We start from the raw sequence: 115343 nt of genomic DNA on the forward strand, positions 1-115343 counted from the left end.
CTCAGCCCGTTCAACGCCTGGATCTTCACCAAGGGCCTGGAGACGCTCAAGCTGCGCATGCGTGCGCATTGCCAGAGCGCCCAGGCGCTGGCCGAGTGGCTGGAGCAACAGGACGGCGTGGAGAAGGTCCACTACGCCGGCCTGCCGAGCCACCCGCAGCATGAGCTGGCCAAGCGCCAGATGAGCGGCTTCGGCGCGGTGGTGAGCTTCGAGGTCAAGGGCGGCAAGGAGGGCGCCTGGCGCTTCATCGACGCCACCCGGGTGATCTCCATCACCACCAACCTGGGTGACAGCAAGACCACCATCGCCCACCCGGCCACCACCTCCCATGGGCGCCTGACGCCTCAGGAGCGTGAGGCCGCGGGTATCCGCGACAGCCTGATCCGCGTCGCCGTCGGCCTGGAAGACGTGGCCGACCTGCAAGCCGACCTGGCCCGCGGCTTGGCGGCGCTGTGATCGACTGGAAGGGCGGCGAGCCCGGCCATAATGGCCGGGTGGCCTTGGTGACCGGTGCCGCCCGCGGCATCGGCCTGGGCATCGCCGCCTGGCTGATCTGCGAAGGCTGGCAGGTGGTACTGGGTGACCTGGACCGCCAACGGGGGGCCAAGGTAGCCAAGGCCCTGGGTGGCAACGCTTGGTTCGTGGCCATGGATGTGGCTGACGAAGCCCAGGTCAGCGCGGGTGTTTCCGAGGTGCTGGGGCAGTTCGGTCGCCTGGATGCCCTGGTGTGCAACGCGGCCGTCGCCAACCCGCACAACGAAACCCTCGAAAGCCTCTCCCTGGCCCAGTGGAACCGGACCTTGGCGGTGAATCTGAGTGGTCCGATGTTGCTGGCCAAGCATTGTGCGCCGTACCTGCGCGCCCATGGCGGGGCCATCGTCAACCTTGCCTCCACCCGTGCCCGGCAATCGGAGCCAGACACCGAAGCCTATGCGGCAAGCAAGGGCGGCCTGCTGGCCTTGACCCATGCGTTGGCCATGAGCCTGGGGCCGGAGATTCGCGTCAATGCCGTGAGCCCCGGCTGGATCGATGCCCGTGACCCGTCCGAGCGGCGCGCCGCCCCCTTGACCGACGCCGACCACGCGCAGCATCCGGCGGGCAGGGTAGGGACGGTGGAGGATGTCGCTGCCCTGGTGGCCTGGCTGTTGTCTCGTCAGGCAGGGTTCGTCACCGGGCAGGAATTCGTGGTCGATGGCGGGATGACCCGCAAGATGATCTACGCCTGAGCGGCACGTCATAAGTTGCAGGAGGGGACCGTCAGGTCCCTTTTTACTTTTAGCCCCGCAGGCCAGTCCAATCGCCGGCAGCCAAGCAAAATACCTGAGCAAGGCCTCACTTTTCCCACCGTCGGTTTTGCCCTTTTTGAAAAAAAATTCAATGGGGCTATTGACTTAGCTTCGGTACCTGCGTAAATTTCGCGGCCTCAGCGAAGCAAACGCAACAAGCAACACCGCGAGGGTGATTAGCTCAGCCGGGAGAGCATCTGCCTTACAAGCAGAGGGTCGGCGGTTCGATCCCGTCATCACCCACCACTTCCTGAGATGTTCCTGACCCAGGATGCTTCGAAAGAAGGGTCCTAATTGAGAGGAACCGGACGCAAGTCCACATGCGCAGCGGTAGTTCAGTCGGTTAGAATACCGGCCTGTCACGCCGGGGGTCGCGGGTTCGAGTCCCGTCCGCTGCGCCACTTATTCTTCAGATGGGTGTTCATCACCGGTCTGGGGTCTGAAGGCCAAGAGCACTTCAGGCCGACCCAGTTTCAATCAGGCGCAAGCCTGAACGATACGCAGCGGTAGTTCAGTCGGTTAGAATACCGGCCTGTCACGCCGGGGGTCGCGGGTTCGAGTCCCGTCCGCTGCGCCATCTTCGCCTCGAGGCCCCTTGAACGCCTCGACGCAACAAACGAAGCGATCAGCGAATCGCTTTTTTTGTGCCTGCCTTGCGAGCGAGCGCTTCGTAAGGTCAGATCCTCAAGTTTCAACCAGGCGCAAGCCTGGGCGATACGCAGCGGTAGTTCAGTCGGTTAGAATACCGGCCTGTCACGCCGGGGGTCGCGGGTTCGAGTCCCGTCCGCTGCGCCATCTTCGCCTCGAGGTCCCTTGAACACCTCGACGCCTACGAAAAAGCGACCCTCGGGTCGCTTTTTCGTTTTCTGCACCCAGGCCGGCAGGCAATGATGAATTTTGCTCGATCAGGCCAGCGCCGCAGTTTCAGTGAGCGTTCTTGTGTTGCACAATACACACCGTTTGTCCTTTTCTCCGGAATCCAAGATGTCCAGATCTTCCGTCTTCGGTGCGCTCGGGCTGGCCCTTGTGCTGGCGGGCGTGTCCGGTTGTTCCTCGAAAAAGCCCGCCATCTACGAGCACGAGAACTTCGATGACTCGGGCACCTTTTCGCGCAGCTTTCCGGTGAGCGAGGCGGGCTCCTGCGAGGCCGCCCGTCGTGCGCTGCTCAGCCAGGGTTACATCATCACCAGCAGCGGCCCCAACCAGATCGCGGGCAACAAGAGCTTCCAGCAGAACAGCGACAACCATCTGCAGATCAGCTTCAACGTTACCTGCGCACCGGACACCAATGACGAACAGCGTTCCACCATGTTCGCCAACGCCTTGCAGGACCGCTACGCCCTGAAAAAATCCAATACGTCGGCCAGCCTGGGGGTGGGGGTGCTGGGGTCGGTGTCCATGCCCATTGGTTCGAGCGACGATTCGATGGTCAAGGTGGCCAGCGAGACGGTCACTGCGCCGCAGTTCTATGAGCGCTACTTCGCGTTGGTGGAAAGCTACCTGCCCAAGCCGAAGAAGGTGGAGCAGGCCGAACCGAAGGTGGAAGCGCCCAAGCCCGCGCCTGAGCAACCGGCGCCTGCCCTGGGGTTGCCTGAGCAGGCGTCCACTGCCCAGCCGGCTCCGGCACCGGTTGCAGCCGACGCGCCGGCTCCTGCGCCTGTGGTCGAAACACCCGTCACAACGGCGCCTGCCAGCGAAGTACAGGCCGCTCCGGTCGTGGACGACAGCCAGGGTTCCCAACCCATCGCCCCGCCTGCCGAGCCTGCGCCGATCGAGGTGCAGCAAGAGGCGCCTGTGACCGAGGCGCCACCCGCGCCGTTGTAATTGGCCATTCCTGTAGAGGCGGGTAGAGCTTCATTGGCCTTCGTGGGGGCGGGTTTTACCCGCGAACTCCGGCAAAGCCAGTGCCATGCAACGCGCCGTACGCTTCGCGGGTAAACCCGCTCCCACAGTGCTCATCGTCTACCACGTTGTCATGATGCGTTCATCCAACGCGCTTAGCGTGGCGGCATGACCCGACCGATGAATGATTGACGAGGATGCAGCGATGGACGATTACCAGGAAGAACTGCTCGAATTCCAGGCCTACGAATTGGACCCGATGGAGCCGGCAGACGACGCTACCGAGCTCTGACCTTCCCGCCGCTGGTTGCGGCGAAACGCGCCGGGCGTGATGCCGGTCCAGCGCTTGAATGCGCGCTGGAAGGCCTCGGCCGAGGCAAACCCCAGCAGATAGGCGATTTCGCCGAAGGCCAGCTGTGTATCGCGGATATAGGTCTCGGCCAGGTCGCGGCGTGTGTCGTTGAGCAGGTTGCGAAAGCGTGTGCCTTCTTCAGCCAGCTTGCGCCGCAGCGTCCAGGTCGGCAGTTGCAGGTGGCGCGCCACCGCTTCCAGATCCGGTTCCTGGCCGCCATTGAGCAGGGGGCCCAGCAGGTGGGTGATGCGTTCACCCAGGCTGCGCACGCGCGTGCGCTGGGCCAGCTCTGCTTCGCACAGCTGCAGTAGGTGGTGCCAGGTGCTGGGGCAATGCTGGGGGTTGGGCAGCTCGAGGGTCGCGCGGTCCAGCCGCAGCTGGTTGTTGACGGCTGCGAACTGCACCGGGTTCACGCACAGAGGCTGGTATTGCGCGGCATAGCTGGGCGCCTCGAACTCGATGTCCATCCGCTCGGCCTGTACCGGCGCGCCCGCCAGCTGCGACAGCTGCGCCAGCCAGCCGGCCAGCAGCGAATCGACCACGAAACGGTTGTAGGCGTTGTAGGGGCTGATCGAGTAGAAGCGCAGCCAGGCGCCCTGGCGGTCTTCGAGAAAGCTCGACTGGCCGCGGTAGTTGGCCGCGTACAAGGGTTCGAAGCGCAGCAGCGTGCGCGCGGCCTCGCCCAGGGTCGGAGCCTGGGCCGCCGTTATGCCCGCCAGCCCTGCCTGGGCCAGGCGACTCGCGCGGCCCATGCGCAGCCCCAGTGCCGGCTCGCCGCACAGTTCGATAGCGGCATGGCCCAAGTGCATGTAGCGCGGGATCGACAAACGTGCACCGGCCTCGGCCAGGCGGGAGGCGTCCAGGCCGTAGCGGCGCAGCAGGGGTGTCGGGTCGTGCCCCAGCTGCTCCAGCGCCTCGCCCAGGGGCTGGACGAAGCCTACCGAGAGGTCACCCAGGCGTACGCGTGGTCGGGCCATCGATCACAGCCAGAGGTTGAGCAGGCGGGCACCCTGGCTGGGGTTGCCGGCCAGGTGCTGGCCTGCCTGGTTGGCAAAGCCCTGGCCGTCGCTGCCCTGCTCCCAGAACTGGCCGCGCAGGAACACGCTCAGGCTGGGCGTGCTGGCGTTGGCAGTCAGGGTCAGGCGCTGCCAGGCAGCCTGTTCATCGACCTCGCCGCGCTGCAGTGGCAGTGCACTGGCGGCATCCTGGTGGCGATTGCCTCGCCAGGGAGCATTCCAGGTGTGCTTGCCGGTGAGAAACACCGGGTTGGCGATCAGCTCCACCGATTGGCGGGCCAACTGCTGGTAGTTTTCCGGGTACCAGCTGTCGCTGCCCACCAGCACGCCCAGGCGCCCGGCTGGAGTCTGGATGACCTGCAACGGGTGCTGGCGGCCATCATGGATGTAGCGACGCACTTCGCTGTCGGGATACTGCTGGCGCTGCGGTTGGCCGAGCACGGTGCCGTCGGTGCCGAACACCAGGCTGCTGTTGAACAGCGGGCCGCTGCCAGGGTGCAGGATGCCGCGGTCTACGTACGGAGCGGGGAGCACGATGGAACCCGCCACCAGCGTTACACCGAATTCCTTGGCCAGGCCACCGAACAGTTGTTGATAGTCGCGGGCCATCTGCTCGGCTTTCATGCGCAGGTGGGCGTCGGCGCGGCGGTCGTCGCCCGTGGCGGTGAGCATGGCCAGGCCGTAGCGCAGTGGGTTGCTCAGCTCCAGCCACTGCCAGGCCTCCCGGCGCTGGGTCACCTGGTACAGCTCGTTCTTTTCGCCACGGGCCCACAGCCAGGTGCCGATGTGTTCGGGCAGCACCACCACGGTGCGCGGCCCTACCAGGCCCTGGGCGCGGGCTTGTTCCAGGTAAGCCGACAGCTTGCGGTGCAAGCGCTGCAGGTTCTGGTAGTCGCCTGGGTAGAGCAGGGGTTCGACCCCCAGCAGGTTGCCATGCTCGCCCGGCACGCCATGGTTGAGCGCCAGCTCGATGCGCAGGTCGGACAGGTAGTGGCCCTCCGGGCGCTGCAAGGTCCAGAAACCGTAGCCGCAGAGCGCGGCGATCATTACCAGCGCCAGGGCGCTTGCCAGGAATTTTCGCATGAGGCGGCCAGGGCACCTTCCTAATCAAGGGTGTCCTAGGGTAGACCTGCTGTATAGCAGGATCAACAAGTTGTCACTTTCGATCATTGAGTGCGCTCAAACGCCTGTTTAATGTCAGGGCCAGACAAACGACGGGGGCCTGCGAGGCGCCCGCATACCGTGATCACGCCTGATAGGGAGTTCATCCATGGCTGCCGACCGTTACCCGCACCTGCTGGCCCCGCTGGACCTGGGCTTCACCACCCTGCGCAACCGCACCCTGATGGGCTCGATGCACACCGGCCTGGAAGAGCGCCCGGGCGGCTTCGAGCGCATGGCCGCGTATTTCGCTGAACGTGCCCGCGGCGGCGTTGGCCTGATGGTCACCGGTGGCATCGCGCCGAACGATGAAGGCGGCGTGTATTCCGGCGCGGCCAAGCTCAGTACCGAAGCAGAAGCCGACAAGCACCGTATCGTCACCGAAGCCGTGCATGCCGCTGGTGGCAAGATCTGCCTGCAGATCCTCCATGCCGGGCGCTATGCCTACAGCCCGCGCCAGGTCGCGCCCAGCGCCATCCAGGCGCCGATCAACCCGTTCAAGCCCAAGGAGCTGGACGAAGCGGGCATCGAGAAGCAGATCGCCGACTTCGTCAATTGCGCCGTGCTGGCCCAGCGCGCCGGCTACGACGGTGTCGAGATCATGGGCTCGGAAGGCTACTTCATCAACCAGTTCCTGGTCGCCCACACCAACCAGCGCACCGACCGCTGGGGCGGTAGCTACGAGAACCGCATGCGCCTGGCGGTGGACATCGTGCGCCGGGTGCGCGAGGCGGTCGGGCGTGACTTCATCATCATCTTCCGCCTGTCGATGCTCGACCTGGTGGAAGGTGGCAGCACCTGGGACGAGATCGTGCAGCTGGCCAAGGCCATCGAGCAGGCCGGCGCCACCTTGATCAACACCGGCATCGGTTGGCACGAGGCGCGTATCCCGACCATCGCCACCAAGGTGCCGCGTGCGGCCTTCACCAAGGTCACCGCCAAGTTGCGCGGTGCGGTGAAGATCCCGCTGATCACCACCAACCGCATCAACACCCCGGAGGTGGCCGAGGCGGTGCTGGCCGAGGGCGATGCCGACATGGTCTCCATGGCCCGCCCGTTCCTGGCCGACCCGGAATTCGTCAACAAAGCCGCTGAAGGCCGCAGTGACGAGATCAATACCTGCATCGGCTGCAACCAGGCCTGCCTGGACCATACCTTTGGCGGCAAGCTGACCAGTTGCCTGGTCAACCCTCGCGCCTGCCACGAGACCGAGCTGAACTACCTGCCGGTCGCCCAGGTCAAGCGCATCGCCGTGGTGGGTGCAGGCCCCGCTGGCCTGGCCGCGGCCACCGTAGCCGCCGAGCGAGGCCACCAGGTGACGCTGTTCGACAGTGCCAGCGAGATCGGCGGGCAGTTCAACGTGGCCAAGCGTGTGCCGGGCAAGGAAGAGTTCCATGAAACCCTGCGTTACTTCCGCAACAAGGTGGCGCGCACCGGTGTCGACCTGCGCCTGAATACGCGGGTCGGGGTCGATGAGCTGGTGGCGGGCGGTTTTGACGAGATCATTCTCGCCACCGGCATCAGCCCACGTACGCCGGCAATTCCGGGCATCGAGCATGCCAAGGTGTTGAGCTACCTGGACGTGCTGCTCGAGCGCAAACCGGTGGGCAAGCGGGTGGCGGTGATCGGTGCGGGGGGGATCGGCTTCGACGTGTCCGAGTACCTGGTGCATGAGGGCGTGGCCACCAGCCAGGACCGCCAGGCGTTCTGGAAGGAGTGGGGCATCGATACCCGTCTCGAGGCCCGAGGCGGCGTCGCGGGCATCAAGGCCGAGCCGCACGCGCCGGCCCGCCAGGTGTACCTGCTGCAGCGCAAGAAATCCAAGGTGGGCGATGGCCTGGGCAAGACCACTGGCTGGATTCACCGCACGGGCCTGAAGAACAAAGGGGTGCAGATGCTCAACAGCGTCGAGTACCTGGCGATCGACAACGATGGCCTGCATGTGCGCATCGGCGAGGGCGAGCCGCAAGTGCTGGCGGTGGACAACGTGGTGATCTGCGCGGGCCAGGAACCCTTGCGCGAGTTGTACGACGGGTTGCTGGCGGCGGGGCAATCGGTGCATTTGATCGGCGGCGCCGATGTAGCGGCGGAGCTCGATGCCAAGCGGGCGATCAACCAGGGGTCGAGGTTGGCTGCCGAGTTGTGATCGATCTGCTGATCGCCGGGGGCGCTTTGCGCCCCTCTCGCGGGACAAGCCCGCTCCTACAGGCCGGCGCTCCGGCCCAGGGTGCTGATACACTCGCCCGATGTCCGAAACCTTCGCCAATCTTCCCCAAGCGCCGTTGCAACCATTGTTGTTGCCCTGGCTCGACCAAGCCGGTGTCGAGGTGGCGGTGCTGCGCCTGGACCTCATCGACCCGCTGGTCAGCGGCAACAAATGGTTCAAGCTGCGCCACCACCTGCTCGAGGCCCAGGCCGCCGGCGCACCAGGCCTGATCAGCCTGGGGGGCAATCATTCCAATCATCTTCATGCCCTGGCAGCAGCAGGCAAGCGTTTCGGCTTCGCCACCGCCGGGCTGTTGCGTGGCCACGCGCAGGACACCCCCACGGTGCGTGACTTGCAAGCCTTGGGCATGACGTTGCACTGGCTGGGCTACGGCGGTTACCGCGAACGTCACCAGGCCGGCTTTTGGGCGCCCTGGCAAGCACGTTACCCGGGCTGGCACTGCATTCCTGAAGGCGGCGCAGGGCTGGCCGGTGCCGAGGGCTGCGGGCTGATCGTCGAGCAGGCGAGGGCGCAGCTGGGAAGCATGGGCTGGGCAGGTCATGACGGATGGTGGCTGGCGGTCGGCACGGGCACCACCCTGGCGGGCCTGGTGCTCGCCGAAGCTGGCGCCCGGACGGTACATGGCGCATTGGCAGTACCGCGTGGCCATGGCGTCGAGCAGAACCTCGCCGGGCTGGTACACGGCGGTTATGAACTGCACGACGCCTGCCGGGGCGGGTTCGGCCGCTTCGACGATGAACTGCTGGCCTTCATCGACGAGACCGAGCGCCACAGCGGCGTGCCGCTGGAGGCTGTATACACCGGCAAGGCCTTGATGGCCTTGCGAGACCAGGTCGCGGCCGGGCGCTTTGCGCCTGGCACGCGCCTGATCTTCCTGCATACCGGTGGGCTGCAGGGGCGTCGCGGCTACCGGTGAGGCAGCATGCGCACCAGTGTGTTGTCGCGCTGGACGTAATGGTGGTAGAGGCCGGCCACGGCGTGCACGCCGATCAGCCAGTAACCCCAGCTGCCGATGCGTTCATGCCAGCCTTTGATGAACTTGGCCAGGTCTGTATCCGGGGCGGTCAATGCCGGAAGCTCGAGGCCGTAGAAGGGGATCGGCTTGTCGGCGGCGCTCAGGATCAACCAGCCTGCCACGGGCAGGCCGATCATCATCAGGTACAGCAGTACGTGCACCAGGTGCGCCAGGCCCGTCTGCCAGGCCGGTGGCTTGGGCAGGATCGGCGGGGCAGGGCGGATCAGGCGCATGGCCAGGCGCAGCCAGACCAGAATGAACACCGTCAGGCCCAGCATGAAGTGCAGGTCCTTCATCAGGTTGCGTTCGGCGCTGTCCTTGGGGAACAGGCCGCGCAGCTCGATGGTGGCATAGACGGCGGCCAGCAGCACCAGCATCAGCCAGTGCAGGGTGATCGAGAGGCGCGCGTAGTGCGTCGAGGGGGTGGGTGAAGCCATAGGTGATCCTCATCATCAGGTCGGGGGAGCGCTCTTTTTGGCGCTTGACTGCAACTCTAATCCTTGATTGGGGATTTTTCTTTGAGCCAGGTCTTTGAAATTGATGTTGACAATGCTGGCCCAATCGCGGGACAAGCCCGCTCCTACACGGGCAGTGACAGCTATCAAGCCGGTAGGTAGGGCCAATTGTCCGCGACCAGGAACAAGCGCTCGGCCTCCTCCCAGCTACCGTTTCCGGCCTCTTCCAAACGGACCAGCATGTGCGCCGGCGCCTGGTTGTCCAGCTCGCCAAGCCAGGCGCCGAATTGCATAGGCGCCCAGCAATCGCGCGCCTCGACCCGTGCCGGTGCCAGCCAGGCATGCCGGGGCAGGGGTTGCCAACGCCCGGCGGGGCTGGTTTGCCGGTAGCCTGCCCAATCGCTTCGATGCAACCAGCGGCCACGCAGGTGGTGCGCATTGGCGCCAACCGGCGATTCGGCATGTGCTGGCCAAGGGTAGAACAGGTAGCCACCGAGCCAGGCATGCGCCTGGACCTCGCCCACTCCTAGCAGTGCCAGGGCCGTGCGGCTCTGGGCACTGGCCGAGATGGGCAGTTGGTGCCCGGCCAGGTGGTTCAGCTTGCGGTCCAGCCGGTCGTGGCAGCCTGGGCCCAGCCAATGCGCCGGGTCGTGGCCATCCCCGCCAGGTGGCCCGAGGTAGAGTTTGATGGCCAGTTCCAGGTGGTGCACACCCTCTCGGTCACGCAGGATGATATCCAGCTCTCCCAGGGTATGTCCGCCTTCACGGATCGGCAGGTTGGCCGCCAGCAACTCGATGCCGGGCGCCTGGCCCAGGGCGAACTGCCACAGGCTTTCGTAGTACAGGCCCAGGCGGTGGCTGGTGAGGCGGGCGAGCCAGTCGCGCAGCGGCCGGTCGTCCTGGTCCAGTGCCAGCAGCCAGTGGCGCAGGCGCGCGGGGTCGTGCGCCCAGGCGCTGGCGGCCAGCGGGTGGCGTTGCGCGCAGGGCGGCTGGCCGAGCAAAGGTGGCGACACCAATACCCATGCCAGGTCGCGCACCGCAGGGCGGCGCAATTGGCAGGGCAGGGCGTGAAGATCGGCGAACGGCATCATCCCGCGAGCATAGCCGGTTTGCCGCTGGCCGGTCGTTTCGCCCATAATCCCCGAGGCCGCACCGGCCACCCGTCACCCGCCGCAGAGCCTCGCAGGAGCCCCATGGAGCAATTTCGCAATATCGGTATCATCGGACGCCTTGGCAGCTCCCAGGTGCTCGACACCATTCGCCGGCTGAAAAAATTCCTGCTCGAGCGCCACCTGCACGTGATCCTCGAGGACACCATCGCCGAGGTGCTGCCCGGCCATGGCCTGCAGACCTCCACGCGCAAGCTGCTGGGCGAGGTGTGCGACCTGGTCATCGTGGTCGGTGGCGACGGCAGTCTGCTGGGCGCAGCCCGCGCCCTGGCCCGGCACAACATCCCGGTGCTGGGCATCAACCGTGGCAGCCTGGGGTTCCTCACCGACATTCGCCCCGATGAGCTGGAGGTCAAGGTCGCCGAGGTGCTCGACGGCCATTACCTGGTGGAAAACCGCTTCCTGCTCCAGGCCGAGGTACGCCGCCACAACGAGGCCATTGGCCAGGGCGATGCACTCAACGACGTGGTGCTGCACCCGGGCAAGTCGACGCGGATGATCGAATTCGAAATCTACATCGATGGCCAGTTCGTCTGCAGCCAGAAGGCCGACGGCCTGATCGTCGCCACCCCCACTGGCTCCACCGCCTACGCGCTATCCGCTGGCGGGCCGATCATGCACCCCAAGCTCGACGCCATCGTCATCGTGCCGATGTACCCGCACACCCTCTCCGGGCGGCCGATCGTGGTGGACGGCAACAGCGAACTGAAGATCGTGGTGTCGCAAGACCTGACGATCTACCCCCAGGTGTCCTGCGATGGCCAGAACCATTTCACCTGCGCGCCGGGCGATACCATCACGGTGTGCAAGAAACCGCAGAAGCTGCGCCTGATCCATCCGCTGGACCACAACTACTACGAGGTCTGCCGCACCAAACTCGGCTGGGGCAGCCGTTTGGGTGGTGGAGGCGACTGATGCTCGATCCGGCGCGAAGTTTCGACATCATTGGCGATGTCCACGGTTGTGCCCTGACCCTGGAACGCCTGCTCGACACCCTCGGCTACAAGCGCATCGGCGGTGTCTGGCGCCACCCGTGGCGCCAGGCGCTGTTCCTGGGCGACATCGTCGACCGCGGCCCGCGTATCCGCGAGGCGCTGCACATCGTCCATGACATGGTCGAGGCCGGCCAAGGGTTCTGCATCATGGGCAACCATGAATACAACGCCCTGGCCTGGGTCACCCCGGCGTTGCCCGGCAGTGGCAAGGCCTACGTGCGCGAGCATACGCCCCGCCACGCCCGCCTGATCGACGAAACCCTGACCCAGTTCGCCCAGCACCCGGGCGACTGGCATGACTTCCTCGAGTGGTTCTACACCTTGCCGCTGTTCGTCGACGCTGGCCGTTTCCGCCTGGTGCATGCCTGCTGGGACCCTCGCCTGATCGAGCCGCTGCGCCGGGAATACCCCGACGGGTGCATCGACGAACACTTCATCCAGGCCTCGGCGGTGTCCGGCAGCTTCGCCGCCACCGTGTGTAACCGCCTGCTGCGCGGCACCGACATGCGCCTGCCGGACGGCCTGACGCTGACCGGCGGCGATGGCCTGACCCGTGCCTTCTTCCGCACCAAGTTCTGGGAAGAAGACCCACAGACCTACGGAGATATCGTGTTCCAGCCCGACGCCCTGCCCGAGGAAGTGGCCCGCACACCCTTGAGCCACAGCGAGAAGAATGCCCTGCTGCGTTACGGCGAGGACGAGCCTTTGCTGTTCGTCGGCCATTACTGGCGCAGCGGCCGACCCGCGCCGATCCGCGCCAACCTGGCCTGCCTGGACTACAGCGCGGTGCTCTACGGCAAGCTGGCGGCCTACCGCCTGGACGACGAAACCCGCATCGACCCGCACAAGTTCGTCTGGGTCGATGTCGACCGTCCGCAGGCCAACCAATGAACGTGGTCGAGGCGATGCGCCTGCCGCTGGCAGTGGACCTGGGCGGTTTCGTGCGGATGCTGCGGCGCCTGCAGGTGCCGCACCGGGTGGTCGAGGAGGGCCAGGAGCAGGTGCTCTGGGTGCCCGAGTCGCTGGCCGACGACGTGCGCCAGTTGTACCAGCGCTTCCCCGAAGGCAACGACGACCTGGACATTGAGGGCGCGGGCCTACCCGCGAACGGCCCGGCCCAGCCCTCCCTGGCCGAGCAGGCCCGCGCCTGCAAGGTCACTGCCGCCATATTGCTGTTGTGCCTGGTGGTGGCCGGCGTGACCGGCCTGGGTGACAACCTGTCGACCATCGGTTGGTTCACCTTCCTGGAATTCCGTGTACAGGGCGAGTACCTGTACTTCACCCCGCTGGCCCAGGGCCTGGCCGAAGGGCAGTGGTGGCGCCTGGTATCGCCCATGCTGCTGCACTTCGGCGTCCTGCACCTGGCGATGAACGCCCTCTGGTACTGGGAGCTGGGCAAGCGCATCGAGTTGCGCCAGGGCCCGTGGATGCTGCTGGGCCTGACCTTGGTGTTCAGCCTGGTCTCGAACCTTGCCCAGCACTACACCAGCGGCCCCAGCCTGTTCGGCGGTTTGTCCGGCGTGCTCTATGGCCTGCTCGGGCACGTGTGGCTGTACCAGTGGCTGGCGCCCAACCCCCTGTTCAGCCTGCCCAAGGGCGTGCTGGTGATGATGCTCATCTGGCTGTTGGTGTGCCTGACGGGTGTGGTCGGCCAGCTCGGCTTCGGCCAGGTCGCCAATGCCGCCCACGTCGGCGGGCTGCTCATCGGATGCCTGACCGGGCTCTTGGGCGGGGCGCTGGCACGGCGTAAACTGTCGGCCTGATTGAGGAGACGCTATGTCCACGTTCGCGCAAATGATCCAGAACATCACCCCCGAAATCTACGAAAGCCTGAAGCTGGCCGTGGAAATCGGCAAATGGGCCGACGGCCGCAAGCTGACCCCGGAGCAGAAGGAACTGTCCCTGCAGGCGGTGATCGCCTGGGAGATGAAGAACCTGCCCGAGGAGCAGCGCACCGGCTACATGGGCCCGCAGGAGTGCGCGTCGAAGTCGGCACCGGTCCCCAACATCCTGTTCAAGTCGGACTCGGTACATTGATCGAACTCGCTCGTGGCTCTTTGAGCAAGATGGCGGTGCGCCTGGAAGCACCGGTCGTTCAATACAGTTTCCGCCTGGGTGAGGAGCAGGTGCCGGTCAACCCGCTGATCGGTTCCACCGTGCGCCTGGAATACCTCGGCGCCATCCATTGCACCCATTGCGGCAAGCGCACCAAGACCAGCTTCAGCCAGGGCTATTGTTACCCCTGCATGACCAAGCTGGCCCAGTGCGACGTGTGCATCATGGCCCCTGAAAAATGCCATTACGACGCCGGCACCTGCCGCGAGCCGTCGTGGGGCGAGCAGTTCTGCATGACCGACCATGTGGTGTACCTGGCCAACTCGTCGGGCATCAAGGTCGGCATCACTCGTGCCACGCAACTGCCCACGCGCTGGCTCGACCAGGGCGCCAGCCAGGCCCTGCCGATCATGCGCGTGGCCACCCGGCAGCAGTCGGGCCTGGTCGAAGACCTGCTGCGCAGCCAGGTGCCGGACCGCACCAACTGGCGCACGCTGCTCAAGGGCGATGCCGAGGTGCTCGACCTGCCGGCCATCCGCGAGCAGGTCTTCGATGCCTGTGCCGAGGGCCTGCGTGGTTTGCAGGCGCGCTTCGGCCTGCAGGCCATCCAGCCGGTACCCGATGCCGAGGTGGTGCAGATGCGCTACCCGGTCGAGGCCTACCCGAAAAAGATCGTCAGCTTCAACCTCGACAAGGACCCGGTGGCCGAAGGCACGCTGCTGGGTATCAAGGGCCAGTACCTGATCTTCGACACCGGCGTGATCAACATTCGCAAGTACACGGCCTACCAGTTGGCCGTGCACCAGTAAAAGGACCAGCACTATGCGTACCGAACAACCGCAAGTGATCTACCTCAAGGACTACCAGGCGCCCGAGTACCTGATCGACGAAACGCACCTGACCTTCGAGCTGTTCGAGGACCACAGCCTGGTCCATGCGCAGCTGGTCATGCGCCGCAACCCGGCGCGCGGCGCCGGCCTGCCGCCACTGGTGCTCGACGGCCAGCAACTGGAGCTGCTGAGCGTGCAGCTCGACGACCAGGCCCTGGCCGCCGGCGACTATCAGCTCGACGACGACAGCCTGACCCTGCAGCCCAAGGCCGAGCGCTTCACCCTCGACACCAGCGTGCGGATCCACCCGGAAAGCAACACGGCCCTCGAAGGCCTGTACAAGTCCGGCAAGATGTTCTGCACCCAGTGCGAGGCCGAGGGGTTCCGCAAGATCACCTACTACCTCGATCGCCCGGACGTGATGAGCACCTTCACCACCACGGTGATCGCCGAGCAGCATCGCTACCCGGTGCTGCTGTCCAACGGTAACCCCGTCGGCAACGGCCCGTCGGAAGATGGGCGCCACTGGGCCACCTGGGAAGACCCGTTCAAGAAGCCGGCCTACCTGTTCGCCCTGGTCGCCGGTGACCTGTGGTGCGTCGAGGACACCTTCACCCGCCAGTCCGGCCGTGATGTGACCCTGCGCATCTATGTCGAGCCCGAGAACATCGACAAGTGCGACCACGCCATGGTCAGCCTGAAGAAGTCCATGCGCTGGGACGAAGAGGTCTATGGTCGCGAGTACGACCTGGACATCTTCATGATCGTCGCGGTCAACGACTTCAACATGGGCGCCATGGAAAACAAGGGCCTGAACATCTTCAACTCCAGCTGTGTGCTGGCCCGGGCCGAAACCGCCACCGATGCCGCCCACCAGCGCGTCGAAGGCGTAGTGGCCCACGAATACTTCCATAACTGGTCGGGCAACCGTGTGACTTGCCGCGACTGGTTCCAGCTGTCGCTCAAGGAAGGCTTTACGGTGTTCCGCGACGCCGAGTTCAGTGCCGACATGAACTCGCGCACGGTCAAGCGCATCGAGGACGTGGCCTACCTGCGTACCCACCAGTTCGCCGAGGACGCCGGCCCCATGGCCCACCCGGTGCGCCCGGACAGCTTCATCGAGATTTCCAACTTCTACACCCTGACCGTGTACGAGAAGGGGGCCGAGGTGGTGCGCATGGTGCGTACCCTGCTGGGCGCGGAGGGTTTCCGCAAGGGCAGTGACCTGTACTTCGAGCGCCACGATGGCCAGGCGGTGACCACCGACGACTTCATCAAGGCCATGGAAGACGCCAACGGTGTCGACCTCACGCAGTTCAAGCGCTGGTACAACCAGGCCGGCACCCCGCGTCTGGAGGTCAGCGAAGCCTATGACGCCGCGGCCCAGCGCTACAGCCTGACCTTCCGCCAGAGCTGCCCGCAGACCCCGGACAAAGTCCAGAAGCTGCCGTTCGTGATCCCGGTCGAGCTGGGCCTGCTCGATGCCCAGGGCAACGACCTGCCACTGCGCCTGGCCGGCGAAACCGCGCCGCAGGGCACCAGCCGCGTACTGTCGGTGACTGAGGCCGAGCAGACTTTCACCTTCGAAGGCATCGCGGCCAAGCCGCTGCCCTCGTTGTTGCGCGGCTTCAGCGCGCCGGTCAAGCTGAGCTTCCCCTACGACCGCGACCAGCTGATGTTCCTCATGCAGCACGACAGCGATGGCTTCAACCGCTGGGAAGCGGGGCAGCAACTGTCGGTGCAGGTGTTGCAGGAGCTGATCGGCCAGCACCAGCGCGGCGAGGCGCTCAAGCTCGACCAGCGCCTGATCACGGCCCTGGGCACCGTGCTGGGCAACGCATCGCTCGACGCGGCCATGGTCGCCGAGATGCTCTCGCTGCCAGGCGAGGCGTACCTGACCGAGATCAGTCAGGTGGCCGATGTCGATGCCATTCACGCCGCCCGTGAGTTCGCCCGCAAGCAGATCGCCGAGCAGCTGTTCGATGCCCTGTGGGCGCGCTACCAGGCCAACCGCGCGGTATCGGCGAACACCGCCTATGTCGCCGAGGCCGAGCACTTCGCCCGGCGCAGTCTGCAGAACATCGCCCTGTCGTACCTGATGCTCAGCGGCAAGCCAGAGGTGCTCGCAGCCACGTTGGAGCAGTTCGACCAGTGCGACAACATGACCGAGCGCCTCACCGCCCTGGCGGTGTTGGTCAACTCGCCGTTCGAGGCCGAGCGCGCCAAGGCCCTGGAAGCCTTCGCCGAGCACTTCAAGGACAACCCGCTGGTCATGGACCAGTGGTTCAGCGTGCAGGCGGCCAGCACCCTGCCGGGTGGCCTGGCGCGGGTCAAGGCGCTGATGCAGCACCCGGCCTTCACCCTGAAGAACCCGAACAAGGTGCGTGCGCTGATCGGGGCCTTCGCCGGGCAGAACCTGGTGAACTTCCATGCCGCCGACGGCTCGGGCTACCGCTTCCTGGCGGACCTGGTGATCGAGCTCAACGCCCTCAACCCACAAATCGCTTCGCGCCAGCTGGCGCCGCTGACCCGATGGCGCAAGTATGACGATGCGCGCCAGGCGTTGATGCGGGGCGAGCTGGAGCGGATCCTGGCGTCCGGGGCGTTGTCCAGCGATGTGTATGAAGTGGTGAGCAAGAGCTTGGCTTGAGGGCCAGGGGGCCGCTTGGCGGCCCTTTCGCGGGGCAAGCCCGCTCCTACAGGGGTACAGCGCGGCCTTCAGGGTGGTGCGGTCCGGTGTAGGCGCGGGCTTGCCCCGCGATGCTTTCGAGTGCTTAACAAAACATAACGTCCCGCTCGTTGTCTTCCCGCCGATAACCCCGATACGATGGCCCCAAAGCTATTGCAGGGCTCTGGAACAGGCTTTTCGCAGTACCTGGCAATAGATTGACCCACTACAAGAACACAACAGGGGGCGATCATGACGGATCGGGTGATGGCGCAAGCCAGGCGCGGTGCCTGGCCGCTGGCGGCCAGTGCGCTGCTGGCGTTGGCGTTGGCGACAGGAGCAGGTGGTGCACGAGCCGCGGCGGCCGAGGAGTATTCGGTGGAGTCGGCCCGGGCCAGCCAGAGCCTGCTGATCGATGTCGCCCATGCCGGCAAGCGGCTGGTGGTGGTCGGCGACCGGGGCCATATCCTGTTCTCCGACGACCAGGGCAAGACCTGGGCCCAAGCCCGGGTACCCACCCGTCAACTGCTCACCGCCGTGTTCTTCCTCGACGACAAGCGTGGCTGGGCCGTCGGCCATGACGCCCAGGTGCTGGCCAGCAACGATGGCGGCGCCACCTGGAGCAAGCAGTTCGAAGACCTCGCCCGCGAGGCGCCCCTGCTCGATGTCGCCTTCCTCGACGCCCAGCACGGTTTCGCTGTCGGCGCCTATGGCGCATTGCTCGAGACCACCGATGGCGGCCAGCATTGGCAGGACATCGGCGAGCGCCTGGACAACCCCGACCAGCTGCACCTGAACGCCATCGCCCAGGTCAAGGACGGCGGCCTGTTCATCGTCGGCGAGCAGGGCAGCATGTTCCGCTCCAGCGATAACGGCCAGAGCTGGTCCGTGGTCCAGAGCCCCTACGAGGGTTCGCTGTTCGGTGTGATCGGCACCACCCAGGCGCGCACCCTGCTGGCCTATGGCCTGCGCGGCAACCTGCTGCGCTCCACCGATTTCGGCGATACCTGGCAACCGATCCCGCTCAAGAGCGCCCGCGGCCCGTTCGAGTTCGGTCTGGCAAGCGCTACGCTTCTGGAAGATGGCAGCCTGGTGCTGGTGGGTAACAGTGGCAGCGTGTTGCGTAGCCAGGATGATGGCCAGAGCTTCTCGGTCTACAACCGTGCCGACCGCATCGCCTTGTCGGCTGCCACGGGCCTTGCCGACGGCGGCTTGCTGCTGGTCGGGCAGGGCGGGGTGCACCTGGCCACTGCCCAGGGTGCCGAGGAGGTGCAGCCATGACCAGCCGGGAGAGCTTCGACATGCACCAGCAACACCATCAGGACAAGGCCACCCTGCTCGAGCGGCTGATCTTCAACAACCGGCCAGTGGTCATCGCCCTGTGCCTGCTGGTGAGCATCTTCCTGTTCTGGCAGGCCACGCAGATCCGCCCGTCCACCAGCTTCGAGAAGATGATCCCGCTGCAGCACCCGTTCATCGAACAGATGATCGAGCACCGCAACGACCTGGCCAACCTTGGCAACACCGTGCGTATCTCGGTGGAGGCGGTCAATGGCGACATCTTCGACAAGGACTACATGGAGACCCTGCGCCAGGTCCACGATGAGGTCTTCTACATTCCTGGCGTCGACCGTGCGGGGCTCAAGTCGCTGTGGAGCCCGGCGGTGCGCTGGACCGAGGTCACCGAAGACGGTTTCGCCGGCGGCGAGGTGATCCCCAACACCTACAACGGCTCGGCACAGAGCCTCGAGGAGCTGCGCGACAACGTGCTCAAGTCCGGCCAGGTCGGGCGCCTGGTGGCCAATAACTTCAAGTCCAGCATCGTCGACGTGCCGTTGATGGAGAGCTACCCGGACCCACAGGACCAGAGCAAGCAGGTCAAGCTCGACTACCAGCAGTTCTCCCACCAGCTGGAAGAGAAGATCCGCGACAAGTTCCAGGCCCAGAACCCCAACGTGAAGGTGCATATCGTCGGCTTCGCCAAGAAGGTCGGTGACCTGATCGACGGCCTGGTGATGGTGGTGATGTTCTTCGGCGTGGCCCTGGCCATCACCTGGGCCTTGCTGTACTGGTTCACCTGGTGTATCCGCAGCACCATCGCGGTCCTCATCACCACCCTGGTGGCGGTGGTCTGGCAACTGGGGTTGATGCATGCAGTGGGCTTCGGGCTGGACCCGTATTCGATGCTGGTGCCGTTCCTGATCTTCGCCATCGGCATCTCCCACGGCGTGCAGAAGATCAACGGCATCGCCTTGCAGTCCAGCGGCGCCGACAATGCCTTGACCGCGGCCCGGCGCACGTTCCGCCAGCTGTTCCTGCCGGGCATGATCGCCATCCTGGCCGACGCCGTGGGCTTCATCACCTTGCTGGTGATCGACATCGGGGTGATCCGCGAGCTGGCCATCGGTGCGTCGATCGGCGTGGCGGTGATCGTCTTCACCAACCTGATCCTGTTGCCGGTGGCGATCTCCTATGTGGGCATCAGCCAGAAGGCCATCGCTCGCAGCAAGAAGGACGCGACCCGCGAACACCCGTTCTGGCGCCTACTGGCCAATTTCGCCAGCCCCAAGGTGGCACCGGTGTCCATCGCCCTGGCCCTGGCGGCCTTCGCCGGTGGCCTGTGGTACAGCCAGAACCTGAAGATCGGCGACCTCGACCAGGGCGCGCCGGAGCTGCGTCCGGACTCACGCTACAACCAGGACAACAACTTCATCATCAACAACTACTCCACCAGTTCCGACGTGCTGGTGATCATGGTCAAGACGCCGTCGGAGAGCTGCTCGATCCATTCCACCATGGCGCCGATCGACGAGCTGATGTGGACCATGGAGAACACCCCTGGCGTGCAGTCGGCGATTTCCCTGGTCACCGTGTCCAAGCAGGTGATCAAGGGCATGAACGAGGGCAGCCTGAAATGGGAAACCCTGTCGCGCAACCCGGACGTGCTCAACAACTCCATCGCCCGCGCCGACGGCCTGTACAACGCCGACTGCTCCCTGGCGCCGGTGCTGGTGTTCCTCAACGACCACAAGGCCGAAACCCTGGAGCGCGTGACCTCGGTGGCCAAGGCTTTTGCCGACAGCCACAACAAGGATGGCCTGCAGTTCCTCCTGGCGGCGGGTAATGCCGGCATCGAGGCGGCCACCAACGAGGTGATCAAGTCGGCCGAGCTGACCATCCTGGTGCTGGTCTACCTGTGCGTGGCGGTGATGTGCCTGATCACCTTCCGCTCGTTCGCCGCGACCCTGTGCATCGTCCTGCCCCTGGTGCTGACCTCGGTGCTGGGCAACGCCCTGATGGCCTTCATGGGCATCGGCGTGAAGGTCGCCACCTTGCCGGTGGTCGCCCTGGGCGTAGGTATCGGCGTGGACTATGGCATCTACATCTACAGCCGCCTGGAGAGCTTCCTGCGTGCCGGCCTGCCGCTGCAGGAGGCCTATTACGAAACCCTGCGGTCGACCGGCAAGGCCGTGCTGTTCACCGGGCTGTGCCTGGCCATTGGCGTGTGCACCTGGATCTTCTCGGCGATCAAGTTCCAGGCCGACATGGGCCTGATGCTGACCTTCATGTTGCTATGGAACATGTTTGGTGCGCTGTGGCTGCTGCCGGCGCTGGCGCGGTTCCTGATCAAGCCGCAGAAGCTGGCGGGCAAGGTGGGCGGGTCGATCTTCGCCCATTGATCCACACGGGCCGCCTTGCGGCCCAATCGCCGGCAAGCCGGCTCCCACCGAGATTGCGCCGCTCTCAAGATTGGCGAAGTCCCTGGGGGAGCCGGCTTGCCGGCGATTGGGCTGCACAGCAGCCCCGGGGTTATACTGGCGCCCCATTTTTTACCTGGTGCTCCAATGTCTTCCCTCGCCACCGCCCTCGCAGCCTGCGACATGCTGCTGATCGACGGGCTCCATGCCTTCGACTTCACCTACGACGACTCAGGCCTTTCGATCGAATGCATGGACGGCCGCCAGCTGCGTCGCTGGCGCTTCACCCTCGACCAGGTGGCCGCCGCTATCGCCGAGGGCGACCAGTGGCGGCTCGCCGATGCCGAAGGCGAGCATCGGCTAGTCTGTATGGATGCCCTGCGCGCTTCGGAAGATGACGATGATGAAGACTTGGAAGACCCTGCTGGCCGCTAGTCTCATGGGCCTGACAGTGAACAGCCATGCCGCGGTACTGCTCGTTGGCAGCTACACCGACGGTGCCAGCCAAGGGATCTACCGCTACCGCTTCGACAGCGACAGCGGCCAGCTCGATGTCAAGCCGCTGCAGGTGGTCAAGAGTGTCAGCCCGTCCTGGCTGGTGCTGTCTGCCGACCAGCGCCTGCTGTTCGCGGTTAACGAGACGCCCCAGGGCCATGTGAGCAGCTTTTCGCTGAATGCCAAGGGCGACATCAAGCTGCTCAACCAGGTGGCCAGCCGTGGCGACGAACCGACCCACGCCAGCCTCAGCCATGACCAGCGCTACCTGTTCGTTGCCAACTATGCCGTCGCACCGGTGCCGGGCGGCAGCCTGGCGGTGCTCCCGGTGGCGCGAGACGGCAAGCTCAAGGGCGTGGTCCAGCAGTTGCGCCACGCGCCCAGCAAGGTCAACCCCGAACGCCAGGCCGGGGCCCATGTGCATTCGGTGGTGTTCTCGCCCGAAGGCCGTCACCTCTATGCCAGCGACCTGGGTGCCGACCAGGTGTTCATCTACCGCTACGATGGGGCCAGCCCCGAACATCCGCTGAGCCCGGCGATTCCCGCGTCGGTCAGCCTGCCTCCAGGCAGCGGCCCACGCCACCTGCTGTTCGACGCCAAGGGCCAGCACGCCTACCTCACCCTGGAGATGAGCGCCGAGGTGGTGATGTTCGACGTGCAGGACGGCAACCTGGTGGAGCGCCAACGCCTGCCCCTGACCGAGCGCCAGGAGGCCGCGGCCAAGGCCGCCGGTGGGCTGCACCTGTCGGCCGACGGGCGCTTCCTGTATGTCAGCAACCGCGGCACCAGCAATGAGATCGTGGCCTATGCGGTCGACAAGCACGATGGCCAGCTGACCCTGTTGCAGCGCCGCTCCGTCGAAGGCGACCACCCACGGGAGTTCAGCCTCGACCCCAGCGGCAAGTTCCTGTTGGTGGCCAACCAGAAGAGCAACCAGATCGTGGTCCTGCGCCGCGACCCGCGTAGCGGTAAGCTGGGCGAAACCGTGCAGAAGCTGGCCCAGGATGCGCCATCGGATCTCAAGTTTCTCGAGTGACCTTTATTTTGGGGCGTGTTGAGGAGGTGTCAGGGCTGCCAGGTGTTCGTCGTGAAAGGTTCAGCGCCTATCCGATCGAGCGCCGCGCGGGCGGCGCTCGATCTCACAGGCACCGAAGCTGCTACGGCGAACTGCTCAGCGCGCCATGATGGCCTTGAACAACGTCGACTCGAGCCACCCTTGCAACCAGCTGCGCAACCGGGGGTAGGGTGCTTCGGCGAACCAGTCAGGCTCCACCCCGGCAAACTGGCGCATCAGTGGGAGTAGGGCGGCGTCGACCAGGCTCGGATGGTCGGCCAAGAGGTAGGGCCGGCCTTCGAGCAACCCTTCGAGCTCGACCAGCCACGGTTCGGCCTGCTGACGATAGAACGCTCGCGGGTGGTCGGGGTAACGCTCGGCGTACTTGTACAGGTTCACGTGTACCTTGAAGTCCCGGTCGTTACGCGCGATCAAGGCCTCGGCCTGTTGCGCGCCGCCCGGGTCGGCCTGCAGGCGCCAGTCCTGTGGGTCGTTCTGGGCCAGCGCCCAGCGCATGATGTCCAGGCTTTCCTCCAGCACCCCGGCACCGGTATCGAGCACCGGCACCGTGCCCTTGGGCGACAAGGCCAGCAGCTCGGCCGGCTTGTTCTTCATTGCCACCTCGCGGACCTCCACCGGGCAGCCTGCATAGCGTAATGCCAGGCGTGCGCGCATGGCCCAAGGGCAGCGACGGAACGAGTAGAGAATCACCCGCACACCTCCACATCACTCAAGCCATTGCCCTGGCGACGCACCTGGATCTGCACCGGGATGCGCTCGTGCATTTCCTGCACATGGGAAATCACCGCCACCTTGCGCCCCTGGGCCTGCAGCCCGTCGAGGGCATCCATGGCCAGCTGCAGCGATTCGGGGTCCAGGCTGCCGAAGCCCTCGTCGATGAACAGCGACTCGATGCGCAAGGTGCTCGAGGCCATGGAAGCCAGGCCCAGGGCCAGGGCCAACGACACCAGGAAGGTCTCGCCGCCGGAGAGCGAATGCACCGAGCGCAGCTCGTCGCCCATTTCGGTGTCCAGCACCAGCAGGCCCAGGGCACTGCCGCCGCGCTTGAGGCGGTAGCGCTTGGCCAACTGGCGCAATTGGCTGTTGGCGTGGTGCAGCAGCAGGTCGAGGTTATAGCCCTGGGCGATCTTGCGGAACACGTCCCCCGAGGCCGAGCCGATCAGGGCGTTCAGGCGTGCCCAGCGTTGCCATTGCTGGTAGGCCTGGTCGATCTGTTCGGCCAGGGCCTGATGGGCCTGCTGGCGGCGTTGATCGTCGGCCTGCCGGGCGCGCAGCTCGGCGCACTGCTGTTCCTGCAGGGCCAACTGCTGACCGATTTCGGCCAGGGCCTGATGCAGGGCTTCGGCAGCCAGATCGCCCTGGCCCTGCTCGGCATGTTGCTGCAGGCGTTGTTCGCGTTCCTGCAGCAGCACACGGCTCTGCTCGATGGCCTTCTCCGCGGTTTGCAGGCGCTGGCGCAGTTCGCCGAGCTGGGCATCGTCTATGGCCAGCAGGCGTTCCAGGCCGGTGTCGTCCAGCTCAGGGTGCTCGCTGCGCCATCGGCTGATCTGACCCTGTAGCTGCTGGCATTCCTGCTCCAACGCCTGTTGCCGCTGGTGGTTGGCCTTGAGTTCGCTGGCCAGTTGCACGCCCTGGGTGTGCAGCGCCTGGAGGCGTTGGGCCGTTTCGGCCTCGACCACCCGGGCCTGTTCCAGCTGGGTGTCCATGTGCTGTTGCCAGGCTTCGGCACTGGCCTGTTCGCCGAGCAGTTCGCTTAAGGTCGCCAGGGCCTGCTGGCGCTGTTCATCCAGCGTGGCGAGCGTGTGCCGGAGCTGCTGTTGGGCAGCCAGGCGGGCCTGTTGCTGGTCGCGCAACTTGTCCAGTTGCACCTGGCGGGCCTGCTGCTCCTGCTGTTCGTCCTGGCGTTGCTCGAGCTGCTGGCGACGCTGGGCGATCTGCTGGTCGAGGCCGAGGAAGGCCGTGGCCGGGTCGTCGCGCAGGGCCTGGAGGATATCCTGAGGCAGCACGTTGGCCAGGTCGTTCAAGCCCTGTTGCAGCTGCTGCTCGTCCGCGGCCAGGGCCTGGTGCTGCTGCTCGAGGTGACGCTGGGCCTGTTGCTGGGCCTCGCTTGCCGCCTGCAGCTGCTGGGTGAGACGGGCGGCGTCCTTCTGCAGGGCCAGCAGGGCCGCCTGGCGTTTTTCGTCGCGATCGATCTCTTCGCCCAGGCGACGCAGCTGGCCGTCGAGCCACGTGCGGCGGGCATTGTCGTCCTGCGGGGCGAGGGCCGGCCACAGAGTATGCGCCTGGAGCTGTTCGGCAAGGGGTTGCAGCTGCTCGCCCAGTTGCACCTGCTGTTGCTGGAAGTCCTTGAGCTGGGCATTGACCACGCCCAGCTCGGTGCGCAGCTCCACCAGGCGGGTGTTGAGGCGCTCGACTTGCGCACGGGCAGCGTCCTCTTCGATCTGGTCATGGCGGCCGAGGCTCTGCAGCAGGGCGTCTGGCTGGTGGAACGGGTGCTCGGCACTTCCGCAGACCGGGCAGGGTTCGCCGTCGCGCAATTGTCCGCGTAGCTCTTCCACGCTGCTGGTGCGCGCCAGGCGCTGGCGCTCCAGCAACTGGCGGGTCAGGGCGAGCGCCTGTTCGGCGGTTTCCAGTTCGGCCTTGGCCGCGGTGCCTTCGCCGATGAGTCGCTGGCGCTGCTGCATGGCCTGCTGCTGGCGCTCGCGCAAGGTCGCGACGAGCTGGCGCAGTTCCAGTTCACGGGCCTGCAGGCGCGACAGCTCCTCGACCGCGCGTTGCTGCTTGCGGTTGTCCTGGAGCATGGCGCCCAGCAGGTCGATCTGCTCGGCGAGGGCCTGGGGTTCGGCTCCCGCTTCGCGGAACAGCAGTTCGAAAGCGTCGCGTTGGCCTTGCAGCTGGGCGTTGGCCTGGCTGGCCTGGGCCTGCAGGCCGGGCAGCTCTTCACGGCCCTTGGTCAGGCGCGCCCCGATCTGCATCACCTGCTTGAGTTGCGGCAGGTAGGCCTGCCAGGCGCTGGCCAGGTCCGCCAGGTGTTCGCTGTCGGCCAGCGCCATGTCAATCTGTGCCAGGTGCTGCTGGCTGCGTTGCTGGTGCTCCTCGAGCTGCTGCACCTGCTGCTGGCCCTCGGCGACGTCCTGGTCAGCCTGCTGGGCGGCGCTGCGTTGGCTGGCCAGCGCCTGGTCGAGGCGCGCCAGGCTGTCCTGGGCGGCGAAGGCCTGGCGCAGGAGAGGGGCGTTTTCGCTGTGCTGGGCTTGGTTGTGCGCCAGGGTCTGGCGCGCCGCCTCCAGCGCTTGCTCCAGCTCGCCGATGCAGACCAGCAGGTCGGCCTGCTGGCGCTGCTGGTCGACGAGTTCTGCGGCCAGGGGCGCCAGTTGTGCGGTCAATACTTGCTGGCGGTGGAACTGGTGGCGTTGGGGGGCCAGGCGTTCCAGGCGTTGCAGGTCCAGGCGCTGCTCGGCGAGTTGTTCCCAGCCTTGCTCGGCCGCTAGCAAGGCGGCCTGGGCCTCGGCGTGCTGGGCCTGCAGCTTGCATTGTTCATCGAGCCAGGCCCGCTGCTGTTCCAGTTGGCGCTGGCGCGCCTGACCGGCCTTGAACTGCTGTTGGGCCTGCTCCAACTGCTGGTCGAGCTCGGCGCGGGCCTCGGCGGCCATCGGCACCAGGTGCTCGGCCTGTTTCTTCAGATCGTTGTGCGCTTCGCCGGCCTCGCGGGCTTTGCTGAAGGCGCGTTGGCCCAGGCGGGTGTAGATCGCCGTGTTGGTGAGTTTTTCCAGCAGTTCGCTGCGGTCCTTGTCGTCGGCCTTGAGGAAGGCGCCGAACTCGCTTTGGGCCAACATCACCGCGCGGGTGAACTGCTCGAAGTTCAGGCCCAGGCGCGCCTCGACCAGCTGCTTGTATTCGTTCTTGCCGCTGCCCAGCAATTGCTCGGCGTCCAGGTCGTACAGGCTCTGGCGACTGAGCTGCAACTTGCCGTTGGCTTTTTCACGGGCGCGGTTGGCTTCCCAGCGGGCGCGGTAGCGGTGCCCGTCGATGCCCACGAAATCCACCTCGGCGTACGCGCTGCCGGTGCCGCGGCGCAGCAGGTTGCGCGGGTCGTAGGTGGCGATCTCGCCATCGGCGTCGGGCACCTTGGCTTCCCGGCCGATATCGTTGAGCCGTGGCACGGTGCCGAACAGCGCCAGGCACAGGGCATCGAGCAAGGTGCTCTTGCCTGCGCCGGTGGGCCCGGTGATGGCGAACAGGCCAGCGCTGGCCAGGGGCTCGGCGGTAAAGTCGATGTCGATCGGGCCGGCCAGCGAGGCCAGGTTCTTCAGGCGAATGGCAAGGATCTTCATGGCTGCACCTCCTCCTCCTGCACGTCCTGCAGAAGCAAGGCGAAGTCGGCCAGGGCCTGCTCGTCGACGGGGTTGCCATAGGCCTGCTCCCAGGCGCGGCTGAACAGGTCCTGTGGAGTCATCTGCGACAGCTCGACGAACGCCCGTTCATCCTCGTCCTGGCTGCCGCGCCCAGCGTACTCGGCACTGATGCGCACCAGGCGCACGGCCTTGCCCTCCAGGGCGCCTTCGATCTGCTGGCGCAGGTCCGGCTGTGGCTCGTCCAGGCGCACCCGCACCTCCAGCCAGGGCTGGCGGTTGGGGTCTTCCAGCAGGTCGACCACCGGCAGGTCGGTCAACTGCTGCAGCAGCTCGCCCAGCGGTGCCGGGCCGATACGTTGCAGGGCCACCGCACGGGGTACCAGGCGGGCCTCGACGCTGACCAGCTCGGCGCCGTCGAGCTCCACTTCCAGCACTTGGTGCGGGTAGTTGATCTCGGCGAACGACAGCGGGATCGGCGAGCCGCTGTAGCGGATGCGTTCCTCGCGGTTGACCCGCTGCGGCTTGTGCAGGTGGCCCAGGGCGACATAGCTGATGGCCTTGTCGAACAGGCGCGCCGGCAGGGCTTCGGCGTTGCCGATGACCAGGCTGCGCTCGGAGTCTTCCGAGACCGTGCCACCGGCCATGTGTGCATGGCTGATGGCGACCAGGGCCTGGTCCTTCTTGCGCTTGGCCTGGGCGGCTTCGATCAGTTGCTGGTGCACCTGGGTGATGCCTTGCAGGTAGTCGTCGCCCAGCTGCGGCCCGGTGACTTCCGCCGGGCGTAGGAAGGGCAGGGCCAGGCACCAGGCGCAGACCTTGCCACGGGCATTGGTCAGCGGGATCAACAGCCGCTCGGCATCCAGCTGGCCTTCATCGAGCCAGTGCACCCGCCCCAGCGCGTGGGTGCGCAGGCGCCGCATCAGGGCCGCGGGCAGCTCGATGCGCGAGCCGGAGTCGTGGTTGCCGGCGATCATCACGATGTCGAGCTTGGGCTGTTGCTCATGGGCCTGGACGATGAAGTCGTAGAGCCGCTCCTGGGCTTTGACCGGCGGGTTGACCGTGTCGAAGATATCGCCGGCGATCAACAGGGCATCGGGCTGGCGCAGACGCAACTGGCCAAGCAGCCAGTCGAGGAAGCAGGCATGTTCGAAGTCGCGTTCCTGGCCGTGCAGGCTTTGGCCCAGGTGCCAGTCGGAGGTGTGAAACAGACGCATGGATGACCTGTCGAGTGGGGTCAAGCAAGCTTGTGCTTCGCTTGAATGATGAGCTTCTCAGAGGGGCGGCTATGGTAACTCAACACGGCGGGAGAGGGAGCAGGGTGAAGGCTGAGCCGCAGCGCCAGGTATCCGCCATTGGCTTTTTGGAACGTTAGTCCACGTTATGAAACACTTTTCTTCGCATGTGAGTCGGGCGCGGTAGGCGTTGGCATGAGCAGGTCGGTAACCACTTCTATGGTGCGCTGACACGTACCTGGAAACCCCTCTGCGGCAGGGCATTCAGCGAAAGCCGGTGCTTTTTGGAAGGGGAACAAATGTATGAATGGTGTCAAATAGGCATCGCCTGGCCACTCTACCTCGCCGATTGTTTCCGGGCCCCAGCACGTTGACAGTGCAGCTTTTACCGGTGTTTTCTTTTGGCCTCTCTGCCGCGCATGGCATATCGGCGTGTGAGCCCATCGTGATGGCCGCTTCTGCTAGGCAGAGTGCGGGCTGAGTGCCCGCTGGATCGGAGCAGCTGAGCATCGCATAAGCGTGCTGGCCGTACTTTCAAGGAGATCTCGCATGACCATGGACCTGGCCGCAGCGCTGCTGTTGCCGCATAACCGCCGCCTGTTCAAGTTTCACAACCTGGCCAACCCCACACCGATCGAAGCAATCGCCACGGCAGTGACCGTGTCGATATCGACGAACAAGGCGTAGCGATGGCCACCACGAGCATCTACGACAGGATTTCCCAAAAGCGTGAGGCTGCCGAGGCGCTCGCACGGCGACAGGCCGAGCAGGAGCGTGAGGCCGCCCAGGCCCTGAGTGCGATGCCCGCCCCTGTCCAGGCATTGCCGTTGAATGCGCAGAGCAATGCGTTACGCATCGCCGGGCTCGATATGCGGGTACCCGCAGGCTTCAGCTTTCGAACCATCGAAACCACGTTGGAGTTCGCCGGCTGCGAGGTCATGTTCAGGGCTTGCCTGAGAGGCGCACCAGATGACCTGGAACTGCCCACGGCCATAGACGCGTATGTGAAGAAGCTGCGCGACTGCCATGCCGAACTGACCTTGGTACGCCAGGCCGAAACGTTGTTGGCAGGGCACCCGGCAGTAGCACTCGACTATGAGTTCCAGCTTGGCCAAGCGCGCCGGCACGGGCGTACGGTGTGCACGATCATCACCCACGAGAGCGACATCCGCCACTGGCTCGAGGTGTCTACCCAGATCGACCCAGCCCAGGCGCCGCTGGCCGATTGGCTGATTGAGTTCGAGGCCATGCTGGCCGGGATGACGGCTCAGTAATTTTTTCTTTCAAATGGAATTTGAAACCCATGGACTATCAGCTTCAGGAAGGCAGCATCACGTTGCCGGAAGGCTTCCAGGATCGGACGGTGAACATGTTCATCTTGGGCAGCAATATCCCCGCACCGTTGAACATCACGATTTCGCGAGACAACGTTCTGCCTGCCGAGGACCTCGATGCCTATATCGACCGTCAGGTGAAACTGATCGCGTCCAAGCTGCGTGGCTACACCGTACTCGCCCGCAAGCCCGCGCAGTTATCGTCCAGCCAGCCTCTGATGGGCGTCCAGATAGAAGGTTATTACCTCAACGATGGCCGCCCCGTCTATCAACGCCAGGCCGCATTCGAGGTTGCCCCAGGGCGTATCCTGGTTTTCTCGACGACCAGCCAGGCCGACTTCAACGGCAAGCAGAACGAGAGCTGGCTTGCGCTCTTGAACAGCTTCCAGCCACGCCAGGATGCTGCAGCATCATCCGATAACGTCACTCAGGACTGAGTCATGTTCGAAGCAGCACGTTGGGGTGATGAAATTGAACATACCGGTGCTTTGGCCGGATTTCTTGCGGGGGCGGTGATTGGCTTGGTGATCGCTACAGCGGCGAGCTTCACCATTTGTACCGCCGGTTTTGGTGGTTTTCTGTTGGCAGCAGCCGTTGGTATCGGTGCCAGCCTGATTCCGATGATGGGCGAGCGATTTGGCTCAACGTTCAGTTCACCGGCTGGACAGATAGAATTGGCCGGATGCTCGACGAACGTGTTCATCAACCAGCGGAACGCGGCCCTCGCCACCTTGAGTACGGCAAAGTGCGACAAGCACCCTGCGACCGTGCGGGTGGCGGAGGGCTCCTCGAATGTGTTCATCAACGGTGTCGCTGCGGCGCGCAAAGGCGACAAGCTGACCTGCGGCGCCAAGATTTCGGGCGGGTCGAACAACGTATACATCGGTGGCGGCACCACGCGCTATTTGCCGGTGGACGAGGAGGTGCCCGAATGGCTACGGGTGACCGTCGATATCTTGATGGTCGTGGCGTCCATGGGGCGCTCGGTCTGGTCGGTCGGCCGTCTGGGCCTACAGGCGGGTCTCAAGGCAGCCGGCCCTTGTGCCTTGCGAGTAGGGGCTACGATTGCGGCAAGCTACCTTGCCGGGCGCTACATCATTGGCCCCGCCGTGGAGCGAGCGATTGGTGGCTTTATCGGAAACCCGGTAGACCTGACCAATGGCCGTAAACTGCTGGGCGATGAAACAGACTTCGTGTTGCCGGGGTTGATGCCTATCGAATGGTCTCGCTTCTACGCTAGCGATCTTGCCGTAGAGCGCGCGCTGGGACGGGGTTGGATCTTGCCCTGGGAGCAGAATCTGCGCCGCAAGGGTGGCTTTGTCTACCTCACCGACAACCAAGGCCGCAGCGTTCCGTTCATCGATCTGGAGCCCGGCGAAAGCATCTACAACCCCCATGAGCACATCCACCTCGTGCGTACCGCAGGTGGGCACTACATTCTGCAAACGCTGGACAATGTTTTTTTCTACTTCGGCGAAGTGCCGAACGACAATAGCAGGGTCCCTTTGCAGCGTCTGGAGAATGCGCTGGGCCATTATTTGCATTTTACCTACAGCGCAAATGGCAGCCTGACGGACATCACAGCACCAGGCGCTGTGCGTGTCCACTTGCACTACGACAATCCATTAGGGCGCCTTACCGACGTCAAACGCGTGGTGGGCGACAGCGCTGTGGAAACTTTGGTGCGCTATCGCTATGACGATAACGGCCAACTGATCGAGGTCATCAACCGCAACGGCGATTCCATCCGGCATTTCCACTACGCCGACGGCCTGATGGTACGCCACAGCAATGCGCTTGGCCTGATGTGCGAATACCGCTGGCAAACCCAGGACGGTAAACCACGCGTGGTCGAGCACTGGACCAGCGACGGCGAGCATTATCATTTTCGCTACGACTTCGGCCAACGTACCAGTTGGGCGACCGACGTGTTGGGCCGCGAACTGGAGATCCAGTACAACGAGGACAACCGCGTCATCGCCAGCCGGGATTTCGGTGGTGAACGCTACAACATCGATTTCGACGCGTTCGGCAACATCGTCGGCCTCACCTTGCCCGACGGTAACCAGCTGGCGCTCAAATACGACGACTTTGGCCGCCTGGTCGAGGAAACCGACCCACTGGGCCGCAAGATCAGCTACAAGCACCACTTTGCGACGCCACTGGTGACCGAAACCCGTTTCCCGGATGGCAGCGTGTGGAAGTCCCGCTATGACGACAAGGGCAACCTGGTCGCCGAGATCGACCCGCTAGGCAACAAAACCGAATACCTCAACGGCGAAGATGGCCTGCCGCACACCATCATCGATGCGAACTTCAAGTCCAAGTACCTGTGGTGGAACAACCATGCCCAGGTCGAACGCTTCGAGGACTGCTCGGGCAAGAGCACCTACTACCGCTACGACGAGCGCCAGCACCTGGTCGCCGTCACCGACGCGCTGAACCAGACCACCACGCTGGAGCGCAAGCCGGACGGTGAAGTGCTGAAGATCACCCATCCGGACGGCACCTCGGAAACCTTCACCTACAACACCCTCGGCCAGGTAATCGCACACACCGACGGCAAGGGCCAGACCACCCGCCTGCAGCGCACTTCAAGAGGCCTGCCCAGCAGCCGCCAGGACGCCAAAGGGCAGCGGGTGCGGTACGAATATGACAAGGCTTTGCGTCTTACCGCCCTGGTCAACGAGAACAACGCGACCTACAGCTTTGCCTACGATGCGTCGGACCGCTTGGTCGAAGAAGTACGGGTGGACAACCTGACCCGGCGTTTCAGCTACAACCCCGGAGGTCATCTCACCCGACTGGATGAGATTGGCTACGGCGAAAATGCCGAACGCCCGGAACGGCACACGCTGTTCGAGCGTGACAGCATTGGCCGGTTGGTCGCCAAGATCAACCGCGATGCGAGCCAGACCTTCGCGTACGACGACGGCGACCGGTTGCTGAGCATCGAGCGGCAACCGACCGGGATCGGCAAGCAGCTTGGGATCACGGAAGAGAAGCTGGAGTACGCCTACGATCTGCTCGGCCGGTTAACACAGGAAGTCACGCCCGCCGGCGCGCTCCGTTATGAATACGACCCGCTCAGCAACCTGACCACATTGACCCTGCCGGATGGCCGCAAAGTCAACCATCTGTACTACGGCAGCGGGCACCTGCACCAGCTGAACCTGGACGGCCAGGTGATCAGCGACATGGAGCGTGATGACCTGCACCGTGAGGTCTACCGGACCCAGGGCAAGCTCACCAGTTGCTTTGGTTACGATGCGATGGGGCGCAAGGCCTGGCAATTCGCCTCGACCTTGCCAGCCGACAAGCTCTCGCAAGTGCACAACACCGGTATCAATACTTCATTGTTGGTGGAGCATGCGTATAACCCCATCCACCGCCGTTATCAGTACGACCCGGCGGGTGAACTGGTACGCACGCTCGACAAGCTACGCGGCGAGGTCAAATACGAATACGAAGCCAACGGCCAATTACACAGCCGCGATACCGGCTCGCTGATAGGCAGCGAAGAGTTTCGTTACGACGCGGCGGCCAACCGCCTGGACTTCAACGCCCGCCAGTTCGCCAAGGTCAAGGACAACCGGATCAAACAGTGGCGGGACCAGGAGTATAGCTACGACCCCTGGGGCAACCTGATCGAGAAGCGCTCGGGGCACAGCACGCTGCAGTATTTTGCCTATGACTGCGAAAACCGGTTGGTGCGGGCAGAAACAACGGTCAATGGCAAGCTGGAAAGCACCGGGCACTACCGTTATGACAGCTTGGGGCGGCGAGTAGCGAAGCAGTCGGAAATCAACGGCGAAGTCGAGCAGAAGCGCTTCCTCTGGCAAGGGCTGCGGATGCTGCGTGAGGAGACGCCGGGGCAGAGCATTCTGTATTTCTATGAGCCGGGGAGTTACGCACCGCTGGCACGTGTCGATCAGCTCGAAGGGGAAGGGCAGAAGGTCTATTACTTCCATACTGACCAGATCGGTACGCCGCTGGAGCTGACGGATAGCGACGGTGAGATCGTTTGGCAGGCGACGTATCGCTCATGGGGAGAGATTGAGCAATTAGCCGTCAATGAGGTTGAGCAGAATCTGCGCTTCCAAGGGCAGTACTTGGATAGCGAAACAGGACTGCATTTCAATACGCTCCGGTATTATGACTCAATAGTAGGAAGATTTATTACTCAAGATCCAGTAGGGGTATTAGGGGGGGTAAACCTCTACGATTTTGCTCCAAATCCGATGATTTGGGCCGATCCATGGGGGCTTCTTTGCTGGAGTACGGCCAAGAAAAATTATTGGAAGAATGAAGCTAAAAATTCAATGCCTGGGCAGTACTCCAGTAGAAATATTAATAGAATGCTTTCCGGCAGAGCGCCGATGATGCGGGTTAAGGTGAAGTATAAAGATACAGCTTGGAATAGGGCTCGGGGACGTGTAGGGCAAGTCGTAGAAATTAATGCGCCTTTGGAGCTTCATCATCAATACCTTCCACAGCGAATGGGATCTGGGGTGGCTAATGAAAGTTGGAACTTGACAAAGGCTACGCCATGGGGACATGCCTCTATGGACGCATATAGAAATTTGGGGTGGGAGCTTCAAAGTATTACAAAGACCATCGGTCAATGGTAAGTTTGAGAGGGTTGAATGGTGCTTAGTGAATTTAATTATTTTTGTGCAGATGCAATAATGGTGTCTGCAAAGTTTGCGGGCTCTGTAGATGATGAGCAAGCAGACGGCTTCATGAAAAATCTTTTTTTAATTTATGAGAAAGAAGGGGCTCCTAAGAATAGAAAAAAATGGCTTGCCGAGAAGCTTAAAGATCAATTTGTTTTCATGGCCGAACCACCCAAATGGGTGGGCGAACCTAGATGGGCATATTTGGATAATGTGCCAATGGTGTTTTTGCATCAATTCCAAGTGGTGGATTTAAATAATCAATTAAGCGGTCGGCTTAAGGTTGGGGATACTGTATTTATTTTTGGAAGTAAGACACCTCCTTGTCCACAGGACGAAGAATCATGGGCGGTCGCTTATAGAATGGTGGTCCAAACAGAGGAGGGAGAGGATCTGTATTATCCCTAATGCTTAGGTGTAGTGGTCACCGGAAAGTGCGCCGTAACAAAACTATATATTTGTAAATAGTGAATGCTAGGTCTACCGGCCCCAGCTCACCAGTTGCTTTGGCTACGATGCGATGGGGCGCAAGGCCTGGCAGTTTGCCTCGACCTTGCCGGCCGACAAGCTCTCGCAAGTGCACAACACCGGCATCAATACCTCGCTGCTAGTGGAGCATGCCTACAATCCGATCCACCGCCGTTATCAGTACGACCCGGCGGGTGAATTGGTGCGCATGCTGGACAGGCTGCGCGGCGAAATCAAATACGAGGCCAACTAAAGTTATTTACAATGATTCAGGAATGGGGAAATCGTCGATGGTAAAGTATTCAGTAACTAATTTGAGCGATGAGTGTATATTGGTATTGAAAGGCTTTATGAGTGAGATGCATGGTTGGGAGGCGGATTGTTATAAGAAAAATGTCGAGGGTTTTGATGATGACTTGCTTGGGTCGGATATTGAGGAAGTTATGCGTAATGAGCTTTTGGATATCTTCAATAAATACGTACTGAAGGGGGGGAGGAACTATGATCGAGTAGGGAATTTGGTTTGCGGTAGACATCCTGAATATGACGAAGGAAGTGATCAAATTGAGATTGTTGGGGTTAGTGAAAAGAGAGTGTCAGTTGTCATCAAGAAAACCAAGGGCTTGGCCTCTTTGTTTCGCTTGACTCTTTCTTTGACTGACGGTGTGTTCATGATTGCCAGTCGAGAGCTGCAGAGTGGTGGAAGGTGGCAAAAAACCTACATTTGATTTAAGGTTTGATTTTGGCGTGCTGTTAGTTTGTCGCTAATGGTTTGGCTTGTTTTCCGGCGTTTCAGCTACAACGTCGGAGGTCATCTCACCCGACTGGATGAGATTGGCTACGGCGAAAATGCCGAACGCCCGGAACGGCACACGCTGTTCGAGCGTGACAGCATTGGCCGGTTGGTCGCCAAGATCAACCGCGATGCGAGCCAGACCTTCGCGTACGACGACGGCGACCGGTTGCTGAGCATCGAGCGGCAACCGACCGGGATCGGCAAGCAGCTTGGGATCACGGAAGAGAAGCTGGAGTACGCCTACGATCTGCTCGGCCGGTTAACACAGGAAGTCACGCCCGCCGGCGCGCTCCGTTATGAATACGACCCGCTCAGCAACCTGACCACATTGACCCTGCCGGATGGCCGCAAAGTCAACCATCTGTACTACGGCAGCGGGCACCTGCACCAGCTGAACCTGGACGGCCAGGTGATCAGCGACATGGAGCGTGATGACCTGCACCGTGAGGTCTACCGGACCCAGGGCAAGCTCACCAGTTGCTTTGGTTACGATGCGATGGGGCGCAAGGCCTGGCAATTCGCCTCGAGCTTGCCAGCCGACAAGCTCTCGCAAGTGCACAACACCGGCATCAATACCTCGCTGCTGGTGGAGCATGCCTACAACCCGATCCACCGCCGTTACCAGTACGACCCTGCAGGCGAACTGGTACGTACCCTCGACAAGCTACGCGGCGAGGTTAAATACGAATACGAAGCCAACGGCCAATTACGCAGCCGCGATACCGGCTCGCTGATAGGTAGCGAGGAGTTTCGTTACGACGCGGCGGCCAACCGGTTGGACTTCAACGCCCGCCAGTTCGCCAAGGTCAAGGACAACCGGATCAAGCAGTGGCGGGACCAGGAGTATAGCTACGACCCCTGGGGCAACCTGATCGAGAAGCGCTCGGGGCATAGCAAGCTGCAGCACTTTGTCTATGACTGCGAGAACCGGTTGGTGCGGGCGGAAACAACGGTCAATGGCAAGCTGGAAAGCACCGGGCACTACCGTTATGACAGCTTGGGGCGGCGGGTTGCGAAGCAGTCGGAAATCAACGGCGAGGTCGAGCAGAAACGCTTCCTCTGGCAAGGGCTGCGGATGTTGCGTGAGGAGACGCCGAGGCAGAGTATTCTGTATTTCTATGAGCCGGGGAGTTACGCGCCCTTGGCACGTGTCGATCAGGTCGAGGGAGAAGGGCAGAAGGTCTACTACTTCCATACTGATCAGATCGGCACGCCGCTGGAGCTGACGGATAGCGAAGGTGGGATCGTTTGGCAGGCGACGTATCGTTCGTGGGGGACGATTGAAGAGCTAACCGTCAATAAAATCGAGCAGAATCTGCGCTTCCAAGGACAGTACTCAGACGAAGAGACGGGCCTACATTACAATACCTTTAGGTACTATGATCCTGAGGTAGGACGCTTTGTTACTCAGGATCCAATTGGCTTAGCAGGTGGAATAAACAGCTATTCTTACACAGCTAGTCCTGTTCAAGAAATAGATCCGCTCGGATGGTGTTCCACAAAGCTTGGGAGAAATATGGGGCATAGGGCCGCAGATGGAATGGGGAATCACCATCTGATACCTGAGCAATTGATGAACAAACCAATTTTTAGCTCCATGTTCAAAAGATTAAAAGGGATTGGATTTGATGGGGATGGCGCCTCAAACGGCATCTTCTTGCCGGATAAAAAGAATGTACAGTTTATAGATTTGCCAGGGCACTGGACTAATCATGATCTTTATACGGCTGCGGTTGGTAAAAAATTGATAGAGCTAAATAAGTTGGCCCCGCAGCTAAGCGACACTCAACTAGTTTTGGGTATAAAAAACATCCAGGACTGGGCAAGATCTGGTCTTAAAAATGGGCTGTTTGAAGTGGATTCCGTTACGGGTAGATTATTGTGAGGGCTCATGAAAGAATTTTATGTTGTTAGTGCGGCTGAAATTGACGGTGTTCCACTTTTTTTTGACGAGGTTTGGAGGCCGCAGCTACCTGAGTTTAATCAAGTTGTTGAAAATCCGGAGTTACGTATTTTTTGTGATTCGTATGAGCTTGAAATAGGCCTGGATGCATTTGATGTAGATGTGATTTTTGAGCAGTATATCGCATCTTCGAAATTCGTTGATTTTTGCAAAAAATATCGATGTAGGTTTATTTCGATCCCCCTCAAAGTTACTCTTCGTGGCGGCATGAAGCCAGATGGGGAATATAATTTATTCTTAGTTCTTAGCAGGTATTCGCTCCTGGATATTGAAAGCTCTATGTATACGCTTATGGATGAGGGGTTACTACGCCAAGTTGACGAGCGTGAAAATATTATTCCAGTCTATGATCGCATTGATAAATTTGTTCCAAGAGCCGATGTTTCAGATGACTTATTTTATTGCGAAGAGTTGAAGCAAATTGTTTGCTCGTCTGTCTTTAGAGCTCACTGCCTCGAACAGAACTTAGCTGGGTTGGAATTCGAAAAGATTGATGAGAATTTTATTTATGCGCCCTGGGGGTGATTTCTCTGAGGTTTAATTTTTTTGGGCTATTTAAAAAATTTTAGAAGTTATTGGATGTCAAGAGCTCGGATTGAGAAAAGTATTCGATCAAACAAATTGAATTGCGGGTGATTTATGCTGTCTAATAAAGTTAAGGATTATTGTCGTCGAGAGGGGTGGTGGTACGATGACGCTAGTTCAGACTACGAAGTCGAATTGTTGAAGCTGGGTGTTGATCTTCATTCAGATTGTGCAGAGTTTTATTTGCATGCTGAAGACGGTTCGACTTTTTTATCGAACGGTCATGAGCTTTACCAGCTTTGTTGGTTTTCTAGGAATACTAATTTTGATTTAGCTTTGCAGCGGACTCATCATACGCTCGGGTTGCGTGCTGAGTATATTCCCTTGGATAGTTTCGAGGGCGAAAGTGGATATTTTTATAACTCTAAGACGGGAGAGGTAGTAGAACTCTCCCTTGGAAAAAGTCTTGAGGACTTCAAGTCTGGGAACTCGTCCCCTCAGTGGCGAAACTTCAATGATTTCATTGAGTGCTACTTTGGCTTAGTTTGACTTTGGTTTCCGCCTAGCTCGAACTCGGTTGCCTAAAGAAAGGTGTTAAGGGCGCAGGCTGTCGAGCGTTGTTCTTGGGGGCGCCACATATCATTAAAGATCTTAAAAAATGTCTATTTTAAGAGGGCTGCGCAGCCCCTCTTAATTCTAATGTCTAAAACTGGCTTATAAATATCACTGGTAAACCTGGGACGGTAAACCGCGCGTGGTCAAGCACTGGACCAGAAACCGACCCGCTGGGCCGCAAGATCACCTACAAGCACCACTTCGCGACGCCACTGGTGACTGAAACGCGTTTCCCGGATGGCAGCCTGTGGAAGTCCCGCTATGACGACAAGGGCAACCTGGTCGCCGAGATCGACCCGCTAGGCAACAAAACCGAATACCTCAACGGCGAAGATGGCCTGCCGCACACCATCATCGATGCGAACTTCAAATCCAAGTACCTGTGGTGGAACGCCTACGCCCAGGTCGAACGCTTCGAGGACTGTTCGGGCAAGAGCACCTACTACCGCTACGACGAGCGCCAGCACCTGGTCGCCGTCACCGACGCGCTGAACCAGACCACCACGCTGGAGCGCAAGCCGGACGGTGAGGTGCTGAAGATCACCCACCCGGACGGTACCTCGGAAACCTTCACCTACAACACCCTCGGCCAGGTAATCGCACACACCGACGGCAAGGGCCAGACCACCCGCCTGCTGCGCACGGCCCGGGGTTTGCCCAGCAGCCGCCAGGATGCCAAGGGCCAGCGAATTCGCTACGAGTACGACAAAGCCATTCGCCTGACCGCGTTGGTCAACGAGAACAACGCGACCTACAGCTTTGCCTATGATGCGTCGGACCGCTTGGTCGAAGAAGTACGGGTGGACAACCTGACGCGTCGCTTCAGCTACAACGTCGGAGGTCATCTCACCCGACTGGATGAGATTGGCTATGGCGAAAACGCCGAACGCCCGGAACGGCACACGCTGTTCGAGCGTGACACCATTGGCCGGTTGGTCGCCAAGATCAACCGCGATGCGAGCCAGACCTTCGCGTACGACGACGGCGACCGGTTGCTGAGCATCGAGCGGCAACCGACCGGGATCGGCAAGCAGCTTGGGATCGGCGACGAAAAGCTGGAGTACGCCTACGATCTGCTCGGCCGGCTGACGAAAGAAATCACGCCCGCCGGCACACTCGGCTACGAGTACGATCCACTCAGCAATCTGACCACCCTAACATTGCCGGACGGCCGCAAGGTCAACCACCTGTACTACGGCAGCGGGCACCTGCATCAGCTGAACCTGGATGGTCAGGTGATCAGCGACATGGAGCGCGATGACCTGCACCGCGAGGTGTATCGGACTCAGGGCAAGCTCACCAGTTGCTTCGGTTATGACGCCATGGGGCGCAAGGCCTGGCAATTCGCCTCGACCTTGCCAGCCGACAAGCTCTCGCAAGTGCACAACACCGGCATCAATACCTCGCTGCTGGTGGAGCATGCCTACAACCCGATCCACCGCCGTTATCAGTACGACCCTGCGGGTGAACTGGTACGTACGCTCGACAAGCTACGCGGCGAGGTCAAATACGAATACGAAGCCAACGGCCAATTACGCAGCCGCGATACCGGCTCGCTGATAGGTAGCGAAGAGTTTCGTTACGACGCGGCGGCCAACCGCCTGGACTTCAACGCCCGCCAGTTCGCCAAGGTCAAGGACAACCGGATCAAACAGTGGCGGGACCAGGAGTATAGCTACGACCCCTGGGGCAATTTGATCGAGAAGCGCTCGGGGCACAGCACGCTGCAGTATTTTGCCTATGACTGCGAAAACCGGCTGGTACGTGCCGAGACATTGGTCAATGGCAAGCTGGAGAGTATCGGGCACTACCGTTATGACAGCTTGGGACGGCGGGTAGCGAAGCAGTCGGAAATCAACGGCGAGGTCGAGCAGAAACGCTTCCTCTGGCAAGGGTTGCGGATGCTGCGTGAGGAGACGCCGGGGCAGAACATCTTGTACTTGTACGAGCCGGGAAGCTATGCGCCCTTGGCACGTGTCGATCGCATCGAAGGGAAAGGGCAGAAGGTCTACTATTTCCATACCGACCAGATCGGTACGCCGCTGGAGCTGACGGATAGCGACGGTGAGATCGTTTGGCAGGCGACGTATCGCTCATGGGGAGAGATTCATCAATTAGCCGTCAATATGGTTGAGCAGAATTTGCGCTTCCAAGGGCAGTATTTCGACTTGGAGATTGACCTATATTATAACTTATTTAGGTATTACGATCCGGGGGTCGGGCGATTTGTTACACAGGATCCTATAGGATTAGAAGGTGGAAGCAATATATATGCTTATGTGCCCAGCCCGATAACATGGGTTGATCCTCTGGGACTTTCCCCGTGCTCAATGCGGGAAGTTAATGAAGCCAAGATATTCGGAAAGGGCCAGAAAGATGGTACGCCTGGCCACAACCAGTTCTCTGAGGTTATCGCTAATAAGCTGGCCATGAGCGGGAAGTTCAAAGAAATCTATTTGAATAGATCATATAGCTTCGCCAACGGTAAAGGAGTATCAGGGCGACGACCTGATATCATGGCTATTGATAAATCTGGAAGGGTGCACGCCATAGAGCTTGCGTCTAAAACTGATATGGGAAGGAAATTGCCATTATTAACTGTGCGGAATCAGACGGCAATGAATAATTTGCCGAGCATCGGGCAGGGAAGTATTGTTGTATTGAAACATCCTTATGATGCCTCGAAAGTAAAGAGTGCCTTGGATAATCTGATCGGTAGTATATAGGTGGAATGCTATGGGCGCAGCTAAAGCAATGGCGGTTTACGGGATTGAAGAGATTTCTGCTAAATTGGCATACGAAATCGGATTGCTTTTTTTTCGGGTTATAAAGCTTGATGTAACAGCTTCAGGATATTATCGATATCGTGAGGATAGAGCTGACGAGGATATTGACTTTATCGAAGTTTCACGGGTTGAACTAAAAGGTGAAATTGAAGCTGGTAGGGCAACATCGTTCAGGCTTTATTGTACAAGCGAGAGCAGTAATCTCTGGGATGCCTCATTCGGATACACGACAACCGATTTCGGAGGTTTTTATCATTTCGATGCGCAATGCCTAGACCAACATTTTGGAAGAGATAAATTTTTAGAGTTTGTCGAGGAGTTGGGCGAGTTGAGCGAGTTTAGGTACGCAATATTTTATTCGGTAGACGATGTCTCGGAAGGCTTTTATTATGCTGGCGGGGAAAATCTGATTAGTGTGTACGATTACGAAAATCCAATACTATTCAATAAGGAAACAGGAGGGAGGTTTAAAGGGGCGGAACGGTACAAAAATAAAATGTTGAGGATGGTGTATCCGCTAAACGTTATAAATGAGGCGCACCTCAATCTACAGGTAGGGGATGGCAAGTTGCAGGACTGGATTCTTAGCGAAAAGCGGCGTGGGCTGTTAAAGCCAAGCTTAAATAGGATGTGGGTGTGGGAGGTCAAGGAGGAGGACTTGGAATATGTTAATGCCGAGCTTGGGGCTGCTGGGTTATTAATTGCATGGAAACCGTTGCGCTCTGCAAAGAAAAGTAAGTTAACGTTTTGATTTTTCACGCAAAATTCTTAGGGGCGCGATACTGTCTCTATGCGTTTTTCCAGCTGAACCTGGATAGCCAAGCCATCAGCGACACGGAGCGCGACGACCTGCACCGCGAGGTCTACCGGACTCAGGGCAAGCTCACTTTGCGTTCCTTTACAGCTTCCTCACCCACCGCGCGTATTACCTGAAGCAGACAACGGGTCAGCAGGGCTGGAACCCGTTCGAGGGCCAGCGGATGATTTAAGCCGGGTTGGTCGGCCCCGCCATCGATTGCTTGGGGCCGCTGGAGGCTTGGGGATTTCAGGCGTGCTCTGTTTCAAGCCTCACTTCGGGTAGAGCGGGGGTAAGCTTGTGCTTTCACCCGCCGGCAACAACACCTGCTCCGCCGGCGGAATCGTGCCGATCGCTCTCCACAAGTCCTCACCCTGCCAATACTGACCGCTCTCGCTGTACAGCGCCCCGTTCAATCCATCCAGCGCGTCCGACAACGGCACGAAACGGGCGGCCATCTCGGCGAGGGTTTCCGGTTGCTGGCGCGCCCAGGCATCCAAGGCCTGGCGGGTGGCCTGGGGGTCGTTGGCCTGGCAGGCGCGCTTGAGGTCGTCCAGCAGGGTGCGTGGGCTTGGCCCGCTCTGTGCGGCGCGCAAGATGGCCGGTTGCGAGCGTGCGCGCCACCACAGGGCAAAACCCAGCACGGAGGTCAGGGCCAGCAGCACCGTCGCCAATTGCCACGGCCAGAGCAGGGCCGTGCCGCTGCTGGTGTCGCTGACCGGCGTTTCGCCGCTGAGGGCCGGGTTGTCCTGCACGGTCAGGGTGCGTGCCGGCAGGCTGCTGTGTTCCAGATGATCTTCGCGGGTGTTCCACCAGGTGACGTCCAGGGCTGGCAGGGCCAGGTCGCCGCTATGGGTGGGGACCAGCGCCTCGCGTTCTTCACGGTTGGCGGTCATGCCGCGTTCGTTGATCTCGTTGCGCAGCAGCGGCTGGTCGGGGTAGCGGCGCAGGCCATGGATTTCGGTGGCCGGTAATTGAGGCAGCTGGGTGCTGGACAGCCCTTCGGCGCGCAGGGTGATGCTGCGGGTCAGGGAGTCGCCGATCTGCGTGGGCTGGCCGTTGGGTTCTGGGTTCCAGTGTTCTTCCAGGCTCAGGCTGCGGGCCGGCAGCCAGGGCTGGTCGGTTGGCCAGGCGCTGGGGATCGGCCGCACGCCAAGGTGCAGCGGCAGCGAGCTGACCTGAACCTGGCGGCCGACTCGGGGCGTGCCGGCTGGCTGCACACCGCTGTCGGCGGCGGTGGCGGTGAAGGTCAGTGCCGGGATATCGAGGCTGCCGCTTTGTTGCGGGTAGAGCGCATAGCGGGTCTCGATCACCCCGTGGCGGACCCCGTCGATTTCCTTTTCATAGGTGCGCGACTCGCCCAGCGGCTCGACCTTGGCGTTGTCCAGCTGCAGGGGGCTCAGGCTGCTGTCGTCGTACAGCGGCACCGAATGGTAGATGCGCAGGGTCAGCACGGCCTGGGCCTGGACATAGACGTCCTGGCGGTCGAGGGTGGCCTCGATGAACACCTGGGCGGCGCGTTCCGGGCGGCTGGCGTCGGCCTGCAACACCTGCAGCTCGATGGCCTGGCTCTGCGAGCGGCCTAGCTGCAGTTCAGGGATGCGCAGGCTGCCGCTGCGCCGCGGCAGCAGGGTGATGATCCAGCGGGTGCTGGCGCGGGTCTCGCCGTCCAGGGTGTGCAGGCTGTTGAGCTGGCGCGTGCCGCGCACTTCGAAGTCGCCTTCCAGGGCGCGCAGATCGGGCTTGCCGAACTGCGTGACATCCTGGCTTTCCAGGGTCAGTTCCAGGGTTTCGCCGGCCTGCAGGCGCGTGCGGTCGACGCTGGCCTGCAAGGTCGGTTGCGCCTGGGCCTGGAGAAGCCACAACAGGCTGAGTAGGAAGACGCCGAGGCGACTCATCGTGGGTTGTCCTGATGCAATTGCTGTTCATACCAGAATTTGCGCCGTAGCAGCTGGGCGGGGTTGTCGGGAATCTCCCGCAACCATTGCTCCAGCGCCTGGCGCTGTTCGGCATCCAGGCTGGTGGAAGCCGGCCGCTGCGGTGGCTGGGTCACCCCATCGTCAGCGCCGGGCTGGTTGCCGCCCTGGGCCTGCTCGTTGCTGGCGCCTTCGCCGGGTTCTTCGGCGGCGCCCTGTTCTTCGCTGCCAGGTGTGCCCTGGGCCGGGTTGGCCGCCGAGCTGCTGTTGCCTTCGGTCTCGTTGCCGGGCGTGCCTTGGGCATCGCTGTCGGCCGGTTGTTCCTCGGCCTTGGCCTGGCGTTGTTGCAACAATTGCTGGACCAAGGCCTGGTTGTCCAGTGCTGGTTGCAGGTCGGGTTGGCGTTCCAGGGCTTGTTCGTAGGCATCCAGCGCGGCCTCCAGTTCGCCGGCGCGGGCCAGGGCGTTGCCCCGATTGTAATGGGCCGCGGCATTACTGCCCTGGGCGAAGGCCCGCGCGGCGCCTTCGTAGTCGCCGGCCTGGTACAGCGCCACGCCGCGCCATTGTGGGTCCTGGAAGTGCCGGGCGGCCTCGGTGGGGCGTTGTCGCTCCAATAGACGCTGGCCTTGTTGGTCAGGGCGCAGCCACAGGTCGTTGAATTCGAAGGCCTGGCTCGGTTGTGGCAAGGCCAGCAGCAAGGGCAGGCAGAACAACCAGCCACGCCGACCGGCGCAGGCTGCCAGCAACAGCAGGGGCAGCAGCAGCCAGTGGCCCTGGTCGGCCCAGCTGTCGAGCTGCATTGTCTGACCGTCGTTGCGCAGGGCGCGGGGGGTGTCGAACAGGCCCAGGCCACGCAGGTCCAGGTCGTCGATACGGGCATGGCGATAGCGTCCGCCGGTGCCGTTGATGAAGGCCTTGAGGCTGGCGCCGTCCAGGCGCGGCACAAGGATGCCGCCTTGCTCATCCTTGAGGAACTCACCGTTGGCCTGACGCACGGGGGCGCCTTCGGCGCTGCCGACCCCCAGCATCAACAAGCTCGGGCCCTGGCGGCCGAGGGCCTTGAGGATACCGGTGCGTTCCTGCTCGTTCAGGGAGGAGCCGATCAGCAGCAGGCGACCCTGGCCCAGGCCGCTCTGGGCCAGCAGGGCCAGGCCTTTCTGTACGGCGAGGTCCGCGCGCTGGCCGGGTTGCGGCATGATCGACGGGTCGACGGCCTCGAGCAGGTTGCGCGTGGTGCCCAGGTCGTCGGACAGCGGCACCAGGGTATGTGCGCTGCCGGCATACACTACCAGGGCAGTCTGGCTGTCGCGGCGGTGCTCGAGCAGGTCCAGGACCTTGCGCCGGGCCTGTTCCAGGCGGTTGGGCGCGCTGTCCTCGGCGAGCATCTGCGGGGTCAGCTCGAGCAGGATCACCAGCGGGTCGGCAGGGCGCTGGCGGGTTTCTTCGAGGCGTTGCCAACTGGGGCCGAGCAGGGCCAGGACCACCAGCAGCCAGGCCAGGCCCAGGGCTACCCAGGGCAGCTTGCTGGCCTGGCCCTTGCCGCCGCCGAGCAGCACGGCATGGAATTGCGGCGGCAGGATCATCTGCCAGCGCCCGGCACGCTTGCGCCGATGCCACAGCTTGAACAGCAGCCAGCCGAGCAGGGGCACCACCAACAGCCAGAGCGGGCGCAGCCATTGTGGCCAGAGTTCGATCATCGCCGCCTCCTCAGGCGCAGGCGCTTGAGGCGCTGGCGCCATTCCGGGTGCGGCTGCAGGAAGCGTGGCCGGCGCAGTAGGCGCTGGAGCAGGTTGTCCGGCCATTGCACGGCCACCACCAGCAATACGCTCAACAGCAGCGCCAGGGCCAGCGGCCAGGCGTACAGGGCCTTGGCGGTGCGCGCCTGGGTCGGTTGCTGGGCCACCGGCTCCAGCTGGTCGAGGGCATCGCCGATGGCGTCCAGTTCGGCGCCGTTGTGGGCGCGGAAATAGGTGCCGTGGGTCAGTTCGGCGATCTCCTTGAGCGAGGCTTCGTCCAGGTCCAGGCTCGGGTTCAGACCGAGCAGGCCGGGGGTGCCGCTGGCCTCGGGGTTGGCGCCGATGCCGATGGTGTAGATGCGCACGCCTTCCTGGGCAGCCAGGCGGGCGGCGGTCAGCGGGTGGATCTGCCCGCCGTTGTTGGCGCCGTCGGTGACCAGCACCAGCACGCGGCTCTGGGCCGGGCGTTGGCGCAAGCGCTTGACCGCCAGGCCAATGGCGTCGCCGATGGCGGTGTTCTTGCCGGCGATGCCGATCTGCGCTTCGTCGAGGAAGGTGCGTACGGTGCGCCGGTCGAACGTCAGCGGGGCCTGCAGGTAGGCCTCGCTGCCGAACAGGATCAGGCCGACTCGGTCGCCTTCGCGGTCCTGGAGAAAGTCGCCGAGCAGCGCCTTGACCAGGTCCAGGCGGCTGATTTCGTCGTCCTTCCACTGCATGTCGGGGAAGTCCATGGAGCCGGACACGTCCACCGCCACCAGCAGGTCGCGGCCACTGGCCGCCACCGGTACGGGGTCGCCCAGCCATTGTGGGCGCGCGGCAGCCAGCAGTAGCAGCACCCAGATGACCACGAACGGCGCCTGCTGGCGCCAGGTCGGCAGGTTCAGCCGCGCCCGGCGTCCGGCCAGGCCTTCGAGCTCATCGAGAAAGCCTACCTTGAGTACCGGCTCGCCGCTGTCGGCGGCGGGCAGCACCAGCCGCGCGAGCCAGGGCAGCGGCAACAGCAGAAAAATCCACGGCCAGGCCAACTCAAACATGCTTGCGGATCCAGGTTTCGACCGCCTGGGCAAGCCCGGCGATGGCCTTGTCGTCGAGCTTGCACTCGGGCTTGTAGGCACCTTCGACCAGCACCATCCAACGGGTCAGGCCGGCGGCCGGGCAGCGGTTGTCGAGAAACGCCAGCCATTGCCGGCCGTTGAGGGTATGGCTGTTGGCACCGGGGTAGTGGTTGCGGCACAGGCGCTTGAGCAGCGCGTTGATCTGCTGCAGCCAGGCGCCGGCCGGCGCGCCGTCGTACGGGCGCGGCAGGCGGGCAAGTTCGGCCAGCGCTTCCACGCGCACTGGGTCCAGAGGCAGCTCGGCGCGTACGATCGGGCGCTTGGTCGGGCGCCAATGGCGAACCCGCCATAGCCCCCAGGCCAGCAGCGGCAGCAGGGCGAGCAGCACCCACCAGCCGGGCGCGGGCGGCCACAGGCTGACCGCCGGCGGGGCGATCAGCGGTTGCAGCTGGTCCAGCGGGTTCATTGCGTGCTCCCGGGCCGCTGGGCGTTGAGGTACTCGCGCAGCTGTTCGATCATTTCGCTCTGGGTGCTCAGGGGCATCATCAATACCCGTAGCTTCTGTGCCAGCAGCTCCCAGCGCTCGATGCGCGCCTCGGCCTGCTGGCGATAGGCCTGGCGCAGGTTGGCGTCGAGTGTGTCGAGTTCCAGCTGCGCGCCGCGTTGGGCGAAGCGCAGCAGGCCGGCGGCGGGCAGGGCATGGTCGAGCGGGTCGGACACCGGCATCAGCAGCACGTCGCAGTGGCGCGAGAGCATGCTCAGGTGCTGCTCCACGCCGGGGCTCAGGGCACGTTCGTCGCAGATGATGATGGCCAGGCTGCCAGGGCGCAGCACCTCGCGGGCGCGGCGCAGGGCCAGGGCCAGGCTGTCGGCCTGGGGCAGGGCCTCGGTGTGCAATGCCTGGTTGACCTTGGCCAGGCGGTTGAGCAGTTGCAGCAGGCTCTGCTTGCTGCGCCGTGGCTTGATCTCGTGGTGCTCGTTATCGCCGAACACCAGGCCGCCGATGCGGTCGTTATGCCCCAGCGCGGCCCAGCCGAACAGGGCCGCCGCCTGGGCGGCCAGCACCGACTTGAACATCAGCCCGGAACCGAAGAACAGGCGCTGGCTCTGCTCGACCAGGATGAAGATCGGCCGCTCGCGCTCTTCGTGGAACAGCTTGGTATGAGGCTCCTGGGTCCGCGCGGTGACGCGCCAGTCGATGTTGCGCACATCATCGCCGGCCTGGTAGACGCGTACCTGGTCGAAGTCCACGCCGCGCCCGCGCAGCTTGGAATGGTGCAGGCCGACCAGCGGGCTGCGCTGGCCGGGCCGGGAGAACAGCTGGATCTCGCGCACGCGGTGGCGCATGTCGATCAGCTCGGCCAGGCCAATGCGGATGCCGGGTTCGGCCAGGTACGCGGTGGGCATGGAATCAGGCGACGGCGACAACGTCGAGGATGCGCTGGACCACCCGGTCCTGGTCGATCCCCGCCGCTTCCGCCTCGAACGAAAGGATGACGCGGTGGCGCAGCACGTCGAACAGCACCGCCTGGATGTCCTCGGGGCTGACGAAGTCGCGCCCGGCCAGCCAGGCATGGGCCCGTGCGCAGCGGTCCAGGGCGATCGAGCCGCGTGGGCTGGCGCCGTAGGCGATCCAGTCGGCCAGCTCGGCATCGAACTTGGCCGGCGTGCGGGTGGCCATGACCAGTTGCACCAGGTATTCCTCCACGGCATCGGCCATGTACAGACCGAGGATTTCCTTGCGCGCGGCGAAGATCGCCTGCTGGCTGACCCGCCGTTCCGGCTTGGCCTCGCCGCCCAGGGCTTCGCCGCGGGCCTGCTGGAGGATGCGACGTTCCACTGCGGCATCCGGGAAACCGATCTTCACGTGCATCAGGAAGCGGTCGAGCTGGGCTTCGGGCAAGGGGTAGGTGCCTTCCTGCTCGATCGGGTTCTGGGTGGCCATGACCAGGAACAGCGGCGACAGCTCGTAGGTGCTGCGCCCGACGCTGACCTGGCGCTCGGCCATGGCTTCGAGCAGCGCCGACTGGACCTTGGCTGGGGCGCGGTTGATTTCATCGGCCAGCACCAGGTTGTGGAAGATCGGGCCTTGCTGGAACACGAAGCTGCCGGTTTCCGGGCGGTAGATCTCGGTGCCGGTGATGTCGGCCGGGAGCAGGTCGGGGGTGAACTGGATGCGGTGGAACTGCGCCTCGATCCCCTCGGCCAGTTCCTTGATGGCCTTGGTCTTGGCCAGGCCAGGCGCGCCTTCGACCAGCATGTGGCCGTCGGCCAGCAATACGATCAGCAGGCGTTCGACCAGTTTCTCCTGGCCAAGGATCTGAGAGGAAAGAAAGGTGCGCAGCGCGATCAGCGCCTCACGGTGTTCCATCGTCGACGGTTCCTGGAAATGGGCCGGCGATGCGTGTACCGCAGCGTCCGGGCAAGGGCTGATACTTTAATCCATCCGGGCCCATGCCGACCAATGGCGGCGTGGAAATTTCTCGACAGGCACAGTGCCATCTGCCTGTCCACCTCTGTAATCTGCTGATTTTCCACGCCAGCGGTTTGCGCCTTCATTGTTCATTTTCGAACAGCGGAAAGCACCGATGGACCTACCACAGCCGACTGGCCCGATCACCTTGCGGATCGGCGTTTTCTTCGACGGGACCGGCAACAACCAAGGCAACAGCGTTGCGCCCGGTGAGGCGGTGGACGGCCGCCTGGGCAGCTACGGCAATGCTCCCAGCAACGTGGCGCTGCTCCATGATTTGTACCCGCAGGCCAGCGATGGCGCTTCCACGGTGTATTTCAGGTGCTATATCGAGGGGATCGGCACCTGGGCGGGCAAGGACGATTCAGCATTCGCCCAGGCAACTGGCCTAGGCCGCAGCGGCGTCGAGGCCCGTGTCGCGCAGGCCGCCCAGGCGATCGCCGGGCAAATACGTGCCTGGCTGGGCAGCCGCCCCCAGGCGCAGGTTGCGACGCTGGAATTCGACCTGTTCGGCTTCAGCCGTGGCGCGGCGGCGGCCAGGCACCTGGCCAATGACCTGGGCAAAGGGGGCGATAGCCTGCTGGCGCGGACCGGCGTGCTGGGCGAGGGGTTCGACTGGCAGGCCGGGCCGGTCATCAACTTCATCGGCCTGTTCGACACCGTGGCAGCGATCGTCGAGCCGCTCAAAGGCAATTTCAGCCCGGCCAACGACCGCTATGCCGGGCTGCAGCTGGGGCTGGCCGCAGGTGCGGCGCGCAAGGTGGTGCAACTGGTGGCCGCTGACGAGCACCGGCACAACTTCCCGCTGGTGCGCAGTGACAACGACATCGTCGTGCCAGGCTGCCATTCGGATATTGGCGGGGGGTACCTGGAATGCATGATTGAGCAGATGCTGCTCAGCAAGCCGCGCTCGAACCTGGTGCCGGTGCGCACGCCTGTGGAGCAGACCCAGGCCTACGTCCTGACCGCCGCACAATTGGCCAGGGACCATGCTCATACGCCAGCGCCTGCGCCCCGGGTCTTGACCTGGGAGGAGCCGGTCGAACGAAGCGACCCCCGGGATGAACCGTACAAACGGGTCTATGCGGCGATACACCGCGAGCGGGAGGTACGTGGGCACTTGTCGCGGGTGTACCTGCGCATCATGCGTGAACTGGCGGTGCGGGCACGGGTGCCGTTTGCCGAGGTGGATGACGATGCGGCGGCGTTCTGGTTGCCGCCGGAGCTGCTGGGGATCAGCGACAAGCTGCATGACTTCGCCCTGGGGCGCAGCGCTGAGCCGGGGTTGACCGTGGAGCAAAGGCAATTGCTGGAGGCGCGCTATATCCATGCTTCGGCGCATTGGAATGCGCTGAAGGGGCTGCGCAACAGTGAACTGGATGTGTTGTACATCGACCGGCCGGCGGAGGGCGGGCGGTCGATGCACGGCAATGGATGATTCGAGCCGAGCCGGGGCCACTGTGCAGCCCTTTCGCGGCGCAAGGCCGCTCCTACAGGGGCGCGTATGCCTGCTTCTTGGAGCGGCGTTGCGTCCTCAGAACCTTCTGCTAGTTCTTCGAGGTCGAATGCCTACGCCCCTGGTCCAGCAGCGCAAAGACCACCACCAGCACACCGGAAACCGCCAGGATCAACGCCACGCCATCGGTGGAGTGGGTCGCCGAGCCAGCCACCAATGCCAGGCCGCCCAGCGGGGCCAGGCCACCGGCCACGGCCGTGCCGATCTCGCGGCCGGTGCCGAAGCCCGAGGAGCGGGTCTGGGTCGGGAACTGGCGGCTGAGGAACGAGCCTTGGGGGGCGAACATCATCGGGGCGAGCAGGCCGGTGCCGATGGCGATGGCGATGTAGATCAGCGTCGGCTCGCCGGTTTCCAACAGCTTCAGGAATGGGAAGGCGAACAACGCCGACAGCAGGCCACCGAGCATCAGCACATGCTTGCTGCTCCAGCGGTCGCACAACCAGCCGAAGAACGGCACGGCGAAGATCGCCACCAGGCTGGCCAGGGTCACCGACAGCGAGGTGACATGGGCTTCGACGCCCTTGAACTGGGTCAGGTAGGCCAGGGAGAAGGTCTTGAAGATATAGCTCAGGGCGTTGTAGCCCACGGCCACGAAGAACACCACGGCCAGGCCCTTGAGGTCGTGCTTGAACAGCAGCTTGAGCGGCGAGACCTGCGGCTTGTCCTTGGCCTGGTCGAGTTCCTTGAAGTCCGGCGTCTCGGGGATGCTCTTGCGCACCCACAAGCCAATGCCCACCAGGGCGATGCTGGCGATGAACGGGATGCGCCAGCCGCCGGCCAGGAGGAATTCGTTGCCGTTCATGGTCAGCAGGTACACCGTCAGCGACGACAGCAGCAGACCCAGGTTCAGCCCCAGCGCCGGCCAGGCGCCCTGGCTGCCGCGCTTGCCTTCGCTGGCATGCTCGTAGGAGGTGACGGCTGCGCCCGACAGTTCGGCGCCGGCACCCAGGCCCTGGATGATACGGATCACCACCAGGATGATCGGCGCCCAGATGCCGATGCTGGCGTAGCTGGGAATCAGGCCGATCAACGCGGTGCACACGCCCATCATGCAGAAGGTGATCACCAGCACCTGCTTGCGGCCGAACCGGTCGCCCAGGTAGCCGAACAGCACGCCGCCGAAGGGGCGGGCGATGAAGCCGATGGCAAAGGTGGAGAAGGCTAGCAGCGAGGCCACTGCCGGGTTGCTGGCGTCGAAGAAGATCTTCGAGAAGACGATCGCCGCCATGGTGGCGTACAGGTAGAAGTCGTACCACTCCAGCATCGAGCCGAAAATGGTCGCCGCGGCCACCTTGCGCAGGCGCTTGCGTTGCTGTTCCGGGGTTTCGGGCGCGGCCGGGGCCGCCTCATATACCGACATCTGAGGTTCCTTATTGTCTTTGTAGTTGGGTGTGCAGCAGGTTCAGCGGGCCTTGAGGATCCTTTCGGCGATCATCTGGCCGATGGGAATGGCTGAGGTCGCCGCCGGTGATGGGGCATTGCAGACATGCACCATGCGCGGGGTCTCGGCGAACAGGAAATCGTGCACTAGGGTGCCGTCGCGCATCACCGCCTGGGCGCGAATGCCGGCCTCGTAGGGCAGCAGGTCCTGGACCTCGAGCTGGGGACAGTACTTGCGGCACTGTTCCAGGTAGCCGCGCTTGAACAGCGAGTTCTTCATCTCGGTGGTGCCGGAGCCGAGGTTGTTCCAGAGGGTCTTCCAGAAGCCGGGGAAGCGTGCGTATTCGGCAACGTCCCGCCAGTTCACCGAGAACTTGCGGTAGTTCTCCCGGCCCAGGCCGAGCACGGCGTTGGGGCCAACGGTGACGCTGCCGTCGATCATCCGCGTCAGGTGCACGCCAAGGAACGGCAGGTCCGGATCGGGGATCGGGTAGATCAGGTGGTTGACGATCTGGTTCTTGCTCGGCGGCAGCCGGTAGTACTCGCCACGGAAGGGGATGATCTGGTGGTCGATCTTCACCCCGGCCAGGCGCGCCAGACGGTCGGACTGCAGGCCTGCACAGGCGACCAGTTGGCGGGCGCACCAGCTCTGGCCGTCACTGCTGACTTCGACATGCTCGCCGTGTTCCTTGATCGCCCGCACCGTGGTGGCCATGCGCACTTCGCCACCGGCCTTCTGGATGACACGGGCCATGGCGTCGCACACCTGCTTGTAGTCGACGATGCCAGTTGCATCGAGGAACAGGGCTCCCTTGCCGACGATATTGGGCTCGCGGCGCTTGAGCTCGGTGGCGTCCAGGCGTTCGACCTTCAGCCCGTTCTGCCGGGAGCGCTCGTGCAGCGCCTGCATACGCTGCATTTCCAGGTCGTTGGAGGCGACCAGCAACTTGCCGCAGACCTCGAAGGCAATGCCGTGCTCGGTGCAGAAGTCTTTGGTGGCCTGGGCGCCGCGCTTGCACAGGTCGGCCTTGAGGCTGCCCGGGGCGTAGTAGATGCCCGCGTGGATCACGCCGCTGTTGTGGCCGGTTTGGTGACGACCGAGGATGGTTTCCTTCTCGAGGATCAGCAGCGATGCGCCGGGGCGCTGCTCGAGCAGGGCCATGGCGGTGGCGAGGCCGACGATGCCGCCGCCGATGATGCAGTAGTCGTAGGTCATGCAGGGGTACCTTGGATTTCTTGTCGGTGGATCTGCTTATCAGGTTGTCAGACTAAGTAGGGCGTGTGAAAGGCTCCCAGGCCATTGCGTGTGGCTCCGGTGTCAGTCGAGTTCGGGCAGGTCGATTTTCAGGCGCCGTGCCGAGGCCCGCAGGTGCGCTTCGGCGCACGCTGCAGCCGCCAGGCGGTCGCCGTCGGCGATGGCCTGGTACAGCGCCTGGTGTTCGCGGTTGGCATCGGCCGAGCCGCCCACCGAAGCGGTGGCGGAGTTTTCCCAGGCGCTACGCCGCGCGGCCGCCAGCTGGCCGCCGAGAAAATCGTGGAAGGCCACGAAATAGTCGTTCTTGCTGGCTTCGGCGATGGCCCGGTGGAAGGCCACGTCGGCGGCGGAGGCGCTGGCCAGGTCGCTACGCTTGTCGAGCATCGCCTGCAGGGCTTGGCCCATGCGCGCCAGGTCCGCGTCGTCGCGACGGCGGGCGGCGATGGCCGCAGCCTGGGTCTCGATCCACAGGCGCATTTCGAACATCTGCGCCAGGTCCGGCTTGCGCCCGTTGCTGCCGGGGAAACGGAACACGGTGCCGCTGGGGGTTTGCGAAATGTACGAGCCGAGCCCACGCCGGGCGATGAGCACGCCATCGGCCTTGAGCTGCGCCACCGCCTCGCGCACGACCGAGCGGCTGACGTTCAGCTGTTCGGCCAGTTGCTGTTCGGTGGGCAGGCGCGATTCGGCAGCCAGGCGGCCGGAATCGATCTCTGCGCGGATGGCGCTGACAACCCGTTCGACCAGGGTGTCGGGGCGCTGGAGCTCTAGCATTGGGAATGATTGCCTATTGATCAGGTTGTCAGACAATGCCTGTGCCGGGGGCGGTCTGTCAATGATCTGGCGTTATCGAGGGGGGCTGTAGGAGCGGCCTTGTGCCGCGAAAGGGTCGCAACGCGGCCCTAGTGTGGTGTTTCACAAATAACGACCATAACTCGCGGCGCTTTTTGCGCACATGCGGCGTTGTCGCTCCTCGCCGTAGCTGGGCTACGACTCGTCGCGACGCCTTGCCTGAGCGCAAAAATCGCTCGCGAGTTATTGGTCGTATTTGCAAAACACCACACTAGGTTCTGCGTATAGACGCATGGATGGCCGGGGGCGCTGCGCGCCCCTTTCGCGGCACAAGGCCGCTCCTACAAAGGGGGCGGGTCGGCTTCAGAGCTCGGAAACGAAAGTCCCGGTACCGTCGAGGATGTTGCGCAAGGTCAGCTCGACCTCCTCGAGGTCGGTACCTGCCGAGGTCAGCACGATCTCCAACTGTTCGGAGCCCTTGAGGGCATCCCGGTCGCTGGCCGCCACTTCGATCAGTAGCCGCGTGGCACTGAGCGTCACCTTCAGGCCGTCGAGCGTCGATGGCTCGTCGTCCAGGGTCAGGTCCACGGTGTCTTCGTCCGGGTAACGAGTGAGCAGGAACATCTGGCCCTTGTCGCTGTGGCAGCACAGGGTCGCCATGTTGTCTTCTTCTTCGTCGCAGGGCGTGGCGAAGAGCAGGGCGGTTTTCAATTGCATGGCTGGCTCGGGTCGAAGGTATGAAAGGGGAATTCTGACAGCCTTGCCCGCTTACATAAACGTAAAGTTACCGGCCCTTGACCGAAATTGTCGCAGCGCTGCAAGCCCTGGTGACCACTCAGTCGTTAAGCTGCCCAGTCGATGGACACCCGTAAAGCCACAGCCCGAGGGCGGCAGTCGTCTTTGCAGGTGCTCATCCATGAACGGATGGACGCGAAATGGCGTCCGACGCCTGGTTTTCACCGTCCAGTCGCCACGGGTTGGCTATCGTTGATTCGTGTACGGCGGACGCACGCGACGCTTCACCAAATAACAAGCCCAAGCGGAGTACCACAGATGGCGTTCTTCACCGCAGCCAGCAAAGCCGACTTTCAGCATCAACTGCAAGCGGCCCTGGCGCAGCACATCAGCGAACAGGCACTGCCACAAGTGGCGCTGTTCGCCGAACAGTTCTTCGGCATCATCTCTCTGGACGAACTCACCCAGCGCAGGCTTTCCGACCTGGCCGGCTGCACCCTCTCTGCCTGGCGCATCATCGAGCGCTTCGACCCCGAGTACCCGCAGGTACGGGTCTACAACCCCGACTACGAACGCCACGGCTGGCAGTCGACCCACACCGTGGTCGAAGTGCTGCACCACGACCTGCCGTTCCTGGTCGATTCGGTGCGCACCGAACTCAACCGCCGCGGCTACAGCATCCACACCCTGCAGACCACGGTGCTCAGCGTGCGCCGTGGGGCCAAGGGCGAGCTGGTCGAGCTGCTGCCCAAGGGCACCCAGGGCGAAGGCGTCCAGCATGAATCGCTGATGTACCTGGAGATCGACCGCTGTGCCAGCGCCGCCGAGCTGACCACCCTGAGCAAGGAGCTGGAGCAGGTGCTGGCCGAGGTGCGCGTCGCGGTGGCCGACTTCGAACCGATGAAGGCCAAGGTCCGTGACCTGGTGGAATTGGTGGAGCAGACCGCGTTCGGCCCGGCACAACACGACAAGGCCGAGGTGAAGAGCTTCCTGTCGTGGCTGCTGGACAACCATTTCACCTTCCTCGGCTATGAAGAGTTCGTGGTCGAGTCCGATGCCGGCGGTGGCCATCTGGCCTATGACGAAGGCTCGTTCCTGGGCCTGACCCGCCTGCTGCGGGCGGGGCTGGGCGCCGACGACCTGCGCATCGAGGACTACGCCGTCACCTACCTGCGCGAACCCGAGCTGCTGTCGTTCGCCAAGGCCTCGCAACCGAGCCGCGTACACCGCCCGGCCTACCCGGATTACGTGTCGATCCGCCAGATCGACGCCGACGGCAAAGTGGTCAAGGAATGCCGCTTCATGGGCCTGTACACCTCCTCGGTGTACGGCGAGAGCGTGCGCACCATCCCGTACATCCGGGGCAAGGTGGCCGAGGTGGAGCGCCGCTCGCACTTCGATCCCAAGGCCCACCTGGGCAAGGAGCTGGCCCAGGTACTGGAAGTGCTGCCGCGCGACGACCTGTTCCAGACCCCGATCGACGAGCTGTTCACCACGGTCATGGCGATCGTGCAGATCCAGGAACGCAACAAGATCCGCGTGTTCCTGCGCAAGGACCCATACGGCCGCTTCTGCTACTGCCTGGCCTACGTGCCGCGTGAAATCTACTCCACCGAGGTGCGCCAGAAGATCCAGCAGGTGCTGATGGAGCGCCTGAAGGCCAGCGACTGCGAGTTCTGGACCTTCTTCTCCGAATCCGTCCTGGCACGGGTGCAGCTGATCCTGCGCGTCGACCCGAAGAACCGCATCGACATCGACCCCCAGCAACTGGAAAACGAAGTGATCCAGGCCTGCCGCTCCTGGCAGGACGACTACTCGGCGTTGGTGGTGGAAAACTTCGGTGAAGCCCAGGGCACCAACATCCTGGCCGACTTCCCCAAAGGCTTCCCGGCCGGCTACCGCGAGCGTTTCGCGGCGCATTCGGCGGTGGTCGACATGCAACATGTGCTGGCACTGTCCGAGAACAAGCCGCTGGCGATGAGCTTCTACCAGCCGCTGACCCAGTTGGCCGAGCGCCAGTTGCACTGCAAGCTGTACCACGCCGATACGCCGCTGGCGCTGTCGGACGTGCTGCCGATCCTGGAAAACCTCGGCCTGCGCGTGCTGGGTGAGTTCCCGTATCGCCTGCGCCACGCCTCGGGCCGTGAGTTCTGGATCCACGACTTCGCCTTCACCTACAGCGAAGGCCTGGACCTGGATATCCAGCAGCTCAACGACATCCTGCAGGACGCCTTCGTCCATATCGTCAAAGGCGACGCCGAGAACGACGCCTTCAACCGCCTGGTGCTGACCGCCGGCCTGCCATGGCGCGACGTGGCGCTGCTGCGCGCCTATGCCCGCTACCTCAAGCAGATCCGCCTGGGCTTCGACCTGGGCTACATCGCCAGTACCCTGAACAACCACACCGATATCGCCCGCGAGCTGACTCGGCTGTTCAAGACCCGCTTCTACCTGGCGCGCAAGCTCACGGTCGACGACCTGGACGACAAGCAGCAGCGCCTGGAGCAAGCGATCCTCAGTGCCCTGGACGAGGTTCAGGTGCTCAACGAAGACCGCATCCTGCGTCGCTACCTGGACCTGATCAAGGCCACCCTGCGCACCAACTTCTACCAGCCGGATGCCAACGGGCAGAACAAGCCGTACTTCAGCTTCAAGTTCAACCCCAAGCTGATTCCCGAGCTGCCCAAGCCGGTGCCCAAGTTCGAGATCTTCGTCTATTCGCCACGGGTCGAGGGCGTGCACCTGCGCTTCGGCAACGTGGCCCGCGGCGGCCTGCGCTGGTCGGACCGCGAGGAGGACTTCCGCACCGAAGTGCTCGGCCTGGTCAAGGCCCAGCAGGTGAAGAACTCGGTGATCGTGCCGGTCGGTGCCAAGGGTGGCTTCCTGCCGCGCCGCCTGCCGCTGGGCGGCAGCCGCGACGAGATCCAGGCCGAGGGCATCGCCTGCTACCGCATCTTCATCTCCGGCCTGCTGGATATCACCGACAACCTCAAGGACGGTGGCGTGGTGCCGCCGGCCAACGTGGTGCGCCACGATGACGACGACCCCTACCTGGTGGTGGCGGCCGACAAGGGCACCGCGACCTTCTCCGACATCGCCAACGGCATCGCCATCGACTACGGCTTCTGGCTGGGCGATGCCTTCGCCTCGGGCGGTTCGGCTGGCTACGACCACAAGAAAATGGGCATCACCGCCCGTGGCGCCTGGGTGGGCGTGCAGCGTCACTTCCGTGAGCGCGGCATCAACGTGCAGGAAGACCCGATCACCGTGGTCGGCATCGGCGACATGGCCGGCGACGTGTTCGGCAACGGCCTGCTGATGTCCGACAAGCTCAAGCTGGTGGCCGCGTTCAACCATCTGCACATCTTCATCGACCCCAACCCGGACCCGGCCACCAGCTTCGCCGAGCGCAAGCGCCTGTTCGAGCTGCCGCGTTCGGCCTGGAGCGACTACGACACCAGCATCATGTCCGAGGGCGGCGGGATCTTCCCGCGCAGTGCCAAGAGCATCGCCATCAGCCCGCAGATGAAGGAACGCTTCGCCATCGAGGCCGACCGCCTGACGCCCACCGAGCTGCTGCATGCCCTGCTGCAGGCGCCGGTGGACCTGCTGTGGAACGGGGGTATCGGCACCTACGTCAAGGCCAGCAGCGAAAGCCACGCCGATGTCGGCGACAAGGCCAACGATGCCCTGCGGGTCAACGGCAACGAGCTGCGCTGCAAGGTGGTGGGCGAGGGCGGCAACCTGGGCATGACCCAGCTTGGCCGGGTCGAGTTCGGCCTCAATGGCGGTGCGACCAATACCGACTTCATCGACAACGCCGGCGGCGTGGACTGCTCCGACCACGAGGTCAACATCAAGATCCTGCTCAACGAAGTGGTGCAGGGCGGCGACATGACCGAGAAGCAGCGCAACCAGCTGCTGGGCAGCATGACCGACGAAGTCGCCTCGCTGGTGTTGGGCAACAACTACAAACAGACCCAGGCCTTGTCCCTGGCGGCGCGCCGTGCCCTCGAGCGCATCGCCGAGTACAAGCGCCTGATGGCGGACCTCGAAGCCCGTGGCAAGCTGGACCGGGCCATCGAGTTCCTGCCGTCCGAGGAGCAGCTGGCCGAGCGCCTGGCCGCAGGCCAGGGCCTGACCCGCGCCGAACTGTCGGTGCTGATCTCCTACAGCAAGATCGACCTCAAGGAGCAGCTGCTCAAGTCGCTGGTGCCGGACGACGACTACCTGACCCGCGACATGGAGAACGCCTTCCCGCCGTCGCTGGTCAGCAAGTTCGCCGAGGCCATGCGCCGTCACCGCCTCAAGCGCGAGATCGTCAGCAACCAGATCGCCAACGACCTGGTCAACAACATGGGCATCACCTTCGTGCAGCGCCTGAAGGAGTCCACCGGCATGAGCCCGGCGAACGTCGCCGGTGCCTATGTGATCGTGCGTGACATCTTCCATCTGCCGCACTGGTTCCGCCAGATCGAGGCCCTGGACTACCAGGTCCCGGCCGAGATCCAGCTGACCCTGATGGACGAGCTGATGCGCCTGGGCCGTCGTGCCACTCGCTGGTTCCTGCGCAGCCGTCGCAACGAGCAGGATGCAGGCCGTGACGTGGCGCACTTCGGGCCGAAGATCGCGCAGTTGGGCCTGAAGCTCGACGAACTGCTCGAAGGCCCGACCCGCGAGCGTTGGCAGCAGCGCTACCAGGGCTTCGTCGAGGCCGGCGTACCGGAGTTGCTGGCGCGTATGGTTGCAGGTACCACGCACCTGTATACCTTGCTGCCGATCATCGAGGCCTCGGATGTCACCGGCCATGACCCGGCCCAGGTGGCCAAGGCGTTCTTCGCCGTGGGCAGCTCGTTGGACCTGACCTGGTACCTGCAGGAAATCAGCAATCTGCCGGTGGAGAACAACTGGCAGGCCCTGGCCCGCGAGGCGTTCCGTGACGATATCGACCTGCAGCAGCGCGCGATCACCATCTCCGTGCTGCAGATGGCCGATGCGCCGGACGACATGGACGCCCGCGTGGCCCTGTGGAATGAGCAGCACAAGGTGATGGTCGAGCGCTGGCGCGCCATGCTCGACGACCTGCGCAACGCCACGAGTACCGACTATGCGATGTACGCGGTGGCCAACCGCGAGCTGGTCGACCTGGCGATGAGCGGGCAGGCGGCGGTGATTCCGTCCTGAGCGGAGTATTGAGGTAAAAGAAAGCCCCGGCAGCGATGCCGGGGCTTTTCTTTTTATGGCCTACCGCGTGCCCATGTAGGAGCGGCCTTGTGCCGCGAAAGGGCTGCACAGCGGCCCCGGCAATGTCCGCTTGATGCACTGATCCCTTGAGGCGCTTCGCACCCCTTTCGCGGCACAAGGCCGCTCCTACAGGGAGGCGGTGCTATTTGAAGCGGCGCTCGACGCCTTTTTCCACCAGGATCTTCGCCGAGATCTCCTCCACCGAAAAATGCGTGGAATTGATATGCGGGATGTTCTCCCGGCGGAACAGGCTCTCCACTTCGCGCACCTCGAATTCGCACTGGGCGAAGCTCGAATAACGGCTGTTGGGCTTGCGCTCGTGGCGGATGGCGGTCAGGCGGTCGGGGTCGATGGTCAGGCCGAACAGCTTGTTCTGGTGCTTCTTCAGCACCGCCGGCAGTTGCAGGCGCTCCATGTCGTCTTCGGTCAGCGGGTAGTTGGCCGCGCGGATGCCGAACTGCATCGCCATGTACAAACACGTCGGCGTCTTGCCACATCGCGACACACCCACGAGGATCAGGTCGGCTTTGTCGTAATAATGGGTGCGCGCGCCGTCGTCGTTGTCCAGGGCGAAGTTGACCGCCTCGATGCGCTCCATGTAGTTGGAGTTACCGCCGATCGAGTGGGACTTGCCCACGGAATACGACGAATGGGCGGTTAATTCCTGCTCCAGCGGGGATAAAAACGTCGAAAAGATGTCGATCATGAAGCCGTTCGACGTGGCCAGGATTTCACGGATGTCCTGGTTGACGATGGTGTCGAAGATGATCGGCCGCATGCCGTCCCGCTCCGCCGCATCGTTGATCTGGCGGACCATGTTGCGCGCCTTGTCCGGCGTGTCGATGTAGGGACGGGTGAATTTATTGAAAGGAATGCTATCGAATTGTGCGAGCAGGCTTTGGCCCAGCGTTTCGGCAGTGATACCGGTACCGTCGGAGATGAAGAACGCGGATCGTTTCATTTGCACCCTGGGCCTTAAGCTGCCGAAGTTTTCTGGAGTATGATAGGTTCGGTTTGCCGAACGCGTGTGTTCGGCATTCTCACTTATTTTCCAGGTCCAGGCCACAAGCGTCCGGCCAAGTCGGAGTCGACAGGCGGGCGCCCTTGAGCTTTTCCAATACAGTTAGTGGAGAGATCACCTTGGTAGAGTACGTAGTTTCCCTCGATAAGCTCGGCGTCCACGATGTAGAGCATGTGGGGGGCAAGAACGCATCCCTGGGCGAGATGATCAGTAACCTCGCAGGTGCCGGCGTATCGGTGCCGGGCGGCTTTGCCACTACGGCTCAGGCGTACCGCGACTTTCTCGAACAGAGTGGCCTGAACGACCGCATCCATGCAGCCCTGGACGCATTGGACGTCGATGACGTCAATGCCCTGGCCAAGACCGGCGCACAGATTCGTCAGTGGGTGATGGACGCCGAGTTCCCGGCGCGCCTGGACGCAGAAATCCGCACCGCTTTCGCCGAAATGGCCCAGGGCAACGACAACATGGCTGTCGCCGTGCGTTCCTCGGCCACCGCCGAAGACCTGCCGGATGCCTCCTTCGCCGGCCAGCAGGAGACGTTCCTGAACATCCGTGGCGTCGACAACGTGATCCGCGCCGCCAAGGAGGTGTTCGCCTCCCTGTTCAACGACCGCGCCATCGCCTATCGCGTGCACCAGGGCTTCGACCATAAGCTGGTCGCCCTGTCCGCCGGCGTGCAGCGCATGGTCCGTTCGGAAACCGGCACCGCCGGCGTGATGTTCACCCTCGACACCGAGTCGGGCTTCCGTGACGTGGTGTTCATCACCGGCGCCTACGGCCTGGGCGAGACCGTGGTGCAAGGTGCGGTCAACCCCGACGAATTCTACGTGCACAAGAGCACCCTGCAGGCCGGCCGCCCGGCCATCCTGCGTCGCAACCTGGGCAGCAAGGCCATCAAGATGGTCTACGGCGACGAGGCCAAGGCCGGCCGTTCGGTCAAGACTGTCGAGGTCGACCGCGCCGACCGCGCGCGCTTCTGCCTGACCGACGCCGAGGTCAGCGAGCTGGCCAAGCAGGCCATGATCATCGAGCAGCACTACCAGCGCCCGATGGACATCGAATGGGCCAAGGACGGGGACGACGGCAAGCTGTACATCGTCCAGGCACGTCCCGAGACCGTGAAGAGCCGCTCCAGCGCCAATGTCATGGAGCGCTACCTGCTCAAGGAAAAGGGCACCGTCCTGGTGGAAGGCCGTGCCATCGGCCAGCGCATCGGTGCCGGCAAGGTCCGCGTGATCCACGACGTGTCCGAGATGGACAAAGTGCAGCCGGGCGACGTGCTGGTCTCGGACATGACCGACCCGGACTGGGAACCGGTGATGAAGCGCGCCAGCGCCATCGTCACCAACCGTGGCGGCCGTACCTGCCACGCGGCGATCATCGCCCGTGAACTGGGCATCCCGGCGGTCGTCGGTTGCGGCAACGCCACCCAACTGCTCAAGGACGGCCAGGGTGTGACGGTTTCCTGCGCCGAGGGCGACACCGGCTTCATCTTCGAAGGCGAGCTGGGCTTCGACGTGCGCCAGAACTCGGTCGACGCCATGCCGGAGCTGCCGTTCAAGATCATGATGAACGTCGGCAACCCGGACCGTGCCTTCGACTTCGCCCAGTTGCCCAACGCCGGTGTCGGCCTGGCGCGCCTGGAGTTCATCATCAACCGCATGATCGGCGTGCACCCCAAGGCGCTGCTCAACTATGCGAGCCTGCCGGCCGACCTTAAAGAGAGTGTCGACAAGCGCGTGGCCGGCTATGCCGACCCGGTCAGCTTCTATGTCGAGAAGCTGGTCGAGGGCATCAGCACCCTGGCTGCGGCGTTCTACCCGAAGAAGGTCATCGTGCGCCTGTCGGACTTCAAGTCCAACGAGTACGCCAACCTGATCGGCGGTAAGCTGTACGAGCCGGAAGAAGAGAACCCGATGCTGGGCTTCCGCGGCGCCTCGCGCTACATCAGCGAGTCGTTCCGTGACTGCTTCGAGCTCGAGTGCCGTGCCCTCAAGCGGGTGCGCGACGAGATGGGCCTGACCAACGTCGAGATCATGGTGCCGTTCGTGCGCACCCTGGGCGAGGCCAGCCAGGTCGTCGACCTGCTCGCCGAAAACGGCCTGGGCCGTGGCGTCAACGGCTTGCGTGTGATCATGATGTGCGAGCTGCCGTCCAACGCCCTGTTGGCCGAAGAGTTCCTCGAATACTTCGACGGCTTCTCCATCGGTTCCAACGACCTGACCCAGCTGACCCTGGGCCTTGACCGCGATTCGGGCATCATCGCCCACCTGTTCGACGAGCGTAACCCGGCGGTCAAGAAGCTGTTGGCCAACGCCATTGCCGCGTGCAACAAGGCCGGCAAGTACATCGGTATCTGTGGCCAGGGCCCGTCGGACCACCCGGACCTGGCCAAGTGGCTGATGGAGCAGGGCATCGAGAGCGTGTCGCTGAACCCGGACTCGGTGCTCGAGACCTGGTTCTTCCTGGCCGAGGGCCAAGGCGCAGCTTGATGCAACGAACGCGGGAGCGCTCCAGGGCGCTCCCGCCTGGTTTACCCAGGGCGAGCTCCAGCGATGGATCCCGCCCTTTTTTGTGCAATCGACCTATGCAAAGCAGCAGTACCCTGTTTCCCGTGGCCTTGCTCAGCGCCGAGCGGCGCGGTGACCTCAGTGAGGACGTGTACCGGATCAAGGCCGGCAACAGCCCCGACCCCAGCGTGGAACTGGCCGTGACCCGCCTGGGTCTGGCCAGCCAGGCGAGCGCCCAGGGTGTGCCGGTGATTCTCCTGCACGGCAGTTTCTCCAACCGTCGTTTCTGGTATTCGCCCAAGGGCATCGGCCTGGGCGCCTACCTGGCCCGCGCCGGGTTCGATGTGTGGATTCCGGAGATGCGTGGCCATGGCCTGTCGCCGCGCAACCGCCAGTGGCGGCATAACCGTGTTGCCGACTACGCCCGCTTCGACTTGCCGGTGATCGGCGCGTTCGTTCAGGAACAGGCCGGGCAGGCGCCGCACTGGGTTGGCCATTCCCTGGGGGGCACCACCTTGGCAGCGGCGTTGGGAGGTGGCTACCTGGGTGCAGACGAGGTGGCCAGCGTGGCCCTCTTCGGCTCCCAGGTCAGCCGCGTGTATTGGCCGCTGAAAGTGCCGCCGGTTGCCTGGAGCGCGCGTGTGCTGCTCAAGCGTTTCGCCCAGTTGTCCGGGTCGCGGCTCAGGCGTGGGCCGGAAGACGAACCCATTGGCCTGGCGCTGGAGAGTTTGCGTTGGCACAAGCTGTTCGGGCGTTTCGGCGACAAGCAGGACGACTGGTGGGCCGGGTTGGCGCAGGTCGATGTGCCGCTGCTGGCGGTGGCAGGCGCGGCGGATCACCAGGACCCGGTATGGGCCTGCCGCAAGCTGTTCGAGCAACTGGGCGGGACGCGCAAGCAATTCCTGCGCCTGGGGCGGGAGGAGGGCTTCGATGCGTTCGGGCACGTCGACATGCTGGTGAGCAAGGCGGCGCAGGCGCAGGTGTGGCCGTTGGTGGAAGGGTGGTTGAACGACCCGCTTTCGCTGTTGCCCGGGGCTGCGGTGGTGGAGCCTGGCTTGGCTGGGTGAAGTCTGGCTGTCCTGTTCGGTCCCACCGCCGGCCTCGACTGACCGAGCAGTCTCGGATGACTGCGAGGGCTTCCCCGGTGTAGCCTTGGGCAACTTCGCTTTCGTTGTGACTGACAGGAGTTTCCCATGCAGCATTACGTAACGCCCGACCTGTGCGACGCCTACCCGGACCTGGTCCAGGTGCTGGAGCCGATGTTCAGCAATTTCGGTGGCCGTGATTCCTTTGGCGGCCAGATCGTCACCATCAAATGCTTCGAAGACAACTCGCTGGTCAAGGAGCAGGTCGAACTCGACGGCACGGGCAAGGTCCTGGTGGTCGATGGCGGTGGTTCGCTGCGCCGTGCGCTGCTGGGCGATATGCTCGCCGAAAAGGCTGCCAAGAACGGCTGGGAAGGCCTGGTGATCTATGGCTGCGTACGCGACGTGGATGTACTGGTGCAGACCGACGTCGGTGTCCAGGCCCTGGCCAGCCACCCGATGAAGACCGACAAGCGCGGCATCGGCGACCTCAACGTGGTAGTGACTTTCGCGGGCGTGACCTTCCGCCCGGGCGAGTACGTGTACGCCGACAACAACGGCGTGATCGTCTCGCCAAGCCCGTTGAAGATGCCCGAGTGACGCGCCGCGCGCGCTGATGGAGCTGGAATGTTCGAGGAAGACAACGCGCAGTGGGGGCTGGTCCATGCCCTGGTGCTCGATGGCAAAGGCGGCGCGCGCTCTATTGCCCGGACCGAACTGGACGACCTTGCCTTACAGCCCGAGGAAAGCCTCTGGCTGCACTGGGACCGCAGCCACCCTCAGACCCGCACCTGGCTGTTGCATGACAGCGGCCTGAGCGAGTTCGCCTGCGACCTGTTGCTGGAGGAAAACACGCGCCCACGCCTGCTACCGCTGGCCGAGGAGCAGATGCTGCTGTTCCTGCGTGGGGTCAACCTGAATCCGGGGGCTGAACCCGAGGACATGGTCTCGGTGCGTATCTTCGCCGAGGCCCGACGGGTGATCTCGCTACGTCTGCGGCCGCTGCGTGCCAGTGACGAGATTCTCCAGCAGCTGGACGAGGGCCGGGGGCCGAAATCGGCCTCCGAGCTGTTGTTGCTGATGGGCGAACTGCTTACCGAGAAGGTCCAGGCGTTGGTCGATGACCTGTCGGAAGTGGTCGACCTCGAGGAAGAGAAGGTTGAATCCGACGAACGGTATAGCCCGGTTCAGGGCAGCCTGCAGCAGATCCGCCGCCGTGCCGCCGGCCTGCGTCGATTCCTCTCGCCGCAGCGGGAAATCTACGCCCAGCTCTCGCGCAACAAGTGGAGCTGGTTCGCCGATGGCGATGCCGACTACTGGAACGAGCTGAACAACAGCCTGACCCGTTACCTGGAGGAGCTGGAGCTTACCCGCGAGCGGGCTGCATTGGTGCTCGAGAGCGAGGACCGGCGGCGCAGTGAGCGTATGAACCGGATCATGTACCGCTTCGGCATCATCACTTGCATCTTCCTGCCCATGAGTTTCGTCACCGGCTTGCTGGGCATCAACGTCGGCGGTATCCCGGGCGCCGACAGCCCCTATGGGTTCCTGCTTGCCTGCGCTGTGGTGCTGGGCTTGGCGGCAGGGCAGTGGTGGCTGTTCCGGCGGTTGCGATGGGTATGATTCAGCCTGGTCGGCCAGCTATGCATTTTGAAACATTCGTCCCACATCCAGGTGTGACCCATCGGCCCGTGCCCTCGTCTTTGACAGACATCACGCGAGGTGCCCATGCACGATCCGTTTGAAGAATCCTTGCGCGACCTGCTCAAGGCATCGCCGTCCGGCCAGGACCGTGACGATGCCGCTTGCCTGGGTCGCGTCCTCAAGACCGCCAACCGCCAGGTCGGTGCGGGTGATCTGTTCAGCTTGCTCGGCCGTTGGAGCCAGGCGCTGATGATCGCCGTGAACAATGGCTCGGCGCATGTCGCGCCGGTGCGCCGCAACCCTGCCGCAGGCAGAAAAGCTGATAAGGCCGATTGAATATGGAACTCGATCTCTGGACCCAGAGCCTGGTCACCGCGATGACCGCCCTTTGGACCAAGGTGGCGAACTTCATCCCCAACCTGTTCGGCGCCCTGGTCGTGGTGCTGCTCGGTTTCGTGGTGGCCAAGCTGCTCGACACCCTGTTGTCCAAGCTGCTGGCCAAGTTCGGCCTGGACCGCCTGATGAGCGGCACCGGCCTGACCAAGATGCTCAGCCGCGTCGGCATCCAGGTGCCCATCTCCACCCTGATCGGCAAGATCGTCTACTGGTTCGTGCTGTTGATCTTCCTGGTCTCGGCTGCGGAATCCCTGGGCCTGGAGCGGGTTTCGGCAACGCTCGACATGCTCGCCCTGTACTTGCCCAAGGTATTCGGGGCGGCGCTGGTACTGCTGGCCGGCGTACTTCTGGCGCAGTTGGTCAACGGCCTGGTGCGCGGCGCCGCCGAAGGGGTGGGCCTGGAATATGCTGCCGGTGTCGGGCGTATCGCCCAGGGCCTGGTCATCATCATCAGCATCTCGGTGGCGATCAGCCAGTTGGAGGTCAAGACTGACCTGCTCAACCATGTGATCGTCATCGGTTTGATTACCGTTGGTCTGGCCGTTGCGCTGGCAATGGGCCTGGGCAGCCGGGAAATCGCCGGGCAGATCCTGGCTGGAATCTACGTGCGTGAACTCTACCAGGTCGGCCAGCAGGTGCGGATTGGAGAGGTCGAAGGGCAGATCGAGGAGATCGGTACGGTCAAGACGACCCTGCTGACCGATGATGGCGAATTGGTGTCGTTGTCCAATCGGGAATTGCTCGAGCAGCGAGTCAATAGCCGCTAACCGCACAAAAGCTGTTAATGTATGCCGCCGCGAAAACCGGCCCACGGGGCCGAGCGGCGACATTGACCCGACTGTCGGCCAGATCCGTTTTGAATAAAGTTCATTCGCCGCCCATGCGCTATGACCCCCGAGCACTCACTGACGAGGAGTTGGTGGCGCGTTCGCATGAGGAGCTGTTTCACGTAACCCGCGCCTATGAAGAGCTCATGCGGCGCTACCAACGGACCCTGTTCAACGTCTGTGCGCGTTACCTGGGGAACGACCGGGATGCCGACGATGTCTGTCAGGAAGTGATGCTCAAAGTGCTGTACGGGCTGAAGAGCTTCGAGGGGAAGTCCAAGTTCAAGACCTGGCTCTACAGCATCACCTACAACGAATGCATTACCCAGTACCGCAAGGAACGACGCAAGCGAAGGCTGATGGATGCCTTGAGCCTGGACCCTATGGAAGAGGCGTCCGAGGACAAGGCGCCGAAACCTGAAGAAAAAGGCGGGCTGGATAAATGGCTGGTGCATGTGAACCCGATCGACCGAGAAATCCTGGTGCTTCGATTTGTCGCAGAGCTGGAATTCCAGGAGATCGCAGACATCATGCACATGGGCCTGAGCGCCACGAAAATGCGCTACAAGCGTGCGCTCGACAAGCTTAGAGAGAAATTTGCGGGGCTCACTGAAACTTAGTGGCGCGTAAATATCTCTAACCAACCGGCAAGTTCTGCTAGACTTGCCGTCGAGTTGTCCCCCGGATGTTGGTGGGACTGCTTAACTATCACCAGATGGGGATTTAACGGATGAAATTGAAAAACACCTTGGGCTTGGCCATTGGTTCGCTTGTAGCCGCCACTTCGTTTGGCGCTCTGGCACAAGGTCAAGGCGCCGTCGAGACCGAGCTCTTCTACAAGAAAGAGTTCTTCGACAGCCAGCGCGACTTCAAGAACGACGGCAACCTGTTCGGTGGCTCGATCGGTTACTTCCTGACCGACGACGTCGAACTGCGTCTGGGCTACGACGAAGTTCACAACGCTCGTGGCGAAGACGGCAAGAACATCAAGGGCTCCAACACCGCCCTGGACGCCGTTTACCACTTCAACAACCCGTACGACGCCATCCGTCCGTACGTTTCGGCTGGTTTCTCGCACCAGAGCCTGGGCCAGACCGGCCGTGGCGGTCGTGACCACTCCACCTTCGCCAACGTTGGCGCTGGCGCCAAGTGGTACATCACCGACATGTTCTACGCCCGTGCTGGCGTCGAAGCTCAGTACAACATCGACCAGGGCGACACCGAGTGGGCCCCGAGCGTTGGTATCGGCATGAACTTCGGCGGTAGCCCGAAGCAAGCTGAAGCTGCTCCGGCTCCTGTTGCCGAAGTCTGCTCCGACAGCGACAACGACGGCGTCTGCGACAACGTCGACAAGTGCCCTGACACCCCGGCCAACGTTACCGTTGACGCCGACGGCTGCCCGGCTGTTGCCGAAGTCGTACGTGTTGAGCTGGACGTCAAGTTCGACTTCGACAAGTCGGTCGTCAAGCCAAACAGCTACGGCGACATCAAGAACCTGGCTGACTTCATGAAGCAGTACCCACAGACCACCACCACCGTTGAAGGTCACACCGACTCCGTTGGTCCGGATGCTTACAACCAGAAGCTGTCCGAGCGTCGTGCCAATGCTGTCAAGGAAGTCCTGACCCAGCAGTACGGTGTTGAATCCAGCCGTATCGACTCGGTTGGCTACGGTGAGACCCGTCCGGTTGCTGACAACGCCACCGAAGAAGGCCGCGCTATCAACCGTCGCGTTGAAGCTCAGGTCGAAGCCCAGGCCAAGTAATTTGGTTTGATGCTTCACGAAAAACCCGGCTTCGGCCGGGTTTTTCTTTTTTGGGTTGCAAGCGCTTACCGCTGTGGGGGCGGCGGCGTATCACTGCCTGAGCAAGACCACCAGCAAGACCAGGTTCAGCAGCAGCGACAGCAACGCCACACCCTGCCAGACCTTCAACGGTTCCCGCTCCAGCAGCGGCCGGGCCCGCTTGGGCACTTCTTCCCTGTCGCCCCGCTCGAACGCCAGCAACCACTCCTCGGCCGTTTCGAACCGCCGTGCTGGATCACGCTCCACACCCCGCAACAGGTTCCCTTGCACCCAGGCCGGCACATCCGGGCGGTAGCGCGCTGGATCGATCGCGGCCCTGAACCGAGGGTGCTGGAACGCCTCGACCTCGCCATACGGATAATGGCCCGTGAGCAGGAAATACAAACTCACCCCGACCGCATAGAGGTCCTGCCGTGGGTCGGGCGGGGCACCATCGAACGCTTCCGGTGCGATGAACGACGGTGTGCCGGGCAGCGTATGGGCTGCGTCCTCGGACAGCCCCGGGCAATAGGCCAGGCCAAAGTCCAGCAGCCGCACCTGGCCATCTTCCCCTAGGTGCAGGTTGTCCGGCTTGATGTCCCGATGCAGCAGGTTGCGCCGGTGCAGTACCCCGACCGCTTGCAGGAGCTGGCGTGCCACCTCCAGCCAGCGTTGCAGCGGCAGCGGCCCTTGCTCGGCGAACAGGGTCGCCAGGGTTTGCCCTGGATATTCGCGCATCAGGTAATACAGGTGTTGGCGCTGGCTGGCGCTGTGTACTTCGGGAAAATGTCGCCCGGCGACCCGGCGCAGGAACCATTCCTCCAGCAGCAGGCGCTGGGTGGCCCCCGGCTCAGCATGCACGTCCCCTGGCAGGGTCTTGAGCAGCCAAGCCTGCCCCTGGCTGTCAAATACGCGATACAGCACCGACTGACGGCTGCGCGACAGCACGGCATCCACCTGCCAGCCATCGACCGACTGGCCAGGGCGCAGCGAGCCGGGCACGGGCCATTGCTGCAGGTGCGCCAAGGTATCGCCGAGGTTGGCCGGGCCCAGCTGGTCCACGCGCACCAGCAAGGCGCTGGCGTTATCCTGGCTGCCGGCATGGTGGGCCGTGGCGACCAGGGTGTCGGCGGCTGCCTGCAGGTCGGGCTGGTCATGCAGTATCGAATGGATACGCTGGTCGCCAAGGCATGCCCAGACCCCATCGCTGAGCAGCACGAAACAATCGCCGGCCTGCAGCTCACCCTCGAGATAATCCACCAGTAGGTGCTGGTCCAGGCCCAGGGCGCGCTTGAGCACATGCTGCATGCCTGGTTGGTCCCAGACGTGATCCTGGCTCAGACAGAGCAGGCGTTCTGCGTGCCAGCGATAGATTCGGCAGTCTCCCACGTGCGCCAGGGTGAAGCGGCGCCCGCGCAGTACCAGGGCGCTGAGTGTGGTCAACAACGGCTGGCCATTGCCCTGGGCACGCAACCAGCGGTTCTGCGCCAGCAGCAGGCGGTCCAGGGCCTGAGTCACGCCCCAGGTGGGCGGGGTGGCGTAGTAGTCCAGGGCCAGTGCCTGCAGGGTGGCCTTCGCGGCCAGGCCGCCGTCGGCGCACTGGCTGACACCATCGGCCAGCGCGCACAGGTAGCCCTTGCTGGCGGCCAGCTCCGCAGCGGGCGTGACCAGGCGCAGGGCATCCTGGTTCTCGGCCCGTGGGCCGGTGGCCGTGGCTTGGGCGAAGCTCAACTGCAGGCTCATGGGCAGCCCTCAGACCCGCGCTGCGGTGACGGCCGCAGAGCCCCAGGTGGTGCGCCAGCGCTGCTTGACGCCGTGCAGGCCGAACCAGGCCAGCAGACCGAGGCTGGCGAACAACCACAGAGCCAGCTGGTAGTCGCCGGTATGTTGCTTGATCGCCCCCAACCCGGCGGCCAGAAGGAAGCCTCCGATGCCCCCGGCCATGCCGATGAGCCCTGTCATCACGCCGATCTCCTGGCGAAAGCGCTGGGGCACCAGCTGGAACACCGCGCCGTTGCCCGCGCCAAGGCCGAGCATGGCGCTGACGAACAGGGCCAGGGCCGCCACGGCGCTGGGCAGATTGAAGCCGACTGCAGCAATGCAGATGGCGGCGACGCTGTACATGGCCAACAAGGTACGGATCCCGCCGAACCGGTCGGCCAGGGCGCCGCCCAGGGGGCGCATCAGGCTGCCGGCGAATACGCAGGCGGCCGTATAGTAGCCGGCGGTCACCGGGCTCAGGCCGTACTGGTCGCTGAAATAGCCGGGCAGAGCACTGGCCAGGCCGATGAAGCCGCCGAAGGTTACGCTGTAGAAGAACATGAACCACCAGCTGTCACGATCGCCCAGGGCCTTGAGGTAGTCCGCCATGGCCTTGGGCTTGGGCCGCTGCGGCGCATTGCGTGCCAGCAGGGCGAACAAGGCCAGGGTCAGCACCAGGGGCAACAGGGCGAAGCCGAACACGTTGTTCCAGCCATAGGCCGCCGCCAGGGCAGGGGCCAGCAGGGCGGCGAACACCGTGCCGGAGTTGCCCGCACCCGCGATGCCCATGGCCTTGCCCTGGTGCTGGGGGGGATACCACTGCGAGGCCAGGGGCAGGGAGACAGCGAACGAGGCGCCGGCAAAGCCGAGGAACACGCCCAGCAGCAAGGCTTGTTCATAGCTCTGGATGCCCAGGTGCCAGGCGCAGGCCAAAGCTACGATCACCACCACCTGGCCGAGCAGCCCGGCAGTCTTCGGTGACAAGCGATCGACCAGCAGGCCCATGACGAAACGCAGCACGGCCCCGGCCAGGATCGGCGTGGCCACCATCAGGCCCCGTTGCTGTGCGCTGAGCCCGAGGTCGGTGGCGATCTGCACTGCCAAGGGGCCCAGCAGGTACCAGACCATGAAGCTCAGGTCGAAATACAGGAACGCGGCAAACAGGGTGGGCACATGCCCGGATTTCCAGAAGCTCGTATTCATCGAACACCTCGCGTGGCTGCAACGCTGGTCACGCCCTGGCTGTGCAGGGCTGGAACGAAAAAGACGCCGCTTCCCGCACCACGAGGGGAGGGGAGAGCGACGTCTTTGTCGGTAATCAAGTGAGGTAACCGCCGTTGGCTACCGGTGAGGTTTGCTCAGCAAGAGATGGGCCAACTGTTGACGGGGGGCTTTGGATTTTCGGTGCCTAGCCCAACATCTCGTGCATGGCGATGATCTGCTCGGCCACCTGGATCAGCTTCTGCTGTCGGCTCATGGCCTGGCGCCGCATCAGCGTGTAGGCCTGTTCCTCGTTGCAGTCTTTCATCTTCATCAACAGCCCTTTGGCTTGTTCGATGCGCTTGCGTTCGGCCAGTTGCTGGTCGCGAGCCAATAACTGCGCCTTGAGCGCCTGGTCGCTTTCGAAGCGGGCCATGGCCACGTCGAGGATCGGCTGCAGGCGCGTGGCCTGGATGCCTTCGACGATATAGGCGCTGACCCCGGCCTGGATCGCCTGGCGCATCACGCCCGGGTCGTGCTCGTCGGTGAACAGCACGATCGGGCGAGGACGGTCGCGGCTGACCAGTACCACCTGTTCCATCACATCCCGGCCCGGTGACTCTGTATCGATCAGAACCACGTCCGGGTGCACGGTTTCGACGCAGGTGGGCAGGTCGATGGTCAGCGCGCCCGCCTCGATCACCTCGAAGCCCGCCTCGATCAGGGCGCCCTTGAGGCGGCCGACTTTCTTTTCGGTATCGTCGATCAGCAGGATACGCAGCATGTTCGTGCTCCTCACAGTCCGGCTCGGGTGCCGAGGGCGTCATCCAGGGCATGCAGGCGGAAGCTGCGGGCGTAGCCGTAAGGGTCGCTGCCGTCCCAGCGGCTGCCGTCGATCATCAGGCTGCTGCGCATGAGGGGATAGGAGCACGGCACGCCGATGGCCTCGGCTGCCTGTCGGTAGAGCGACAGCTGCTGGACTTGGTGGGCGATTTTTAGGTAGTCCGGGTCTTCGCGCAGCAGGCCCCAGCGGCGGAACTGGGTCATGAACCACATGCCATCGGACAGGTAGGGCATGTTCGCCCGCCCCTGGTCGAACAGGCGCAGGGCGTGAGGGTCGTGCCACTGGTTGCCGAGGCCGTCCTGGTAGTCGCCGAGCAGTCGCGGTTCGATGCTGCCCAGTGGGGCGTCCAGGTAGGCCTTGCCGCTGAGCAGTTGGGCTGTGCTACGACGGTTTTCCTGGCATTGCTCGATGAATCGGCTGGCAGCCAGAACTGCTTTCACCAACGCCCGGGCACTGTTGGGGTATTGCTCGACGAATGAGCGGGTAGCGCCGAGGACTTTTTCCGGGTGGTCCGGCCAGATCGACTGGCTGGTCGCCAAGGTAAAGCCCAAGCCCTTGGCCACCGCATCGGCCGACCAGGGCTCGCCGACGCAAAAACCATCGATACGCCCGGCCTGCAGATGGGCAGCCATTTGCGCGGGTGGTACCACCACACTGCGCACGTCCTGCAGTGGATGGATACCCTGACTGGCCAGCCAATAGTACAGCCACATGGCGTGGGTGCCGGTGGGGAAGGTCTGGGCGAAGGTCAGGCGTGCGCCATGCTGGTGCACCAGGCGCGACAACGCCTCGGGGCTGGTCACGCCTTTGCGCTGCAGGGCAGGGGAGAGGTTCAGGGCCTGGGCGTTCTGGTTCAGGCCCATGAGTACGGCCATGGCATGGCGAGGTATGCCGCCCAGGCCCAGGTGCACGGCGTAGACCAGGCCATACAAGCAATGGGCGGCGTCCAGTTCACCACTGACCAGCTTGTCGCGCAGCCCGGCCCAGGAGGCCTGGCGCTTGAGGTTGAGGGTCAGGCCGTGCAGTTGGGCGAAGCCCTGGGTGGCGGCCACCACGACCGGCGCGCAGTCGGTCAGGGCCATGAAGCCGATGTCCAGGGAGGTTTTCTCGGGTGCATCGCTGCCGTTGACCCAGGCCAGGGGTGTCGTGGGGAGTGCTGTATTCAAGGGGGTCCTCGCCGGTACGGGGCTGTCTGCCTGTACCTTGCGAAGCAACCCATGTGCCAGCGCCCCTGTCGCCCGGGCCGCGCGCTGGCTATAATCGCCCGCTCACTCACCGCGAGTCTTGCCTGCCCATGTATACCCTGGCCCGCCAGCTGCTGTTCAAGCTTTCCCCGGAAACCTCCCACGACCTGTCCCTGGACCTGATCGGCGCCGGTGGCCGCCTCGGTCTGAACGGCCTGCTGTGCAAGCAGCCGGCGGCGTTGCCGGTAACGGTCATGGGCTTGAACTTCGCCAACCCGGTCGGCCTGGCCGCCGGCCTGGACAAGAACGGCGCGGCCATCGACGGTTTCGCCCAGCTGGGTTTCGGCTTCGTCGAGATCGGCACCGTGACCCCGCGCCCTCAGCCGGGCAACCCCAAGCCGCGTCTGTTCCGCCTGCCCGAAGCCACGGCGATCATCAACCGCATGGGGTTCAACAACCTCGGCGTCGATCACCTGCTGGCGCGGGTTCGCGCAGCGCGATATGACGGTGTGCTGGGCATCAACATCGGCAAGAACTTCGACACGCCGGTCGAGCGCGCGGTGGACGACTACCTGATTTGCCTGGAGAAGGTCTACGCCGACGCCAGCTATATCACCGTCAACGTCAGCTCGCCCAACACCCCAGGCCTGCGCACCTTGCAGTTCGGCGACTCGCTCAAGCAATTGCTGCAGGCCCTGGCGGTACGCCGCGAGCAGTTGGCCACCGAGCACGGCAAGCGCGTGCCCCTGGCCATCAAGATCGCCCCGGACATGACTGACGAGGAAACCGCGCTGGTGGCCTCGGCGCTGATGGAAACCGGCATGGACGCGGTGATCGCCACCAACACTACGCTCGGCCGCGAAGGCGTGCAGGGCCTGCCGTTCGGTGACGAGGCCGGTGGCCTGTCCGGTGCGCCGGTGCTGGAGAAGAGCACCCACACGGTGAAGGTATTGGCCGGTGAACTGGCCGGCAGGTTGCCGATCATCGCCGCGGGTGGGATCACCGAAGGGCGTCACGCAGCGGAAAAGATTGCCGCCGGCGCCAGCCTGGTGCAGGTGTACTCGGGCTTTATCTACAAGGGGCCTGCGCTGATCCGCGAGGCGGTGGATGCCATTGCGGCGATGCCTCGGCAATAAAGGAACGGGCATAAAAAAGGGCCCCTCGAGGGGCCCCTGGGCCTCAGCCCGCCGCCCGGATAGGGCGCGCATGGTGACTCGAATTCAGTGTCCTCGTCTCAGCCAACGGCGTGATTTTCGTTGAGTCTCTGGATGCCAGCGGTGCCGGTCATGCCATCCCAGTTGTCACCCCGTCCTTCGCGCCAGCCATTGATCCAGGCTTGACGTACGGACGGCAGGTTGAAGGGGCAAAGCTCGCGGGATTTGCCGGTGACCCCATACTGGTAGCCACGTGAATATGCTCTTTCCAACGGATCACGCTTAAGTCTTCTCATAGGGTGTTGCCCTCACTTGTTGACTGTAATGTCCCGTCGGCCTCTCCGAGGCCGGGCAGAATCGTTCTGCCGGTTTGCGCTCGCTGCCGGCGTGGCGAGCGGAAGGTGTTGCCTCGTTGCGAGACAACCTGAGGTCAGTTCTAACCAAAGCGAGTCACAGTGTGAATGATCGATTTGTCATAAGGACGTAACCTTTCCAAGGGTCAAAGGATAAGTAAATAAATGCGACTCAACTTGATTTATCGTTGAGCCCGCTATGATCAGGGTTTAGCGCTGCTGTGCAGTCATCTGGCCAGTGGTGCTGGACGATGACCGTAACAATTTGAAATGCGACGAAGGGTCACATTGGCGCTCCCGTCGCTGGAAATTTTCATACTGCCTGACGATCTAACCTCCTTTCGCCATGACGCGATGGGCTCGTCGATCAGGTGGCCCGGCCTTCCCTCAGTGGGCAAGGCCACCCGAGCGCCTGCTGGAAGGGCGCCCGGGCAAACTCAGGCGGGGCGATGCGTCGGCCCGTCACTCAACCAGCCCAAGGCTTTGGATTGCTCATGTCGGACCGTTTCGAACTCTATCTCACCTGCCCCAAAGGCCTGGAAGGCCTGCTCGCCGAGGAAGCCCGCAGCCTGGGCCTTGAAGAGGTGCGCGAGCACACCTCGGCGATCCGCGGCTCGGCCGACATGGAAACCGCCTACCGCCTGTGCCTGTGGTCGCGCCTGGCCAACCGCGTGCTGCTGGTGCTCAAGCGTTTTTCCATGAAGAACGCCGACGAGCTCTACGGCGGCGTCCATGGTGTCGACTGGCAGGACCACTTGATGCCCGACGGCACCCTGGCGGTGGAGTTCAGCGGCCACGGCTCAGGTATCGACAACACCCACTTCGGTGCCCTGAAGGTCAAGGACGCCATTGTCGACAAGCTGCGCAACCGTGAAGGCCAGCGTCCTTCGGTGGACAAGATCGACCCGGACGTGCGCGTGCACCTGCGCCTGGAGCGCGGTGAGGCGATCCTGTCCCTGGACCTGTCCGGCCACAGCCTGCACCAGCGTGGCTACCGCCTGCAGCAAGGCGCTGCGCCGCTGAAGGAGAACCTGGCGGCGGCGGTGCTGATCCGTGCCGGGTGGCCGCGTATCGCCGCCGAAGGTGGCGCCCTGGCGGACCCCATGTGCGGCGTGGGCACCTTCCTGGTCGAAGCGGCGATGATCGCTGCCGATATTGCACCTAACCTCAAGCGCGAACGGTGGGGCTTCACGGCCTGGCTCGGCCATGTGCCGGCGCTGTGGCGCAAGGTGCATGACGAGGCCCAGGCACGGGCCCAGGCGGGGTTGGCCAAGCCGCCGCTGTGGATTCGCGGCTATGAAGCCGACCCTCGGCTGATCCAGCCGGGGCGCAACAACGTCGAGCGCGCGGGCCTGGGCGACTGGGTGAAGATCTACCAGGGCGAGGTCGGCAGCTTCGAGCCGCGCCCGGACCAGAACCAGAAAGGCCTGGTGATCAGCAACCCCCCCTATGGCGAGCGCCTGGGCGACGAGGCGAGCCTGCTCTACCTCTACCAGAACCTTGGCGAGCGCCTGCGCCAGGCTTGCCTGGGTTGGGAAGCGGCGGTGTTCACCGGTGCGCCAGAGCTGGGCAAGCGCATGGGCATTCGCAGCCACAAGCAGTACGCGTTCTGGAACGGCGCGCTGCCCTGCAAATTGTTGCTGTTCAAGGTGCAGCCCGACCAGTTCGTGACCGGCGAACGCCGCCAGGCCGAGCCTGAAGCGGGCGAGCCGCGCCGCCCTGCGGCGGTGGCCAGCGAGCCGGCACGCCTGTCCGAGGGCGCACAGATGTTCGCCAACCGCCTGCAGAAGAACCTCAAGCAACTGGGCAAGTGGGCCCGTCGCGAGCAGGTCGGTTGCTACCGTCTGTACGATGCCGACATGCCCGAATATGCCCTGGCCGTGGACCTCTACCAGGATTGGGTACACGTGCAGGAATATGCCGCACCGCGTTCGGTCGACCCGGACAAGGCCCAGGCGCGCCTGCTCGACGCCCTGACGGCCATCCCCCAGGCGCTGGGCGTCGACCCGCAGCGCGTGGTGCTCAAGCGCCGCGAGCGTCAGAGTGGAACCCGCCAGTACGAGCGCCAGGGCGCCGAAGGCCGTTTCCATGAAGTGAACGAAGGCGGCGTCAAGCTGCTGGTCAACCTCACCGACTACCTGGACACCGGCCTGTTCCTGGATCATCGCCCGATGCGTATGCGCATTCAACGCGAAGCGGCCGGCAAGCGTTTCCTCAACTTGTTCTGCTACACCGCCACGGCCACCGTGCATGCGGCCAAGGGCGGGGCGCGCAGCACCACCAGCGTCGACCTGTCCAAGACCTACCTGGACTGGGCGCGACGCAACCTGGCGCTCAATGGCTTCTCCGACCGTCACCGCCTGGAGCAGGGCGACGTCATGGCATGGCTGGAAGGCAACCGCGACAGCTATGACCTGATCTTCATCGACCCGCCGACCTTCTCCAACTCCAAGCGTATGGAAGGCGTGTTCGACGTACAGCGCGACCATGTGCAACTGCTGGACCTGGCTATGGCCCGGCTGGCGCCAGGGGGGGTGCTGTATTTCTCCAACAACTTCCGCAAGTTCCAGCTCGACGCCGGGCTGGAGGAGCGTTACGCGGTCGAGGAGATCAGTGCGCAGACCCTGGACCCGGATTTCGCCCGTAACAACCGGATCCACAAGGCCTGGCGGATTCAGGCGCGTTGAACTGACCCGCTATGTTGCGCGGCCAGTGGCCAATAGCTATAACTCAGCGAAAGGCTGGTCAATTCGCAGGACGCTGACTTGGTGAGATCCTCTTATGAAGTGTGGCGTGCGTGCGAAGGTGCTTGGCGTATTTCGCCAGGCATTGCCTGCGTGGGCGGTGGCGTTGGCGGCCCTGGTCGCCGGCGGGCTGCTCACGGCTGCCTTGGTGATTGCCGCCCAGGCGTTCTATAAACAGCAGTTGCTCCAGCGTTTCGACTTGCTGGCCAACGAGCGCTATAGCCGCATCGCCGAGCGTTTCGAGGAACAGGAGCAGCGCCTGGATGGGCTGCGCCGCTTCGTCAGCTATTCCACCCAGATCACCCCGCTCGAATTCGATGGCTATGCCAGGCCATTGCTGCACCGCACCCAGGCCTACTCCTGGGCGCCGCGGGTCGACGCCGATCAGCGCGACGACTTCGAGCGCCGGGCCAGCGCCTGGCTCGGCCAGGACTACCGGATCCGCGACCAGGACGCGAAGGGGGGCTGGCGGCCTGCCGCTGCGCGCGACTATTACTACCCGGTGCTCTACACCCAGGCAGCCTCGCTGCAGGGACAGCCCTATGGGCTCGACCTACGCGGCCAGTCCCTGCGCGAGGCTGCGTTGGTCCGCGCCCAGTCACCGGGCAGCATGGCGGTTTCTGCGCCGCTGGACATGATCAATGTCGAACCGGCCTACGCCCGGGGCGTGCTGGTGGTGGCGCCGGTATTCGCCGATGGCATGACCGGTGGCCTGCCGGCCGGCTACGTGATGGCGCTGCTGAGCATGCGACGCCTGGTAGCCGACGGCCTGCCGCCGACCGAGGAAGACAACCTGGTGGTGCGTATCACCGATGCCTCTGGCGGCAAAGGTCCGGAGGTGCTGTTCGACTCGCAGAGCCCGATCGCAGCGGTGCCCCTGGCCAGCAGCCATCTCTTGCACCTGGCGGACCATCATTACCAGCTCGACATCCGTCCCAGCCAAGCCTTCCTCCAGGCCAACCGCTCCTCCGCCGCGGTGGCCATCGGCTTGCTGGGCGGCTTGTTGAGCCTGTTGCTCAGCACCTTGCTCTACAGCCTGTTCAGCCAGCGCCAGCGCGCCCTGAGCCTGGTGGAGCAACGCACCGCTGAGCTGCGCGTCAGCGAACAATCACTGCGCGACACCCATAATCAGCTGCGCAGCGTGCTGGATGCCGCCACTCAGGTGGCGATCATCGCCACCAGCCTCAGGGGCGTGGTCAGCACCTTCAATGCCGGTGCCGAACGCATGCTGGGCTATTCGGCCAGCGAGGCGATCGGCCGGTTGCGCCTGGAGGACCTGGTTCCGCCCGAGGAGTTGACCCAGCGCGCCCATGCCTTGAGCGTGCGCTACGGACGTGATTTCGGCGGCGGCCAGGCGATGTTCGCCGAGACGGTACAGGAGGGTGGCAGCGAGCCGGGGGAATGGACCCTGGTGCGCAAGGATGGCAGCCACTTGTTGGCGAACATGCTGGTGACGGCCGTGCTCGACGAGCAGGGCCTGTGGGTGGGGTACCTGGCGATCTGTATCGATGTCACCGAGCGGCGACGGGTCCACGAGGCCCTGGCGGCACGTGACCGGCTCCTGGAAAAGCTCAGTGCCGAAGTGCCGGGCGGTATCTACCAGTATCGGCAGGACGCCGACGGGCATTCGTGCTTTTCCTACGCGAGCCAAGGGCTGCGCGACATCTACGAGATCGACCTGCAGGTGCTGCGTGAAGACGCCTCGGCGGTGGACGAGCGCATCCACCCGGACGACCTGGAACGCGTGCGCAAGTCGGTGCGGTATTCCGCCGAACACCTGACGCCCTGGCGTGAGGAATACCGGGTCGTGCTGCCCAAGGCGGGCCTGCGCTGGGTCCGCGGGGAGGCGACGCCGGAAGTCGATGATGCCGGCTGCACGGTCTGGCATGGTTATCTGACGGATATTTCCGACCTCAAGCGAGTAGAAGAGGAGCTACGCGCCTTGTCAGTCACCGATTCGCTGACAGGCATCCACAATCGTCGCTACTTCCAGGAGCGGCTCAAGCATGAGCTCGAGCGGGCCCAGCGCGATGGCCTGGACCTGGCAGTGATCATGCTGGACATCGATCACTTCAAACGCATCAACGACCAGTATGGTCATGCGGTTGGGGACCATGTGCTGCGTAGCCTGTGCCAGCGGATCGGCAATCGGCTGCGTCGCACGGATGTATTCTGTCGCCTGGGCGGCGAGGAATTCATGGTGTTGTGCCCGGGCAGCAATGCCGAGCAGGCGCGGTTGCTGGCGCTGGAGTTGTGGCAGGGGGTGCGGACTGTGGCGGTCGAGGGGGTCGGGCGGGTGACGGCGAGTTTCGGGGTGGCGGGATGGCGGGCGGGTGAGGGCGCGGATGCGCTGTTGTTGCGAGCAGATGCCGGGGTCTATGCGGCCAAGCAGGCGGGGCGGGATCGGGTGGAATCAGAATTGACCTGAAGGATATGAAACAGGTAGCGGGGCTGCTTTGCAGCCCATCGCCGGCAAGCCGGCTCCCACACAAAGACCCGGGGCGCTACTGGTCTTTGTGGGAGCCGGCTTGCCGGCGATAGGGCCAGGATTGCCAGCCAGGCAGCATGCCCCTATCGCCATCGATAATTCAGATCCAGGCGTTGCAGGCCCGGCTCCGGACCATCAAGGCACGACGCCTACCGTCCCGGCTCCAACCTTGGGCTGGCGATAAAGGTCCAGCAATACCTGGTCCAGAACCTGCGAAGCCCCCCAAGGCTTGGGGTCGTTCAAGATCGCCGCCACCGCCCAGGTATGCCCATTGCTGTCGCGGCTGAAGCCGGCAATCGCCCGGACCGTATTGAGCGTGCCGGTCTTGATGTGCCCTTCGCCACTGAGCGCCGTGCGCTTGAGCCGCTTGCGCATGGTCCCGTCCATGCCCACCAGGGGCATGGAGCTTATGAACTCTGCTGCATAAGGGCTCTTCCAGGCCGCCTGCAACAGCGCCGCCATTTCACGGGTGCTCACCCGCTCGGCACGGGACAGCCCGGAACCGTTCTCCATGACCAGGTGCGGGGCGGTGATGCCTTTCTTCGCCAGCCACTGGCGCACCACACGCTGGGCGGCACGTGCGTCATCCCCGTCGGCATCGGTGCGGAACTGTGCCCCCAGGCTCAGGAACAACTGCTGGGCCATGGTGTTGTTGCTGTACTTGTTGATATCGCGGATCACTTCCACCAGGTCCGGCGAGAACGCTCGGGCCAGCAGGCGTGCGCTCTTGGGCACGTTCTCGATCCGGTCGCGGCCCTGGATGCTGCCGCCCAGTTCGTTCCAGATCGCACGTACGGCGCCAGCGGCGTAGGTCGGATGGTCGAGCAGCGACAGGTAGGTCTGGGAGTTGCAGCCATCACCGAGCTGGCCACTGACCACCACGCTGACACCGTCGGCCTGGGGCACCGGGTTGTAGCGCACATCGCCCGTGCAACGCTTGGACGCCAAGGCCTTGACCTGGTTGTCGATACGGATGTTGGCCAATGGCGGCTCGACGGCCACCGTCACCTTGCCGCCGTCGTTACGGGCCACGAAGCGCAGGGCCTTGAGGTTGACCAGCAGCGAATCAGGGCGTACCAGGAACGGTTTGTTCATGTCGCCGCCGTCGTCATTGAACTGTGGCAGGTTGGGCTGGACGAAATGGCTGCGGTCCAGCACCAGGTCGCCAGTGATGGTACGCACGCCGTTGGCACGCAGGTCGCGCATCAGCAACCAGAGTTTCTCCATGTTCAGCTTCGGGTCGCCGCCACCTTTGAGGTACAGGTTGCCGTTGAGTACACCGTTGCTCAGGGTGCCGTCGGTGTAGAACTCGGTTTTCCACTGGAAGGTCGGGCCGAGCAACTCCAGCGCCGCGTAGGTGGTGACCAGTTTCATGGTCGAGGCGGGGTTGACCGAGACATCGGCGTTGAACACGGTCGGCGTGCCTGGGCCGTCCAGAGGCAGCATCACCAGGGACAGCGCCGAATCTTGCAGCTTGTTGGCCTTCAGCGCCTGCTGCACCTTGGGCGAGAGGGTGGTATTGACCGTGGCGGCCTGGCTGGTCATGGCGAACGGCAGGAACAGGCCGGCGAGAATCAGGGGACGAAGCGTTTTGATCATGTGCGATTTCAACCCTGCGGACGAGGGAAAAAGACAACGGGGCTGTAAAGATGATGGCCCCAGAACGAAATAATGTGCGCATTATGCCCCAAGCGCACGAACCATGGGTCATGTTCGACGGAAAAGCGCCGCTTTGGCGCGGAAACTGGTAAAGTGCCGCGCGTTAATACTCAAGAGGATTGTTTCATGGCCACCAACCGTTCCCGTCGCCTGCGCAAGAAGCTCTGCGTGGACGAATTCCAGGAGCTGGGTTTCGAACTGAACCTGGAATTCAAGGAAGACCTGTCCGACGAAGCCATCGATGCCTTCCTCGATGCCTTCCTCGCTGAAGCCATGGATGCCAACGGCCTGGATTATGTTGGCGGCGATGATTTCGGCCTGGTCTGCCTGGCCAAGCGTGGCTCGGTCAGCGAAGAGCAGCGCGCTATTGTCGAAGCCTGGCTCAAGGGTCGTAGCGAACTGACCAAGATCGAACTCAGCCCGCTGCTGGACGCCTGGTATCCGGACAAGCCGATCAACACCCCGGCTTCCTGATCCACCTGTGCGGCCGCCGTTCGGCGCGCCGCTTCAGCGAGCCCTGGCCAGATCCTGCAGATGCCTGGCCAGGGCTTTCTCGACACGGCGCATGTGCCGTGCCAAGGCCTGCCTTCGCAGCTTGCGTTGCGGCAATGCCAATGGCTGGCGCTCCAGCGCCTCACAAGCCTTTACCAGCGCCCTCGCGTCGAGCATCCTCGCCACGCCAAGGATATGGTGCGCCTGGGTGGCGAGCTTCTGTGGATCAAGGCCTGGGTCGATGGCCATCAATGTAGTCAGGTCCTGTTGCAGGCTTAGCTGCAGCGCTTTGAGCAGCCGCTCATGGTTGGCGGGGTTCTCTCCGGCGATGGCGGCCAGGCCTGCGGGTTCGAAAGGTCTGGGGCGCGGGTTTGCCTGCTTACCCAGGCGGGTAGGGGCGATGGCAGCGAGGCGTTGGTTCAACATGTGCAAGCTGATGGGCTTGAGCAGACAATCGTCCATGCCGACATCCAGGCATTTCTGACGTACCTCAGGCTGGGCATTGGCGGTATAGCCAAGGATCACGCAACGTGGCCAGCCGAGCCGGTGCTCGTGCGCTCGGATCGCTTCGGCTACCTGGTAGCCGCTCATGCGTGGCATGTTGCAGTCCAGAATCACCAGGTCGAAACCGCCCGTGCGCCATTTTTCCAAGCCTTCATGGCCATCGCGAGCACTGTTCTGGCGTAGCCCCAGGAAACTCAATTGTTGCTCCATCAGCAACAGGTTGGCCGGGTGATCGTCGATCACGAGCGCTTTCAGGCGCGCCACCGGCGCCTCGACTTCAGGTATCAGCGGCGCAGCTTCCATTGGGGGCGCGACACAGTGCAGCGGCATGACCAAGCGGACCTGGGTGCCCACACCCGGAAGGCTCTTGATCGTCAGGTCGCCTCCCATCATTTCGCACAAGCTCTGGCTGATCGCAAGGCCCAGGCCAGTACCCGCCCGGGCGCCTTCGCTGTGGGGGTTGGCCTGAACGAACGGGTTGAACAATTCCTGCAAGTCATCTTCATGGATGCCGATACCGGTGTCACGCACCTGCAGCTCCAGGACAGGTGTACCTGATTTGTCGTCGAGGGCGAGACCGACGCACACCTGGCCATCTTCGGTGAACTTGATGGCATTGCTCACCAGGTTGGAGACGACCTGCTTGAAGCGTAATGGGTCGAGCAGGGCATGACATCGGGCATCCGGTGCGATCATCACTTGCAAGGCGAGGCCCTTCTGTCGTGCCAGGCCGTCGAATATCCGGGCCACCGATTCCACCAGTGCGCTTGGGTCGACTGGCTCGGGCGCGAGGTAGAGATGCCCGGATTCGATACGAACGAAATCCAGGATATCTCCGATCAGCCCCAACAGGTCCTTGGCCGAATGATAGGCGACCTCCAGTGCCGGTCGGTCCAGCTGCCCCTTGTCGGCGCGCCGCACGGCCAGCTCCAGCATGCCGATGACCGCATTCATGGGCGTTCGGATTTCATGGCTGATGGTCGCCAGAAAGGTGCTTTTGGCACGGTTCGCGTCATCGGCTTGCTGCTTGGCCAGGCGCAGTTCCTGAATCAGCTTGCGGCGCTCGCTGATATCGATCCAGCCGCCAATGATGCCCTGGACCTCGCCCAGAGAATCACGATAAGGCAGGATCCAGTGATAGAGCGTCAGGTGGCGACCCCCTATGTGCAAGGCACGATCGAGTATCAGGGGCGTGCCGGCAGCCATCACCTGCCGATAGTCGGTTTCTATCTGCTGGGTATACTCACGTTCGTTGCCCAGGCTCTCATCCAGGCGCTTGCCGATCAGGTCCTCGGCCTGTGCTTCGATAGCTTCCAGGTAGCTGTTGTTACAGCTTTGCAAGCGCCCTTCGCGGTCACGTACATACATGGGATGGGGCGTGCCGTTGAGCAGGGCGCGCATGAACTCCAGCTGGTCGTTGAGCGCTCGCTCCACGCGTTGGCGGTGTTTGATCTGTCGACGCAGGTGCGCATTCCAGAGCAAGGCCAGCAGCAACAGCAAGCCTATGGCCAGCAAGAACTGCAGGGCTTCGCGCCGAAATTCGCGCCAGGGCGCGTCGTCATGCAACCGATAGCCCCGCCAGCGGTTGTCGATCACACCCAGCTCTTCCGGAGAGATGCTCTGCAGGGCCTTGTCGAGTATCGAGGCGAGCGCCTGGGGTTGGCTGTTGGTGGCCATCGCAAAGGTTGCCGGCTCGCTGCCGATCGTGCTGCGGATCACCAGGTCCGGGTTGTCGGCCAATGCATGGTTGGCATCGATCAATGTGCTAATGGCCGCATCCACCTCGCCGCTGCCGAGCAAGGCCATGGAAAAGAATGGGCTGTCCGTCTCGATCCTGCCGATCTGCGGATAGTGTGCCGAGAGCAGTTCGGCGATGTTGCTGTCACGCATGATCGCGACCTGGCGGTTCTGCAGTTGTTCGAGCGATGACGCCTGGTCACTGCCTGCACGCGTGACCAATACATAGGCGCTTTCCAGGTAGGGTCGGCTGATATGCAGGGCAAGGTCATGTTTTTCATCGCTGGAAATGGCCGCGATGACATCGGCTCGACCATCCTTGAGCCGGGCCAGCATGTCCCGGATGCCGCTGGCCCGTTCGATCTCGAAGCGCAGGCCCGTGCGCAGGCGGACGAGTTCGAGCAAGTCGGCGACAATGCCTCGGAAATGACCGTTGCCGTCAAAATAGGATAGGGGGGCGGCCGTTTCGTTGATGGCCACGCGCATGACCGGGTGCTCCCGCAGCCACTGTTCCTCGCTTGGCGAAAGCTGCAGCTTGCGGTCGCTCAAAAGCAGGTCGCTGCCAGCTCCCCAGCGTTTGAAGATGCTGGCCTTCATGGCGTTGGTCTGGGTGTCGAGGGCTGCGTCGACCAGCGCCTTGAGCTGGGTATCTTGGCGACGCAGGGCGAAGCTGAAACCTACGGCCTCATGCTTGCCGAAACTGGCCATGCGTAGGGGGGGCATGTGGCCGCGGTTGAGCTGGTAATGGGTGGAAATGGTATCGCCGATGAATACGTCGGCCTGGCCGAAGGCGACGGCATTGAGCGCCAGGGTCGAGGATTGGAAGGCGAGCAGTTCGGCCTTCGGGTAGGTTTGCAGTACGGTCTTTGGCGACAAGTAGTGGTAGAGCATGCTCAGGCGTAGGCCCTCGAGCTGGTCATCCAGCACACGACCTTCCTGTTCGCGGGTCACCAGGACCGGTTGGTCGACGGCGTAGGGCCGTGAAAGGGCAAGCCCGGCATGGGCCTCGTAACCGTTGGCACTGCCGAGCAGGTCGATCTGGCCTCGGGTGAGTGCGTCGATCGCGGCTTGGCGACTGTCGAAACCCAGCACCTGTACCTGCAGCCCCAGGGCGCTGCCGATCAAGCCTGCATATTCGGCAGTGAGCCCCTGGTAGTCTCGCCCCCCGGTGGTGATATCGAACGGCGGATAGTCCGGAAAAGACGTCCCGACTATCAATACCTGCTTGTTTCCAAGCCATTGGCGTTGTGCTTCGCTCAGCACCGGCGGGATCGGCTTGAGGTTCGAGCGCGTCAGCAAGTTCAGTGCCTTGGGTGTTGCCGGTTCAGCGAGGACTGCGCTGCACATCAGCGCCAAGGCAAGATAAATGGCCAGGTAGCGCCCCATGTCGCACCTCAAACCAAGGCGTTGCGCTTGGCGACATCGATCAGGTCGACCAATGTTTGAACCTGAAGTTTTTGCATGAGCCGTTTTTTATAGGTGCTGACGGTCTTGTTGCTGAGAAACATGCCCTTGGCGATATCCTTGTTGCTTCTACCTTGCGCGAATAATTGCAACACCATCAGCTCTCTGTCATTGACCTGTCGGAAAAGTCGTATTTCGGAGTTCGCGTCGGAGAGGCTGCCATTAACGGCCTGGCTTGGAAAATAGTTATAACCCGACAGTACAGCCTTGATTGCACTTAGCAGTTCACTCAGGTCTTCTTGCTTTCCGACATACCCTGCGGCGCCGGATTGCATGCAGCGGACAGCGAAAAGCGCAGGTGACTGGGCGGTCAGAACCAGGACCTTCAAGGGGAGTGCCATGCTTTGGAAGCGGGAAAGCACTTCCAGGCCATCCAGCTTCGGAATGGCAATATCGAGGATTACCAGGTCGGGGCGTGTTTCGCGGATCATTTGCATGGCGTCCACGCCATTGTCCGACTCGCCGACAATCTTGTAATCCTGATTTTCCAGCAGCATGCGAACAGCCAGACGGATAACGGGGTGATCATCGACGATATATACAGAGTGCATATTCAACTTCCATGCGTAGGTGTCGGAAAACGACATCTACCTTAGCGCAGTTGGAAGATAAGGAATATGCGGTGAAGGGCTGTAATTATGATATGGGAAAAGGCTTACAGTAAAAAACTATCCGCGCTACGCAGCCCGTGTATGGGGGCGGCGTCACGGGCTGGATTTGGTTACTTTTTATTTGGAAATATAAAGAGATGTTTAATCGAAGGGTGAGTTATTCAGATGTTTCCTTCATCAAAGCCCGTCGGATGTGGGCAGCTCCTGCCCTTACGTCGGGCTGGAGCGTCCCGTCATTTCACTGGCCATTTCGCTGGCATAACTATCGGTCATGCCGGCGATGAAATCGATCATGCGCAGGAACGCATTGTGTAGCGAGCCATGGGGGTCAGGTGCATGGTTGCCGATCAGGTCCAGGACACGTCGGCTCTTGAACGAAGGCGTGCGCCCGCCATGCTGTTCCAGCGCAGCTCCGCAAAACGCGTTCAGGAGGATCTCAAGGGTGGTGTAGGCGCCTATTTCATGCAACGTCTTGCGCTTGTCCTGGAAGATTTTCTTACGCGCCATGTCCTTGGCCTGCAGGACGCAGCGCTTGGCCGGGCCATGCATGTGCTCGACCAGGTCACCGGCCAGGTGGCCGGCGAGCAAGGCGTGCTGCTGCTCGACGAAGGCCTGGGCGGCGGCGTTGGTCAGGTGTTCGATGGCCTTGCCGCGCAGGATCGCCAGTTTGCGTCGCTTCGAATCCGCCGGCCCCAGCTGGCGATAGGTCTCGGGAAGGTCGTCGCCCACCAGGTCGAGCAACAAGGCCTCCACTTCTGCGTATTGCAGCAGCTCCATCTCCAGGCCATCTTCAAGATCGATCAACGCGTAGCAGATATCGTCGGCTGCCTCCATCAGGTACACCAGTGGGTGCCTTGCCCAACGTTGCTGCTCGAGCTGTGGCAGGCCGAGCTTGCGGGCAATTTGCTCGAGCAGTGGCAGTTCGCTCTGGTAGCAGCCGAACTTGTGCTTCTTGTAGCCCAGGGCGTCGGCGTGACGGGCACTCCAAGGGTATTTCAAATAGGTGCCCAGGGTGGCGTAGGTCAATCGGGTACCGCCGTCGAACTGGTGGTATTCCAGTTGGGTGAGGACCCGAAAACCCTGGGCGTTGCCTTCGAAATTGAGGAAGTCGGCCCGCTGGTCGTCGCTCATGTCGTCCAGCCAGCCGCGCCCGGCGGCCTGTTGGAACCAATGGCGGATGGCGTCCTCGCCGGAATGCCCGAACGGTGGGTTGCCGATGTCATGGGCCAGGCAGGCAGACTGGATGATCATGCCCAGGTCGCTGGGCTCGCACCAGGCGGGCAGGTTGTCGCGTAGCGTCTCGCCCACGCGCATGCCCAGCGAACGGCCGACACAACTGACTTCCAGGGAGTGGGTCAGACGGGTATGGATATGGTCGTTGCTGGAGACCGGGTGCACCTGGGTCTTGCGCCCCAGGCGGCGGAAGGCGCCGGAGAAGATGATGCGATCATGGTCCTTGTGGAAGGGGCTGCGCCCCAGCTCCTCGGGGCTGTACAGGGCTTTGCCCAGGCGTTCGCGGGTCAGCAGGGTATGCCAGTCCAAGGCTCGATCTCCCATCAGGTGGACGCCATAGCTTCCCGTGTCGAGCGCGCCCGCGCAAGCGGCGGGCACGAGTTCAGGGACGTTGGCCGCTGCGCAGGAACAGGCGTACCAGGGGGACCAGGCTGGTGCCCAGGCGCAACAGGCGGCTGAGGTTGCCGCTGCGCACACCTTTGCCTGTGACAAAGCCCAGGGCGACCACTGCGCCCAGGCCCCACAAGGGCGCGTGCTTGATGCCCAGGCCGCCGTGCAGCGCATCGCCTACGCCACGCAGGCGGCGGACGGGCTCGAGCAGTTGCGCCGATTCGTGGCGGATTTCCTGGCGGTGCATTTCCAGGCGCAGGCGCAGCAGCGCCTTGCGCAGTTCCCTGGGGTTCCGGGTATTGGGCAGTTCGGGCAGGCTCATGGCAACAGGCGCTCCCTGTCCTTGGCAAGTTCCTCGAGCGTGGCGCTGAAAGGCGAAGACTCATCGAATACGGCCGCCTTCAGACGCAACCCGCAATACAGCGCGGCGATGCCGTAGAACACGCACAGCCCGACGATCCCGGCCAGGCGATAGCTGTCCCACAACAGCACCAGGAGCAGGCCGGACAATGCGGTCAGCAACAGAAGCCCGAATACCAGGGCGAGGCCTGCGAACAGCAGGAGGCTGAGGGTGCGGGCTTTCTGTTCCTGCAGTTCGATGCCGAACAGTTCGATATGGCTGTGCAACAGGCCGAGCAGGGCCGCGCCGAGGCGCTTGCCGGAAGCGCTGGCGCCTGGGGCGTCGGTGTCCATGGGCGCTCCTTAACGTCGGTTGGCCAGCAGGCCGATGAGCAGGCCGACGCCGGCGGCAATGCCAATGGCTTGCCAGGGGTTTTCCTGGACGTACTGTTCGGCGGTGCCCAGTGCCGCCTGACCGCGTTCGCGGACCGAATCCTGGGTCAGTTGCAGGGTCTCACGGGCCTGGGTCAGGCGTTCGTGCAGCTGTTCGCGAAGGGCATCGGCCTGATCGCCGGCAAGGTTGGCGGTGTCGGCGAGCAATTTCTCGGTGTCGCGCACCAAGGCCTGGAAGTCAGCCATCAATAGCGCTTGAGCAGTCTTTGCCGATTTATTGGCCATGCGATCTCTCCCTGTGAAATGTGTGTGGCTATTTCGAGTGATGGGCGAAGCGGAAGGTTCAGTGCGGTTGCTGGTATGGCCCTTGCTATCAGCTGGGGCGTGACTATCAGGTTGCGCGCCGAATACGTGCACCTGGCTGGCCGATACCGATAAACCTTAACCCAATCCACGACAAACCCAAGAAAAAACCACGCAGGTCCCGCCCCCTTCACCGAAACAGGGCAGGGGCCTGGCACCGAATCGGTGCACGGATGCGGGCTCTTGAACTGTCCTGGGGCTTTTTTCAGGTCTGCCTACTCATGGAAAACATGCACAGCGCGATGGACTCTCTCGTTCATGGCTCCAATACCTTGTTCATCCTCATGGGCGCCATCCTGGTGCTGGCCATGCACGCCGGTTTCGCCTTCCTCGAGGTGGGTACCGTGCGGCACAAGAACCAGGTCAACGCCTTGTCGAAGATCCTCAGCGATTTCGCTATCTCGGCCCTGGTGTACTTCTTCGTCGGCTACTGGGTGGCCTATGGCGTCAACTTCGTCCAGCCGGCCAGCGAACTTGCCACCGACCATGGCTATGCCTTGGTCAAGTGCTTCTTCCTGCTGACCTTTGCCGCGGCGATCCCGGCGATCATTTCCGGTGGCATTGCCGAGCGCGCCCGTTTCGTGCCGCAGCTGTGCGCCACGGCCTTGATCGTGGCGTTGGTCTACCCCTTCTTCGAAGGCTTGGTATGGAATGGCAACTTCGGGGTACAAGCCTGGTTGCAGGCCCGTTTTGGCGCTCCGTTCCATGATTTCGCAGGTTCGGTGGTGGTGCATGCCATGGGGGGGTGGCTGGCACTGGCGGCGGTATTGCTGCTGGGCGCGCGCCGTGGGCGCTATCGCGAGGGTCGGCTGGTGGCGTTCGCGCCGTCGAGCATTCCGTTCCTGGCGTTGGGTTCGTGGATTCTCATCATCGGCTGGTTCGGCTTCAATGTCATGAGCGCCCAGACCTTGCAGGGCGTCAGTGGCCTGGTGGCGATCAACTCGTTGATGGCCATGGTCGGCGGTACGCTGGCCGCCTTGCTGGCCGGGCGCAACGACCCAGGTTTCCTGCATAACGGGCCGCTGGCCGGGCTGGTGGCCATTTGTGCCGGCTCCGACCTCATGCACCCGATCGGCGCCCTGGCAACCGGCCTGGTGGCGGGTGCGATGTTTGTCTGGTGCTTCACCGCTGCGCAGAACCGCTGGAAGATCGATGATGTGCTGGGCGTGTGGCCACTGCACGGGTTGTGTGGCGTCTGGGGCGGCATTGCCTGCGGCCTGTTCGGGCAGACCCTGCTGGGCGGAATGGGGGGTGTCAGCCTGGCCAGCCAAGTGCTTGGCAGCCTGGCGGGCGTGATGGTGGCGTTGACCGGCGGCTTTGCCGTGTATGGCCTGATCAAGGCGGTGCATGGGCTGCGCCTGAGTCATGAGCAGGAGTTCCAGGGCGCCGACCTGTCGTTGCATCGTATCGGGGCGACCAGCCAGGATTGACCCGCTGCAGGTGCGCGTAGCAGGGGATGGACCTAGAATAAGACTCCCTCTCCATAGACCCGGGGCCTGGCCATGCTGCCTGAATGCCAACTGTTCGGCACCGTTGGGTGCCATTTGTGCGAAGTCGCCGAGGCCGTGCTGATGCCTTTTGTCGAGCACGGTCTGCTGGTCGAACTGGTCGATATCGCCGACAGTGAGGCCTTGTTCGAGCGCTATGGCTTGAGCATCCCGGTGTTGCGCCGTTGCGACACGGGGGCTGAACTGGGTTGGCCGTTCGATGCCGAGCAGGTGGTGGCGTTCTTGGGGTGAGAAGTGCTCGGGCAGGAGTCATCTCCATCCTGCATCCAACGGGGCGTGGATCGAAAATTCGGGTCCGATCCAAACCCTGGAGTACCGCGATGTTCATTACCCCCCATTTCACCCTCGCAGAAATGACCGTTTCCCAAGTCGCCGCGCGTGAAGGCCTGGACAACGAACCGGGCCCGCAGGCCTTGGCCAATCTTGACCTGTTGTGCCAGGCACTGGAGGGGGTGCGCGAGTTGTGTCGTGCCCCTGTTCTGATCAGCAGTGGTTTTCGCAGCCCGGCCGTCAATCAGCGGGTGGGCGGCGCTCGCAACAGTGCCCACCTTTCCGGGCTGGCCGCCGATTTCAATGTGGTGGAAATCGAGCCTCGGGAAGTGGTTCAGCGCATCCTCGACAGCGACCTGATGTTCGACCAATTGATCCTGGAGTATGACCGCTGGGTCCATCTTGCCGTGGCGGTAGGGGCGCCGCGACGGGAGGTGCTGACCGTTCGCCGTGGCAGCGGTTACCTCCAGGGGTTGCATTGAGACGATTGACGCAGGCGCTGCTGCATCCGTATGCTGTATATAAATACAGCATCAGGGATGCCACATGCTCAATGTCGAGCAATTGAAATACAGCGTCAATCGCATGCCGCCGGAGCGCGTATGCGAAGCCGTGCTGGAGCTGCGGCTCGAAGGCTTGGTGACCGACGACCGGACACCCTTTGGCAAGGTCCATTTCAACACCTGCTTTGCCGAAATCGAGGCGCTGTTCCAGCGCGCCGGCTACCACCGCCCCCTGGATGTGGTGGGGTACCAAGGGTTGGTCTATGCCCTGTTCGATCCAGGTCGTTGGGAGGCCGTGCAGGTGTTGCGCTGGTTGAAGGAGCGCAGTGAGTTGACCGGCCAGGCTGGTTGAGCCAGCGGGCATGACGGATAATGCCCGCCTTTGAATGCCCGAGCCTTGCCATGACCGCACCTTTCGACCCCGCCCGCCAGCAAGCCAGTACCGTATGCCTGCCCCCTGGCCGTTGGACGACCGTGCTCGATTGCCTGAGCGATCACTTCAAGGGCATCGGTCGCGAACAGTGGCTCGACCGCTTTGCCCGTGGGCGGATATTGGATGCCGAGGGGCGGGCGATCCCGGCGGACCTGCCCTATCGCCAGGGCATGCGCCTGCATTACTTTCGCGAAGTGCCCAATGAAAAGCCGATCCCCGTGCAAGAGGCGATTCTGCACGTCGATGAACACCTGGTGGTGGCGGACAAGCCGCATTTCCTGCCCGTCACGCCCACCGGGGAGTATGTCGAGCAGACCTTGCTGCGCCGCCTGATCCGCCGTCTGGACAACCCGCACCTGGTGCCATTGCATCGAATCGACCGCCACACCGCAGGGCTGGTGCTGTTCTCGGCAAACCCGCAAAGTCGCGGGGCCTACCAACGGCTGTTTCCCGAGCGGCGCATCGACAAACGCTACCAGGCGATCGCTGCAGCGCTGCCTGGGCGTGAGTTCCCGTTGGTGCATCGCAGCCGTCTGGTGCATGGCGAGCCCTTCTTTCGCATGCACGAAGTGGAAGGCGTGGCGAACAGCGAAACCCTGGCCGAGGTGCTGGAGAAGAACGGCGAATTGTGGCGGTATGGCCTGTCGCCGGTGACCGGCAAGACGCACCAGTTGCGGGTGCACATGGCGGCGCTGGGCGCAGCTATCTGCAACGACCCGTTCTATCCGCAGCTGACCAACGAAGAGGACGACTACCAGCGGCCCTTGAAACTGTTGGCGCAGAGCTTGCGGTTCGAAGACCCCTTGACCGGGCAGGCGCGTTATTTCGAGAGCCGGTTGGCACTTGATTGGTGATTGACGGCTTGGTGTGAGGCTGGCCGATCGGCGTTTGCGCCGCGCTCAAGACTTGCGAAATCACTGTGGGAGATCACCCAGCCCTTCGGGCTGCGCTGTCGCGCAGAGAACAAGTGGCTAGCGCCGCCTTCTTCTGTAGGAGTGGCGGTGCGGCGGTCCGACTTGTCCCGCGATCAAGGGCGAAGCCCTTGCCAGACGACGGTGATATCGGGCCCGGCCTAATCGCGGGACAAGCCCGCTCCTACAGGCCTTGTCAACTCAATGAGTTATGCGTTGTTCTATGGGAGCCGGCTTGCCGGTGATGGGCTGCGAAGCAGCCCTGCGTCAGGCCAAGCCTCAGCGATTGAACCGCTCCACCAACGAGTACTGGCTGCCGGCCGTGCTGGTCAGCTCCTCGCTCAGCAATGCCGAGCGCTGCGCCTGTTCGGCGGTCTGGTCGGCCAGGTCGGCGATGGTGCTGATGTTGCGGCTGATCTCGTCGGCCACGGCGGTCTGTTCTTCGGTCGCGGCGGCGATCTGGGTGGCCATGTCGGTGATATTGGCTACCGCTTCGCTGATGCCTACCAGTGCCTGGTCGGCTTCCATGACGCGCTCCACGCCCTCCTGGGCCTGGCGATGGCCATTTTCCATGGTCTGTACCGCATTGCTGGCGGTCTGCTGCAGCTTGGCGATCAGACCGTGGATCTGCCCGGTGGATTCGGCGGTGCGCTGGGCCAACTGACGAACCTCATCGGCCACTACCGCGAAGCCACGTCCCATCTCGCCCGCCCGGGCGGCCTCGATGGCTGCGTTCAGCGCCAGCAGGTTGGTCTGGTCGGCAATGCCCTTGATCACATCGACCACGCCACCGATCTCGTCGCTGTCCTTGGCCAGCTGGGTGACGGTCTGCCCGGTTTCGCCAACGGCAACCGACAGGCGCTCGATGGCTTCACGGGTTTCCCCGGCGATTTGACGGCCCTGGCTGGTCAGGCGGTTGGCTTGCTGGGTGGCGTCGGCGGTGCGCTGTACGTGGTTGGCCACTTCCTGGGTGGTGGCGGCCATCTGGTTGACTGCGGCGGCCACCTGCTCGGTTTCCACGCGCTGGCGCTCAAGCCCGGTGGAGCTCTGGTGGGCCAACGCATCGGACTGGCGAGCCTGGTCGCTCAGGTGTTCGGCGCTGTCCTGCAGGCGCGTCAGGCACGTCTTCAGGCGTGCATCCTGGCTGAGCATGGCCATTTCCAGGCGTGCCTGGACGCCGCGGCTGTCGGTGTACATCTGTGCGATCAACGGGTCGGACGTGGTCTGCTCGGCCAAGCGCAACAAGCGCTTGAGCCCACGCTGTTGCCAACCCAGGCCAAGCAGGCCGAGCGGCACCGAGAGGCCCGCCGCCAGGGCGAAGCCCCAGGAGTGGCCAAGCCAGTTGCCGATGCAGAAGCCGATCTGGCTGATCAGGATGAACGGCAGCCAGTCCTGCAGCACCGGCAGCCATTTGTCGCGCCGCGGGATCGCGGGCCTGCCCTGGTTGATGCGCTGGTACAGCGCCTCGGCCCGGCGGATCTGCTCGGCCGTGGGCTTGACCCGCACCGACTCGTAGCCGACCACCTGGTTGTGTTCGAACACAGGCGTGACATAGGCATTGACCCAATAATGGTCGCCGGACTTGCAGCGGTTCTTGACGATGCCCATCCAGGGCAGGCCCTGCTTGAGGGTCTGCCACATATGGGCGAACACCGCCGACGGCACGTCGGGATGACGCACCAGGTTATGGGGCGCGCCCGTGAGCTCCTCGCGAGAAAAGCCACTGATGTCGATGAAGGCATCGTTGCAGTAGGTGATCACGCCCTTGGCGTTGGTGGTGGAGATCAACCGCTGCTCGGCAGGAAACGTCCGTTCTCTCTGGGTAATGGGCTGGTTGTTACGCATGGGGCTCAATCCGCAAGGCTTTGGACTGGTATCGGCATGTCCGGACTTTTATTGAGTGTTTATTTAATGGATTGCATAGGGCGCTAGCATCGGATAGGTGAAGCCTACGAAATGCGCCAGGTTCAGGCCGAAGTGACACAGCACGGCTGCGAGCAACCCGCCATGGCGATAGGCCAGGCCATAGCCGATGCCGGCGAGGCTGGCGAGGCAGACCCATTGCCAGCCGCCCCCCAGGTGCGCCAGGCCGAACAACAGGGCGGCAGCGAGCAAGGCCAAGTGGTCATGGCCGAACAGGCGTTGCAGGCCGCCCTGAATGTAGCCGCGGAACAACAGTTCTTCTGTAAGGCTTACCAGCAACAGATTGTTCAGCAGCCAGATCCAGGCCTGGTCTGGCCATTTCGGCGCCCAGGCCACCAGCCCTGCAGCCCAGGCACCGCCCAGGCAGACGAGCACGGTAGCAGGTAACGTGAGGGCCAGGCTCGCCCCCCAGCCGCGACCCCGCCAGGCCAGGACCCAGGGACAGGCCAGCAGCAGCCAGGCGCCGATCAGGGGTTTGTCCAGGTTCAGGTACATGGAGAAGGGTACGGCGCCAGGACTGAAGACAGCCTTGTCGATCACCTTGGCGCCATTGAAGCCAGGCAGCCAATGCAGGGCGAGCGCGATGGCCAGGGCGATGAAGGAGGCATGGCCAAGGACCTGCTGCCAGCGTACCTGGCGGCGGACCAGCAGGTAGGCTCCGAGCAGGGCGATGAAAGCGGGTAGGCTGGCCAGGCCGAGGCTGCCGTATGCCAAGGCCAGGAGGTAGCCGAAGCCGAGCAGGAGCAGGGCGCTGATGGGAGGGAGGGGCATGGGAAGTCCTTGTCGAGGGTGAGGCAGGTAAGGATACGACTCACCGGGTGTCGTCCAGGACACGTCATTGCGATGCTGCCGCGCAGCCCCTCGCAGCGCAAGGTCGCCCCCACAGGGGCCGCGAAGCGGCCCCGGGTCGTGGGTTCACGCTGCGATCAATTGCCGCAACACGTAGTGAAGGATGCCGCCGGCCTTGAAGTACTCCACTTCATTGAGCGTATCGATCCGACATAGCACTTCGATCTGTTGCTGTTGGCCATCCTCGCGGGTGATGCGCAGCGGCAAGGTCATGCCGGGGTGGACCTGCGCGCCGGTCAAGCCCAGCACGTCGATGCGCTCGGTGCCGGTCAGGCCGAGGACCTTGCGGTCTTCGCCAGCCCTGAACTGCAACGGCAGCACGCCCATCCCCACCAGGTTGGAGCGGTGGATACGCTCGAAACTTTCGGCCAGCACCGCCTTGACCCCCAGCAGGTTGGTACCCTTGGCCGCCCAGTCGCGGCTGGAGCCGGTGCCGTACTCCTGGCCGGCGATCACCACCAGTGGCGTGCCTTCAGCCTGGTAGCGCATGGCCGCGTCATAGATCGACAGCTTCTCGCCGCTGGGCACGTGCACGGTGTTGCCGCCTTCCTCGCCCCGCAGCATTTCGTTGCGGATGCGGATGTTGGCGAAGGTGCCGCGCATCATGACCTCATGGTTGCCGCGTCGCGAACCATAGGAATTGAAGTCGCGGGGTTCCACACCCTTGCTGCGCAGGTAGCGCCCGGCCGGGCTCTCGGCCTTGATGTTGCCGGCCGGGGAGATGTGGTCGGTGGTCACCGAATCGCCGAGCAGGGCGAGTATGCGCGCGCCCTGGATATCGCGGATCTGCGGCAGTGGGCCACCGATGTCGTCGAAGAACGGCGGGTGCTGGATATAGGTGGAATCGGCCTGCCAGACATAGGTGGCGGCCTGGGGCACTTCGATGGCTTGCCACTGCGCGTCGCCGGCGAAGACTTCGGCGTATTCCTTGTGGAACATGGCCGTGTCGACCTTGGCCACGGCATCGGCGATCTCCTGCTGGCTGGGCCAGATGTCGCGCAGGTAGACCGGCTGGCCATCCTTGCCGGTGCCCAGCGGGTCGCGGGTCAGGTCGGTGCGTACGCTGCCGGCCAAGGCATAGGCGACCACCAGGGGGGGCGAGGCCAGCCAGTTGGTTTTCACCAGTGGGTGGACGCGACCTTCGAAGTTGCGGTTGCCCGAGAGCACCGAGGCCACGGTCAGGTCCGCCGAGCCGATGGCGTGCTCGATGGCTTCGTCCAGTGGTCCTGAGTTGCCGATGCAGGTGGTACAGCCGTAGCCGACCAGGTCGAAGCCGAGCTGGTCGAGGTAGGGGGTAAGGCCGGCGGCCTTGAAGTAGTCGGTGACCACTTTGGAGCCGGGCGCCAGGGAGCTTTTCACCCAGGGCTTGCGGGCAAGCCCCTTTTCGATGGCCTTCTTGGCCACCAAGCCTGCGGCCATCATCACGCTCGGGTTGGAGGTGTTGGTGCAGGAGGTGATTGCCGCGATCACCACGGCGCCGTCGCGCAGGGTGTGCGTCTGGCCCTCGTGGGTGTAGTCGATCTCGCCGGCCTGGTCGGCGTTGCCGACCGCCACGCCGCCACCACCTTCGCTTTCCAGGCGACCGACTTCCTTGGCCAGGGGCTTGGGCTGCAGCTCGATGAAATGGTCGAAGGCCTGGCTGACCTGGGACAGTGCGACTCGGTCCTGGGGCCGTTTGGGCCCGGCCAGGCTCGCTTCGACGTCGTGCATGTCCAGCGACAGGGTGTCGCTGAACGCCGGTTCATGGCCAGGCAGACGCCACAGCCCCTGTTCCTTGCAATAGGCTTCCACCAGTTGCACGGTGGCCTCCGGCCGCCCGGACAGGCGCAGGTAGTCCAAAGTCACCTGGTCGACCGGGAAGAACCCGCAGGTGGCGCCGTATTCGGGCGCCATGTTGGCGATGGTGGCGCGGTCGGCCAGGGGCAGGTCGGCCAGGCCGTCGCCGTAGAACTCCACGAACTTGCCCACCACGCCCTTCTTGCGCAGCATCTGGGTCACGGTCAGCACCAGGTCGGTGGCGGTGATGCCTTCACGCAACTTGCCGGTCAGCTTGAAGCCGATGACTTCGGGGATCAGCATCGACACCGGCTGGCCGAGCATCGCCGCTTCCGCCTCGATGCCGCCCACGCCCCAACCGAGCACGCCCAGGCCGTTGATCATGGTGGTGTGCGAGTCGGTCCCGACCAGGGTGTCGGGGAAGGCATAGGTGCGACCGTCCTCTTCGCGGGTCCAGACCGTGCGGCCGAGGTATTCCAGGTTGACCTGGTGGCAGATCCCGGTGCCCGGCGGTACCACACGGAAGTTGTCGAACGCGCTTTGGCCCCAGCGCAGGAAGGCGTAGCGTTCACCATTGCGCTGCATCTCGATGTCGACGTTCTGGGCGAAGGCGGCGGGGCTGGCGTAGCGGTCGACCATCACTGAGTGGTCGATCACCAGGTCCACCGGAGAAAGCGGGTTGATCCGCTGCGGATCGCCGCCGGCCTTGGCCATGGCCGCGCGCATCGCCGCCAGGTCGACCACGGCGGGCACGCCGGTGAAGTCCTGCATCAGCACCCGCGCCGGGCGGTACTGGATTTCCCGGTCCGAGTGGCGTTCACCGAGCCAGTCGGCCAGGGCCTGCAGGTCGTCGCCGGTGACGGTCTTGCCGTCCTCCCAGCGCAGCAGGTTTTCCAGCAACACCTTGAGCGACATGGGCAGGCGCTGTAGGTCACCTAGCTGCCGGGCGGCCTCGGCGAGGCTGAAATAGTGGTAGGTCTGCTCTGCGACCTTGAGTGTCTTGAGGCTGTTCAGGCTATCGAGCGAGGGCATTGCCAACTCCTTCTGCGCCGGTGCCCGGCAATTCCAGGCCGGTGTCACCGCTCTGTGACGGTCCGCACGGCACGGACCTGGCTGAATGCTCAGGGTAGACCGGTTTGCCGACCCTGACTCAATTCTGGACCGGTGGGGCGTGTCGCAGGTTCCGATCTTCCTTTATCATCGCCGCCCTGCCGGCGCCTGTCTTGCGCCGGATCAAGGCTGGCGACCGATGCCAGCGAAGTGGAGTGAAAGATGAATACCCTGTTCATGCATTGCCGGCCCGGTTTCGAGGGCGAGGTCTGCGCCGAAATCAGCGAACACGCCGCCCGTCTGGGCGTTGCCGGCTACGCCAAGGGCAAGCCGCAGAGTGCCTGTGCCGAGTTCGTCTGCGCCGAACCAGACGGCGGCGAGCGGCTGATGCGTGAACTGCGCTTCGATCGGCTGATTTTCCCGCGCCAGTGGGCCCGAGGCCTGTTTATCGACTTGCCGGAAAGCGACCGTATCAGTGTCCTGCTCGAGCACCTGGCCAGTTACCCGGTGTGCAGCAGCCTGTGGCTGGAGGTGCTCGACAGCAACGAAGGCAAGGAATTGTCGACCTTCTGCCGCAAGTTCGAAGTACCGCTGCGCAAAGCGCTGGAAAAGGCCGGGCACCTGGTGGAGAAGGCGGGCGGGCCACGCCTGCTGCTGACGTTCATCAGTGGCCGGCGGGTTTTCGTAGGCCTGGCCGAAGCCGACAATTCGGCGCTTTGGCCCATGGGCATCCCACGCCTGAAGTTCCCACGCGAGGCGCCGAGCCGTTCGACCCTCAAGCTGGAAGAGGCCTGGCACCAGTTCATCCCGCGCGACCAATGGGATCAACGCCTGAACGATGACATGACCGGCGTCGACCTGGGGGCTTCTCCCGGCGGCTGGACTTACCAACTGGTCAAGCGCGGGATGTTGGTGACTGCCATCGACAACGGCCCCATGGCCGAGAGCCTGATGGATACTGGCCTGGTCCAGCACCTGATGGCCGATGGGTTTACCTGGCAACCGCGGCAGACGGTGGACTGGATGGTCTGCGACATCGTCGAGAAGCCTGCGCGTACGGCGGCCTTGATCGAGACCTGGCTGGGCGAGGGGCTGTGCCGTGAGGCGGTGGTCAACCTCAAATTGCCGATGAAGCAGCGTTATGCCGAGGTGCGTCGGCTGCTCGACCGGATCGAGGCGGGTTTCAAGGCGCGCAAGATCAAGGTGTCGATCGCCTGCAAGCAGCTGTACCACGACCGCGAGGAAGTCACCTGTCACCTGCGGCGGCTGGACCTCAGCCGCGGTAACCCGCGATAGCTCTGCCGCCTGGCAAGGGCTGTGCCCTTGATCGCGGGGCAATCCCGCTCCTACAGGGCAGCCCTCTTGGAGCCTGGCGCCCGATGCGCGACAATGCCCCATCATTTGGAGCCCCCCATGACCGAATTCACCCCTGACGCCGTCCTCGATGCCACTGGCCTGAATTGCCCGGAGCCGGTGATGATGCTGCACCAGCATGTACGTGACCTGGCCGCGGGAGGCCTGCTCAAGGTGATCGCCACCGATCCCTCGACCCGTCGCGATATCCCCAAGTTCTGCAACTTCCTCGGCCATGAACTGCTGGAGCAGCAGGAGCAGGCTGGCACCTACCTGTACTGGATCCGCAAGAAGGCCGACTGAGCCCGCTGGATCGCGCCCTGCAGAGGGCCTACACTGCGTTCCCCTGACAGGAGAGCGCCATGCTGATAGTTGCCGACGAGAATATTCCGCTGCTCGATGCCTTCTTCGCCGGGTTCGGCGAGATCCGCCGTTACCCAGGGCGCAGCATCGACGCGGCCTGCGTCAAGGACGCCGATGTACTGCTGGTGCGTTCGGTGACCCAGGTCGACCGGCGACTGCTCGAAGGCAGCCAGGTACGCTTCGTCGGTACCTGCACCATCGGCACCGACCACCTCGACCTCGACTACTTCGCCCAAGTCGGTATCCACTGGAGCAGCGCGCCGGGTTGCAACGCCCGTGGCGTGGTGGACTACGTACTGGGCAGCCTGTTGACCCTGGCCGAGCTCGATGGCGCCAGGCTGAGCGAGCGGGTGTACGGTGTGGTCGGTGCCGGGCAGGTGGGCGAGCGCCTGGTGCGCGTGCTGCGTGGCCTGGGCTGGAAGGTGTTGGTGTGCGACCCGCCCCGCCAGGCGCAGGAGGGCGGGGATTTCGTCAGCCTCGATACCTTGCTCGAAACCTGTGACGTGATCAGCCTGCACACGCCGTTGCAGCGTGATGGCGAACACCCGACCTGGCACCTGCTGGGCGAGGAGCAGCTGGCACGCCTGCGGGCGGGGGCCTGGCTGATCAACGCCAGCCGTGGCCCGGTGGTGGACAACCATGCGCTGCGCGAGCTGCTGCTCGATCGCGAAGACGTGCATGCGGTGCTGGATGTATGGGAAGGCGAGCCACAGGTGGACCTGGACCTTGCCGACCTGTGCACCTTGGCCACACCGCATATCGCCGGCTATAGCCTCGATGGCAAGCAGCGCGGTACGGCGCAGATCTACCAGGCGTTCTGCCGCTGGCGGGGGGAGCCCGAGCAAGTGCAACTGGCCGACCTGCTGCCGGCAGCGGCGCTGGCGCAGGTTGACCTGGACGCCAGTGCCGAGCCCGCCTGGGCCCTGGCCACCTTGTGTCGCGCGGTGTACGACCCGCGTCGCGACGACGCGGATTTCCGTCGCAGCTTGAGCGAAGAGCCGGCCGAGCAGCGTGCCGCGTTCGACCTGCTGCGCAAGCACTACCCGGTGCGGCGCGAGATCGAGGGGCTGGCAGTGCGCCTGCGGGGCGAGGCACCGCAGTTGGCGCAGGTGGTCAACGCGCTGGGGGCTGTGCTCGCCTGACGTTCCTTGGCTGCTGCTATCGCCGGCTTGCCGGCGAAAGGCAAATAAAAACCCGGCGCAAGCGCCGGGTCGAAGTCATTCCTGGCTTACGCCTTGGGCACCTGTTTCACTCGGCTTTCCTCCAGCTCCTTGCAGGCCTGCTGGATCATCTGCTCGGTGATCGGGACCTCGCGTCCCTGGGCGTCGATGATCGAACCGCACACCTTCGGCTGCGGCTGGTGGGTGGTCTTCGGTGCTTCGCTGCTATGTTGCAAGCTCATGTCCTGTCTCCTCATCAGGTTCAAGCTCAGGATAACCCCGGTGCCGTGACTGGCCTGTGACAGCTCCCTGGCGTCGCGGCAGGGATAGTCCACCAGAAAGTGTGGTAAAGCTCCAGAGGCCTGTTAGACCGAAAGCGCATAGGGATCGGCCCGTGCTTCCCATCGCTGGGCCTCGCTGTGCAAACGACGCCGGGTGGGGCCTTGCGGTTCCGTTCGAGCGGATCAGTGGTAGTGTGCACTCTCCTGGCAGCGGATGGTCTTTTCATGCCCGAACCGGTTTCTTCCCGTCAACGCCGCGCCCTGCGTCTGGCCTGGCAGTTCATTCGCCCGTATCGCAAACAGGTGGTGTTGGCCTTGCTGGCGCTGGTGGTCACCGCCGGGATCACTTTGTCGATGGGCCAGGGCATCCGCCTGTTGGTCGACCAAGGTTTCATGACCCGTTCTCCCCAGCAGTTGAACCAGACTATCGGCCTGTTCCTGCTGCTGGTACTGGCCCTGGCGGTCGGTACGTTCAGCCGGTTCTACCTGGTCTCATGGATCGGCGAGCGCTGCGTAGCGGATATTCGCAGGGCGGTGTTCGATCACCTGATCGGTTTGCATCCGGGGTTCTTCGAGGACAACCGTAGCTCGGAGATCCAGTCGCGGCTGACCGCCGACACCACCTTGCTGCAGTCGGTGATCGGCTCGTCGCTGTCGATGTTCCTGCGCAATGCCTTGATGGTGATCGGTGGCGTGGCATTGCTGTTCGTCACCAACCCCAAGCTGACCAGCATCGTGGTATTGGCGCTGCCGTTGGTGCTGGCGCCGATCCTGCTGTTCGGTCGCAGGGTGCGCAGCCTGTCGCGCCAGAGCCAGGACCGGGTGGCCGACGTGGGTAGCTACGTGGCCGAGACCCTGGGCCAGATCAAGACTGTGCAGGCCTACAATCATCAGGCGTTGGATCGCGAGCGTTTCGCCGATACGGTGGAGGCGGCGTTCGCCGTGGCCCGGCGGCGGATTGCCCAACGCGCCTGGTTGATCACCTTGGTGATCGTGCTGGTGCTGGGGGCGGTCGGGGTGATGCTATGGGTCGGTGGCATGGACGTCATCGCCGGGCGTATCTCCGGGGGCGAACTGGCTGCTTTCGTGTTCTACAGCCTGATCGTCGGCAGCGCCTTCGGCACCCTCAGCGAGGTGATCGGCGAGCTGCAGCGTGCTGCCGGAGCGGCCGAGCGCATTGCCGAACTGTTGGCGGCCCGCAGCGCGATCCTGCCACCGCTGCAGGCGAGCGCCCTGGCTGCGGGGCGGTCCCGTGGCCGCATCGAGCTGCGCGACCTGCATTTTGCCTACCCGTCGCGCCCGGGCGTGGCGGCCATCGATGGCCTGGACCTGGTCATCGAACCGGGGCAGACCGTGGCGCTGGTCGGGCCTTCGGGGGCTGGCAAATCCACGTTGTTCGACCTGTTGCTGCGGTTCTACGACCCCCAGCGTGGGCAGATCCTGCTCGATGGCCAGGCGATCACCGAGCTGGACCCAAGCGACCTGCGTCGCCAGTTTGCCCTGGTGGCCCAGAACCCGGCGCTGTTTCGCGGCACTGTCGAGGCCAATATCCGCTATGGGCGGCCCGAGGCCAGCCTGGCCGAGGTGGAGGCGGCGGCCCGCAGCGCCCATGCCCACGCGTTCATCGAACAACTGCCCCAGGGTTACCAGACCCTTCTGGGGGAGGGTGGCCTAGGGCTCTCCGGCGGCCAGCGCCAGCGCCTGGCGATCGCCCGTGCGCTGCTGCTGGATGCGCCGATCCTGTTGCTCGATGAAGCCACCAGCGCCCTCGATGCCCAGAGCGAGCATCTAATCCAGCAGGCGCTGCCGCCCCTGATGGCCGGGCGCACCACCCTGGTCATCGCCCACCGCCTGGCCACCGTACAGCATGCCGAGCGCATCGCGGTGATCGACCACGGGCGCGTGGTGGCGGTGGGCAACCACCGCCAACTGATCGAGCAAAGCCCGTTGTACGCCCGCTTGGCCGCCCTGCAGTTCAGCCCGGGCTAGACGCTTTCGTCGCATGGGCGGCGCTGTCTCGTCTTCCCCTGGTTCCGCTATCGCCTTGTTCCGAGACCGACCGATGTTGCGTAAATCCCTCAGAGTGCAAGTCCTCACCCTGCTCGGCGGCAGCCTGGCGGCGATGCGCAGCGAGGAGGGCGCCGAGCAGGTGCAGCAGGCCCGGCCCAATCGCGGGACAAGCCCGCTCCTACAGAGAGGCAGGGCACACCGGGCGGGGGAAACCCGCCATTTGCATGCCCAAAGGGCAAGGTAATGTGGCGGATTGTCGCCAGCAAAACCGCTAAAGATGGGGTGCGACCACACGTCCTAGCTATTAGCCGTTGGTCTTGGTGAAACTGGCACAACTTCTGCTTGAGGGCGAGCCGGGCCAAGGGCCCACGGCAATCCTGCCCCGATCCATCGAAACCCCAGGCGCCGACCTTCACCGGTCCTGCAGGCCAGTTGCCGCAGGATGGCGCGTCGCTGACGCGAGAGGCCGCGCGAGCCAGAACAACAACCGGGCGTGCACAGCGGGGTCAGGGCAATGCCAGCCACTTCACTTCAATTGGATTGAACTATGAAAAAAATCCTGCTGACGCTCCTGTGCCTGAGCGTCATCGGCTGCTCCAAGCCCGGTGAGCCGGAAAAGTCCGTCGATGTCCTGCTCATCGGCGGCGGCATCATGAGTGCGAGCCTGGGTACCTACCTTACCGAGCTCGAGCCGAACTGGAAGGTCGACGTCTACGAGCGCATGGACCAAGTCGCCGAGGAAAGCTCCAACGGTTGGAACAACGCCGGTACCGGCCACTCGGCCTTCTGCGAGCTGAACTACACCAGCGAAGGCAAGGACGGCAAGATCGACATCAGCAAGGCGGTCAACGTCAACGAGCAGTTCGAGGTCTCCAAGCAGTTCTGGGCCTACCAGGTCGAGCAGGGCGTGCTGAGCAACCCGAAGTCCTTCATCAACAACGTGCCGCACATGAGCTTCGTCTGGGGTGACGAGAACGTTGCCTTCCTGCACAAGCGCGTCGAGGCCCTGCAGCACAGCTCGTTGTTCCGCGGCATGGAGATTTCCGAGGACCACGAGCAGATCCGCAAGTGGGTGCCGATCGTGATGGAAGGCCGTTCGCCTGATCAGAAGGTCGCCGCCACCCGCATGGCCATCGGCACCGACGTCAATTTCGGTGAGATCACCCGCCAGCTGTTTGCGTCGATGACCCGCAACCCCAACGTCCAGGTGCACCTGCGCCATGAAGTGCGCGATATCGTGCGCAACGACGACGGCAGCTGGAACGTGGTGGTGGCGGACCTGGCCAACGGTGGCCGGGAAACCCGCGTCAACGCGAAGTTCGTGTTCATCGGTGCCGGTGGCGGTGCCCTCAAGCTGCTGCAGAAGTCCGGCATCCCGGAAGCCGAAGGCTACGCAGGGTTCCCGGTGGGTGGCCAGTTCCTGATGACCGACAACCCGGACATCGTCGCTCGTCACAAGGCCAAGCTGTACGGCAAGGCCTCGGTCGGTGCGCCGCCGATGTCGGTACCGCACCTGGATACCCGCATGATCGATGGCAAGGAAGTGCTGCTGTTCGGCCCGTTTGCGACCTTCTCCACCAAGTACCTGAAAAATGGCTCGCTGCTGGACATGTTCGCATCGCTGACCACGCACAACATCATGCCGATGATGAACGCCGGCATCGACAACATCGACCTGAGCACCTACCTGATGGGCCAGCTGATGCTCAGCTTCGATGACCGCATGAATGCCCTGCGTGAATACTTCCCCAACGCCAAGAACGAGGACTGGAAACTGCTGCAGGCCGGTCAGCGTGTCCAGGTGATCAAGAAGGACCCCGAGCACGGCGGCATCCTGCAGTTCGGCACCGAGGTGGTGGCTTCCCAGGACGGCACCATCGCTGCGCTGCTGGGGGCTTCGCCAGGTGCATCCACCGCGGCGCCGATCATGCTGACGGTGCTGGAGAAGACCTTCAAGGACCGCGTCCGGAGCCCTGAATGGCAGGCCAAGCTCAAGGAAATCGTGCCGACCTACGGCCAGAAGCTGAACAATAACCTCGAGCTGACCAACAAGACCCGTGAATGGAGCAGCGCGCGTCTGCAGCTGCTGTACGTTCCGGTGCAGCCTGAAGAGGCGGTGGCCGAAGCGGTCACGGTGCAGTAACGCTGTCGCGAAGAACGCCCCTCCCAGGGGCGTTTTTTTTGGCGGTGGGCTCACGGATCAATCGCGGGGCGCACCCGCTCCCACAGGTGCGGCGGCGCTCGCGGTCCTCTGTAGGAGCGGGCTTGTCCCGCGATTGGGCCGCAGGCCCCAGCTTTTCCAAAGACAACAAAAAGCCCGCTCGAGGCGGGCTTCTTGGAGAGGATTTGGTCGGAGAGACAGGATTCGAACCTGCGGCCTTCTCGTCCCGAACGAGACGCGCTACCTGGCTGCGCTACACTCCGATGAACAAAATCCTACTGCATCGCATTTTTCGACGCAACCCCTTGTTGCAAAAAGAGTGTTTGCCGAAAAACGCTACTCAAATCACAGCTCCTTGACGGTGCGGATCTGGTCCTTGTTGATGCGGGTGCGCTTGCCGTCGAGCTGCTCGAATTCGTAGAAACCGGAGTCCTCGTCGTAGGCAGGAGTATCCACTGCCTGGATCTCGCGGCCATCATTGAGCGTGATGACGGTCGGCGATGCGCAGCCAGCGAGGGCGCCCAGGCCGAGGGCGAGCAGGAAAGCGGGAAGGGTCCGTTGAATCATTGTGTTTCTCCAGTACGATCGTGCTTGATGTCTAGTAGGACGCCGGGCGTCCACGCAAAGTTCCTTGCACAGTGCAGCATAGCGCCATTGCGCAGGCATTGACGCAGAACAACGGCGGCGTCGTGGTCGGCCTGTGATATAAAAGCGGCCATCTTCCTCTTCCTGCGACGGACTCCCATGAAAGCCAAGGCAGACACTCCCTTCGTGCCGCTGAACATCGCCGTGCTCACGGTCAGCGACACCCGTACCTTCGAGACCGACACGTCCGGCCAGTTGTTCGTCGACCGCCTGGGCGCGGCGGGCCATCGCCTGGCAGCCCGCATGTTGCTCAAGGACGACCTGTACAAGATTCGCGCCCAGGTCGCCACCTGGATCGCCGATGACCAGGTGCAGGTGGTCCTCATCACTGGCGGCACCGGTTTCACTGGCCGTGACAGCACACCCGAAGCGGTCGCCTGCCTGTTGGACAAGCAGGTCGAGGGCTTCGGCGAGCTGTTCCGGCAGATCTCCGTGGCCGATATCGGCACGTCCACCGTGCAGTCCCGCGCCTTGGCGGGCCTGGCTAACGGTACCCTGGTGTGTTGCCTGCCGGGCTCGACCAACGCGGTGCGTACCGGGTGGGACGGTATTCTGGCCGAGCAGCTCGATGCTCGCCATCGCCCTTGTAACTTCGTACCGCACCTGAAGCAGGCAGCGGCCTGTGAAAGCCGTGGTTGAGGCCGCCAAGCCCCGCCCGCTGATGGCGGTGGAAGAAGCCTTGGAGCGCTTGCTGGCGCTGGCCGAAGCGGCGCCGATCAAGGGCTCGGAACGTGTGGCCTTGGCCGATGCCCAAGGGCGCGTGCTGGCGCGCGAGGTGGTCGCCGAGCTGGACCTGCCGCCCTGGCCGAACAGCGCCATGGATGGCTATGCCCTGCGTCTGGCAGATTGGCAGGGCGAGCCTTTGCCGGTGAGCCAGCGGATCTTCGCCGGCCATGCCCCTGCACCGCTGCAGCCGGGCACCTGTGCACGGATCTTCACTGGCGCGCCGCTGCCCGAGGGGGCCGATTGCGTCGAAATGCAGGAAAACACCGAGGTACTGGAAAACGGCCAGGTGCGTTTCCTCGAGCCACTCAAGCCCGGGCAGAACGTACGCCCGCAAGGGCAGGAGACGCGTGTAGGCGAACAGGTGATGGCGGCTGGCACGCGGCTGGGGCCGATCCAGCTGGGGTTGGCGGCAACCTTGGGCCTTGCCCGGCTCGAGGTGGTGCGCAAGGTGCGCGTCGCGGTGCTGTCCACCGGTGACGAACTGGTCGAGCCCGGGCAGCCGCTGGGCCCCGGGCAGATCTACAACAGTAATCGGCGTTTGCTGGCCAGCTGGTTGCAGCGCCTGGGATGCGAGGTGGTAGATGTAGGCATCCTCGCCGACGACCTGCAGCGTACCCGCGAATGCCTCGCGGGGCTTGGCGATGTCGACCTGATCCTTTCCAGTGGCGGTGTCTCGGTGGGCGAGGCCGACTACCTGGGCATGGCGCTGCGCGAAGCGGGCGAGCTGGCATTGTGGAAGCTGGCCATCAAGCCGGGCAAGCCGCTGACCTTCGGGCATTTTCGCGGTGTTCCGGTGATCGGCTTGCCAGGCAACCCGGCATCGACCCTGGTTACCTTCGCCTTGCTGACCCGGCCTTACCTGCTGCGTCGCCAAGGTGTGGCGCAGCAGGTAAGGCCGCTGCGTTTCAGTGTGCCGGCCGGCTTCGACTGGCCCAAACCGGGAAGTCGGCGCGAATACCTGCGGGCGCGGATCGAAGACGGCCAGGCGCACATCTACAAGAACCAGAGCTCCGGCCTGCTGCGCAGTGCGGCCTGGGCCGAGGGGCTGGTGGAGGTGCAAGAGGGCACCACGTTGCGCCAGGGTGACAGCGTGTCATTCATTCCCTTCAGCGCGTTACTTGACTGAACGCCCGAGCAACGCAGTATCCATGACTTCGACCGGCCCTAGTTGGCTCAGGCGCATGTGCACGTTCATCAGTTGCTGTGCCGCGACGCTCCAATCGTGGCGCTGGCGCACGAACTGCCGACCTGTCTCGCCCAATTGACACATGCGCCAGGGCTGGTTGAGCAACTGCGTGATCAACAGTGCCAATTGGCCGCTGTCGTCGCTGCCCAGGTAGTGCTCGCCGCTGTTGATCGCCAGGCCCGATGCCCCTTTGCTGGTGGTCAGTACTGGCAGCCCGGCGGCCATGGCTTCGAGGATCTTCACCTTGGAGCCACCGGCATAGCGCAGGGGTGCGAAGAACAGTGCCGAGCGTCGTTGCAGGTCCCTCAGGTCCGGGCGATAGCCGATCCATTCGATACGTGGATCGTTCCAATGCAGCTTCCAACTGGCCGGTAGCGCATGCCCGGCGATGGCCAGGCGCACCGCCGGGTTGCTCATCCAGACTTGCGGCAGGATCTCTTCCAGCGCCCATTCGATGGCCTCCAGGTTGGCGCCGTATTCGAAGTTGCCGACGAACAGCAGGCGCTGGCTGCGGTAGGCCGGCCGTACGTCCTGGTAATAATCGCAATCGACACCGTTGACCACCACGTTCACCGGCCGGCCGCTGATCTGCCCGATCCATTCGGCATCATGGGCACTGACGGCCACCACCTCGCTGGGCTGGCGCAACACGCGCTGCTCCCAGCGTCGGTAGCGCCAGCGGTCGAAGGCGTTGAGCGGGCGCAGCCACAGCGGTAGGCGGTCATGGCAGGCGGTCCCCATCACCGACTCGAGGTTGTGCTCGGTGAGCATGAAGGGCAGGCGGCGGGCTTGCAGGGCTTTTTCGAAGGGCTGGAAGCTGTAGCTGTGCTCGATCTGGATCACGTCCCAGGGCTCGTCAAGCAACTGTTCGAAGCGGTGTCGCAGGCAGGGCGCCAGGCCATGGATGATGGCCCGCATGGGGTAGTCGATGATCGGTGAAGCCAACAAGTTGAGCGGGCTATGCAGTGGCCGCCGGGGCAGTACGATCAAACGTTCGACCAAGGGTTCCAGCATTTCGCGGGCGGCATCGCCGAGCGGAACCTTCGATTGCGTCAGCAAGGTGATCCGGTGGCCCTGTCGTGACAGTTCACGCAGCAAATGATATTGCCGGGTCTTGCTGCCGCTGGTGGTGGGCCAGGGCAGGTAGGGCAGTGTCCAGAGTATGCGCATGGCCCCGCTACCTCGTCGTCGGCTGGTACGCTGTTTCAGCCAGGGTATATGGCATGAGCATAGTCAATAAAATGGCCGCTGTGCCAGGTGGCTGGTCTTGGTAGCCAAGTTTTTGTCGGTCGGTCAGGTTCTATCTCACTCATTCATGCAACCATTGGCCATCAGTCGTGGTCGAGATTGGAAGCGAAAAGGCGAGGGGAAGCGTGATGGGCGAGCGCAAGGCAATGTTGATCCTGCATGGCAAGCAGGCCATGAACGAAGAGGTGCGCAGTGCCGTGGGTACCCTGCGTGAGCGCGGCTGGACGCTGGATGTACGTTTGACCTGGGAGGCGGGCGACGCCCAGCGGTTGGTCGGCGAGGCCTTGGCCGCCGGTTATCCGCACGTGGTCGCCGGTGGTGGGGATGGCACGCTGCGCGACATCGCCGAGGCCATGGGCCAGGCCAGCCACTCGGCCAGCCTGGCGTTGCTACCCCTGGGTACGGCAAACGACTTTGCCAAGGCTGCAGGTGTACCGCTGGAGCCTGAGGCTGCGCTGAACCTGCTGGAGCAGCCGGCCCGGGCGGTGGACCTGGGCAAGGTCGGCGACCAGCTGTTTCTCAACATGGCTACCGGCGGCTTCGGCAGCCAGGTGACCGCCAACACGTCGGAAGACTTGAAGAAGGTGTTGGGCGCTGCGGCCTACTTGTTCACGGGGTTGTCGCGTTTCAGCGAGTTGCAGGCGGCCTCGGTGGAACTGCAAGGGCCGGATTTCCACTGGCAGGGTGATTTGCTCGCGCTGGGCATCGGCAACGGCCGCCAGGCCGGTGGCGGGCATGTGCTGTGCCCCGACGCAATGGTCGACGATGGTTTGCTGGACATCGGCATCTTGCCTGCGCCCCAGGAGATGGTCGGGGCGTTGCGCGAATTGCTGGCCGGAGAAGGGTTGTTCATCCGGGCCCGCCTGCCCTGGGTCGAAATCAAGGGCTCCCAGGGGCTGGACATCAACCTCGACGGCGAGCCGCTGCAGGCCGACAGCCTGCGCTTCGAAGCCTGCCCGGGGGCATTGCGCCTGCACTTGCCGGAGGACTCGCCAGTGCTCAGTCGTCGAGGCTGATGATCTTCTCGCGCACCGCAAACAGCACGAGGCCGGCCACGTCATAGATCTGCAGGCGTTTCATGATCTGCGAGCGGTGGGTTTCGACGGTCTTGATGGAAAGGCCCAGGCCGCTTGCGATCTCCCGGGTCGACTTGCCGCGCACGATCAGGCGCAGGATTTCCAGCTGGCGGGCGGTCAAGTTGTGTCGATCGACCGCAGGCTGCTTGCCATCTTGGGCACGCAACAGCGCCTGGTTGATCACCGTGTGGGCGATCGCTGGGCTCAGGTACCGTTCGTCGCTGCGCAAGGCAGCCAAGGCCTGTTCCAGTTCGTTGGCCGTGGTGTCCTTGAGTAGATAGCCGTGGGCACCGCTCTCCAGGGCGCGCATGATCAAGTCAGGGTCGGTATGCATGGAAAGGATCAGTACCTTGCATGCGAGGCCGTTCGCCTGGAGCTGGTTCAAGGCATCCAGGCCGCTGGTCGAGCGCATGGAGATGTCCAGCAGGACGATGTCCGGGGCCAGGCGTTGGACCATTTCCAGCAACTGGCTGCCGTCGTCGGCCTCGCCAACCACCGCATAGCCGGGAATATCGGACACCAGGGCGCGCACGCCGGCACGGATCAGCGAGTGGTCATCCACCAGCAATAATCTACAGGTCATGGGAGGCAGGTATCCTGGCACGCTCTTCGGTGCGCGGTGGCCATGGGAACACGGCGTCGATCCGGGTGCCTTGGCCGGGTTGGCTGGTGATGGTCAGGCTGCCCTGCAGGGCAGTGGCGCGTTCCAGCATGCCTGCCATGCCGCGCTGGCCCGCCTCGGCCGGGTCGGTGGCAGGGGCGAAGCCACAACCGTCGTCCTGGATCGACAGGGCGAGGCCCGAAGGGGTACGCCGCAGGCTGATCGTGAGGTTGCGTGCATTGGCGTGGCGCAACATGTTGGTAACGGCTTCCTGGGTGATGCGAAAGGCCGCCATGGCAACGTCCTCGCAGATGCCCTCCAAACGCTGGTGGCACTCCAGGCTCCAATGCACCTCGCTGTTTTCCAGCGTGCGCAACAGGTGGGCGCGCAGGCTGGCCTCCAGGCCCAGGCTGGCCAGTTGACGCGGATTCAGAAGAGCAGAGACGTCGCGTACGTTGCCCAAGGTGTTGTCGAGGGTCTTGCGCAAGGTGTCGCAGTGCGCCTGCAGATCGGCTGGCATGCGCCGTTGGAGCCAGTCGACCTGGAGCTTTGCGGCCGTGAGCAATTGGCCAATGTCGTCATGCAGCTCGCGGCTCAGGCGTTGCCGTTCGCTTTCCTGGACCTTGAGCATGCGATCGGCCAGTTCTGAAGGCCGGAGGCTGATCGATCGCCCCCATTGACGCCAGTGCCAGAAAACGCCAGCCAGGGCGAGCACTTGTAACAGCAGCAGGCTGGCAGGCAACGGCTGCCCGCGCAGGCTCAGCATCAGGTTGGCAAGCAAGGAGGCCACGCCTATCAATGCAGTCGCCCAGCGCAGCAAGGTGGCGCGGCAACGTGATGGAATTTTCAAGCGTGGGGGCATAAGTAGAAAAGCCACTGAATTATTGCTATTGGAGGCCTTGCATGGGTGTGATCAGAGGCTTTGGCATCCTGCGTTCAACTGTCATCGAAGGTGTCCATCCAATTGGACAATACCCGCGACGCGTGCATTCGATTGCGGGCATGGTATCACTTCAGGTTCATTTGGTCGCTGCTGGGTAATGACCTGAGACCCTGGTGTTTTCGGGCGCAAGCAGCGTTAAGTCGTGTCGTGGGCTGTCTGTATGACGGTGGGTTGGGAACACACCCGAATGCCAGGGCTGGGACCTCAATGCCGGGGGCTGTTCAGGCTGCTGGATGGCCTGGATATCGCCTGGGTGGGATGTGCGTGAACGCAAACATCGCCGCGAGCCCGGCAAGGGCCGCACAGCTCTGGAAGGGGTTGGCCCATGGCATCGGCCAATTCGCCTAGCAGCAGCTGTTGTTCCTCGGTATCCAGGCTGAGGCGGCCGGTCGAAGTGTCGACCAGCTCCAATTGCCAGGCCAGCAGGTTCAGGCATGCGTGCAGCGCACTCAAGGCTTCACTGCCCAGATGCCGTTGCCGGCAGGCTGGCTCGAGCAACCGTTGCAAGGAGGCCGTGTAGTGGGCGACTTCCAGCAGGCCCAGCAGGTTGGCGCGACGGGCGAGGGTCTCGAGGGTTTCGTTCAGGCAGAAGCAGGCATCGGGATCGTTGTGGATCAGCTCGAGATGCTGCAGGCATTCCAGCGACTTTGTCAGCCATACCTGTGCATCCACCAGGAAATCCTGGAGGACGCCATTGTTCAGTGGTGCGTTGTCCATCATGACGCCCCTGTGTGCAGGGCGGGACACGCGCTTGGCAACACCGAGACTGTCGCTAGCAAAGCCTGACTCCATTCATGCATTGAGAAAGGCGTCACATTAATGGCTAATGGATATGGGGAATATCAGGTTGCACCCGATTGCCACTAGGGGAAACCCTGATGGTTTTCGAAGCAAGGGCGCAAGGGCGGGGCTAGAAGGGCTGTAAGCAGTAGAGCATGATGTTAGATTGATATCAATTGGGCATCATGCATTTTTCATAGCAGGTCAAGCTGCTGCCCAAACCGCCGATACAGGGCAGATGACATCATTCACCTGACTCAAGCCTGGGGGTTTCCAATGGCTGGCATTCTCGACACGGTCGACCAACGAACGCAATTGGTGGGTGAGAACCGCCTGGAGATTCTCATGTTCCGGTTGGCAGGCCGCCAGTTGTTCGCCATCAATGTGTTCAAGGTTCAGGAAGTACTGCAACTGCCAAAGCTGACATTGATGCCACAGCGCCATGCGTTCGTTTGCGGCGTGGTCAACCTGCGCGGCCAGACGCTGCCGGTGATCGACCTGTCCCAGGCGATCGGCATGCGGCCACTGCAGCCAGGGCCGGACAGCACCATCATCGTCACCGAGTACAACCGTTCGGTACAGGCGTTCCTGGTCGGTGGTGTCGATCGCATCGTCAACATGAACTGGGAAGCGATCATGCCACCGCCTTCCAGTGCCGGGCGCCAGCATTACCTGACGGCGATCACCAAGGTCGATGAGCAACTGGTCGAGGTGATCGATGTGGAGAAGGTCCTGGCCGAGATCGTGCCCTACAACACCCGCGTTTCCCGGGACAAGCTCGACGACCCGGTCCTGGCGCGGGCCCGTGGGCGTGAAGTGTTGCTCGTGGACGACTCCAGCGTGGCCCTGGTGCAGTTGCGCGAGACCCTGTCCCAGCTGGGCATGAAGCTGCATGTGGCCAGTGACGGCCTGAAGGCCTTGCGCATGCTCAAGGGGTGGGCCGATGCAGGGGAGGACGTCTGCGAGAAGTTGTTGATGGTGTTCACCGATGCGGAAATGCCGGAAATGGACGGTTACCGGCTGACTACGGAGATTCGCAACGATGCCCGTCTGCGCGGTCTGCACGTGGTGCTGCATACCTCGTTGTCGGGAAGCTTCAACGAATCGATGGTCAAGAAGGTCGGCTGCGACAACTTCCTGTCCAAGTTCCAGCCTGACCGGTTGGTGGAGGTGGTCCACCAGCGGCTGATGCTGGATGAGGCCACCGCCTAGTGCTTGCTGGCCGCTGCCGGGTATAAGCTTGCGCTTTCGACTGGCATGAGGCGGGCAGGGATGTTTTTGAGTGCGTTGTATCGGTACCCGGTGAAATCGGGGCAGGCCCAGAGCCTCGAGGCTTCGGCGGTAGACGTGCTGGGTCTGCAGGGCGACCGGCGCTGGATGGTGGTGGAGCAAGACAATGGGCGCTTCCTTACCCAGCGGGC

At 63.3% G+C, this 115343-nt stretch carries 91 protein-coding genes, 5 tRNA genes and 4 pseudogenes (2 of these 100 only partly in view); 60 read left to right on the top strand and 40 right to left on the bottom strand.

The features are described 5' to 3' along the window. The 7 genes from K8374_RS06970 to K8374_RS07000 all read left to right on the top strand — a co-directional run. Positions 1 to 456 carry the final stretch of an O-succinylhomoserine sulfhydrylase gene (locus K8374_RS06970; protein WP_224458428.1) on the top strand. 756 nt of this gene lie to the left of the window's left edge, so the window shows 456 of its 1212 coding nt (coding positions 757-1212); its start codon lies beyond the left edge, outside the window; it ends in the stop codon at positions 454 to 456. Then, positions 453 to 1226, top strand: a complete 774-nt coding sequence (locus K8374_RS06975; protein ID WP_224458429.1) for an SDR family oxidoreductase — start codon at positions 453 to 455, stop codon at positions 1224 to 1226. Before K8374_RS06970 ends, K8374_RS06975 begins: the two co-directional genes overlap by 4 nt. Before the next feature lie 230 nt (positions 1227 to 1456). Continuing rightward, a tRNA-Val gene (locus K8374_RS06980) sits at positions 1457 to 1532 on the top strand. A 78-nt stretch (positions 1533 to 1610) separates the two neighbouring features. After that, positions 1611 to 1687 (top strand) — tRNA-Asp (locus tag K8374_RS06985). A gap of 99 nt (positions 1688 to 1786) precedes the next feature. Continuing rightward, positions 1787 to 1863: transfer RNA gene (locus tag K8374_RS06990), tRNA-Asp, on the top strand. Positions 1864 to 2004: 141 nt separating this feature from the next. Further along, positions 2005 to 2081, top strand: a tRNA-Asp gene (locus K8374_RS06995). Between the two features lie 189 nt (positions 2082 to 2270). After that, positions 2271 to 3110 (top strand): DUF2242 domain-containing protein, encoded by an 840-nt coding sequence (locus tag K8374_RS07000; RefSeq protein WP_224458430.1) that lies wholly within the window; start codon positions 2271 to 2273, stop codon positions 3108 to 3110. Positions 3111 to 3371: 261 nt separating this feature from the next. Here the strand turns inward: K8374_RS07000 and K8374_RS07005 are convergent, their stop codons facing one another. Together K8374_RS07005 and K8374_RS07010 are read right to left on the bottom strand one after the other, a co-directional pair. Then, complete coding sequence (locus K8374_RS07005; RefSeq protein WP_224458431.1) at positions 3372 to 4457, bottom strand: AraC family transcriptional regulator; 1086 nt, start codon at positions 4455 to 4457, stop codon at positions 3372 to 3374. A 3-nt stretch (positions 4458 to 4460) separates the two neighbouring features. Continuing rightward, on the bottom strand, positions 4461 to 5579 hold the full coding sequence (locus K8374_RS07010; protein WP_224458432.1) for a carbon-nitrogen hydrolase family protein: 1119 nt from the start codon (positions 5577 to 5579) through the stop codon (positions 4461 to 4463). 187 nt (positions 5580 to 5766) lie between these two features. Between K8374_RS07010 and K8374_RS07015 the strand changes: the two genes are divergently transcribed. Together K8374_RS07015 and K8374_RS07020 are read left to right on the top strand one after the other, a co-directional pair. Further along, a complete protein-coding gene (locus K8374_RS07015; RefSeq protein ID WP_224458433.1) occupies positions 5767 to 7803 on the top strand; it encodes an NADPH-dependent 2,4-dienoyl-CoA reductase in 2037 nt (678 codons plus the stop codon). 100 nt (positions 7804 to 7903) lie between these two features. Then, complete coding sequence (locus tag K8374_RS07020) at positions 7904 to 8800, top strand: 1-aminocyclopropane-1-carboxylate deaminase/D-cysteine desulfhydrase (RefSeq protein WP_224458434.1); 897 nt, start codon at positions 7904 to 7906, stop codon at positions 8798 to 8800. Here the strand turns inward: K8374_RS07020 and K8374_RS07025 are convergent. Further along, entirely contained in the window at positions 8791 to 9336 is a 546-nt protein-coding gene (locus K8374_RS07025) for a cytochrome b (protein ID WP_224458435.1), read from the bottom strand. The two genes, K8374_RS07020 and K8374_RS07025, sit on opposite strands and share 10 nt — an antisense overlap. A 164-nt stretch (positions 9337 to 9500) precedes the next feature. Next, the gene (locus K8374_RS07030; protein ID WP_224458436.1) at positions 9501 to 10490 is read right to left on the bottom strand and encodes a DUF1853 family protein; all 990 of its coding nucleotides are present in this window, start codon (positions 10488 to 10490) and stop codon (positions 9501 to 9503) included. 57 nt (positions 10491 to 10547) lie between these two features. On the opposite strand from K8374_RS07030, the gene K8374_RS07035 reads away from it, so the two are divergent. The 10 genes from K8374_RS07035 (at position 10548) to K8374_RS07080 (ending at position 22300) form a co-directional block, all read left to right on the top strand. Further along, positions 10548 to 11438, top strand: a complete 891-nt coding sequence (locus tag K8374_RS07035; protein WP_084855071.1) for an NAD(+) kinase — start codon at positions 10548 to 10550, stop codon at positions 11436 to 11438. Continuing rightward, positions 11438 to 12409, top strand: a complete 972-nt coding sequence (locus K8374_RS07040) for a metallophosphoesterase (protein ID WP_084855072.1) — start codon at positions 11438 to 11440, stop codon at positions 12407 to 12409. Before K8374_RS07035 ends, K8374_RS07040 begins: the two co-directional genes overlap by 1 nt. Continuing rightward, the gene (locus K8374_RS07045; protein WP_224458437.1) at positions 12406 to 13281 is read left to right on the top strand and encodes a rhomboid family intramembrane serine protease; all 876 of its coding nucleotides are present in this window, start codon (positions 12406 to 12408) and stop codon (positions 13279 to 13281) included. The genes K8374_RS07040 and K8374_RS07045 overlap by 4 nt, the downstream gene beginning before the upstream one ends. Before the next feature lie 13 nt (positions 13282 to 13294). Further along, positions 13295 to 13555: a YeaC family protein gene (locus K8374_RS07050; protein WP_084855074.1), complete on the top strand. Its 261-nt coding sequence runs from the start codon at positions 13295 to 13297 to the stop codon at positions 13553 to 13555. Then, entirely contained in the window at positions 13552 to 14382 is an 831-nt protein-coding gene (locus K8374_RS07055) for a DUF2797 domain-containing protein (RefSeq protein WP_224458438.1), read from the top strand. The genes K8374_RS07050 and K8374_RS07055 overlap by 4 nt, the downstream gene beginning before the upstream one ends. Positions 14383 to 14395: 13 nt before the next feature. Continuing rightward, positions 14396 to 17053, top strand: a complete 2658-nt coding sequence (gene pepN / locus K8374_RS07060) for an aminopeptidase N (RefSeq protein ID WP_224458439.1) — start codon at positions 14396 to 14398, stop codon at positions 17051 to 17053. A gap of 285 nt (positions 17054 to 17338) precedes the next feature. Continuing rightward, positions 17339 to 18352: a WD40/YVTN/BNR-like repeat-containing protein gene (locus K8374_RS07065; protein WP_411969633.1), complete on the top strand. Its 1014-nt coding sequence runs from the start codon at positions 17339 to 17341 to the stop codon at positions 18350 to 18352. Then, positions 18349 to 20751 carry an efflux RND transporter permease subunit gene (locus K8374_RS07070; RefSeq protein WP_224458441.1) on the top strand — a complete coding sequence of 801 codons (2403 nt, stop codon included), beginning with the start codon at positions 18349 to 18351 and terminating at the stop codon, positions 20749 to 20751. Before K8374_RS07065 ends, K8374_RS07070 begins: the two co-directional genes overlap by 4 nt. A gap of 165 nt (positions 20752 to 20916) precedes the next feature. Beyond that, the gene (locus K8374_RS07075; protein ID WP_224458442.1) at positions 20917 to 21204 is read left to right on the top strand and encodes a DUF5629 family protein; all 288 of its coding nucleotides are present in this window, start codon (positions 20917 to 20919) and stop codon (positions 21202 to 21204) included. Then, positions 21170 to 22300, top strand: a complete 1131-nt coding sequence (locus K8374_RS07080) for a lactonase family protein (protein WP_224458443.1) — start codon at positions 21170 to 21172, stop codon at positions 22298 to 22300. The genes K8374_RS07075 and K8374_RS07080 overlap by 35 nt, the downstream gene beginning before the upstream one ends. Before the next feature lie 135 nt (positions 22301 to 22435). On the opposite strand, the gene K8374_RS07085 is transcribed toward K8374_RS07080, so the two are convergent. Genes K8374_RS07085 through K8374_RS07095 form a run of 3 tightly spaced genes read right to left on the bottom strand, consistent with a single transcriptional unit; the run spans position 22436 to position 27905 of the window. Next, positions 22436 to 23029: a glutathione S-transferase gene (locus tag K8374_RS07085; RefSeq protein WP_224458444.1), complete on the bottom strand. Its 594-nt coding sequence runs from the start codon at positions 23027 to 23029 to the stop codon at positions 22436 to 22438. Next, entirely contained in the window at positions 23026 to 26670 is a 3645-nt protein-coding gene (locus tag K8374_RS07090) for an AAA family ATPase (protein WP_224458445.1), read from the bottom strand. The genes K8374_RS07085 and K8374_RS07090 overlap by 4 nt, the downstream gene beginning before the upstream one ends. After that, positions 26667 to 27905: an exonuclease SbcCD subunit D C-terminal domain-containing protein gene (locus K8374_RS07095; protein ID WP_224458446.1), complete on the bottom strand. Its 1239-nt coding sequence runs from the start codon at positions 27903 to 27905 to the stop codon at positions 26667 to 26669. Before K8374_RS07095 ends, K8374_RS07090 begins: the two co-directional genes overlap by 4 nt. Before the next feature lie 567 nt (positions 27906 to 28472). On the opposite strand from K8374_RS07095, the pseudogene K8374_RS26415 reads away from it, so the two are divergent. From K8374_RS26415 to K8374_RS07155, 12 genes and pseudogenes are all read left to right on the top strand, one after another. Further along, a pseudogene (locus K8374_RS26415) lies at positions 28473 to 28550 on the top strand (Rhs element Vgr protein); the annotation flags it as partial. A 62-nt stretch (positions 28551 to 28612) separates the two neighbouring features. Then, positions 28613 to 29197: a hypothetical protein gene (locus tag K8374_RS07105; RefSeq protein ID WP_224458448.1), complete on the top strand. Its 585-nt coding sequence runs from the start codon at positions 28613 to 28615 to the stop codon at positions 29195 to 29197. 29 nt (positions 29198 to 29226) lie between these two features. Next, the gene (locus tag K8374_RS07110; RefSeq protein WP_224458449.1) at positions 29227 to 29694 is read left to right on the top strand and encodes a DcrB-related protein; all 468 of its coding nucleotides are present in this window, start codon (positions 29227 to 29229) and stop codon (positions 29692 to 29694) included. Between the two features lie 3 nt (positions 29695 to 29697). Continuing rightward, the gene (locus tag K8374_RS07115; protein WP_224458450.1) at positions 29698 to 33888 is read left to right on the top strand and encodes an RHS repeat-associated core domain-containing protein; all 4191 of its coding nucleotides are present in this window, start codon (positions 29698 to 29700) and stop codon (positions 33886 to 33888) included. Positions 33889 to 33903: 15 nt separating this feature from the next. After that, positions 33904 to 34341: a hypothetical protein gene (locus K8374_RS07120; RefSeq protein WP_224458451.1), complete on the top strand. Its 438-nt coding sequence runs from the start codon at positions 33904 to 33906 to the stop codon at positions 34339 to 34341. A 70-nt stretch (positions 34342 to 34411) separates the two neighbouring features. Continuing rightward, positions 34412 to 34645, top strand: a pseudogene (locus K8374_RS07125) (sugar-binding protein); the annotation flags it as partial. 46 nt (positions 34646 to 34691) lie between these two features. Next, positions 34692 to 35129: an NTF2 fold immunity protein gene (locus K8374_RS07130; RefSeq protein ID WP_224458453.1), complete on the top strand. Its 438-nt coding sequence runs from the start codon at positions 34692 to 34694 to the stop codon at positions 35127 to 35129. A gap of 57 nt (positions 35130 to 35186) precedes the next feature. After that, positions 35187 to 37082, top strand: a pseudogene (locus K8374_RS07135) (RHS repeat-associated core domain-containing protein); the annotation flags it as partial. A gap of 6 nt (positions 37083 to 37088) precedes the next feature. After that, on the top strand, positions 37089 to 37685 hold the full coding sequence (locus K8374_RS07140; protein WP_224458454.1) for a hypothetical protein: 597 nt from the start codon (positions 37089 to 37091) through the stop codon (positions 37683 to 37685). A 114-nt stretch (positions 37686 to 37799) separates the two neighbouring features. After that, the gene (locus tag K8374_RS07145) at positions 37800 to 38234 is read left to right on the top strand and encodes a hypothetical protein (protein WP_224458455.1); all 435 of its coding nucleotides are present in this window, start codon (positions 37800 to 37802) and stop codon (positions 38232 to 38234) included. A 224-nt stretch (positions 38235 to 38458) separates the two neighbouring features. Further along, positions 38459 to 41026, top strand: a pseudogene (locus K8374_RS07150) (RHS repeat-associated core domain-containing protein); the annotation flags it as partial. 10 nt (positions 41027 to 41036) lie between these two features. Then, entirely contained in the window at positions 41037 to 41837 is an 801-nt protein-coding gene (locus K8374_RS07155) for a hypothetical protein (RefSeq protein WP_224458456.1), read from the top strand. Between the two features lie 317 nt (positions 41838 to 42154). Here the strand turns inward: K8374_RS07155 and K8374_RS07160 are convergent, their stop codons facing one another. Genes K8374_RS07160 through K8374_RS07185 form a run of 6 tightly spaced genes read right to left on the bottom strand, consistent with a single transcriptional unit; the run spans position 42155 to position 48960 of the window. Continuing rightward, on the bottom strand, positions 42155 to 43780 hold the full coding sequence (locus K8374_RS07160; RefSeq protein ID WP_224458457.1) for a BatD family protein: 1626 nt from the start codon (positions 43778 to 43780) through the stop codon (positions 42155 to 42157). Further along, positions 43777 to 45495 carry a tetratricopeptide repeat protein gene (locus tag K8374_RS07165; RefSeq protein WP_224458458.1) on the bottom strand — a complete coding sequence of 573 codons (1719 nt, stop codon included), beginning with the start codon at positions 45493 to 45495 and terminating at the stop codon, positions 43777 to 43779. The genes K8374_RS07160 and K8374_RS07165 overlap by 4 nt, the downstream gene beginning before the upstream one ends. Beyond that, entirely contained in the window at positions 45492 to 46568 is a 1077-nt protein-coding gene (locus K8374_RS07170; RefSeq protein WP_224458459.1) for a vWA domain-containing protein, read from the bottom strand. The genes K8374_RS07165 and K8374_RS07170 overlap by 4 nt, the downstream gene beginning before the upstream one ends. Further along, on the bottom strand, positions 46561 to 47055 hold the full coding sequence (locus K8374_RS07175) for a DUF4381 domain-containing protein (protein WP_224458460.1): 495 nt from the start codon (positions 47053 to 47055) through the stop codon (positions 46561 to 46563). The genes K8374_RS07170 and K8374_RS07175 overlap by 8 nt, the downstream gene beginning before the upstream one ends. Then, on the bottom strand, positions 47052 to 47996 hold the full coding sequence (locus tag K8374_RS07180; RefSeq protein WP_196146037.1) for a DUF58 domain-containing protein: 945 nt from the start codon (positions 47994 to 47996) through the stop codon (positions 47052 to 47054). The genes K8374_RS07175 and K8374_RS07180 overlap by 4 nt, the downstream gene beginning before the upstream one ends. Positions 47997 to 48000: 4 nt before the next feature. Continuing rightward, positions 48001 to 48960: an AAA family ATPase gene (locus K8374_RS07185; protein ID WP_084855092.1), complete on the bottom strand. Its 960-nt coding sequence runs from the start codon at positions 48958 to 48960 to the stop codon at positions 48001 to 48003. 217 nt (positions 48961 to 49177) lie between these two features. On the opposite strand from K8374_RS07185, the gene K8374_RS07190 reads away from it, so the two are divergent. Continuing rightward, positions 49178 to 50500, top strand: coding sequence for a T6SS phospholipase effector Tle1-like catalytic domain-containing protein (locus tag K8374_RS07190; RefSeq protein WP_224458461.1), 1323 nt, complete (start codon positions 49178 to 49180; stop codon positions 50498 to 50500). Positions 50501 to 50609: 109 nt separating this feature from the next. Here K8374_RS07190 and K8374_RS07195 read toward each other — a convergent pair whose 3' ends face one another. The 4 genes from K8374_RS07195 to K8374_RS07210 all read right to left on the bottom strand — a co-directional run bounded on the left by K8374_RS07195 (position 50610) and on the right by K8374_RS07210 (position 54722). Further along, on the bottom strand, positions 50610 to 51938 hold the full coding sequence (locus tag K8374_RS07195) for an MFS transporter (protein ID WP_084855094.1): 1329 nt from the start codon (positions 51936 to 51938) through the stop codon (positions 50610 to 50612). A 42-nt stretch (positions 51939 to 51980) separates the two neighbouring features. Beyond that, complete coding sequence (gene lhgO, locus K8374_RS07200; protein ID WP_224458462.1) at positions 51981 to 53174, bottom strand: L-2-hydroxyglutarate oxidase; 1194 nt, start codon at positions 53172 to 53174, stop codon at positions 51981 to 51983. Between the two features lie 102 nt (positions 53175 to 53276). Then, entirely contained in the window at positions 53277 to 53987 is a 711-nt protein-coding gene (locus K8374_RS07205; protein WP_224458463.1) for a FadR/GntR family transcriptional regulator, read from the bottom strand. A gap of 381 nt (positions 53988 to 54368) precedes the next feature. Next, complete coding sequence (locus K8374_RS07210) at positions 54369 to 54722, bottom strand: hypothetical protein (RefSeq protein ID WP_084855097.1); 354 nt, start codon at positions 54720 to 54722, stop codon at positions 54369 to 54371. Positions 54723 to 55058: 336 nt separating this feature from the next. Here K8374_RS07210 and K8374_RS07215 point away from each other — a divergent pair, with 336 nt between their 5' ends. Next, entirely contained in the window at positions 55059 to 59924 is a 4866-nt protein-coding gene (locus tag K8374_RS07215; protein ID WP_224458464.1) for an NAD-glutamate dehydrogenase, read from the top strand. A gap of 202 nt (positions 59925 to 60126) precedes the next feature. On the opposite strand, the gene K8374_RS07220 is transcribed toward K8374_RS07215, so the two are convergent. Beyond that, positions 60127 to 60945: a pyruvate, water dikinase regulatory protein gene (locus K8374_RS07220; protein WP_084855099.1), complete on the bottom strand. Its 819-nt coding sequence runs from the start codon at positions 60943 to 60945 to the stop codon at positions 60127 to 60129. A 179-nt stretch (positions 60946 to 61124) separates the two neighbouring features. On the opposite strand from K8374_RS07220, the gene ppsA reads away from it, so the two are divergent. The 8 genes from ppsA to K8374_RS07260 all read left to right on the top strand — a co-directional run bounded on the left by ppsA (position 61125) and on the right by K8374_RS07260 (position 69235). After that, positions 61125 to 63500 carry a phosphoenolpyruvate synthase gene (gene ppsA / locus K8374_RS07225; protein ID WP_224458465.1) on the top strand — a complete coding sequence of 792 codons (2376 nt, stop codon included), beginning with the start codon at positions 61125 to 61127 and terminating at the stop codon, positions 63498 to 63500. 95 nt (positions 63501 to 63595) lie between these two features. Then, entirely contained in the window at positions 63596 to 64585 is a 990-nt protein-coding gene (locus K8374_RS07230) for an alpha/beta fold hydrolase (protein WP_224458466.1), read from the top strand. A 126-nt stretch (positions 64586 to 64711) separates the two neighbouring features. Continuing rightward, a complete protein-coding gene (gene rraA / locus K8374_RS07235) occupies positions 64712 to 65203 on the top strand; it encodes a ribonuclease E activity regulator RraA (RefSeq protein ID WP_224458467.1) in 492 nt (163 codons plus the stop codon). A gap of 27 nt (positions 65204 to 65230) precedes the next feature. Next, positions 65231 to 66226 (top strand): zinc transporter ZntB, encoded by a 996-nt coding sequence (locus K8374_RS07240; RefSeq protein ID WP_224458468.1) that lies wholly within the window; start codon positions 65231 to 65233, stop codon positions 66224 to 66226. Between the two features lie 105 nt (positions 66227 to 66331). Beyond that, the gene (locus tag K8374_RS07245; RefSeq protein WP_043206741.1) at positions 66332 to 66583 is read left to right on the top strand and encodes a hypothetical protein; all 252 of its coding nucleotides are present in this window, start codon (positions 66332 to 66334) and stop codon (positions 66581 to 66583) included. Between the two features lie 2 nt (positions 66584 to 66585). After that, entirely contained in the window at positions 66586 to 67410 is an 825-nt protein-coding gene (locus tag K8374_RS07250; RefSeq protein WP_084855104.1) for a mechanosensitive ion channel family protein, read from the top strand. Between the two features lie 113 nt (positions 67411 to 67523). Further along, the gene (sigX, locus tag K8374_RS07255) at positions 67524 to 68090 is read left to right on the top strand and encodes an RNA polymerase sigma factor SigX (protein WP_224458469.1); all 567 of its coding nucleotides are present in this window, start codon (positions 67524 to 67526) and stop codon (positions 68088 to 68090) included. A gap of 110 nt (positions 68091 to 68200) precedes the next feature. Beyond that, positions 68201 to 69235 carry an OmpA family protein gene (locus K8374_RS07260; protein ID WP_224458470.1) on the top strand — a complete coding sequence of 345 codons (1035 nt, stop codon included), beginning with the start codon at positions 68201 to 68203 and terminating at the stop codon, positions 69233 to 69235. Between the two features lie 90 nt (positions 69236 to 69325). Here K8374_RS07260 and K8374_RS07265 read toward each other — a convergent pair whose 3' ends face one another. The 4 genes from K8374_RS07265 to K8374_RS07280 form a co-directional block, all read right to left on the bottom strand. After that, the gene (locus K8374_RS07265) at positions 69326 to 70996 is read right to left on the bottom strand and encodes a bifunctional protein-serine/threonine kinase/phosphatase (RefSeq protein WP_224458471.1); all 1671 of its coding nucleotides are present in this window, start codon (positions 70994 to 70996) and stop codon (positions 69326 to 69328) included. Between the two features lie 9 nt (positions 70997 to 71005). Continuing rightward, positions 71006 to 72217, bottom strand: coding sequence for a nitrate/nitrite transporter (locus K8374_RS07270; protein WP_224458472.1), 1212 nt, complete (start codon positions 72215 to 72217; stop codon positions 71006 to 71008). 205 nt (positions 72218 to 72422) lie between these two features. Further along, on the bottom strand, positions 72423 to 72998 hold the full coding sequence (locus K8374_RS07275) for an ANTAR domain-containing response regulator (RefSeq protein WP_224458473.1): 576 nt from the start codon (positions 72996 to 72998) through the stop codon (positions 72423 to 72425). Between the two features lie 11 nt (positions 72999 to 73009). Continuing rightward, on the bottom strand, positions 73010 to 74224 hold the full coding sequence (locus tag K8374_RS07280; RefSeq protein WP_224458474.1) for a CmpA/NrtA family ABC transporter substrate-binding protein: 1215 nt from the start codon (positions 74222 to 74224) through the stop codon (positions 73010 to 73012). A 128-nt stretch (positions 74225 to 74352) separates the two neighbouring features. Between K8374_RS07280 and K8374_RS07285 the strand changes: the two genes are divergently transcribed. Further along, positions 74353 to 75378, top strand: a complete 1026-nt coding sequence (locus K8374_RS07285; protein ID WP_224458475.1) for a quinone-dependent dihydroorotate dehydrogenase — start codon at positions 74353 to 74355, stop codon at positions 75376 to 75378. Between the two features lie 98 nt (positions 75379 to 75476). Here the strand turns inward: K8374_RS07285 and rmf are convergent, their stop codons facing one another. Beyond that, complete coding sequence (gene rmf, locus K8374_RS07290) at positions 75477 to 75692, bottom strand: ribosome modulation factor (protein ID WP_080642046.1); 216 nt, start codon at positions 75690 to 75692, stop codon at positions 75477 to 75479. Positions 75693 to 76243: 551 nt separating this feature from the next. On the opposite strand from rmf, the gene rlmKL reads away from it, so the two are divergent. Continuing rightward, positions 76244 to 78436: a bifunctional 23S rRNA (guanine(2069)-N(7))-methyltransferase RlmK/23S rRNA (guanine(2445)-N(2))-methyltransferase RlmL gene (gene rlmKL, locus K8374_RS07295; RefSeq protein WP_224458476.1), complete on the top strand. Its 2193-nt coding sequence runs from the start codon at positions 76244 to 76246 to the stop codon at positions 78434 to 78436. A 94-nt stretch (positions 78437 to 78530) separates the two neighbouring features. Beyond that, positions 78531 to 80921 (top strand): diguanylate cyclase, encoded by a 2391-nt coding sequence (locus K8374_RS07300; RefSeq protein WP_224458477.1) that lies wholly within the window; start codon positions 78531 to 78533, stop codon positions 80919 to 80921. Positions 80922 to 81116: 195 nt separating this feature from the next. On the opposite strand, the gene dacB is transcribed toward K8374_RS07300, so the two are convergent. Further along, positions 81117 to 82580: a D-alanyl-D-alanine carboxypeptidase/D-alanyl-D-alanine-endopeptidase gene (gene dacB, locus K8374_RS07305; protein ID WP_224458478.1), complete on the bottom strand. Its 1464-nt coding sequence runs from the start codon at positions 82578 to 82580 to the stop codon at positions 81117 to 81119. A gap of 186 nt (positions 82581 to 82766) precedes the next feature. Between dacB and K8374_RS07310 the strand changes: the two genes are divergently transcribed. After that, positions 82767 to 83114 (top strand): YggL family protein, encoded by a 348-nt coding sequence (locus K8374_RS07310; protein WP_084855117.1) that lies wholly within the window; start codon positions 82767 to 82769, stop codon positions 83112 to 83114. Positions 83115 to 83147: 33 nt separating this feature from the next. Here the strand turns inward: K8374_RS07310 and K8374_RS07315 are convergent, their stop codons facing one another. The 6 genes from K8374_RS07315 to K8374_RS07340 all read right to left on the bottom strand — a co-directional run bounded on the left by K8374_RS07315 (position 83148) and on the right by K8374_RS07340 (position 90088). After that, positions 83148 to 86759: a transporter substrate-binding domain-containing protein gene (locus K8374_RS07315; RefSeq protein WP_411969609.1), complete on the bottom strand. Its 3612-nt coding sequence runs from the start codon at positions 86757 to 86759 to the stop codon at positions 83148 to 83150. Positions 86760 to 86767: 8 nt separating this feature from the next. Further along, on the bottom strand, positions 86768 to 87388 hold the full coding sequence (locus tag K8374_RS07320; RefSeq protein WP_084855125.1) for a response regulator transcription factor: 621 nt from the start codon (positions 87386 to 87388) through the stop codon (positions 86768 to 86770). A gap of 270 nt (positions 87389 to 87658) precedes the next feature. Further along, a complete protein-coding gene (locus K8374_RS07325) occupies positions 87659 to 88990 on the bottom strand; it encodes a deoxyguanosinetriphosphate triphosphohydrolase (protein WP_224459288.1) in 1332 nt (443 codons plus the stop codon). Positions 88991 to 89063: 73 nt separating this feature from the next. Further along, positions 89064 to 89393 carry a hypothetical protein gene (locus tag K8374_RS07330; protein WP_224458479.1) on the bottom strand — a complete coding sequence of 110 codons (330 nt, stop codon included), beginning with the start codon at positions 89391 to 89393 and terminating at the stop codon, positions 89064 to 89066. After that, positions 89390 to 89764, bottom strand: coding sequence for a phage holin family protein (locus K8374_RS07335; RefSeq protein WP_084855128.1), 375 nt, complete (start codon positions 89762 to 89764; stop codon positions 89390 to 89392). Before K8374_RS07335 ends, K8374_RS07330 begins: the two co-directional genes overlap by 4 nt. Positions 89765 to 89773: 9 nt before the next feature. After that, positions 89774 to 90088 carry a YqjD family protein gene (locus tag K8374_RS07340; protein ID WP_224458480.1) on the bottom strand — a complete coding sequence of 105 codons (315 nt, stop codon included), beginning with the start codon at positions 90086 to 90088 and terminating at the stop codon, positions 89774 to 89776. Positions 90089 to 90387: 299 nt separating this feature from the next. Between K8374_RS07340 and K8374_RS07345 the strand changes: the two genes are divergently transcribed. The 5 genes from K8374_RS07345 (at position 90388) to K8374_RS07365 (ending at position 93734) form a co-directional block, all read left to right on the top strand. Continuing rightward, positions 90388 to 91596: an ammonium transporter gene (locus K8374_RS07345; protein WP_224458481.1), complete on the top strand. Its 1209-nt coding sequence runs from the start codon at positions 90388 to 90390 to the stop codon at positions 91594 to 91596. 72 nt (positions 91597 to 91668) lie between these two features. Continuing rightward, positions 91669 to 91905, top strand: coding sequence for a glutaredoxin family protein (locus tag K8374_RS07350; protein WP_084855131.1), 237 nt, complete (start codon positions 91669 to 91671; stop codon positions 91903 to 91905). A gap of 89 nt (positions 91906 to 91994) precedes the next feature. Further along, on the top strand, positions 91995 to 92426 hold the full coding sequence (locus K8374_RS07355) for a D-Ala-D-Ala carboxypeptidase family metallohydrolase (protein ID WP_224458482.1): 432 nt from the start codon (positions 91995 to 91997) through the stop codon (positions 92424 to 92426). Between the two features lie 64 nt (positions 92427 to 92490). After that, positions 92491 to 92799: a transcriptional regulator gene (locus tag K8374_RS07360; protein ID WP_084855133.1), complete on the top strand. Its 309-nt coding sequence runs from the start codon at positions 92491 to 92493 to the stop codon at positions 92797 to 92799. Positions 92800 to 92849: 50 nt separating this feature from the next. After that, the gene (locus K8374_RS07365; protein ID WP_224458483.1) at positions 92850 to 93734 is read left to right on the top strand and encodes a pseudouridine synthase; all 885 of its coding nucleotides are present in this window, start codon (positions 92850 to 92852) and stop codon (positions 93732 to 93734) included. 336 nt (positions 93735 to 94070) lie between these two features. On the opposite strand, the gene K8374_RS07370 is transcribed toward K8374_RS07365, so the two are convergent. The 3 genes from K8374_RS07370 to acnA form a co-directional block, all read right to left on the bottom strand. After that, positions 94071 to 95636: a methyl-accepting chemotaxis protein gene (locus K8374_RS07370; RefSeq protein ID WP_224458484.1), complete on the bottom strand. Its 1566-nt coding sequence runs from the start codon at positions 95634 to 95636 to the stop codon at positions 94071 to 94073. Positions 95637 to 95699: 63 nt separating this feature from the next. Beyond that, positions 95700 to 96485: a CPBP family intramembrane glutamic endopeptidase gene (locus K8374_RS07375; RefSeq protein ID WP_224458485.1), complete on the bottom strand. Its 786-nt coding sequence runs from the start codon at positions 96483 to 96485 to the stop codon at positions 95700 to 95702. A 144-nt stretch (positions 96486 to 96629) separates the two neighbouring features. Next, the gene (acnA, locus tag K8374_RS07380; RefSeq protein ID WP_224458486.1) at positions 96630 to 99371 is read right to left on the bottom strand and encodes an aconitate hydratase AcnA; all 2742 of its coding nucleotides are present in this window, start codon (positions 99369 to 99371) and stop codon (positions 96630 to 96632) included. Between the two features lie 240 nt (positions 99372 to 99611). Here acnA and rlmM point away from each other — a divergent pair, with 240 nt between their 5' ends. From rlmM to pdxB, 3 genes are all read left to right on the top strand, one after another. Continuing rightward, positions 99612 to 100685 carry a 23S rRNA (cytidine(2498)-2'-O)-methyltransferase RlmM gene (rlmM, locus tag K8374_RS07385; RefSeq protein WP_224458487.1) on the top strand — a complete coding sequence of 358 codons (1074 nt, stop codon included), beginning with the start codon at positions 99612 to 99614 and terminating at the stop codon, positions 100683 to 100685. 117 nt (positions 100686 to 100802) lie between these two features. After that, positions 100803 to 101045 (top strand): sulfurtransferase TusA, encoded by a 243-nt coding sequence (tusA, locus tag K8374_RS07390; RefSeq protein ID WP_084859038.1) that lies wholly within the window; start codon positions 100803 to 100805, stop codon positions 101043 to 101045. A gap of 59 nt (positions 101046 to 101104) precedes the next feature. Beyond that, positions 101105 to 102247 carry a 4-phosphoerythronate dehydrogenase PdxB gene (gene pdxB, locus K8374_RS07395; protein WP_224458488.1) on the top strand — a complete coding sequence of 381 codons (1143 nt, stop codon included), beginning with the start codon at positions 101105 to 101107 and terminating at the stop codon, positions 102245 to 102247. Positions 102248 to 102333: 86 nt separating this feature from the next. Here the strand turns inward: pdxB and K8374_RS07400 are convergent, their stop codons facing one another. Beyond that, complete coding sequence (locus K8374_RS07400; RefSeq protein WP_196145475.1) at positions 102334 to 102507, bottom strand: PA1571 family protein; 174 nt, start codon at positions 102505 to 102507, stop codon at positions 102334 to 102336. Positions 102508 to 102771: 264 nt separating this feature from the next. Between K8374_RS07400 and K8374_RS07405 the strand changes: the two genes are divergently transcribed. Then, a complete protein-coding gene (locus K8374_RS07405; protein WP_224458489.1) occupies positions 102772 to 104535 on the top strand; it encodes an ABC transporter transmembrane domain-containing protein in 1764 nt (587 codons plus the stop codon). A gap of 568 nt (positions 104536 to 105103) precedes the next feature. Further along, positions 105104 to 106699 carry a malate dehydrogenase (quinone) gene (gene mqo / locus K8374_RS07410; protein WP_224458490.1) on the top strand — a complete coding sequence of 532 codons (1596 nt, stop codon included), beginning with the start codon at positions 105104 to 105106 and terminating at the stop codon, positions 106697 to 106699. 204 nt (positions 106700 to 106903) lie between these two features. On the opposite strand, the gene K8374_RS07415 is transcribed toward mqo, so the two are convergent. Next, positions 106904 to 106980: transfer RNA gene (locus tag K8374_RS07415), tRNA-Pro, on the bottom strand. Between the two features lie 82 nt (positions 106981 to 107062). Continuing rightward, the gene (locus K8374_RS07420; protein WP_084859043.1) at positions 107063 to 107284 is read right to left on the bottom strand and encodes a YgdI/YgdR family lipoprotein; all 222 of its coding nucleotides are present in this window, start codon (positions 107282 to 107284) and stop codon (positions 107063 to 107065) included. A gap of 177 nt (positions 107285 to 107461) precedes the next feature. Between K8374_RS07420 and moaB the strand changes: the two genes are divergently transcribed. Both moaB and glp read left to right on the top strand, forming a co-directional pair. Then, the gene (gene moaB / locus K8374_RS07425) at positions 107462 to 108001 is read left to right on the top strand and encodes a molybdenum cofactor biosynthesis protein B (protein WP_224458491.1); all 540 of its coding nucleotides are present in this window, start codon (positions 107462 to 107464) and stop codon (positions 107999 to 108001) included. Positions 108002 to 108023: 22 nt separating this feature from the next. Beyond that, a complete protein-coding gene (gene glp, locus K8374_RS07430) occupies positions 108024 to 109214 on the top strand; it encodes a gephyrin-like molybdotransferase Glp (protein WP_411969634.1) in 1191 nt (396 codons plus the stop codon). Here glp and K8374_RS07435 read toward each other — a convergent pair. Next, on the bottom strand, positions 109203 to 110444 hold the full coding sequence (locus K8374_RS07435; protein WP_224458493.1) for a glycosyltransferase family 4 protein: 1242 nt from the start codon (positions 110442 to 110444) through the stop codon (positions 109203 to 109205). The two genes, glp and K8374_RS07435, sit on opposite strands and share 12 nt — an antisense overlap. Before the next feature lie 206 nt (positions 110445 to 110650). Here K8374_RS07435 and yegS point away from each other — a divergent pair, with 206 nt between their 5' ends. Next, on the top strand, positions 110651 to 111538 hold the full coding sequence (yegS, locus tag K8374_RS07440; protein ID WP_224458494.1) for a lipid kinase YegS: 888 nt from the start codon (positions 110651 to 110653) through the stop codon (positions 111536 to 111538). On the opposite strand, the gene K8374_RS07445 is transcribed toward yegS, so the two are convergent. The 3 genes from K8374_RS07445 to K8374_RS07455 all read right to left on the bottom strand — a co-directional run bounded on the left by K8374_RS07445 (position 111522) and on the right by K8374_RS07455 (position 113859). Then, on the bottom strand, positions 111522 to 112181 hold the full coding sequence (locus K8374_RS07445; protein WP_224458495.1) for a response regulator: 660 nt from the start codon (positions 112179 to 112181) through the stop codon (positions 111522 to 111524). The two genes, yegS and K8374_RS07445, sit on opposite strands and share 17 nt — an antisense overlap. Beyond that, positions 112171 to 113061, bottom strand: a complete 891-nt coding sequence (locus K8374_RS07450) for a sensor histidine kinase (protein ID WP_224458496.1) — start codon at positions 113059 to 113061, stop codon at positions 112171 to 112173. The genes K8374_RS07445 and K8374_RS07450 overlap by 11 nt, the downstream gene beginning before the upstream one ends. Positions 113062 to 113346: 285 nt before the next feature. Then, a complete protein-coding gene (locus K8374_RS07455; protein ID WP_411969610.1) occupies positions 113347 to 113859 on the bottom strand; it encodes a histidine kinase in 513 nt (170 codons plus the stop codon). A gap of 339 nt (positions 113860 to 114198) precedes the next feature. Here K8374_RS07455 and K8374_RS07460 point away from each other — a divergent pair, with 339 nt between their 5' ends. Together K8374_RS07460 and K8374_RS07465 are read left to right on the top strand one after the other, a co-directional pair. Next, complete coding sequence (locus K8374_RS07460) at positions 114199 to 115134, top strand: chemotaxis protein (RefSeq protein ID WP_084859051.1); 936 nt, start codon at positions 114199 to 114201, stop codon at positions 115132 to 115134. A gap of 60 nt (positions 115135 to 115194) precedes the next feature. Continuing rightward, positions 115195 to 115343, top strand: partial view of an MOSC domain-containing protein gene (locus tag K8374_RS07465; protein WP_224458498.1) — the 5' portion only. 655 nt of this gene lie beyond the right edge of the window; the window shows 149 of its 804 coding nt (coding positions 1-149); it begins with the start codon at positions 115195 to 115197; the stop codon falls past the right edge of the window.

The organism is Pseudomonas sp. p1(2021b) (assembly GCF_020151015.1).
Lineage (GTDB): Bacteria > Pseudomonadota > Gammaproteobacteria > Pseudomonadales > Pseudomonadaceae > Aquipseudomonas > Aquipseudomonas putida_K.

Bases quoted from the DNA above. Each gene is read 5' to 3' on its own strand.
- K8374_RS07365 (WP_224458483.1), top strand. From the start codon at position 92,850: ATGACCGCACCTTTCGACCCCGCCCGCCAGCAAGCCAGTACCGTATGC.
- K8374_RS07315 (WP_411969609.1), bottom strand. From the start codon at position 86,759: ATGGGGCGCTACCTGGCCATTTATCTTGCCTTGGCGCTGATGTGCAGC.
- K8374_RS07190 (WP_224458461.1), top strand. From the start codon at position 49,178: ATGGACCTACCACAGCCGACTGGCCCGATCACCTTGCGGATCGGCGTT.
- K8374_RS07245 (WP_043206741.1), top strand. From the start codon at position 66,332: ATGCACGATCCGTTTGAAGAATCCTTGCGCGACCTGCTCAAGGCATCG.
- K8374_RS07065 (WP_411969633.1), top strand. From the start codon at position 17,339: ATGGCGCAAGCCAGGCGCGGTGCCTGGCCGCTGGCGGCCAGTGCGCTG.
- K8374_RS07050 (WP_084855074.1), top strand. From the start codon at position 13,295: ATGTCCACGTTCGCGCAAATGATCCAGAACATCACCCCCGAAATCTAC.
- K8374_RS07360 (WP_084855133.1), top strand. From the start codon at position 92,491: ATGCTCAATGTCGAGCAATTGAAATACAGCGTCAATCGCATGCCGCCG.
- K8374_RS07145 (WP_224458455.1), top strand. From the start codon at position 37,800: ATGCTGTCTAATAAAGTTAAGGATTATTGTCGTCGAGAGGGGTGGTGG.
- pdxB (WP_224458488.1), top strand. From the start codon at position 101,105: ATGCTGATAGTTGCCGACGAGAATATTCCGCTGCTCGATGCCTTCTTC.
- K8374_RS07195 (WP_084855094.1), bottom strand. From the start codon at position 51,938: ATGTCGGTATATGAGGCGGCCCCGGCCGCGCCCGAAACCCCGGAACAG.
- K8374_RS07090 (WP_224458445.1), bottom strand. From the start codon at position 26,670: ATGAAGATCCTTGCCATTCGCCTGAAGAACCTGGCCTCGCTGGCCGGC.
- K8374_RS07115 (WP_224458450.1), top strand. From the start codon at position 29,698: ATGTTCGAAGCAGCACGTTGGGGTGATGAAATTGAACATACCGGTGCT.
- K8374_RS07445 (WP_224458495.1), bottom strand. From the start codon at position 112,181: ATGACCTGTAGATTATTGCTGGTGGATGACCACTCGCTGATCCGTGCC.
- K8374_RS07375 (WP_224458485.1), bottom strand. From the start codon at position 96,485: ATGCCCCTCCCTCCCATCAGCGCCCTGCTCCTGCTCGGCTTCGGCTAC.
- K8374_RS07185 (WP_084855092.1), bottom strand. From the start codon at position 48,960: ATGGAACACCGTGAGGCGCTGATCGCGCTGCGCACCTTTCTTTCCTCT.
- K8374_RS07350 (WP_084855131.1), top strand. From the start codon at position 91,669: ATGCTGCCTGAATGCCAACTGTTCGGCACCGTTGGGTGCCATTTGTGC.
- K8374_RS07075 (WP_224458442.1), top strand. From the start codon at position 20,917: ATGTCTTCCCTCGCCACCGCCCTCGCAGCCTGCGACATGCTGCTGATC.
- K8374_RS07040 (WP_084855072.1), top strand. From the start codon at position 11,438: ATGCTCGATCCGGCGCGAAGTTTCGACATCATTGGCGATGTCCACGGT.
- K8374_RS07240 (WP_224458468.1), top strand. From the start codon at position 65,231: ATGTTCGAGGAAGACAACGCGCAGTGGGGGCTGGTCCATGCCCTGGTG.
- K8374_RS07215 (WP_224458464.1), top strand. From the start codon at position 55,059: ATGGCGTTCTTCACCGCAGCCAGCAAAGCCGACTTTCAGCATCAACTG.
- K8374_RS07450 (WP_224458496.1), bottom strand. From the start codon at position 113,061: ATGCCCCCACGCTTGAAAATTCCATCACGTTGCCGCGCCACCTTGCTG.
- K8374_RS07260 (WP_224458470.1), top strand. From the start codon at position 68,201: ATGAAATTGAAAAACACCTTGGGCTTGGCCATTGGTTCGCTTGTAGCC.
- K8374_RS07120 (WP_224458451.1), top strand. From the start codon at position 33,904: ATGGTGCTTAGTGAATTTAATTATTTTTGTGCAGATGCAATAATGGTG.
- K8374_RS07435 (WP_224458493.1), bottom strand. From the start codon at position 110,444: ATGCGCATACTCTGGACACTGCCCTACCTGCCCTGGCCCACCACCAGC.
- K8374_RS07015 (WP_224458433.1), top strand. From the start codon at position 5,767: ATGGCTGCCGACCGTTACCCGCACCTGCTGGCCCCGCTGGACCTGGGC.
- K8374_RS07035 (WP_084855071.1), top strand. From the start codon at position 10,548: ATGGAGCAATTTCGCAATATCGGTATCATCGGACGCCTTGGCAGCTCC.
- K8374_RS07025 (WP_224458435.1), bottom strand. From the start codon at position 9,336: ATGGCTTCACCCACCCCCTCGACGCACTACGCGCGCCTCTCGATCACC.
- rmf (WP_080642046.1), bottom strand. From the start codon at position 75,692: ATGAGAAGACTTAAGCGTGATCCGTTGGAAAGAGCATATTCACGTGGC.
- K8374_RS07155 (WP_224458456.1), top strand. From the start codon at position 41,037: ATGGGCGCAGCTAAAGCAATGGCGGTTTACGGGATTGAAGAGATTTCT.
- K8374_RS07335 (WP_084855128.1), bottom strand. From the start codon at position 89,764: ATGGACACCGACGCCCCAGGCGCCAGCGCTTCCGGCAAGCGCCTCGGC.
- mqo (WP_224458490.1), top strand. From the start codon at position 105,104: ATGAAAAAAATCCTGCTGACGCTCCTGTGCCTGAGCGTCATCGGCTGC.
- K8374_RS07300 (WP_224458477.1), top strand. From the start codon at position 78,531: ATGAAGTGTGGCGTGCGTGCGAAGGTGCTTGGCGTATTTCGCCAGGCA.
- tusA (WP_084859038.1), top strand. From the start codon at position 100,803: ATGACCGAATTCACCCCTGACGCCGTCCTCGATGCCACTGGCCTGAAT.
- K8374_RS07020 (WP_224458434.1), top strand. From the start codon at position 7,904: ATGTCCGAAACCTTCGCCAATCTTCCCCAAGCGCCGTTGCAACCATTG.
- K8374_RS07310 (WP_084855117.1), top strand. From the start codon at position 82,767: ATGGCCACCAACCGTTCCCGTCGCCTGCGCAAGAAGCTCTGCGTGGAC.
- K8374_RS07030 (WP_224458436.1), bottom strand. From the start codon at position 10,490: ATGGGCGAAACGACCGGCCAGCGGCAAACCGGCTATGCTCGCGGGATG.
- rraA (WP_224458467.1), top strand. From the start codon at position 64,712: ATGCAGCATTACGTAACGCCCGACCTGTGCGACGCCTACCCGGACCTG.
- K8374_RS07320 (WP_084855125.1), bottom strand. From the start codon at position 87,388: ATGCACTCTGTATATATCGTCGATGATCACCCCGTTATCCGTCTGGCT.
- K8374_RS07420 (WP_084859043.1), bottom strand. From the start codon at position 107,284: ATGATTCAACGGACCCTTCCCGCTTTCCTGCTCGCCCTCGGCCTGGGC.
- K8374_RS07250 (WP_084855104.1), top strand. From the start codon at position 66,586: ATGGAACTCGATCTCTGGACCCAGAGCCTGGTCACCGCGATGACCGCC.
- K8374_RS07275 (WP_224458473.1), bottom strand. From the start codon at position 72,998: ATGCTGCGTATCCTGCTGATCGACGATACCGAAAAGAAAGTCGGCCGC.
- K8374_RS07400 (WP_196145475.1), bottom strand. From the start codon at position 102,507: ATGAGCTTGCAACATAGCAGCGAAGCACCGAAGACCACCCACCAGCCG.
- K8374_RS07110 (WP_224458449.1), top strand. From the start codon at position 29,227: ATGGACTATCAGCTTCAGGAAGGCAGCATCACGTTGCCGGAAGGCTTC.
- K8374_RS07005 (WP_224458431.1), bottom strand. From the start codon at position 4,457: ATGGCCCGACCACGCGTACGCCTGGGTGACCTCTCGGTAGGCTTCGTC.
- K8374_RS07175 (WP_224458460.1), bottom strand. From the start codon at position 47,055: ATGAACCCGCTGGACCAGCTGCAACCGCTGATCGCCCCGCCGGCGGTC.
- K8374_RS07405 (WP_224458489.1), top strand. From the start codon at position 102,772: ATGCCCGAACCGGTTTCTTCCCGTCAACGCCGCGCCCTGCGTCTGGCC.
- moaB (WP_224458491.1), top strand. From the start codon at position 107,462: ATGAAAGCCAAGGCAGACACTCCCTTCGTGCCGCTGAACATCGCCGTG.
- K8374_RS07345 (WP_224458481.1), top strand. From the start codon at position 90,388: ATGGAAAACATGCACAGCGCGATGGACTCTCTCGTTCATGGCTCCAAT.
- pepN (WP_224458439.1), top strand. From the start codon at position 14,396: ATGCGTACCGAACAACCGCAAGTGATCTACCTCAAGGACTACCAGGCG.
- dacB (WP_224458478.1), bottom strand. From the start codon at position 82,580: ATGATCAAAACGCTTCGTCCCCTGATTCTCGCCGGCCTGTTCCTGCCG.
- rlmKL (WP_224458476.1), top strand. From the start codon at position 76,244: ATGTCGGACCGTTTCGAACTCTATCTCACCTGCCCCAAAGGCCTGGAA.
- K8374_RS07285 (WP_224458475.1), top strand. From the start codon at position 74,353: ATGTATACCCTGGCCCGCCAGCTGCTGTTCAAGCTTTCCCCGGAAACC.
- glp (WP_411969634.1), top strand. From the start codon at position 108,024: ATGGCGGTGGAAGAAGCCTTGGAGCGCTTGCTGGCGCTGGCCGAAGCG.
- K8374_RS07220 (WP_084855099.1), bottom strand. From the start codon at position 60,945: ATGAAACGATCCGCGTTCTTCATCTCCGACGGTACCGGTATCACTGCC.
- K8374_RS07160 (WP_224458457.1), bottom strand. From the start codon at position 43,780: ATGAGTCGCCTCGGCGTCTTCCTACTCAGCCTGTTGTGGCTTCTCCAG.
- K8374_RS07045 (WP_224458437.1), top strand. From the start codon at position 12,406: ATGAACGTGGTCGAGGCGATGCGCCTGCCGCTGGCAGTGGACCTGGGC.
- K8374_RS07270 (WP_224458472.1), bottom strand. From the start codon at position 72,217: ATGAATACGAGCTTCTGGAAATCCGGGCATGTGCCCACCCTGTTTGCC.
- K8374_RS07370 (WP_224458484.1), bottom strand. From the start codon at position 95,636: ATGCGTAACAACCAGCCCATTACCCAGAGAGAACGGACGTTTCCTGCC.
- K8374_RS07095 (WP_224458446.1), bottom strand. From the start codon at position 27,905: ATGCGTCTGTTTCACACCTCCGACTGGCACCTGGGCCAAAGCCTGCAC.
- K8374_RS07010 (WP_224458432.1), bottom strand. From the start codon at position 5,579: ATGCGAAAATTCCTGGCAAGCGCCCTGGCGCTGGTAATGATCGCCGCG.
- K8374_RS07000 (WP_224458430.1), top strand. From the start codon at position 2,271: ATGTCCAGATCTTCCGTCTTCGGTGCGCTCGGGCTGGCCCTTGTGCTG.
- K8374_RS07210 (WP_084855097.1), bottom strand. From the start codon at position 54,722: ATGCAATTGAAAACCGCCCTGCTCTTCGCCACGCCCTGCGACGAAGAA.
- lhgO (WP_224458462.1), bottom strand. From the start codon at position 53,174: ATGACCTACGACTACTGCATCATCGGCGGCGGCATCGTCGGCCTCGCC.
- K8374_RS07165 (WP_224458458.1), bottom strand. From the start codon at position 45,495: ATGATCGAACTCTGGCCACAATGGCTGCGCCCGCTCTGGCTGTTGGTG.
- yegS (WP_224458494.1), top strand. From the start codon at position 110,651: ATGGGCGAGCGCAAGGCAATGTTGATCCTGCATGGCAAGCAGGCCATG.
- K8374_RS07265 (WP_224458471.1), bottom strand. From the start codon at position 70,996: ATGAGCCTGCAGTTGAGCTTCGCCCAAGCCACGGCCACCGGCCCACGG.
- rlmM (WP_224458487.1), top strand. From the start codon at position 99,612: ATGAATACCCTGTTCATGCATTGCCGGCCCGGTTTCGAGGGCGAGGTC.
- K8374_RS07230 (WP_224458466.1), top strand. From the start codon at position 63,596: ATGCAAAGCAGCAGTACCCTGTTTCCCGTGGCCTTGCTCAGCGCCGAG.
- acnA (WP_224458486.1), bottom strand. From the start codon at position 99,371: ATGCCCTCGCTCGATAGCCTGAACAGCCTCAAGACACTCAAGGTCGCA.
- K8374_RS07330 (WP_224458479.1), bottom strand. From the start codon at position 89,393: ATGAGCCTGCCCGAACTGCCCAATACCCGGAACCCCAGGGAACTGCGC.
- K8374_RS07140 (WP_224458454.1), top strand. From the start codon at position 37,089: ATGAAAGAATTTTATGTTGTTAGTGCGGCTGAAATTGACGGTGTTCCA.
- K8374_RS07355 (WP_224458482.1), top strand. From the start codon at position 91,995: ATGTTCATTACCCCCCATTTCACCCTCGCAGAAATGACCGTTTCCCAA.
- K8374_RS07170 (WP_224458459.1), bottom strand. From the start codon at position 46,568: ATGTTTGAGTTGGCCTGGCCGTGGATTTTTCTGCTGTTGCCGCTGCCC.
- K8374_RS07105 (WP_224458448.1), top strand. From the start codon at position 28,613: ATGGCCACCACGAGCATCTACGACAGGATTTCCCAAAAGCGTGAGGCT.
- K8374_RS07460 (WP_084859051.1), top strand. From the start codon at position 114,199: ATGGCTGGCATTCTCGACACGGTCGACCAACGAACGCAATTGGTGGGT.
- K8374_RS07070 (WP_224458441.1), top strand. From the start codon at position 18,349: ATGACCAGCCGGGAGAGCTTCGACATGCACCAGCAACACCATCAGGAC.
- K8374_RS07130 (WP_224458453.1), top strand. From the start codon at position 34,692: ATGGTAAAGTATTCAGTAACTAATTTGAGCGATGAGTGTATATTGGTA.
- K8374_RS07455 (WP_411969610.1), bottom strand. From the start codon at position 113,859: ATGGACAACGCACCACTGAACAATGGCGTCCTCCAGGATTTCCTGGTG.
- K8374_RS07180 (WP_196146037.1), bottom strand. From the start codon at position 47,996: ATGCCCACCGCGTACCTGGCCGAACCCGGCATCCGCATTGGCCTGGCC.
- sigX (WP_224458469.1), top strand. From the start codon at position 67,524: ATGCGCTATGACCCCCGAGCACTCACTGACGAGGAGTTGGTGGCGCGT.
- K8374_RS07340 (WP_224458480.1), bottom strand. From the start codon at position 90,088: ATGGCCAATAAATCGGCAAAGACTGCTCAAGCGCTATTGATGGCTGAC.
- K8374_RS07080 (WP_224458443.1), top strand. From the start codon at position 21,170: ATGATGAAGACTTGGAAGACCCTGCTGGCCGCTAGTCTCATGGGCCTG.
- K8374_RS07205 (WP_224458463.1), bottom strand. From the start codon at position 53,987: ATGCTAGAGCTCCAGCGCCCCGACACCCTGGTCGAACGGGTTGTCAGC.